Genomic DNA, 112715 nt, shown 5'->3' on the forward strand with positions numbered 1-112715 from the left:
GGCGTGTCAAACATGGCGTATAAGGAAACGATATCCGTATCTCCTACTTGCATCATAGAAGCACTGGATACACCAAGTATTTCGATTTGGCCAACGCAGAGCTGATGATTAATAACCTTGAAATGAAGCATCTATGTCATCCCTCCTGATGCGGGCTTGCCGGTTTGCAGCTGGCGCATATAGGCCAGCAGAGCGGCGTCGGCATCTCTCGTTGTTCTGGCAAGGACGTCAGCTACAATCGATTCATTATCGCAGGCTGCTGACTGTTCTGCTCCTTCTTTTGTTCTTTGCTGCATATAATATTGGATGCGCGTAGGCACCTGCTTGCGAATATCCTCGATAATGATTCTTCTATGGAAGGGATCAAGCGGAATACAAAGCTCATTCTCATAGGCTTGCAGCCTTTGCGGAGCTTCCGTTTCCAAGTAGCGGGTCATACCGGAAAAAACATCATTGTAAGCTGGAGTCGGCGCCGGTATGGATGGTCCAGCGGAGGGGAAGAACTGCTGCTTCGGCACCGACAACTGGTCGATATTTCCTGGCCCCTGGTCATCGCCCATTCCGGGAGTTGTCATTCCGATGTTCAAAGTGCCATCCAGCTTCTCAACCTTCAATTGGTCAAAATGATATTCGATGCTTTCGATGTTATAAGTAGGTCGCGCTTCAAGCTGCTTTACCTGCTCGCATAAAGCAGCGACCGTTGCCTCAAGCGCTGCAAGCTGCTCTTGCTGTTCTTTAAGCTTATGTTGAACATCGAGTGACCACATCTGCCAAGGGGAAAGCGGATTTTGCTGCTGCATGAGAAATGACCTCCTTCTTGATGCAGGGTCAGACACACCCTTAGGTTGGGTTTGGCAGGGGGACGAAGGAGAGAGGATTGTCTTCGCCAAGCTGCGGAGCGGGACCCGTGAACCCACCCGTATTGTAAAGCTGGGAAAGTGATCGTATCGAACCTGCGCTGCCCACTTGCAAGACTGAGCTGTTGGCGACGCTGTCTACTCTAAGCTGATGAATTGTAATTTGTTGATGAATGGTTAAATTCATATCGCACTCACTTCATTATTCGAGCTATCCTGCACATCCGGATCAAGGGTATTTGTAGCGCTGACAGCGTTATTGGAATTCGTTAAGCTTCCCGTCAAGAAAGAGCCTGATCCTGCATACGTTTTGGAAGTGCTGTTGGGCGATACTTCGAGCGAATCACCGAATTGTACAATGGAGCCGGAGCCAGTACTTACTATTTTGACAAAACCGACGACAGCTGGCATAAGCATCCTCCTTTTTCATGCGCTTTTTTCTGGAGTGGCAACGCTGAGTTAATCTATCTTATGCGGCATTCGCCCAGAGGTTCCCGCTTCATAAGTATCGTGTGGATGACTAGGCGCATATGCTGGTAGGAGTGCTGGAAGGCGGTGTTTGCTTGTGGCATCCAAATGGGATGATATGGAGAAATGGATGGAGAGGCAGCAGATGCCTAAAGGCTTTGAGCTGCTTCGCGAACCGGATTGGGTAGAGCAATATGTACGGAAAATGATGACTAAAGCGCTGCCTGAAGCAGCTGGCGTCATGATTGGGGGCGGGTCAGCGACCTTCTCGGAGACACGCAGCTTCTTGCATGTGAAAATAAATTTGCCCACCGGCTTCGAGAAGGAGCAGCTTCGGTTGTTTGTCAGAGAAGATCGGCTGCGCCTTGATGGCCTGCCTGGCGGCAAACCCGAAATAATTAAGCTGCCGAAACTGGTAAAACCGCGCGTATGTAAGACGCTTATAAAGGATGGCGTGCTGCAGGTGAAGCTGCAGAAAAGACCAACGAACCGCACATATCATGAGACGGTTGTGCGCTGGTAACCGGAGCTGGTGCATGTAGTGGTCGCGCAGCAGCCTTAGAAGTTATAATTGTCACGAAATCGACAGGGATTGCTGCTGGCTAATGGCTCGCCAATCCCTTATAATGTCTAGTGAACATATACATAATAGCAAAAAAGGGAGTGTGTTCGGTGTCACTAGTCGATGTAAGCAGTGTATCTGCTTCGTTATTCATACTTGGAATTGTTTTTATCATGCTTATTTTCGGATTGCTTAGTTTTGGTATCTTACGGATGTTTCAGCAGAAATTTCGTACAGGCTGGTTTAGCTTCGCAGGCGCTATCGTCAGCTTCGTCGTCTTTATGTATATATTAAACAAATGGTATCTATAGCATGTATATAGCTGACCACAACCGGAGGTTATTGGTTTGACCTGGACAATCATATGGTTTTTCGTGAACATGCTGTTTGTGGTTTCCGTTATTACTTATATGTTCGTACACCGTTCGTACTCAGAAACGAAACGCCAGACGAGCGATTCTGCTCTCATTCAGCGTCTAAACACAAGGCGCAAGCTTATCGGTATTCTTAGTATTGTATTGTTCTTGGCCATGTCGGCCAGTTTTATGATCAACATGAAATTAAATGGTTAAGCGGCTCTCATTGACGAGAGCTTTTTTTTTCGTCATTATGGAGATAGACAACTATTCGTTCGGAGGTTCGACATATGCATACAATGGAAGACATCATACGACGCATGTCCAGTCAGGGCTTGCGGATTACAGATCAGCGGAAGACGCTTGCCAAGCTATTCTCGGAGACCCAGGGTTACCTTGCTCCCAAGGAAGTCTATGAATATATGGGAAGGTCTTATACGGGACTAAGCTTTGATACGGTTTACCGGAATTTACGCGTGATGGAAGAACTAGGCGTGCTTGAGCAAGTCATATTTGAGGATGGCGGCAAGTTCAAGCTGCATTGCAGGGAAAATGATCACCATCACCATATGATTTGCTTGCAATGCGGAATGACCTATCCGATCACGTTCTGTCCGATGGAGCAGACGGCTGTGCCTGATGATTTTAAAGTCGTAAAGCACAAATTTGAGGTGTTCGGCTACTGCAAGCAATGTGTGCAGGACGAGCCAGCAGCAAGCGAGGGCTAATGTCAGAGAAAAGAGTCATGCGAAGAGCGACTCAGGCGCCGATCCATTTTTATCGAAAGGTAATTTCGCCATTGCTGCCGCCTTCCTGCCGATTTTACCCGACATGCTCGATGTATGCGCTTGAAGCGATCGAGAAGCATGGCGCAGCGAAAGGCTCGTGGCTTGCGGCTAAGCGGATTGCGCGCTGCCATCCCTTTAACGCTGGCGGTTATGATCCCGTTCCGCCCGTTTCTGGCGGCAAGACAGAAGAACCTTGACAGAAGCAGCTACCTTTCGGTATATTTTGATTATTAAAGGGTAAAATGATTTCTAGATTTCTCCATATATCCGAGGAACGGATAAGTACAATGGGATGCCTTTCGCAGAGAGCCGGGAAACAAGGTGCAAGCCGGTAAAGGATACGATTGGAAAATGGTCCGGGAGGATTTGTTTTCGAGCTTTGGCAGCATGCTTGGGGCCAGGTAAGGGAATGACGCGAAGCTGGCGTTAACAGCACAGCCGCCATATAGGCGGCACACGAAGCTCTCTCGAAGAGTCGGCTGAATCCGGCTTTTTCGCGATTGAAATTTGGGTGGTACCGCGTGAGTTCAAACTCTCGTCCCATGATGGACGGGAGTTTTTTGCGTTTTTTTAATCAAGCAAAAACGCCCTCGGCGTCCTTAGACGCTGAAGTAGCTTTGACGGTGAACTATAAGCCCTTTATAAGCGAACAAACTTATAAATGCTTATATTTCAATAAAATTGAAAATAGGGGGAGTTAAAATGACAAGCAAAAAAACGTTTTATATTACAACGCCTATTTATTACCCAAGCGACAAGCTTCATATCGGCCATGCGTACACAACGGTGGCGGGCGATGCCATGGCACGCTACAAGCGGCTTCGCGGTTATGATGTATGGTATTTGACGGGAACGGACGAGCATGGGCAGAAAATCGAACGCAGAGCGAAGGAAAAGGATCAAACGCCTCAGCAATTTATTGATGATATCGTTGTGGGCATTAAGGAACTATGGGCTAAGCTGGAAGTATCCAATGATGATTTCATCCGTACGACTGAGGACCGCCATAAGCGTGTTGTTGAGAAAATTTTCGCCCAGCTGATGGAACAGGATGATATTTACAAAGGCAGCTATGAGGGCTGGTATTGTACGCCTTGTGAATCCTTCTTCCTGGAACGTCAGCTTGTGGACGGAAAGTGTCCGGATTGCGGACGCCCCGTTGAGCTTGTGAAGGAAGAAAGCTACTTCTTCCGCATGAGCAAATATGCGGATCGCTTGCTGCAATATTATGAAGACCATCCTGATTTCATTCAGCCGGAATCTCGCAAGAACGAAATGATTAACAACTTTATTAAGCCTGGGCTCGAAGACCTGGCCGTATCCCGGACAACTTTCGACTGGGGCATAAAGGTTCCCGGTGATCCGAAGCACGTCATTTATGTTTGGATTGACGCTTTGTCCAATTATATTACGGCGCTTGGTTACGGAAACGAAGGCGATGATAAAAAATTCCAGGATTTCTGGCCGGCGGACGTTCATCTGGTGGGCAAGGAAATTGTAAGGTTCCATACGATTTATTGGCCGATCATGCTGATGGCGCTGGATTTGCCGCTTCCGAAGAAAGTATTCGCACATGGCTGGCTATTGACGAAGGAAGGCAAGATGTCTAAATCAAAAGGAACGGTTGTTGATCCGGTTGTATTGATCAATCGTTACGGCCTTGATGCTCTTCGTTATTATCTGCTTAGAGAGGTGCCATTCGGAGCAGACGGAGCGTTTACGCCAGAGAACTTCATCGAACGAATCAATTTTGATCTTGCCAATGATCTGGGCAACCTATTGAACCGGACGATCGCGATGATCGACAAATATTTTGACGGCGAAATTCCGGCATTTGCCGGCACGGTGACGGCGTTCGACGAGTCGCTGCAGAAGCTTGCAGCTGAAACGATCACGCAGGTGGAGGCAGCTCTTGAGAACATGGAGTTTTCCGTTGCACTCGCCTCGTTATGGCAGCTTGTCAGCCGGACCAACAAATATATTGACGAAACACAGCCTTGGGCATTAGCGAAGAATGAGGATCAAAAAGCAGAGCTTGCTTCCGTTATGCACCATCTGGCGGAATCATTGCGCATTGTCTCGATTCTGCTGCAGCCGTTCCTGACACATTCCCCGCGTGAAATGTGGAAGCAGCTCGGTATTGAACCGGGCGAGCTAACCTCGTGGGAGAGCACGAAAAAATTCGGCTCGCTACCAGGCGGCACAAAAGTAAGCAAGGACGCGCCATTGTTCCCGCGTCTGGATACCGCCGAGGAAGCTGCTTTCATTGCTGCAGCAATGAGCGGCGGCGTGCAGCCAGCACCCGTTGAACAACAGGCTGCGGCGGCAAATGAGGCGAATGCTTCTCAGCAAGCGCCTGTGGAGACGAAACCAGAGATTGGAATCGACGAATTTGCGAAAGTTGAGCTGCGTGTAGCACAGGTAATCGCTGCAGAGCCGGTAAACAAAGCTGACAAGCTGCTAAAGCTGCAGTTGGATCTCGGATACGAGCAGCGCCAGGTCGTCTCCGGCATAGCTAAGTTCTATACGCCAGAGCAAATGGTAGGGCGCAAGGTCATTTGCGTGACGAACCTCAAACCAGTCAAGCTGCGCGGTGAGTTGTCGCAGGGGATGATTCTGGCAGCTACCCATGGCGATCAGCTGACTCTTGCTTCTGTGCCGGATGACATGCCAAATGGAGCGGTCGTGAAATAATTGGCTTATGCGTTGCTATAAAAGATTAATTAAGGTGCTTCGGAAGCGATAATCGTTTCCGAGGCACTTTTATTTGAGACGAGAATTCAATCTTTTAAATAGGGTTGACAGCCTATTTCATTAAGACGTATAATACAAAACGTAATAATAACGATTACGAAAAAGAGAAGATAGAATGGAGAGAACTTAAAATGAAAGATTCGAAATCATCGAAACGCTTGATCGCGCTCAGTCTGCTGCTTACAGCCATGCTCGTATTTGCAGCAGCCTGTGGAAATAACAAGAATGATGCTGCTGCTCCAAGCAATAGCGAGGAGCCAGCCAGCAATGGAGCTAAGCAACAGGTTAGCGTAGTGACAAGCTTTTATCCTCTGTATTTTCTTGCTTCTGAAATAGGCGGCGAGCATGTCAAGGCTGCCAATCTTGTAGCTGCGGGCGTTGAGCCGCATGACTGGACACCGAAGAGCCGTGACTTGGATACGGCTTCCAAAGCACAGCTGTTCCTATATCATGGCGCAGGGCTTGAAGGCTGGGTAGATGGTTTTCTAAAGGGGTTGTCGAAGGACAGCACGGTCATTACAAAAGAAATTAGTGATGGCATAGCCTTGATTGAAGGCACGGAAGATGAGCACGAGGATGAGCATGCGGACGATCATGAGCATGCGGATGAACACGCTGATGAGGAAGCACATGACCATGACCATGGCGGGTTGGACCCGCATACATGGGTCAGCCCAAAATCCGCATTAAAGTTAGCGGAAAATGTAAAAAACAGCCTAATTGAAGTGGATAGTGCCAATCAGGCGGATTACGAGAAAAACTATGAAGCCTTAAAATTGAAAATCGAGGCGATAGATGCAGACTATACGGCCAAGCTATCCCAAACTACGAATAAAGATATTGTAACTTCCCATCAAGCCTTCGGATATCTCGCTCGCGACTATGGACTGAAGCAAATCTCGATCATGGGACTTAGCCCAGACGCAGAGCCGCGTGCTCAAGATTTATTAAATATCGCAAAATATGTGAAAGCCAATGGAGTTAAATATATTTTCTTCGAAGAGCTGGTCTCCGATCAATTAGCTAAGACGCTTGCGAGCGAAGCAGACGTAGAGACGATGGTACTTAATCCGCTGGAAGGGTTGACGCCAGCACAGGAAAAAGAAGGCGAAACTTATTTAACCTTAATGGAGCGGAACTTGCAAAATCTTGTGCAAGCATTACAATAGAACAAAAGGCAAACTGGCGGAGCTGATTTATGCAGCTCCGTATTGCTGTGAGGAGAGAAATGATGGCACAATCAAATCGAATAACGAATGCCGACGCTAGCTGCCACCAAGAGGTTATCTCCTTGGAGGATGTCTCTTTTTCTTTTCAACAGCAAACTGTAATTTCTAATCTCAGTTTTGCGGTGAAGGAACGGGACTTCATTGGTTTGATCGGAACGAATGGAGCAGGAAAAACGACGCTGCTGCGCATGATTGTTGGCTTGTTGAAGCCTACGAGCGGCACGATCCGTCTGTTCGGAGAGAAAGTAGACCGCTTTAAGCAATGGGAACGCATCGGATACGTTCCGCAAAAAAATTCGCTCAATCCCCTGTTTCCTGCTACGGTAAGGGAAGTGGTTTTGTCCGGATTATATGGACGCAACAAGCTGTTTAAGAAAATGAATAAAGCGGACCATAAGAAATGCGAGGATGCGCTTCATGCGATGGGTATCGATGATCTGAAGGACAAGCGAATCGGTCAATTGTCCGGCGGTCAGCAGCAGCGCGTCTTTTTGGCAAGAGCGTTGATCAATAACCCTTCGCTGCTCATTCTGGATGAGCCGACAGTGGGTATCGACACGGAGACGCAGGAAAGCTTCTTTCATATGATCAAGCATATGCACCAGCATCACAATATTACCTTCCTAATGGTGTCTCACGATCTGGATATGATTCGCTCTTATCTCGGTCAAGAGCCCGCAGCAGGAAACGGGAAGCTGAAGTTTCATATCAAGCACTCGCACGAAACGCAAGATTGCGTTGAAAATGACTTGGCCCACAGCTTGAAAGGGCTAAGGGAGCAAATGGAGAGCAGGAAAGAGGTTGTTTTGATTGGAGATCGTAACTAGCGAGTTTTTTCAACGGGCCCTGATTGGCGGTTTGCTTATCGGCGTAACCGCTCCGCTAATGGGCTTATTTCTTGTGCTTCGCCGGTTATCCATGATTGGAGACACGTTATCCCATGTCTCCATCGCCGGTGTGGCGCTTGGTTTTTTAATCGGGGTTTATCCGATCGCCGTCGGCTTGCTGTTTGCGATTGCAGCGTCCTTTGCGATTGAGAAGCTCCGTAAAGCCTACAAATCTTACGCTGAGTTGTCCATCGCGATTATCATGTCGGGCGGCGTAGCGCTTGCTTCGCTTTTATTTACGATGGGGAAGGGATTTAATAGCAATGTAAACAGCTACCTGTTCGGAAGCATCTATACCCTTAACGATACGGATTTGTATGTCATCGGGGGAGTCACTGTCATTGTACTGGTCGCCATTTGGCTGCAAGTAAAGGAGCTGTTCTTGATTACGTTTGACGAGGATGCAGCGGCAGTCAGCGGCTTGCCCGTCAAATTTTATAATGTTATGATAAGCGTGCTTACTGCACTGATTATTAGCGTATCTATTAAAATTGTGGGCGCACTGCTAGTTTCGGCTCTGCTTACGATACCTGCTGCCTGCAGCTTGATTATTGCCCGCAGCTTCCGCCAAAGCGTCATTACCGTTGTCATTATCGGAGAACTGGCCGTTATTGCCGGTTTGTTGATCGCGGGCGTGTGGAATCTTGCCCCGGGCGGTACCATCGTGTTGCTGCTCATAGCCGTTCTGCTGATGCTGCTAGTATTCAAGCGCGGTGTACGCACTGGAAGTTGATTGGATTGGAGTGGGGATAGTTGTCGGATATTAACATTTGGCTAGCTTTCGGCGCCGGTTTTGCATCGTTTATTTCTCCTTGCTGTTTACCGCTGTATCCTTCCTATTTATCCTACATAACGGGCATATCGGTAGCGGATCTCAAGGAAAATACAAATGCTAAACAAAAACGTATGCGAACGATGTCGCATACGCTGTTTTTCATTTTAGGATTTTGTACCGTTTATTATGCGTTAGGCTACGGCACGAACGTATTTGCTGAATTTTTCAGTGAATATCGGCAGTTGATCAGACAGCTTTCAGCCATTTTAATTATTTTGATGGGTCTTTTCCTGATCGGATTGTTCCAGCCCCAGCTGCTAATGAAAGAAAGAAGAATGAACCTGATTCCGAAGAAAGCCAGCTATCTCAGTTCTTTCATCTTCGGAATCGGCTTTTCGGCTGGCTGGACGCCATGCATGGGGCCGGCGTTAACCGCAATTCTCGGCTTGGCTGCGACCGAGCCGGGCACTTGGTTTCAGTTGACATCGGCTTATGCGCTTGGATTTGCTATTCCTTTTTTTGTACTTGCCTTTTTCCTTGGAACTGCAAGATGGATATTAAAATATTCTTCATCCGTTATGAAGGTCGGCGGTGCCGTTATGATTCTGATGGGCGTATTGTTGTTCACCGACCAAATGACAAAAATAACGATTTGGCTCAACATGATTACCCCGGAGTGGCTCGCTTTCTAGAAGCAGCTTACAGAATTAAGTGAAATATTCGATTTTTGCTTCTGGAAAATGTTCGAAAATGCGCTCCGATATAAACATGCGGAGCGCATTTGCTTGTTCATCGGGGTAAACATATTTCCCTTGTCCCCAACGGCCCCATTTGTATTTGCGTTTCTCGATGTCCATTTCAAGCTTCGTCTTCGGATATCGCTTTTCAATAACGGATTTTGCGGTCTTCGTAAAACGGTGCTGAATAAGCTCAAAGGTCAAATCTTTGGTTACGTCGGCAGGGAGTGCCGCTGCAAGCGACGAAATAAGCTCGCCGTAGCCTTCCTCCCAGCCTTCATGCCAAATAATCGGGGCAATGATAAAGCCCATGGGAAAACCTGCCCTTGCCACCTTGGCGGCCGCCTCGATACGTTGCTCGAATTTAGAAGTTGCAGGCTCAAAGTGCTTGATCACATATTTACTGTTGACGCTGAAACGGATTCTTGTGTGCCCATTGTGCTTGGCATCAAGAAACGAATCGACATGGTGAAATTTGGTCACAAAGCGCAGCCGGCCAAGCTCCTGCTTCCCAAAAAATTCAATGAGCTCCCGCAGGCTTCCCGAGATCGGCTCAAGCCCAACGGGATCGGACGTACAAGCTGCTTCGAAGCGGGTGATTTCCGGTTTTCTTTCGTCAATATAGCCTTGAGCGGCTTCCAATATATCGTCCATGTTAACGTAAACTCGAATGTAAGGCTTGGCCCCTAGCGTCGTTTGCAAATAACAATAATGGCAGTGGGCCATGCAGCCGGTGGCGATTGGAATAGCGTATTCTGCCGATGGCTTGGAAGTATCGAATTTTAAGGTCTTACGAATGCCAACAACGAGCGTTCGCTTGGCAATTTTGTATTGCTCAAGTTCGGTGTCGCCAGGCAGATTCGTGATGCGATTATGCGAAGTGGTCATTCGATAAGGGATGCCTTCCTTCTTTACCCATTCGAAAATACGCTTTCCTTTGGGATAATCCAGCGCGGATGGTTCAAAATAAACAAGCTCGGGAACGAAGGACAGGGTGGAGCGATCCGCTTTCGGACGATCAATAGTCACAGTGCTCATCAGTCATTCCTCCTGTTTATCAATCAATTGCAATTGCTCTTTATTGTGTGGAGGACAAGGGGTTCTCAATCTGGTAAGTTCAAGTGCTGCGTACAACATGTAACCAGTTCAGGAATGAGAACAGGTTGCAGTGAACGCAGCGAACAGTGTATGATACATAGAGTAACGCCTGTGAAACAAGGTGAAGAAGTATGGTTAGGGGGTTCTTCAGTGCCGACACCGAGCATGGAAGACTACTTGGAAAGAATTTATAAGCTCATTGACGAAAAAGGATACGCGCGAGTCTCGGACATCGCAGAAGGGTTGGAAGTTCATCCCTCCTCCGTAACGAAAATGATTCAAAAGCTGGACAAAGATAATTATTTGATCTACGAGAAGTATCGCGGGCTTGTCCTGACCAATAAAGGCAAGAAAATGGGGAAAAGATTGGTTGACCGCCATCAGTTGCTGGAATCGTTCTTAACGACCATTGGCGTACAAGACGAAAATATTTATCAGGATGTTGAAGGAATTGAGCATCATCTAAGCTGGGATTCCATTACTTGTATTGAAACGTTGGTTGAATATTTCCGCCGCGACTCTCAAAGAATGGACGAGCTTCGTGCCGTTCGGGCTGATATGGACAATGAGTGATACATAAGGGGCGTAAGGAAGCAACAAAAAAAAGAAGGTCAGCGGCTTAGCCGCTGACCTTCTTTTCTTGTTGCATTAATGATATTTAGGCAAATCGTCATCATCCTTGCCGCCTTCAATGACACGAAACGGCACGGTTTTGGAGCGAGGTTTTTTGGCCTTAGCTTTGGAAGCATTCGTGCGGCTTTGAGTCACATGGGTCCGACCTTGCTGCGAGCGGTTACCCGTTATGAAGGAAGGCGGATATTTATATAGCAGGAATATACCGCCAAGGACCGCAATGGGAATAATAAATGCGAGCGGGCTTCGAATGATGCTGTACACGAGACCAATCGCCAGCAAGGCCAATAATGTAATTGACCATACATTCCATTTGCTTGGTGTTCTGCTCATGGTAATACCGCCTTTCTATATCATTCTGTTTTCGTTCCTTATTTCATTTGGCGATCAAGCTCGAGCATGCGATTGAACGATGCGATAGAAACCGCCACCTGTTCATCACGCGGCTCTTTGGTTGTAAGCAGTTGAAGCCATAGCCCTGGGAAGCCGAGATAACGTAGTACGGGAACTTCGCGTAGGGCGTTCGTCCAGCGCAGGACCTCATAAGAAATGCCCAAAACAACGGGAAGCAGCAAGATGCGGATATACACCCGCTCCCAGATGGAATCCCATGTAAAGAAAGGAAGGGAGTAGACCACGACGCCAACGATTACGGTAAATACGATAAAGCTGGAGCCGCAGCGGTAATGCAGCCGGCTGTACTTTTGAACATTGCGTACCGTAAGATCCTCGCCGGCTTCATAGGCACTTATCACCTTATGCTCGGCACCATGGTATTGGAACAGCCGCTTAATCAACGGAGTCATGGAGATAAAATATAAATAAGCGAGCAGCAATATGATTTTGATAAGTCCTTCTAATAAATTATGACCGACTTTGTTTTCAAATACCCCGGAGAACAATAATTCTTCGAGAGCAGCCGGCGCGGCAGTAAAGATGAGCTTTCCGAATACAAACGACAATACGCCTGCAACGGCAACGCCAACGAGCATGCTGAGGCTCCAGCCTGATTTTTTCTCTTCTTTTAGTTTGGCAGCCTGTTCAGCTTGGGCGGGATCTTTCTCTTCGCCAGCTTCATCTTCCGCATAGGCTTCCATTGAAAAATTTAAATGCTGCGAGCCTTTGGCACTAGATTCAAGTATGCCTACAACCCCTCGAACGAGCGGGATTTTCTTTAGTGCTTGAACCCAGCGCTTGCTGGTACGCGGTACCTCATAAAAAACAATTTCGTCATTCTTGCGTCGAACTGCAGTTACGTTAACGTGTTTGCCAGCAAACATTACGCCTTCAATAACCGCTTGTCCACCATATATGCTTCGGGAGTCTTGCGGCAAGTGCTTGTCACCTTCCTTGATTGGAATATCGTCTTCATTTATCCGACGTGTGTACCTTTAACTTTGTAAGTCTATTGTACTTGATCTATAGGCCAATTGCCAACGTTACCATCCGCACTTGTTATGCCGGCTGTTAGCTAGGCGCGGTTACGGTTTGCTTTTCTTTGACATACTAAGCAGAGCAATAAAACAGTTCTGAATGGAGGTTATCCCTATGGCAAAACAAAACAAGAAATCCGACTACGAGGATCATCACACGAACCCGTGGCTTTTCTCCACTAAAATAGGTTTTTTTGCAGGCTTGATTTGGGGAATCGTCCGTTGGATGTTCTACGAAATGAAATTCACGAGCGTACTGCCTGGCTTTGCCGCTGACCCTTTTTTTAAGGCGGCTTTTCTAAAAACGGGATGGGGAGAGGTGCTTGGCATCGGTTTTTTTGTCATCTTCTCTATTATTGCGGCGCTGCTCTACAAAGTCATTTTGGGACGATTGCGCGGGCCATGGCCCGGCGTGGTTTATGGATTGATATGGTGGGCTATACTGTTCGTTGCTGTCGGACCTTTGTTGGGCTTAATGCAGCCGGTTACAAAAGCGGGATGGAATACACTGTTTACGGAGCTCTGCGTTTTTTTGCTATGGGGTGTATTTATCGGTTATTCGATCGCATTCGAATTTACAGATGAGGCTTCCAGAGAACCAATTAAAGCTCTGTCATGAGTTCTGCTTCTCAAGCGGCGGGCATTTGTGGTAAAATGGCTAATGATCTTTGAACCTATAATGGATTCGGTTGCTTGGGAGGTGCATTCATGCACAAAATTATGGTTTTAAACGGACCGAACCTAAACATGTTAGGTATTCGTGAGCCTGGCGTTTACGGAAGCGATACACTTGCGACGATCGAAGCGAACCTGCTTGCAAAGGCTGGGGAGTTAGGCGTAGAAGTATCTTTTTTCCAAACGAATCACGAGGGTGAAATGATTGATCGAATACATAGCGTATATGGCAAGGTAGACGGTATTGTCATTAATCCTGGCGCATGGACGCATTACAGCTATGCGCTGCGTGATGCTCTCAGCACCATTGGGCTGCCTGTTATCGAGGTGCACATGTCTAACATCCACAAGCGGGAAGCGTTTCGGCATGTTTCTGTGATTGCTGCAATTGCGGTCGGACAGATCGCAGGCTTTGGTTCTCACAGCTATGAACTCGGTCTAACGGCGCTCGTGCATTATTTGCAAAAATCGTAATCAAAAGAAGAAAGGGTGAAGCGATTATGCCAAACGCTAGAGTAAAGCGACTTCGTCAACTGATGGAAGAACATCGCTTTGAAGCGATATTAATTGGAAGCGAGCACAACCGGCGCTACATAAGCGGCTTCACAGGCTCTTCAGGCATGGTGCTCATTACGCACAGCGAAAGCTATCTGCTTACCGATTTTCGCTATCGCACACAAGCCCCTCAGCAGGCGAGCGGCTTCCATATCGTTGAGCACGGGCCTAACCCGCTTGTGGATGTGCTTGAGCTTCTTAATCAAAGCAAGCTGACCAAGCTGGCTTTCGAGCAGGATCATGTCGTTTACAGCGAGTTTACCGCGTGGTCGAAAACATTGGACGGCATTACGCTTGAGCCTGCTTCCGGACTGGTAGAGAAGCTGCGTATTATTAAAGACGAAGCCGAACTGAAAATTATGCAGGAAGCTGCAGATCTTGCAGACCATACCTTCAAGCATATTTTGAATGTCATCCGTCCGGGCGTACGCGAATCCGATATTGCCCTCGAGATGGAAGTGTATATGCGCAGTCACGGCGCAACTTCTTCTTCCTTCGATACCATCGTAGCCTCTGGCGAGCGTTCCGCTTTGCCTCATGGGGTTGCCAGTGACCGGATTATCGGCAATAATGAGTTTGTCAAACTTGACTTTGGCGCCTATTATAATGGCTATTGTTCTGATTTGACGCGAACTATCGTTGTTGGCACGCCAACGGCCAAGCATTTGGAAATCTACAATATCGTGCTTGAGGCGCAGCTGCATGCACTTGCGCATATCAAGCCTGGGATGACAGGCCGCGAAGCGGATGCCCTGACTCGCGACATCATTACCAAATACGGCTATGGCGACCTGTTCGGCCATGGTACCGGACACGGCCTTGGCATGGAAATTCATGAAGCGCCAAGATTGTCCAAGCTTAGCGAAACGATTTTAACCCCCGGCATGACGGTTACGGTTGAACCTGGCATTTACGTACCCGGCTTTGGCGGCGTGCGCATTGAGGATGACATCGTTATTACGGAAACCGGTATTAAAATATTAACCTCATCCCCGAAGGACTTGATCACTCTGGGATAAGGACTATTCATTCAGGAGGGAATCAGCAATGATTTCAGTAAACGATTTTAAGACAGGCTTAACCGTACAAGTAGATACCGATATTTACACCGTTCTTGACTTCCAGCACGTTAAGCCTGGCAAAGGCGCGGCATTCGTTCGCTCCAAGCTGAAAAACCTTCGCAACGGCAACGTTGTTGAGAAAACATTCCGTGCAGGCGAGAGCATTGGCCGCGCCATTATCGAAAACCGTGAGGTGCAATACCTTTACAATTCCGGATCGGAATACACGTTCATGGATAATGAAACGTTTGATCAGTTCAACCTGGACAAGAAGCAGCTGGAGTGGGAGCTTAACTTCCTGAAAGAAAATATGAACGTAAACATTTCGAGCTACCAAGGCGAAATTCTTGGGATTCAAATGCAAAACAGCGTTGAGCTTAAAGTTGTTGAGACGGAGCCGGGCGTAAAAGGAAATACAGCGCAAGGCGCAACGAAAACAGCTAAAGTCGAAACAGGACTTAACGTACAAGTGCCGCTTTTCATTAACGAAGGCGACGTGTTGCTGATCGATACTCGCGAAGGCAAATATATCTCGCGCGCATAGCAGCAGCTTGATTAACCGTCCGATGCAACTCGGGCGGTTATTTTTTTGTATGCGGATATACCCATGGGAGCATTTGCTGTGATATAATATTGACTTGTATGTATATGTCAGGGTTGGGAGTGAATCAGCTTTGTCGTTGATAGTGATGAAGTTTGGCGGCAGCTCCGTAGGAACGCCGGAGCGGATGCAGCGTGTAGCGAAGCGAATAATTGACAGGCAGAAAGAGGGCAATGACATTGTTGTTGTTGTTTCTGCCATGGGAGATACGACTGACGATCTGATCGATCAGTCCAAACAGCTAAATCCAAATCCGCCGGCGCGCGAGATGGATATGCTATTGACAGTTGGTGAGCAAATATCAATAGCGCTGCTATCGATGACCGTTCACCAGCTTGGAGGAAAGGCCGTTTCCTTTACCGGATGGCAAGCAGGCATTCGTACGGAAGCGGTTCATAGCAAGGCTAAGATGACGAATATTCACCCTGAGCGCGTCTTTGCTGCGCTGGAACAGGGCAATGTTGCGATTATCGCGGGATTCCAAGGAATGACTGAGGATGGAGAGATTACGACACTCGGTCGCGGCGGGTCAGACACGACAGCGGTTGCCATGGCAGCAGCAATGAAAGCGGACGTGTGCGAAATTTATACGGATGTGGACGGCATTTATTCAACCGATCCGCGGGTAGTGAAAAACGCACGCAAGCTGAATGAAATTTCTTATGATGAAATGCTAGAGCTTGCCAATTTGGGCGCGGCTGTCTTGCATCCGCGTGCCGTGGAATACGCTAAACATAACAATGTGAAACTTGTTGTGCGCTCAAGCTTTACCCAAAATGAAGGAACAAGTGTGAAGGAGGAAGCGGTCATGGAGCAAGGCGTGGTCGTTCGCGGCATCGCGTTTGACAAAAATGTAGCTAGAATCAGCATTATGGGTGTAGAGGATGTTCCGGGAGTGCTAGCCCATGTGTTCGGCGCATTGGCAGGCAATGGCATCGATGTTGACATTATCGTTCAAAGCGGTGTGCAAGACGGGAAAGCCGACTTCTCCTTCACGCTCTCGGGCGATGATAAGGATAAAGCTATCTCGGTTATCGAAGGCATCCGCAGTACCGTTCCTTATCGAGAGACGACATCTGAATCCGATCTTGTCAAAGTATCCATTGTTGGAGCGGGCATGGTCAGCAATCCAGGCGTTGCAGCGAAAATGTTCGAAACGATCTCTTCCATTGGCGTCAGCATCAAGATGGTCAGCACTTCGGAAATCAAATGTTCTTGCGTAATCGTCGCTGAACCTTTGAATGATGTCGTGCGTGCGCTTCATACCGCATATGGCCTAGATACGGCTGAGCAAGCTTTTGTAGGCGGTCCACAAGATCGCCGTTAAGGGATACAGAATAAAAGAAGGCATGCTCTGCAAACTGCAGAGCATGCCTTCTTCTTGTTTGGTTGAGCAAAATGGTTAGTGAGATGAAAAATTTTGGTATCAGTCGAACTAAAAAATGATCTACTCGCGCAGCGCATAGTTATTGTTAATTCCGCGTTAACTGGTCACCATTCAAGCGTGGCACGTCTTGATAAATATCGATGAAAGAACAGGCCTCGATGTCTTTGCGCAATCCGAGCTTTATTAGCTTTCTCCCCGTGATGCCATTCATCATCGTCTCTCTTATCTGTGCCGAACGATTTCGGTATAAACCGAGCATAGCAGATCCGAAGTCATCCATTTCAATCGCTACCGGACTGAATGCATGAAGTTTCTCCAATACAAAACCCGCGCACAGGCCATCCTCAATCGCGAATTCATCGTGACTTCCTGCGCATAGGATCACCACATCCCGTCGCAATTCAACGGCTGCCCGTGCGCAAGCCTCCGCATTTAATAGAGAGGCGGTCAGGACGTGGTCGGCTCGCATCGACTTATGAATAGCCCTTGTGCCATTCGTCGTCGTCAGAATGATTCGTTTGCCTGCTACGACCTGTTCGGTATACTCCTCCGGGGAATTCCCAAGGTCAAACCCTGCGATTTTTCGGCAGAACCTCTCGCCACCAAGCAAGTCCCCCGCGCGCTGCAGCGCTCTTGCCTCCATCACCGTTTCAGCCGGAACGACACATAACGCCCCCGAAGCGATCGCGGTAACAATCGTGCTCGTTGCACGCAGGACATCGATAATAATCGCAGTTTTATGATGGAACTTTGCGGTGCTGGCTTCATTCACACTGGAAATCACCTGTACTTGCATGGTCATTATTCCGCCCTTCCCTTGCTCAATGCATTACTATATGCGCTTATTCCTGGGCTGGTGCCCGGCATGAAAGGCAGACAAGCGTGCATATGTTAAAAGAACATTTCGAATAGGAAGGGAGGTCGTCTCATCATGCTGAACAAAATTGTGCTTACCATGGCGTCGCTGCGGTTGACATCGGGCACGATTGAAATTTGCGCCGCGCTGCTCATGCTTAGGCTGAACCAAATCGATAAAGCGCTTGTTGTCAACTCATCTCTTGCGCTGGTAGGCCCGCTAATCTTGATTGCTACGACGACAGTTGGACTTGTCGGTCTTTCAGACAAGCTGTCGCCGTCCAAATTTCTTTGGGTCGGGGCAGGGGTCATCTGTTTGATGATTGGTATTTTAAAAAAATAATAGATTGCAACTCTATCAATAAATGATCGGGGTTGTCATATTTTTGCCAGGGCCGCATACAAATAAGAACTACGTAGGACAAACATCCGGGAGTGATGAACGCATGCTGGCAAGAGTGGCGCATTTACTGCCTTTGGAACTGAAGACGCTGCTGGAGCGACTTCCTGAATCGATGCAGGAGCAGCTGGAGGAAATTCGGATTCGCGAGGGAAGGCCGCTGGAAATCGGTTTTCGTGGACAATCCCGATTTATGATGATGGACGGCTCGCTGAGGCAGGCTGCCGACGGAGCATACAAGCCCTCTGCAGATACATGCCGCAAGCTGCTTGAGCGCATTACCAACTATTCTTTGTACGCGATGGAGGAGGAGCTGCGAAGAGGGTTTATTACCGTTTCAGGAGGCCATCGCATTGGACTGGCTGGCCGGACGATTCTGGATGGCGGGGTCGTTCGAGGTATTCGCGACATTGGCGCCTTTAATATCCGCGTCGCAAGAGAGGTGATCGGCGCAAGCGCGCATTTGCTGCCCAAGCTGATTGACCGAACGAGAAAAACGCTTCACTCCACACTTATTCTTGCTCCGCCTCAACAAGGGAAAACAACGCTTATTCGGGATATTGCAAGGTCGGTCAGCTACGGCCTCTGGCCGTCGCTGGAGAGCAGCGGTTGGCAGGGCAGGAAAGTGGGCATTGTCGATGAAAGATCTGAGATTGCTGCTTGCGTCCGCGGCATTCCTACCTTTGATGTGGGGCCGCGAACAGATGTCATGGATGCTTGTCCGAAAGCGGAAGGGATGATGATGCTGGTGCGTTCCATGTCGCCTGAGGTGTTGATTGCTGACGAGATCGGAAGGCCGGAGGATGCGGAAGCGATTCGGGAGGCAAGCCATGCGGGAATCAGCATCGTCGCAACGGCGCATGCCTATGACCTTCAGGATGCCAGAGGCAGACCCGTGCTTCAAAAGCTGCTTGATGAAGGTGCCTTCAAGTATGTCGTTGAGCTGAGGCGCACGGAGCAGGGCATTATGCACCGGGTAGTACCGGCTGAATCGGTTATAGGACGGACTTCTTCACGCGAGGCGTCTGCCTTGCAGCGCTTGGCGTCTGAATCGGTACATGCCCTTGCAGGGCGGCATCGAGCTGATGATCCGTGATCAAGCTGCTCGGCGCGGTTTTGGTTTTGTTCGCAGGCACGATGATCGGCTTTCAGCAGGCGGCCAAATTCGCAGAACGCCCTAGGCAGCTGCGCCAGCTGGCTCACGCCCTTCAACGGCTGGAAACGGAGATTGGCTATGGACACACGCCGCTCCCTGAAGCGCTGGAGAGAACCGCATCCGCGACGCCGGAACCGCTGGCTGCGATTTTTCGGAAGGCGGCAAACGGCATTTGGGAAACAGAAAGCTTCAGCTTCAGCGATAGCTGGGAGCAAGCGATAAACGAAAATTGGGAATCGACATCCATGCGAAAAAACGAGCAGTCAGTGCTCATTCGGCTGGGCTCTACGCTGGGAATTAGCGATAAAGAAGACCAAATGAAACATATCCATCTAGCATTGTTGCAGTTGAAGGCAGAGGAGGACGCAGCGAGAGACGATCAGGGGCGTTACGAGAAAATGTGGAAAAGTCTCGGGATATTGATCGCTGTGCTGGTCGTCATTTTGATGGTGTAGTGGGGTGCCGCACAAATGAACATGGATGTGAGCGCCATTTTCCAAATTGCCGGAATCGGAATTGTTATCGCAATGATACATTCGGTGCTGAAGCAAATGGGCAAGGAAGATATGGCGCATTGGGTTACGCTTATCGGTTTTGTTGTCGTGCTGTTTATGGTGGTTCGGCTCTTGAATGAGTTGTTCCAGGAAATTAAAACCATTTTTTTGTTTCAATAGACGTCAGAAGTTAGGCGCTGAGGCAAGCAGGTGAACCGGAATGGAAATGATTCAAATCGTCGGACTTGGCTTGATGGCAACTGTTCTTATCCTGGTCGTTCGAGAGCAGAAGCCGATGTTCGCATTTTTGCTGGCTGCTTTTACGGGGATATTCATCTTCCTGTATTTGATTGGCAAAATCGAGATCGTCATCACGGTTCTTGAGGATTTGGCTAACCGCTCAGGCATCCCGTCCATTTACTTGAAGACGATCTTAAAAATAATCGGGATCGCGTACATTGCGGAGTTTGGCGCGCAAATCGTCAGGGATGCAGGTCAAGAGGGCATCGCTTCTAAAATCGAATTTGCCGGCAAAGTGTTTATACTCGTCATGGCCGTTCCCATTATAAGCGTGATTGTCGAGACGGTAATCGGACTGCTGCCGGATGGGAGTTGATGCTTATGATCAAGCTTACTCCTGCAAGAGAGAGGGCCAAACTGCTGCTGTTCATTCTTGTCTCGGTGATACTATTCGCTTTCGTCCCGAATATCGGTTATGCCATAAGCGGGGAAGGTACGGGGGGAGCCTCGAATCAGCAGCAAGCGGAGGAGCTATCCAAGGAGCTCGCGCTGGAACAGCTTGGCGGACTGGAGACGGGGGCGGTCGAGAACTACTGGAACAAGCTTCGAAACGATTATGGAGGTTATTTTCCAGAGCAGAAGATTCCGAGTTTTATGGAAATGATCTTGCCAGGCGGCGAAGGTTTAAAGTTCACGGACATGCTCCAAGGGCTGTTTCGCTACTTGTGGCATGAGGTGCTCTATAACGGTAAGCTGCTAGTCACGATTGTGATGCTGACGGTGTTCAGCATGGTGCTTGAAACGTTGCAAAATGCCTTTGAGCGAAATGCGGTAAGCAAGGTCGCCTATTCCATTACCTACATGGTGCTGATCATCATTGCGGTAAACAGCTTCCACGTTGCGATGGGCTACGCGAAAGGAGCCATTGAGAGCATGATTCAGTTCATGCTGGCGATGGTGCCGCTGCTGCTGACGCTGCTGGCGTCCATGGGAAACGTCGTGACGGTATCGGTGCTGCATCCCTTGATTATTTTTATGATCCATGCGGTGGGCACGCTTATCTATACACTCGTATTTCCATTATTGTTTTTCTCTGCTGTGCTTCATATCACGAGCGCGTTATCCGAGAAATTCAAGGTTACACAGCTGGCAAATCTGCTTCGCAATATCGGCGTAGGAGTGCTAGGGGTTCTGCTCACGGCGTTTCTTGGGGTCATTTCTGTCCAAGGCGCTACGGGCGCAGTAACGGATGGAGTCACGCTAAGGACGGCTAAGTTCGTCACCGGCAATTTCGTTCCCGTTGTGGGGAGAATGTTCTCGGACGCTGCGGATACCGTAATTTCTGCTTCGATGCTCGCCAAAAACGCAATCGGCCTGGCAGGCGTCATTATCCTACTATTCATCAGCGCGTTCCCTGCAATCAAAATATTGACGTTGGCGCTTATCTACAACATCGCTGCCGCGGTCATGCAGCCGCTCGGAGATTCGCCGATTGTCGCCTGCTTGGAGACGATTGGCAAGACCATGATCTACGTGTTTGCGGCACTCGCTGCCGTTAGTCTTATGTTTTTTCTTGCAGTAACGATTATTTTGACTGCAGGAAATGCGGCAATGATGGTTAGGTAAGGGAGGAGACGGAAGCTGTGGTTGCTTGGTTGAGCGATTGGTTGAGAGATATTATCGCAATCATTTTGCTGGCGGTGTTCGTTGAGCTGCTGCTCCCGAACAAGGCGATGCAGCGTTACGCACGGCTCGTTGTCGGCTTGTTCATCTTGCTCACGATCCTATCTCCTATACTAAAGCTGATACAGAGCGATATCGGAGCAAAGCTTGAAGAAGGAATGAAGCAATGGAGCAAAACCGCTATGACGAGTGACGTGCAGATGACCAGCTTGAATCAGATTGCGAAAAATGCCGAAGCCCTAAGCGATAAGCGGGCGTTAGAAGCGGCAAAGCTGACGGAACGTACGCTTGAGGCAGCGATCCGCGAGGAACTGATCCAAAGCACCAAAGCTACCGTAAACGAAGTGGATGCGGTCCTGAAGTGGGTCACCGTATCGGGGAGACAAACGCCTTACATTAGCCAAATTACAGTTACTCTTGCATCTGTGCAAGACAAGCCGGATGCTTCTGGAAAAGAAAGCGCGGTCGAGAGTGTGCAGCCGGTAATTGTTCAAATTGAGATCGAACCGTCGGCAAACGAAGCTTCAGCGCCTGGGCAAGGGAGCGCTTCTCCGGATTTTGAGGCGGAAAGCAGTGAGGAACGCCAGGGCGGGAAATGGACTGAGGCAGATCCAGCCACCGCTGGAGCCATCCGCAAAGCGATTACCAGAAGCTGGAGTGTCGAAGCGGAACAAATTAGAGTAAGGCAGCCGGCACAGCAGCCGGTGAATAAATGAACGTCGCGGACTGGAGAGGAGGTAAGGCGCGGTGGCCAAATGGCTGGAAGGCATAGAATCAGCGGTAGGCGGCGGTCCCAGCGGTCCGAAGCGAGTACGGACGCTGCGAATTCTGCTCATCGTTGGGGGGATTGGCGCGGCGCTAATGATTATGAATTCATTTTTAACCTATAAGCAAGTCGAACCTTCGGTGCAGGATCCGAATCCCCCGCCGCAGACGGAAGAGGCATGGAACCATTCGGATTCAGTATCAGGCTCATTATTTGCCGCCATTGAACATCCGTTAGAAACAAGGCTGAAAGAGATTTTGGAGAAAATTGTAGGAGTCGGAAGCGTGGACGTGCTCGTAACCGTTGATTCTACCGAAGAAGTTGTTGTGGAGCGAAACATGCAGGAATCGCAGCAGGTTACCGACGAGAACGATCCGAACGGGGGCAGGAGGCACATTACCTCCATTACCAAAGACGGACAGGTCGTCTTGTACGAAGTTTCGGGAGATCAGAAGCCGATCGTGACCAAAACGATTAATCCGCATATCCGCGGCATTCTAATCGTCGCTAAGGGGGCAGAGAATGCCACAGTCAGGCGTCTTATCGTCAATGCAGTTGAGAAGGGGATTAGCGTGCCGGTTAACCGGATATCCGTTGTGCCAAGCAAGCAATAAAATTCAAATTGAAACGTTGGGGAGGGTGTTCTCATGAACACGAAAAGACAAACGGTATGGCTTGTATCGATGCTTAGCTTGATGGTGGTATTGTCGGCTTACTATTTATTTACGCAGGATGTGGATACGCCGGATGTGCTGACAGACGGGTCTCAAACGGAGCAGGCGGCACAAAACGCGACGGAAGCAGCTGCCAAAGATGATGGACTGGTCGTAAACGAAGTGGGGAAACCTGTTGACGGCGCTGTACTTAGCGAGGCCGACCAGAAGGCTCTCGATTTGATTGAAGAGCAAGGGCTAGCGGCAGGAGGCGTGTTCAGCGAGCTGCTTGCGAAGCGGGAGATTAAGAATACAGAGGAAGAAAACCGCATATATGCAGCGATTAACGAAACAACGAAAAAACCGGAAGAAGCTTCTGCGGCTGTGGCTGAGCTAAGCTTGCTTGAGGAAAAAAACTCCAAGCTGACGGGCATGGAGTCCGAGCTTCTGAAGCAGTTTAAGGATGTTGTAATCGACGAGCAAAATGATAAGTTCGATGTCGTCGTCTCAACCGAGAAGCTTGAGAAAAAACAGGCAGCGGACATTATCAAAATGGTGATGAGCACGATGGATGTAGGAGCGGACCAAGTATCTGTTCGGTATATTCCTTAAGCGAAATAACCTTGAATGTAGCGGAAAGGCCCTGCTTCCACCAGCTTGTCAGCCGGTGGAAGCAGGGCCTTTTTTTGTGATGCCGGCAAGCCTTGTTCAAAAAATGATTCGTGTTCAGCCTTGTTTATGATATAATGTTAAACGTTATGTGAAAGAATTGTTTAGATTGGAATGGAAACCTTCTATAGTCACAAGCTATGGAGGCAATTTTGCTATCGCAAATTTAAGGAGTGAAAATATTCATGTTCAAATTGAGCGAGATCAAAGAGTTGATCAAATTGGTCGATCAAACTTCCGTTCATGAGCTGGAAATCGAAAACGAAGGGACTCGCCTGCTCATCCGCAAGCCTGGCAAAACAGAAGTGGTGAATGTGCAAGCGGCTCCAATTACGCATACATACGCGACTGCCCCTGTACAAGCCCAACCAGCTGCCCCGATTGCGGCGCCGCAAGCTGCGCAAGAAACAGCGCCAGCTCGCCCTTCAACGGATCATTTGCACCAAATCGTCTCACCAATGGTAGGCACGTTCTACAGTTCACCGACGCCGGAAGCCTCAGCTTTTGTTAAAGTTGGAGACCGTGTAAATGACAAGAGCGTCGTTTGCATCCTTGAAGCCATGAAGCTGATGAACGAGCTCGAAGCTGAGGTTCGCGGTGAAATCGTGGAAATCTTGGTTTCGAACGGCCAACTGGTGGAGTATGGCCAGCCGTTGTTCCTTGTAAAGCCTGAATAAGAAGTGAGTTAACGTCCGAACAGGGAAACTGTTGTTTGAAAGGGGTTCCTACGTGAAATTTCACAAAATATTAATTGCAAACCGCGGAGAAATAGCGGTACGTATTATTCGCGCATGCCGCGAGCTTGGCATTAGCACCGTTGCTGTTTATTCGGAAGCAGACCGTGATTCACTTCACGTGAAGCTGGCGGACGAAGCCTATTGCATCGGCCCAACTGCATCGAAAGACAGCTATTTAAACTTAACGAATATTATGAGCGTAGCTACAATAACGGAATGCGACGCCATTCATCCCGGTTATGGCTTCCTAGCCGAGAATGCTGACTTCGCAGAAATTTGCGAGTCATGCAACATTACCTTTATCGGCCCATCGCCGGATGCGATTAACCGAATGGGCGATAAAGCAGTGGCCAAGCTGACGATGAAATCGGCGGATGTGCCGATTATTCCTGGCTCTGACGGTCTTGTCGAGAACATGGATGAAGCCTTGAGCGTTGCTCGTGAAATCGGATATCCCGTGATCATCAAAGCGACGGCAGGAGGCGGAGGCAAGGGCATTCGCATTGCCGATGACGAGACGATGCTGATCGCCCAAATTACGACCGCGCAGCAGGAAGCTCAGAAGGCATTCGGCAATGCAGGCGTATATTTGGAAAAGTACTTAACCGGAATGAAGCATGTGGAAATACAGATTATGGCCGACAAGCACGGCAATGCCGTTCATTTGTTCGAACGCGACTGCTCGGTTCAGCGCCGCCGCCAGAAATTGGTGGAGGAAGCTCCATGTTCGGTCTTGTCTCCAGAGCTTCGCGAACGGATGGGACAAGCAGCGGTTCGCGCTGCGCTTGCGGTTAACTACTCAGGCGCGGGCACGCTGGAATTTTTGCTTGGACAGGATGGGAACTTCTATTTTATGGAGATGAACACCCGTATCCAAGTAGAGCATCCCGTAACGGAAATGATCACGAATGTGGATCTCATTAAAGAAATGATTTCGGTCGCGGAAGGCAATCCGCTCTCTTTTGCGCAGAGCGACCTGAAAATAAACGGATGGTCCATTGAATGCCGAATCAACGCAGAGGACTCCGAGAGGAATTTCATGCCTTCCCCAGGTTTGATTCCCTTTTATCTAGCTCCAGGGGGCGCCGGTGTTCGCATCGATAGCGCGGTATATCCTGGTTATACGATTTCACCTCACTATGACTCCATGATTGCCAAGTTAATCGTTTGGGGAGCCACTCGTGAGGAAGCAATCGCAAGAATGAAGCGTGCATTGTCCGAGTTTGCCATTGAAGGCATTCGGACGACGATTCCTTTCCATTTGAAGCTGCTGAACCATCCCAAATTTGTGAGCGGAGACTTTGATATCAAGTTCCTTGAAGAGCATGATATTAACGCTCCGGAATGACAATACGACAATAATGTGAACAAGTAGTATCGTTTGTCATATTTCTTGGCGAATGTTATAGTATATTAACAAGATGCGGTTTATTGCTTGGCCTCGCGCCAGGTACGCGCAACTTTAAGGAGGTGTACAGCCATCATGAGTACGATTGCTGCTGAGTATGAGAAAACGGACATTGGCACCATTCAAATTGCACCTGAGGTTATTGAAGTTATCGCTGGATTAGCTACGATTGAAGTGGATGGAGTCGCTGGAATGAGCGGCGGATTTGCTGGAGGCATCGTTGAGCTTCTGGGTCGTAAAAATTTATCCAAAGGTGTTAAAGTTGAAGTGGGTCAGCGTGAAGCGGCGGTAGATGTTTCTATTATCGTTGAGTACGGGAATCGAATTCCTGAGATTGCTTCCGAGATTCAACGGAATGTGAAGCGTTCGATCGAGATGATGACGGGCCTTCACGTTGTTGAAGTGAACGTACATATTCACGATGTACATTTCAAGACGCCTGATAAACCGGAAGAAGAAGAGACTACCTACAGAGTTAAATAGAGATTTTTTAATTAAATTCCGTACAACCCCCTCGTGAATGGGCATGCCGCTCGGCGCAAGGGGGTTTTCATTCGGCTTGGCAGGAGGAGGCGCTACGTTGGTTAAGGTCGTGGACAAGCTGCTTTTGTTTTTATACAGCATCGTTATTGGATGTTTATCGGTATTTGTGCTATCTATAGGTTTTGGCTGGATATCCGAAGATCTTTTGAGCGATTTCGTAAGCGATGCCTATCGCATAGATGCCATCAAAATTACGCTAGCCGTGACGGGTGTCATCCTATTTATCCTTAGCTTGAGGTTTTTCATCGTATCGCTTCATCGGGGTTCCGCATCTGCACCATCGATTGATCAAAGAACTGACTTTGGCGATATTCGCATCTCTCTTGAAACGATTGAAAACTTGGCCCTTAAGGCAGCGTCCCGTCAACGCGGGGTGAAGGATCTTCGCGCACGCATTCGTGCTACCGACGCTGGGCTTGATATTGTCATTCGTGCCGTGGTGGACGGAGAAAGCTCCATTCCGGTTCTGACTGAGGAGATTCAGCGCGCCGTGAAGGAGCATGTTGAGGATATTGCCGGCATACCTGTCATGAACGTTGCGGTATATGTTGCGAACATCATTCAATCGGGCACGTTCAAGAGTCGCGTGGAATAGAGGTGGGTTTGCTGATGTGGAGGGAGTTCTGGGCCGTCTATGGAAAGCGCGCCGCTGGCGCTGCGACAGGGCTGTTTTTTGGAATATTATATTTGTTTGTCGGTTTTTGGGACATGCTTTTTGTAGGGCTGCTTGTATCGATCGGTTATTGGATCGGTGTGCAGAAGGAAACAAGCAACGGACCTATCTTTCCATGGCAGCGCCTTTGGTATTCGTTGTTAGAAAGATTTAGGCCGTTTAAATGATCCTGTGGTCTCCTCCGTACTCCGGATTTCGGAAAGCCGCTAATTCGTGGCAGGGAGGAGATCATAGGTTTTTTTTGAAATATAGTGAGAAAAAGAAAAAACCATTTTATCGGCATAAAGCTGCCGTGGAGGTCACATGAAACGAAGATTAGCGAGAGAAATAGCAGTATCTAGTTTATATCAAATGGAAATGAACGAGGTAACGGCATCGGATGCAGTGGATATGCTGATGGACGAGCTGCGTCAAGAAAATGAAATTGGCGCTGACCCATCAGAGATTGGCAGCACGGATGAATTCGTACGCGAGCTTGTACTCGGCGTGATGGAGCATAAGCAAGCCATCGATGGCATGCTGATGCAGTTTTTGACAGGTTGGCACATCGATCGTTTGTCACGGGTAGACCGCCAAGTGTTAAGGCTCGCAACCTATGAAATGGTATTCCGCGATGACGTTCCGCCCAAAGCGGCAATCAACGAAGCGATCGAGCTTGCAAAGCATTTTGGCACAGAGGAATCGGGCAAGTTTGTTAACGGCGTGCTGGGCAAGCTGTTATCCGAAATCGAAGAGCTCAAATCATAATGAAATGATTTCATTGCAAAAACATTTTATAAAAGAAGAATGCTAAAGGAGACTGGAGCTATGTGCGCACAAATCATTGAAGGAAAGAAAATATCCGACCTGATCCGAGAGGAAATGATTACGGAAACTGCAGCCTTAAAGGAAAAGGGCGTTGTTCCTGGTTTAGCCGTTGTACTTGTAGGTGAAGACCCTGCTTCGAAAGTGTATGTTGGCTCTAAGGAGAAGGCATGCCAGCAGCTCGGATTCTATTCTGAGGTTCACCGGCTTGCTGCTGATACAAGTGAAGCTGAATTGCTTGCTGTCATTGAGCGCTTGAACCAACAAACTTCTATTAACGGTATTCTAGTACAGCTGCCTCTTCCCAAGCATATTAACGAAAAGGCAGTTATCGATGCTATAAGCGTTGACAAAGACGTAGACGGGTTCCATCCGGAAAGCGTAGGCAATCTGGTTATTGGCGATGATAGCTTGCTTCCTTGCACACCTGCCGGCGTCATCGAACTCATCAAACGCAGCGGCGTAGAGATTTCGGGCAAGCATGCCGTAGTCATCGGCAGAAGCAATATCGTAGGCAAACCTGTGGCCATGCTTTTGCTGCGTGAGAATGCGACGGTAACAGTATGTCATTCCCGTACGGCTAACATGGAAGAAATCGCAAAGCAAGCAGACATCTTGGTGGTTGCAATCGGCAAAGCCAAAGCCATTGACAGCAAATTCGTCAAGCCAGGCGCGATCGTTATCGACGTAGGCATTAACCGTTTGCCAGATGGCAAACTGGCAGGGGACGTTGATTTCGAAGATTGCTTGGATACTGCGGGTTACATTACGCCTGTCCCAGGCGGCGTTGGGCCGATGACGATTACATTGCTTATGAAAAATACGATTACAGCAGCAAAAAGGGCAAACGGAATCAAGGAGTGATGCAAGCATGGCAGAACAGCCTCGGGTTTATTCCATAAAGGAACTTAATCGTTATATTAAGATGAAAATGGAGTCGGATCCGCTGCTGTCTGATATTATGCTGCGTGGTGAAATTTCGAATTTCACCCATCATTCCAGCGGCCATATGTACTTTACGCTGAAAGATAGCGATAGCCGGATAAAATCGATCATGTTTGCCTCCTATAATCAAAGGCTCCCTTTTATTCCAAAAGAGGGAACGAAGGTTATTGCAAGAGGCAATATTTCGGTTTACGAGCGTGACGGCAATTATCAGTTTTATGTCCAATCGATGCAGCCAGACGGCATTGGCAGCCTATATCTTGCATTTGAACAGCTTAAGAGCAAGCTGGGCGCAGAAGGCTTGTTCTCGGATGCCCGCAAGCGTACGATTCCGCGTTTTCCCCGAGCGATAGGCGTTATCACATCGCCGACGGGTGCCGCGGTACGGGATATTATTATTACGCTGCAGCGGAGATATCCATTAATTCCTGTTTATATTTATCCCGTGCTTGTGCAAGGCAAGCAGGCTGCGCCTGATATTGTAAAAGCGATCGAAGCAATGAACCGTTTTGGCGAAGCGGACGTATTAATTGTAGGGCGCGGAGGCGGATCGCTGGAAGAGCTTTGGGCTTTCAACGAAGAAGCGGTCGCAAGAAGCATTGCTGCTTCAAGAATTCCCGTTATTAGCGCTGTGGGCCATGAGACAGACTTTACGATCGCTGACTTCGCAGCCGATTTGAGAGCTGCGACGCCTACGGCCGCAGCTGAGCTGGCTGTTCCGAACATAGCGGAATTGCACCAGCAGCTCCAAAGGCAGCAGCAGCGGTTAATACAAGGCATCCGTTATCGCGTTCAGTCGGATAAGGATAAGCTGCAGCGGATTCGCCGCTCGCCGTTTTTTCTCTACCCGCGCAGATATTTATTGGATCAGGCAGAGCGGCTTGACCGCTTGACCGAGCAGCTCGAACAGCGAACGAAGCGGATAGCTGAGCGGGGGCATACGCGCCTCGCGAGGCTGCAGACAACGCTGGCCGGGCACAATCCAAGCGAGCGCGTAGCTTTTGCAGCCAAGAGATGGCAATCGGCAAGCAAACAGCTTGAGCAAGCGATGACTTTGGTATTGAAAGAGAAAAAACTCAGCCTGCATAGCACGATGAAGCAACTGGATGCGTTAAGCCCGCTTAAGGTCATGTCCAGAGGTTACAGCCTAGTCTATGATAAGCAAGAGCAGCAGCTCATTAAATCGATTCGCGATGTAAAGCTGGGCGACATCGTTAAGGTCAAGGTGGCAGATGGTCAACTGGACTGTCGTGTAGACTCATTGAGAGGAGATCAAATCGATGGCAGCAACAAATAACAGCGAACTTACTTTTGAAGAAGCGATGGAACGTCTCGATTCTATCGTATCTAGGCTTGAGAACGGAGATGTTCCACTTGAGACCGCCATTGAGCTGTTTCAAGAAGGTATGATCCTCTCCAAACTGTGTGGCGGAAAGCTTGAACAAGTCGAGCGCAAAATCGAGGTTTTGATTGAGACGGAACAGGGCTTCCAGAAAAAACCGTTTGCGGATGTAAACGAGGATAAAGGGGAATAAGCTTGAACGAGAGGCCATCCATAAAAGCGTATTTAACGCAATGCGCGGAGCAGATCGAAGCTTCGCTTAAACAATCTGTGCCATCTGCATGGGACGTTCCTGAGAGGCTGCGCGAGGCGATGCAGTATTCCCTTGAAGCAGGCGGCAAACGCCTCAGACCTGCCCTTGTTTTAACTGCTGCGGAGGCTATTAGGGGACAAATTTCACTTGATGCGGCTATTCCCGTTGCCAGTGCTGTTGAATTTATTCATACTTACTCTCTGATTCATGATGATTTGCCGGCTATGGACGATGATGATTTCCGAAGAGGAAAGCCCACCAATCATAAAGTATTTGGCGAAGCTATGGCGATTTTAGCCGGCGATGCGCTGCTGACGCATGCTTTCCATCTTGTGTCTCAAGCCTCGCGGCAAGGCGGAATTGCGGCAGAAGTCGCGCTTGCTATCGTAGAGGATCTGGCCAAGTTAGCCGGAGCTCCGGGGATGGTTGGCGGTCAAGTAGCGGATATGCTTGGCGAGCAAGGCATTACTTCCATTGCAGAGCTGGAGTATATCCATCTTCACAAAACAAGTGACCTGATCGTATTCTCGGTAACGGCAGGGGGACGTATCGGAGGCGCGACTGCTAAGCAGCTTGAGCTGCTTGCCCGGTATGGCAGAAACATCGGACTTGCCTTTCAAATTCAGGATGATATTCTCGACTTAATCGGCGACGAGAAGAAGCTTGGCAAGAAAACGAATAGTGATGTTGAGCAAAATAAAGTAACCTATCCGTTCCTGATCGGAATAGAAGAGAGCAAAGCTCAGGTTGAGCGTCTAACCCAAGAAGCGAAGTCTGCTGTTCTTGAAGCAGAGCTGGCAGCGCCGGAACGGCTGCTCGAAATTGCGGATTATCTTGTTCAGCGCGACCATTGAGACAACATGCTTTTTCCATTTTGGTTGGGAAAAAAATCGCAGTATGCTATAATAGGTAAAATGTAGATGTACATGGGACGGCAGTTAGAGGCTGTCCGCGAAAGCGAGGAAAGCAACGTGCTGCTTGACCATATTAACGGACCTCAAGATTTGAAAGGTTTAACAACGGCTCAATTGGAACAGCTGGCCGGTGAAATCCGCCAGTTCTTGATTGAGAAACTTTCCGTTACGGGTGGTCATCTGGCTCCTAACCTAGGAGTTGTGGAACTGACCATAGCGATGCATTATTTATTTAATAGCCCTGAGGATAAGTTTATTTTTGACGTGGGGCATCAATCATATGTACACAAAATATTAACAGGCCGAATGGACAGGTTTGATACTCTGCGCAAGTACAAAGGCTTATGCGGCTTTGTTAAGCGCGCAGAGAGTGAGCATGACGTATGGGAAGCTGGTCACAGCAGTACCTCTTTGTCCGCGGCGATGGGGATGGCGCTTGCTCGTGATCTGAAGGGCGAGACCAATCGAGTTGTCGCGGTTATCGGTGATGGTGCGTTAACTGGCGGTATGGCACTTGAGGCACTCAATCATATCGGACATGAGAAGAAGAATCTGATTGTAATCTTGAATGATAATGAGATGTCCATTGCGCCTAACGTTGGAGCGCTTCATCATTATTTAGGGAAAATACGTACCGACCGCCATTATCATAAGGCTAAGGACGAACTGCAGCAGCTCCTTAACAAAATTCCAGCCATTGGCGGCAAGCTTGCCAAAACAGCCGAGCGCTTTAAGGACAGCTTAAAATATTTGCTCGTAAGCGGAATTTTATTCGAGCAATTTGGATTCACCTACCTAGGTCCTGTAGATGGGCATGATATCGAGCAAATGCTTGATATTATGCGTCAAGCCGATTCGATGCCTGGGCCGGTGCTCGTTCATGTATTGACCGTGAAGGGCAAAGGATATTCGCCAGCCGAAGCCGATTCATTCAAATGGCATGGCATAACGCCATACAAAATCGAATCCGGCCAAGTTGTAAAGGCGGTTGGCCCTCCCGTATATACAGATGTATTCGGTCAAATGCTGATCGAGCTGGCAGAGAAAGACGAGCGGATCATTGCCGTTACTCCGGCTATGCCCGGTGGTTCCGGATTGCTGCCTTTCGCTGCGCGTTTTCCCAATCGCATGATTGATGTAGGAATCGCGGAGCAGCATGCGGCTACGATGTCAGCAGCACTTGCCATGGAAGGGATGAAGCCTGTTTTTGCGGTGTATTCCACTTTCCTGCAGCGTGCTTATGACCAGGTCGTGCATGACATTTGCCGCCAAAATTTAAACGTGATTTTTGCAATTGACCGTGCGGGTTTCGTAGGGCCTGATGGAGAAACACATCATGGCGTATACGATATACCGTTCCTTAGACATATTCCGAATTTGGTCATTATGATGCCAAAGGATGAAAATGAACTCAGACAAATGATGAAAACGGCTGTTGAGTATAATGATGGTCCGATCGCGGTTCGCTATCCTAGGATTGCTGGTTTGGGTGTAGAAATGGATGCCGATCCGCAACCACTGCCCATCGGCAGCTGGGAGACGCTGCGTGAAGGAGATTCAGGAGTTATTGTAGCCATTGGCCCGATGATTCAGGTCGCCGAGGAAGCCGCAGATTTGCTCAAACGCGAAGGCTTGAATGTTCAGATCGTTAATGCGCGTTTTATCAAGCCGCTTGATGAGCAAATGTTATTATCGCTGGCTGCTGAAGGCAAAAACATGATCGTACTGGAGGAAGGCGCTGAACTTGGCGGCTTGGGCAGCTCCGTTCTGGAGTTTTATTCGCTTAAAGGAATTTACGGATTGCCTGTTCGCATTATCGGCGTTCCAGATATTTTCGTGGAGCATGGGACGATTAAGGAACAAAGAAAAGAAATTGGCCTTACAGCTGACAGGGTAGCTACCGAGCTTAAATCGATGCTGCCAAGACGGATGAAGCGTGTTACTGGTCAACAGTAATGGTTGAGGGAGAACGATGACAACAACACCGAAAGAACGGATAGACGTATTGCTCGTTGAACGCGGCTTTTATGAAAGCAGGGAAAAAGCCAAAGCGGCTTTAATGGCAGGACTAGTGCTTGTGAATGATGAGCCTGTAGACAAAAGCGGCATGAAGGTTGTCCGCACCGCTGATATTAAGGTAAAAGGAGCCCTGCATCCTTATGTTAGCCGAGGCGGATTGAAGCTTGAGAAAGCCATCCGAAAGTTCAATCTCGATTTGAATGGGCGGGTCATGCTGGATATAGGCGCTTCCACGGGCGGATTTACCGATTGTGCTCTTCAGAATGGTGCAGCCTATGTCTATGCGGTTGATGTTGGTTATAATCAGTTGGACTGGTCATTGCGACAAGACGAACGAGTGCATGTCATGGAGCGTACCAATTTTCGGTATACGCAGCCTGCTGATTTGGTCGGTCCTCCACCGACCTTTGCTTCCATCGATGTATCCTTTATATCTTTAAAGCTTATTTTACCAGCTCTTTCTCAATTATTATCGGTTGGTTCCGGCATTGTGGCTCTAATTAAGCCTCAGTTCGAGGCCGGCCGCGAGAAAGTAGGCAAATCGGGAGTCGTACGCGATTCAGGAGTTCACAGGGATGTTCTCCGTACGGTGTTGACATCTGCTGCAGAGTTGGGATATACCTTACAGGATATTACGTTCTCTCCCATTACGGGCGGAGAAGGCAATATTGAGTTCTTGGCCTACTGGACCTGGTCCGGAGAGTCAAATTCTGTCATTCCGGATGATGCAGCGTTGTCAGAACTAGTGAAGCAGGCAAGCGAAACCTTTACTGCGAATAAATGAAATATAACAAAAAGGAAGGTGCCGTGCAGAAGAAATGCTGCCGGCATCTTTTTTTCTTTACAGCAGCAGCATGTTTTTGATAAACTGAATAAAAGCAAACAAACGTTCGGTATTCGTGTCAAACAGGAAATAGCCCCCATCTTCTCGAACGGTTATAGATAAAATCCAATGATAATCGGGGGATGCTGATGGGGACGTATGGTGATTGGTTTATCATGCTTGCAGCGGGCTGTTTACTCGTTATTTGGCTATTTAGGATGTTTTACCGCTGGCTGCATGAGCCGGCAGGCGTAAATCGCCTTACACTCGGCAAGGGTGGAGTGCTATCGCCCGATGATGAAAACATAGCATTGCTCGAACAAGCGGGCTACACAGTCCGTTCAGGAAAACATTTGGTTCCGGTTCCGATCAAGCTGGATGATGTGCCGCTTGGGAAGGGAAGCCGGTTATACATTGATTATATTGCGATAATGGATAATAAAACGTATATTGTGAAAACTGCACGAGATCGGAAGCCTATGGAATGGACGGCAAGCGGTATAAGGGATCGTCTTCTTGTCTATTCGCTCCTTCTGCCTGAATGCGATGGCATATTGTTCGTGGATGCAAGGGACAAGGTTATTCGCAAAATTTCATTTCACATTGCAGACATTTAAATCATGGAGGTTTTTATATGAAAGGCATTCGCCAATTTCGTATTAAAGAAATTGTAAACAATCGTGCGATAGAAACGCAGGAAGAACTTGTTGAGGCTCTTCGCGATTCAGGGATGCAGGTTACCCAAGCCACCGTCTCACGCGATATGAAGGAATTGATGCTTATTAAGGTGCCGGCAGGGGAAGGAAAGTACATCTATTCGATCCCTCAGGACCATCAGAAGCAAAATCCGATTCACAAGCTAAAACGAGCGTTGCTTGACCATTTTGTACATATTGACTTTACTGACAACCTTGTTGTGATGAAGTGTTTGCCTGGCTCGGCTAATGCGATTGGTGCCTTAGTTGACAATATGGAATGGCCAGAGGTCATGGGAACCATATGCGGGGACGACACGATACTGATGATTTGCCGTACCAAGGTTCAAAGCGGAGAAATTGTAGAGCGATTGCTTGAATTATTAAATTAGGAGGAGAAACCATGCTGCGTGAGTTGTCTATTCGGAATTTAGCGGTCATTGAAGAAGTAAACGTTACTTTTCATCATGGATTTCATGTGCTGACGGGAGAAACAGGCGCGGGCAAATCAATATTGATTGATGCGTTAAGCTTGCTTGTCGGCGGTAGAGGTTCCGCAGACATGGTGCGGTACGGTTGTGATAAGGCAGAAATGGAGGCTTTGTTCGACCTGGCAGCCCATCATCCGGTGTGGACGGTTTTAAATAAACTTGGTGTACATGCTTCTTCTGAGGAAATGCTCGTTATTAGGAGAGAGTTATCCGCTCATGGCAAGAGCAGCAGCCGCGTCAATGGACAACTGGTTACAATGACGATGCTAAGGGAAATCGGGGAATGCCTAGTTAATATCCATGGCCAGCATGAACATCAATCTTTGCTGCGCACTGAACAGCATTTAGAGTGGCTGGATCTGTTCGCAGGTGATTTGCTTATCGAGCGGAAACAAAATTACCGGCATCTCTTTACGCAACTTCAACAAGTTAAAGCCTCCCTGCGTGAACTGGAAAATTCAACTAGGCATAATGTGCAAATGCTGGATTTATACCGATTCCAAATTGAAGAAATTACGAATGCTCAGCTAAAGCCCTTGGAAGATGAATTGCTGACAGACCAACGGCGCAAGCTAATGTATGCGGGCAAAAGAATGGATGCCGTGTCTGAAGCCTATTCTTTGCTGTATGGAGGCAAAGGACTTGATATGGTTAGTAAAGCGGTAGCGAAGCTAATCGATATTCAAACCTATGATGCAGAAAAATTAAATCCGTTATTAGAACAGCTGCAGTCGGCTTTTTATCAAGCAGAAGATGCAGCGTTCCAGTTGCGCGATTACCGTGACGGCATTGAGTCAGATCCCGATCTGCTTTCCCAAGTAGAGGACAGGCTTGATCTCATAAATAGCTTAAAGCGTAAGTACGGAGAATCCATTCCTGATATTCTTGCTTATTTGGATCGCACGATTTTGGATCGGGACAAAATCGAAAACCGGGATCAAATGCTCGAAGAGCTTCAGCATGAAGAGGCCCGTCTATACGAGCAAGCCTTGACGCTTGCGAAAGAGCTGTCTCAGCTGCGTGAACATGCCGCTACAAGGCTTTCTGATGCCATTGAGAAAGAACTTAGCCAGCTTCAAATGTCTTCTGCAAAATTTCAGGTTCAAATTGATACAACCTTTACCGGTCAAGCTGAGAACAAGCATGTTCGACTACATGCTAATGGGATGGATGAAGCCATTTTTATGCTATCCACCAACCCGGGCGAGCCGCTTAAGCCTTTAAATAAAATTGCATCCGGCGGCGAGATGTCGCGAATTATGCTCGCGCTAAAAAGCATCTTTGCCGAGATTGACCAGGTACCTGTGCTCATTTTTGATGAGGTGGATACCGGGGTAAGCGGACGTGCAGCCCAAGCGATTGCTGAGAAAATGTCACAGCTTGCAAAGAAATGCCAAGTGTTCTCCATCACGCATTTACCGCAAGTGGCTTGTATGGCTGACCATCATTATGAAATTCGGAAACAGGTGATAGGAGCAAGAACTTCCACGTCTGTCGCTGAATTAATCGGAAAGATTCGGATCGATGAGTTAGCCCGCATGCTTGGCGGAGTAGAAATAACGGAAAAAACAAGGCATCATGCACAAGAAATGCTTGATCTGGCACATAGACAGAAGGGGGCGTAATGGAAGCCAATTAGGGAATGTTTTTGCGGACATAAAACGACCGGGTGAGGGTAACTTAAAGGTACGCCAATGGCGACTTAGCCTTCTACGTCATGCGATGGAAATACAGGGAGCGTGAAATCATTGAACTCCAGTCAAAGGAAGCGATGGTTTGGCCTAGTTCTCGTTTTCTTCATTTGCATGATCGGAAGCTCCACCCCGTTTCAACACTTTGCCGCAATCCCGAATGAACTTCGTTTATTCTCCGGGCAACTGAAACGATTACAATACGGAGTGCCCGTTCATGCAGAAGTAACGGTCGACCCTCACATGCTTCAGATTAACGGATCAACCAGTCATTCTCTTTCCGTAAATTTGAATGAGCCACTGTCACTGCAGTCAAGCCAAAGCGGTCAAACCAAAATGAAAGTGAAATTATTTGGTAAAATTCCATTCAAAACTGTAAAAGTTAATGTGGTGCCTGATCTACGCGTTATTCCAGGTGGACAGACGATTGGAGTTAAAGTCAAATCTTCAGGCATTTTAGTTGTAGGCCATCATCAAGTCGCTGGCAGCGATGGTATGAAGCAATCGCCTGGAGAGGCTGCTGGGCTGCGTCTAGGCGATTTAATTGTCAAGATTAACGGCAGCAGCATCAATCAGGTTCACAGGGTTGCAGAGCTTAGTGAGCGGGCAGGGACTGAGAAGAAACCCCTAGACGTCACGTACAAGCGTGATGGTCAATTAGGCAAGACCCAGCTGAGCCCAGTATTCGATGCTCAGGACAAAGCATGGCGGTTAGGACTTTATATACGCGATTCGGCGGCAGGGGTAGGAACCTTAACCTTTTACGCACCGGACCAAGGCGTCTACGGAGCATTAGGACATGTCATTACGGATATGGATACACAAACGCCAATCGACGTAGGCGAAGGCCAGATTTTACAATCAAGCGTTACCTCCATCAACAAAAGCCAAAATGGAGAGCCGGGAGAAAAAAGAGCGCATTTTGTGAAAGAAAGCAAAATATTAGGAAATGTTGAGCGTAATACTCCGTTTGGCATTTTCGGCAAAATGAATGAAGTTCCTACGCATAGCTACAGTGAAAAGTCCATTCCCGTAGCTTTTGCCGAAGATGTCAAAGAAGGGCCTGCACAGATTTTGACTGTTGTAAATGGACAGAAGGTAGAGCGCTTTGATATTGAAATTGCTCATGTATCCAAACAATCGGGTCCCGCAACAAAAGGAATGGTCATAAAAATCACGGATAAAAGATTATTAAGCAAAACAGGCGGGATCGTTCAAGGCATGTCAGGAAGTCCGATCATTCAGGATGGCAAACTTGTCGGGGCTGTGACTCACGTTTTTGTGAATGATCCTTCATCTGGTTATGGCTGCTTTATTGAATGGATGCTTCAAGATGCAGGGGTATTGCTTAAATCAGCGAACGGTCATATTGGAGAAGCTGCATAGCGTTTGAATTAGATGTCTGTTTAGGCTGAAGCGTAGCCTGAGCAGACGTTTTCTTTTTTTCGGGGATGGGTTAAAAAACGCGTGAATCATTCGATGAGCGATGAATTTTGTCGAAGAAGAACGAACGGAATCGTTACATGTAACAAATTTTTAATTATATCGAAATGGCGTAAAAAAATCTAGAAAAATAATTTTCGACAGAAGGAATTCAACTTCCCATGTCGAAAACTTTAAGCAGACAACTAGTGAGCGAAAACTTCAAAATCATTTAGAGGAGGACCACAACTTGCATAAGATCGAAGTATTATTAGCAGACGACAACCGTGAATTTACTAACCTGTTATCGGAATACATATCCGAACAAAGTGATATGAGTGTGAGTGGAGTCGCGTACAACGGTGAAGAGGTTTTGAGACATTTGGAGGAAGCCAGAAAAATTCCGGATGTACTTATCCTTGATATTATTATGCCTCACTTAGACGGCCTAGGCGTACTTGAGCGCTTGAAGGAAATGAATATGTCTCCTATGCCGAAAATCATTATGCTAACCGCTTTCGGTCAAGAAAACATTACGCAAAAAGCGGTACAGCTTGGGGCCTCTTATTATATTTTGAAGCCATTTGATATGGATATTTTGGCTAATCGGATCCGCCAACTCGTAGGCAATCCAACTTATTCCTCGACGGGAAGCTTCTCAACCGGTTCCTCCTCGTTGAAATCCAACGTTGTCCCAATTGCCAAAGGCAAGAACCTTGATGCCAACATTACAAGCATTATTCACGAAATCGGCGTTCCCGCACATATTAAAGGTTATCAATATTTGCGTGAAGCCATCACGATGGTTTACAACAATATTGAAATTCTTGGCGCCATTACAAAAACATTGTACCCGGCCATTGCCGAAAAATTCAAAACGACGCCATCCCGCGTCGAACGGGCCATCCGCCATGCGATTGAAGTCGCCTGGACGCGCGGCAACATCGACAGCATTTCGCATTTGTTTGGCTACACGATCAATATAAGCAAGTCAAAGCCTACGAATAGCGAATTTATTGCGATGGTGGCTGATAAGCTGCGGATTGAGCATAAGGTATCATAAACGTAGGCTGCGTAAGGGATTTCGGTCATTCTCCGTTAGCTGAAACGGTGAATTTACGGTCAAGGTAACGTTGCCGTTCCGATGAAGAATTTCGCTGCTATTGCGTTAAACTATCGTATTTTCACCTCACATTCGGTATAAGTTTATCGGATACTTAGACAACGATATCATACACGATCAGGCAGGCGTGATCAAACGTTTTTTACAACGATCAGAACGAAAGAAGCCGCTTTCTCTTCGGAGATTGCGGCTTTTGTTACGTATAAGAGGTACGAACGTATTACCTATAAACGGAAATTACGGAGGGGCTAGCAGCAATGACCGATAAAAAAACTGAACTTTCTTACGGGGCACAGATAAGACGTAATAGTCTACGTGTTTTACTTGGCGTGATTATCTTATTGCTTATTTTCGTAGCAATAGCATATATCGTTAACAATAAGGGATCACAGACAGCTTCTACGGTACCGAGCACGGCTTTTACGCAAAAGTCTGTAATAGCAATTGATTCTACACCGGAACCGACAATAGAGCCTACAGAAGAGCCCGTTGATTGGTCTACAGCAGATTTCACAGAAGAAAATGCGATGAAAGCACTTAAACAAGCAAAAGCCGGTCTTTCTATTGAGGTTACTGACGAGACTGTTAAAGAAATTCATACTAATGTAAATGATATTGTAATTACATTGAACGCGTTCGATACTTTAAACGAAAAAGCATACCTACGCAAAATGGGGGAGTCTATGATTGCGTACTCACGTGTATTGTTTACGAACTCACAAGTTGAGCGCGTCGTATTAAATAACAGCGTAAATACTACTGACGGCGGTTCAGCTTTCGGTGTGCAAATCGTTTGGAATCGTTCGACTAACGACTCTATCAACTATGACGCGCTACTTAAAGAAGCGCAGACAAACGCGGCAGCACCGTATAAGGCTGGTGAATCATTTACCGTGAAGCCGTTTATACTAGACGCGTTAAACGAAGATGTACGGAGTAAGTTTGAATAATAGAACACGCGTCATATAACGGTCATGTCCTACGGGATGTGGTCGTTATTTTTTTTTTTTTTTTACGCGAAAGTGTGCGAGATCGATTCGACCGGCGACTATCGTTGTATAAGACGGAGTACACGAAAGGAGACGGTCAATCACGAACTTATAATATTTAACACAACGAAGCCTCATTCGCACTCACTAGCGCTATCATAAGCGGGACTGATTCGGTCCCTTGTTCGCACCGTGCATTTAGCGCTTATAACTACGCCACCCTACGAATAGTCGTCCGAACGCCTAGCGCGCCTAAAACGCCGTGAAAACTACGCAATGATTACGTACGAGGAGGTGTCGACCATGTGACGCTGAACGGGGCGCGCCGACCATTAAGGTGTTATCTCTTATATTTTAAGACCTCGCGTGTTCTTATATGGTTTATATCCGCGGTATTTAATCCGTATCAGCACGAACTTAATAGAACGTATTGATATTAAGTGAGTTAAGGTCTTAATAACTTAAGTTCTTAGTAATAAAAGATTTATAAAATACCACCGTCGACCGCGCCTGTCAATACGTTATTTTCGCGGTTATCCGTATTTATAATATTTCACACAAGAAGGAGTGACGTTAAATGTCCGTATCCTCAACGCATGCTAAACGCAACCCAATCGCCATAACGCAGAATTACGGCCTCATCATCGAAGACACGCAATATACGCTGTACCGCCGCCACACGGTTGACCCTACGAAAGCGCCCGGCTACGATCAACGTACGGGCCACGGAGTCTTTCGGCTGCCGGAGATTATCGCCGCGCCTACGTACGATGTGATAACGGCAACGGTCGGAAGCGTAATCGGCACCTATAACGGTGATCGCGTTAACTTGGCGGCGGCACCGCAGCTAATTGACGGCCGCGTTTTCGTAGGATTGCGCGATGTGGCGGAGCTGTTCGGAGCGTCGGTTGCGTGGGATAACGCGAAGAAGACGGTAACTATAAAAAGAAAGCGGAGATGATCGCGCAATGAACGGTCAAACTTTAATTAACGGAGGCGCTGGCGTTGTCGGCGCTTTTATTGCGTTCGCATTCGGCGGCTGGTCCGAGGCGTTAACCTTTCTATTAATCGGAATTGGCGCGGACATCATAACGGGCATTTACGCGAGCATCAAAGAAGGCCGCGGATTAAATAGCGCAGTAGGCAGCGTTGGGCTGGCGAAAAAAGGGCTGATGCTGCTCGTTATACTAATCGCGCACCGTATCGACGTGCTGCTCGAATTGGAGAGCGTAGTCATGACGGCATCCGTTTACTTTTACATCGCGAACGAGCTCGTCAGCTTAGCGGAGAATTTGGGGCGCGGCGGCCTTCCATTACCGGATAAACTGCGCGACATAATCGAAGTGTTGAAACGAAAGGGAGGCGTAGGCGGTGACGGAAGCAAAGACGCTTAATTACGTAGTCGACCATATACCGAAGTCGGTCGCGTGTAACAGGCGGCCAGCCAACGTAATGAACGCGTCGACGATTACGATTCATAATACCGGAAATCCGTCGTCGACCGCCCGCAATGAGCGCGCCTGGCTAACGAATCCGACCAATACGCGTACAGCTTCGTACCACATCGTTATAGATGAGCGCGAGGCTATCGAATGTCTGCCGCTGAACGAGAACGCATGGCACTCCGGAGACGGCAGCGGAGCGACTTCGGGCAATCGTACGTCGATCGGCGTAGAGATATGCGAAAGCGGCAATTACGCGAAGACACTCGATAACGCGGCGACTCTCGTTGCGGCGATGTAAAAAGAGCGCGGCTGGGGCGTTGACCGGCTGCGGCGCCATTACGATTGGAGCGCGAAGATATGTCCGCGTTTGATGTACGATGGCGGCAAGTGGACGGGATGGGCAGCGTTTAAAGCGGCGGTGGTAGCGAAGATGATTCCGGTAAAGGAGGCGGACGATTTGACGAAGTTCATGGCGGTAGCTGACGCGAATAAAATCATCGCGTATCTGAGCGCGTCTTATATGGCGGCTCAGGATAGCGCTAGTCGAGCGGAGTTTAAGCGCTTGGCGGATGAGCTGCGGAGAGTTAGCGGGCAGAAAACGTAAAGAGGGCACAAATAGGCGCGGTCATTAGCGGAGTAAGTTCCGTTGGTGGCCGCGCCTTTTTTGCGTATAGGTGACTATGCCTTGTTAGCAATTTTATTGAGATAACGGAGGATTTCGCCAATTCCTATAATAATGATACCTAATGAGAGCCCGGTAACTAAATGGAACCAGCTCGTAAAAATTCCGAGAACAACACTGACGATAGCTATTAACGTTCCAACGATATTGAATGAGTTAATTGTCGATTTCTCTCCGGCTTTCGTTATTTCTGAACTACTACGTTGACTCCAGTTTGCAGCGCCATCGGTTTCTTTTACTTCGCCTTTTATTTCCAATAGAAACGCCCCCAATATGTATGGTTTGCTATGTCTCTGAGCTGTTAAAATCATTTCAAGTTACTCAATAGTATAAACGATAGTCTACTTCGTGGGAATAAAAAGTGAGGAGATCCGTGTCTAGACGCTCAATAGCGGAGGGTCTGGCGGATGTAAAACAGCGGAAAAACGCAGCCGCTTACGAAATACTCCGCAAACAGCTGCGTATATTTAACTAAATCGAAGCCTGCCTCGTTTCTTTTCGTTACCTTTATCGAGTAAGCTCGTAACTGGCGAAGCCATGTCGTGCTGCTCGCGTAAATCGGTACCGGTGAAGCGTACGTAAACTTGCGTCATATTTAGCGATGTGTGGCCTAGAATACGAGCCAATGCGATGGGGTCGCCTCCGCCACGTAGAAACTTAACGGCCATGTAATGACGGAAAGTATGCGGAGATACCCGCGCGCCGGTGACTCCGACTCGTTTAGCGTATAGCTTTAACATCTTCGCAAATGTATCGCCGAAATATCGGTTCCCAAACTGCGTAAGCCATAAATAATCGTTTTCCTCAACGTTCATATACTCGATCAACTTTTCTATTTCTTTAATAGTAAGTTGTGATAACGGAATGACGCGAGTTGTATTCGTTTTAGATATTTCTGCACGAATCGTAACCTGGCGTAGTTTAAAATCGATATCGGATATTTTAAGGTTCGTCATTTCTTTTACACGAAGCCCGCCATCAATTAATACGAGCATCATACAGTAGTCGCGGTGCCCAGTATAGACTCGTCTGTTTGGAGCTGAAAGAAGCTTTAAAACGTCCTCATCCGTAAACAGTTCGAATGTATCTTTTTCTTCTTTTTGGTAGTTAATTGCCTCTAATGGCGACTGTTTAATAATGCGTTCCTTCATTAAATAGTTGAAGAAAACCTTAATGTTTCGAATTGAGTTATTTACGGTTCGAGGGGACAGTCCTACCTTACCGCTCGGACTCGTAGGGTGATCATCCCAGCTGACTTTTTCAAACGTTAAATAATGTACATAATCGCGCATAAGTTCCGAGTTCATTTCGCGATCATTCTGCGTCTCAAACCACTCGCGAAACTGGTTTAAAGTTTGCGCATACGTAATGATCGTTTTCGGCGATCGCTTTTCGATACGCTTCGCCTGTAAGAATCGTTCAATCTGCGTTTCTAAATCGAATTTGACGCTGCGGCCTCGTTTTGAGGCAAACGTGTATTTAGGGTTATTACGTGTCATTTATCAGACGCCTCCATAGCGATGAATTTACGCTAAATATTCCGATAAACTACGTGTCAAAGTTTATTGCAATAGCGATAAGCTGACCGAGTGAATTTACGCTCAAATTACGTACCCAAACGCCATCCCGCGTCGAACGGGCCATCCGCCATGCGATTGAAGTCGCCTGGACGCGCGGCAACATCGACAGCATTTCGCATTTGTTTGGCTACACGATCAATATAAGCAAGTCAAAGCCTACGAATAGCGAATTTATTGCGATGGTGGCTGATAAGCTGCGGATTGAGCATAAGGTATCATAATAAGCTCATTGAAAAGGGGGGCGTTTACGATTAAGGTAGCGTCACTGTTCCAATGAATATTCCCGCCTCGCACTCTGCGCAAGGTTATTGGATAGTTAGACCTCGTTGTCATACAGATAGGAAACGGTCAATTCGTTTCTAGGTTTGTATAAATAATAAGACGCCCACTAACGGATTCTTGCCGAAGGTGGGCGTCTTATTTTTTTAAAAATAGAGTGGGCTATTTTATAAAATAAATTCTAATTAGTTGAATCAACACAAAAGCTATAGCAATAACGATTAATAGCTTCTCGATAATTTTAAGTAATTTCTGTGTGGCCTGTTCTGCATCATTCCTGGTTGGTGGCTCATCACCAAAAGAACGTTTTTTTAAGAAAATTAAAGCAAAAACAATACAAACTAATGCATAGAAAAGATATTTAAACAAAATATGGTCAAATAATACAACAAATAGATGAATTAAGCTTTTCCATAAATTGCCTTCAGTGGACAAAACCATCGTTTCACCTGCATATTAAAATAATAATTTGAAAATAGTATAGCAGCCGAAAGCAGTAAGTGCCAAAGCGATTAATTGAATAATCGGTTTTACTTTATAAAATAGCATAGCGGCATCCTTTCTATATGGATGGATATAATTACCTAGAGTTTATCATGGAATTTATTTTCGATTCAATTATCTGTTGAATTGTGAAGAACATCGTTGTGGGATCGTTAGAATCATAGGAGAGGTTTAAGCTAAGGCGAGCTAGTACTGATATTCGATGGGGTTGCAAAACGTCAACGAACAGCGGTATTTTTATAGAGGGATCGGGTAAACAAAAAAAGGCGTCCTCGGATGCCTCAGTTGTAAACGACTCTTCGGTTTAAATAAACGTTGCTGCCGTATTTCTTGATTAAACCGGAGGATTCTGCTTTGATAAAGCTATGGATTTCCTTCAATCGCTGCGTTTGCGGCTGAATCGTCTCTTTTACTTTACCGTCTACGGTGACATCGAATACGATTTTCATGACTGCACCTCTTCTTCCTAAGATGCTTTCATCATAATCCTATTGTATTTCGGGTTGATAAACTGAAATAATGATAATTGTAATGATATTTCTGAAGCATTATCGCAGTGTAAACGAACCAGAGAGAGGTGACAGGATGAAAGCTGTATACGCAGGGAGTTTCGACCCGATTACGCTCGGCCATGTTTCGGTTATTGAACGGGCATTCCATTTATTTAGCGAGGTTCATATTATTGTAGCCAATAACCGATCGAAGAAGCATCATTTTACGATTGAACAGCGTACGGAGCTAGTGGCATTATCCATCCAGCAGCATGATAAAATAAAAATTGTCCCCTTTGAGGGCATTGTCGCAGATTATATTAATAAACATGATATTAATGTGGTCATTCGGGGCATCCGGAATGCTACCGATCTTGAATATGAGCTCCAACTGGAACAATATATTCGCAATACAACGATGGCAGATACCATTTATTTATCACCTTACACGCATTATATGCAAACAAGCAGCTCGCTTGTAAGAATGTTTCTGAATTCAGATAAAACAGAGCTGGCTGCGACTTATATGGTACCGAAAGCATATACACAAATGCTGGAGTATGGGGAATGATCTAAATGTTTGAAATATTTCTAAAAAGAAAAACCGCTGAGCTAGGATGACCATTCATCCGGCGCTCTGCGGTTTTGTATAAGGATGCAGCTATATTAGCTTTGCGGCTTAGGCGGGCGAGGGCGTTTTTCTTTAAATCGTGGTGCCACGTAATTTCGTTTGCGGTCCCGAAAGAACGTCCAGCCTGCAATAAAACCGGCGCCAGCAGCGAACATGACAAAGCCTAGCAAAAATTTCAGCCAATCGAAATCCGGTGTAATTTTGTCATTGCCGAAATCGGAGAAATAGACAAATACGGAATCTTTCATTTTGAGGAACCCAAAGCAAGCCAGCAATCCCGGAATAACGAGCATGAGAATAGCAATAAAACGAGCAGTTACTAATTTCATAAATACAGTGTCTCCTTATCGGTCAAAATATACAGTTAGCTTTATCATACCTTTTTCAGCATACCGTGTCTATTTCGTAAAAGCACGATGCGGGCATTCGTAAAAACAGGTACAATAGGGTTTGAAGTCGTGATACAATGCGATTGGACATGAAAAGAACCTATGAATTTAGGGCATTGGCATATATTGAAGGTAATAAGGAAGGGAATGATAGTATGGCTATACAGGTGGACGTAGCAGTATTAGGAGGCGGGCCAGGCGGTTATACGGCAGCCATTCGTGCCGCGCAGCTTGGGAAGAGTGTTGCGATTATCGAAATGGACAAGCTAGGCGGAACCTGCTTACATAAAGGATGTATCCCGAGTAAATCGCTGCTGCGCAGCGCGGAAGTATATTCAACACTGCTTGAAGCAAGCAGCTATGGCATCGAGGTAACGGAGGGGGCAGTTGCCCTTCATTTCCCCAAGGTGCAAGAGCGTAAAGAACAAACGGTTGAGCAGCTATACAGAGGACTGCAAAGTCTTATGAAAAAAAATGGCATTCAAATCATCAACGGCAAAGGACGAGTGATCGGTCCTTCTATTTTCTCACCGCGCAGCGGCTCGCTTGCCGTCGAGCTGCCGGATGGTGAGATGGAGTCGGTGGTGTCCACAAATCTTATTATTGCAACGGGTTCGCGTCCGCGCCAGCTGCCGGGTTTGGTGCCGGATGGGGAATTTATTTTAACGAGTGATGAAGCATTAGTCATGGAACAGCTTCCCGCCTCGATCATTATTGTAGGAGGCGGGGTTATCGGCGTAGAGTGGGCTTCGCTCTTACAGGATTTTGGCGTGCAGGTAACGCTTGTGGAGGCAGGCTCTCGCTTGCTGCCAGGAGAAGATACAGAGGTATCTGCTGAACTGACGAGATCACTTCGCAGCCGCGGAGTGCGTGTATTCACAGGTGTTCAGCTTCAAGTCGAGCAATATAAAGCTGAAAACAACGAGGTTTCTATTGTCGCTGCAACAGAAGATGGCGATGTACTTCTAACGGCTGAGAAGCTGTTGGTCTCCATAGGACGGCAAGCAAACGTTGAAGCCATCGGCATCGAAAATACCGATATTCGTATTGTTAATGGAGTTATTGAGGTGAATGCCTTCGGACAAACGAGCGAACCGCATATTTATGCCATTGGCGATGTTATTGGCGGAGTGCAGCTCGCACATGCGGCAGCTCATGAGGGGATAATAGCTGCTGAGCATATTAACGGAGAGAAGCCGGCGGCAATTGAGGCACATCTGATTCCAAGATGTATTTACTCGCGCCCAGAGATTGCTTCCTACGGATTAACCGAGGATGGCGCTCGCGCGAAAGGGCATGACATAAAGACTGGAAAAATTCCTTTTCAGGCGATTGGCAAGGCGATTGTCATTGGCGAGAAGGAAGGGTTCGTTAAAGTTATTGCCGATCGGAAGACAAATGATATCGTTGGCGTTCATATGATTGGAGCCCATGCGACAGACCTCATTTCAGAGGCGGCTCTTGCAGGCGTTCTTAATGCAACGCCATGGGAAGTCGGGCAAATGATCCATCCGCATCCTACGCTTTCGGAGGCGCTTGGCGAGGCTATGTTGGCTGTTGACGGCAAAGCCATATCGTTCTAACGAAGACAGTTTTCTTTTTGGAACGATTGGAGTTATAATATATATGATCAAGTCTTAGTACCAGGTTATAATAGTGTAAAAAAAGGAGGAACACCTTATGACCCAACCAGCTTCTACTGGGCAAAATGTTCGTCATTTGGAATTAGGGCTTAGCGATGAGCAAGCAATTGATATGTACGCAACGATGGTGACCGCTCGCAAGTTTGATGAGCGTATGCTGCTGCTGCAGCGCGCCGGTAAAATCAATTTTCATGTCTCCGGTGTAGGACAAGAGGTAGCCCAGGTAGCCGCAGCCTATGCGCTGGACCGTGAGAAAGATTATTATTTGCCCTATTACCGTGATTACGGGTTTGTACTTGCGGTAGGCATGACACTTCGTGATCTGCTGCTGTCCGTTTTCGCGAAAGCGGAGGACCCTAATAGTGGCGGTCGTCAAATGCCAGGCCATTTCGGATCGAAGAAGCTTAGGATCGTCACTGGATCAAGTCCGGTAACGACACAGGTTCCGCATGCGGTTGGCATTGCGCTTGCGGCAAAAATGAAAAAAAATCCTTTGGTCAGTTTTGTTACCTTCGGAGAAGGGTCAAGCAATCAGGGCGATTTCCATGAGGGCTGCAACTTTGCTGGCGTACATAAGCTGCCGGTTATTTTCATGTGCGAAAATAATCAGTATGCGATTTCTGTACCCATTCATAAGCAGCTGGCTGCTAAAGTTTCTGACCGTGCGCTTGGGTATGGTTTCCCCGGGTTTCAGGTTGACGGGAATGATGCGCTTGAAGTGTTCCGTGTAGTGAAAGAAGCACGTGAGCGTGCCATCGCAGGTGAAGGACCAACCTTGATCGAAGCTCTTATGTACCGCATATCGCCTCATTCAACATCAGATAACGATCTTGCTTACCGTACGAAGGAAGAGGTAGATCTCAATCGTGCGAAAGACGGTATCCCTAAATATAAGCAATACCTGATTGATAGCGGGATTTGGACGGAAGAGCTTGATGCTGAGCTTCATGCCAAAATTCGTAAGCTGCTTGACGACGCGACCGAATATGGCGATAAAGCGCCGTTCCCAACGCCGGAATCTACGATGCTGCATGTATATGCGGATGATGCTGAGCAAGGAGGCAAGGGATAATGGCCGTAATTGAATACATTGATGCTATTCGCAAGGCGATGAAGGAAGAAATGGACCGCGACGAGGATGTTTTTGTTCTTGGGGAGGACGTCGGCATTAAAGGCGGGGTGTTCACCACGACAAAGGGGCTTCAAGAGCAGTTCGGAGAAAATCGCGTGCTCGATACCCCACTTGCGGAATCTGCTATTGCTGGTGTTGCAATCGGAGCTGCCATGTACGGAATGAAGCCGATTGCGGAAATGCAATATTCCGATTTTATGTTTCCGGCAACGAACCAAATTATTAGCGAAGCAGCGAAAATTCGTTACCGCTCGAACAATGACTGGACATGCCCGCTCGTTATTCGGGCGCCAATCGGCGGTGGAATCTTTGGCGGCTTATATCACTCGCAATGCCCGGAATCGGTCTTTTTTGGTACGCCAGGCTTGAAAATCGTAGCTCCTTACCGTCCGTATGACGCAAAGGGACTATTAAAGGCAGCTGTGCGCGATCCGGATCCCGTGCTTTATTTTGAAAACAAAAAATGCTATAAGCTTATTACAGGAGAAGTGCCTGACGATGACTACATCGTGCCCATCGGGAAAGCCAATGTGCTGCGCGAGGGCGATGACATTACGGTTATCGGCTACAGCATGCCGCTTCATTTCGTAGAGCAGGCAGCTGCCGATCTGGAGTCTGAGGGCATAAGTGCCCATATTCTAGATTTAAGAACGCTGCAGCCGCTTGATAAAGAGGGCATTCTGGAAGCAGTGCGCAAAACAGGCAAGGTGCTTATTATTCATGAGGATAATAAAACCGGAGGCGTTGGTGCTGAAGTATCGGCGATTATTGCCGAAGAGCTGCTTTATGAGCTGGATGCGCCGATCATGCGTTTGTGCGGGCCGGATGTGCCGGCGATGCCGATAAATCCTCCTGGCGAGAAATTTTTTCTGCTGAACAAAGAGAAAGTCAAAGAAGCCATGCGACAATTAGCCCTTTATTAGGCTTGCTAAGATATAGGAATAGCTGCTCAACAGAGCTGAAATGCCACCGCGAAACGTATGCTGCGCCGCCAGAGGACGGTGGTGGCCGTTTACGCTTGGGCCAGTAGGGAGATGTGAACTATGAAAACAATGACGGAGATCGTCGTACCGCAGCTTGCGGAATCGCTTGTATCAGCTACCATTGATAAATGGCTGAAGCAGCCAGGCGATTGGGTGGATATTTATGAGCCTGTCTGTGAGATTATTACGGACAAAGTCAACGCGGAATTGCCTTCTACAGTAGCTGGTAAGCTCGTTCAAATATTGGTAGGCAAAGGGGAAACGGTTCCCGTTGGAACACCCATTTGCATTATTGAAACCGAAGGATCGGGAGCAGCAGGCCTTGCTGAAGCGCCGCTGGTAGAGAAGAGCGAGCAGAAGCAACCGGGATCAACACCATCAGCGGCAATCGAAATGGAAGATGCGCCTATGCGCAACCGCTTCTCGCCAGCTGTTCAGCAGCTTGCTGCCGAGCATTCGATCCGCTTGTCCGACGTGCCGGGTACCGGCCTTGGCGGCAGAATCACGCGTAAAGACGTGCTCGCCTATGTGGCATCGGGAGCAGCGAATGGAAGCACTGTAGCGGCTGCTAATGCTGCAATGCAAGCGCCTAGAACGGTAGATGCCGCAGCGCAAGTGCGCTCTTCGGGACTTCATTTGACGGAAACGCCAAGGTTGCCGAAAATCGAAGTTGAAGGCTCAGCAGGGGCTGGCAGGGGCGATAACTTCATTGATGTGACGCCTATACGTAACACCATCGCCCGAAATATGAGACAGAGCGTCAGCGAAATTCCACATGCATGGACGATGATTGAAGTGGATGTAACCAATCTGGTTCTGCTTCGTAACAAGCTGAAAGATGATTTTATGAAACGCGAAGGCATCAATCTGACCTACTTGGCATTTCTTCTCAAAGCGGTGGTCAATGCGATTAAAGATGTGCCTATTATGAATTCGATGTGGGCAGTAGATAAAATTATTGTGAAGCGTGATATCAATATTGCGCTCGCGGTAGGTACCGAAGATTCCGTAATGACGCCTGTAATTAAGAATGCGGATCACAAGAACGTTGCTGGCCTCGCCAAAGAAATCGAGGAACTGGCCCGCAAGACGAGGGAAGGAAAGCTGACGCTCTCGGATATGCAAGGCGGAACTTTCACCGTGAATAACACGGGGTCATTTGGCTCTATTTTATCATATCCGATTATCAACTATCCGCAGGCTGCCATTTTAACCTTTGAATCCATCGTTAAGCGTCCGGTGGTCATCAATGATATGATTGCAGTACGCTCAATGGCCAACATTTGCTTGTCGCTTGATCATCGAATCTTGGACGGCGTTATTTGCGGCCGTTTCTTGCAGCGGGTGAAAGATAATTTGGAAAGCTTTAATCTGGAAAGCAAACTGTATTAGAAAAGGGGAACACCATCATGGCTGAAGCGGATCACGCAAAAGGCTTAAGGCGGCTGGATGCCCACTATATCGGCATGCTCGATTACGCGGAAGCGTGGGAGCTGCAAAAAGCATATGTGAAACAAATTGATCAGGAGGAGCGCGAGCAGACGCTGCTCCTTCTTCAGCATCCACCCACCTATACGATGGGCTCTGACAAGCATCCTGAGCATTTGCTTCTGGATGAGGCTCAGTTAAAGGAACGCGGGATTACGCTGTTTCAAATTGATCGGGGCGGAGATATTACTTACCACGGACCAGGTCAGCTTGTTGGCTATCCGCTGCTCTATTTAGAGGCGGTTGGCCTCGATTTGCATGCTTATTTGCGGAGCTTGGAGCAGGTCATTATTCAATGGCTTGGCGAGTATGGTATAGAAGCGGGAAGAAAGCCGGAATATACAGGTGTATGGGTCGGGGATTCGAAGATTGCGGCCATTGGCGTGAAATTTAATAAAGCCCGGCATAGCCGGGGCTTTATTACAAGTCATGGTTTCGCGCTTAACATCAAATCAGGCATCGCGGCAGAAGGCTTCAGCGGCATCGTACCCTGCGGCATTCAGCAGTTCGGCGTCACGTCCTTTAATGATTTAACAGGTCTTGAGCTATCGGTCGAAGAAGCGGCGAAGGAGCTGCTTCCCCATTTTGTGAAAGAATTCGGATGTGAGCTGGATTTAATAAAGGAAAAGTGATCCGAGCCCAGCGAGCAAGGAAGACAAAACGAGTGCTGACACAAGTACAATGGCAACAATACGGATCATACGCTGTCTACGCAATTGGAAAACCCCTTTCTTGATTTGGAACATCATAGCACGGCTATGAGCTTGTCATTTACTCTATTGTATACGAAAGTAATGGGCGGAGGAAACGTTAATGATCGTAAAAGACCGTTTAGTGAATGAATTTATGGAATTAGTTAAGGTTGACAGTGAAACCAAGCACGAGCAGGAAATCAGCCGTGTGCTAAAACAAAAATTTGAAGCGCTAGGCTTGCAAATAAGCGAGGATGACGCAGCGGAGAAAACCGGGCATGGCGCAGGCAATTTGTTTGTGCTTTGGGAAGCCTCCGGCGGGAATGAAGATGCCCCTACAATCTTTTTTACATGCCATATGGACACTGTTACGCCTGGGGTCGGAATCAAGCCGCAACTGGATGAGGATGGCTACATAAGAAGCGATGGCACGACCATTCTTGGCGCCGACGACAAAGCAGGCATCTCTGCTATTTTTGAAGCGATCCGCGTCGTTCAGGAGCAATCTATTGCTCATGGACGCATCCAATTTGTCATTACAGTTGGCGAGGAATCAGGGCTGCTTGGAGCTCGTTCGTTGGATGCTTCAAAGCTGGAGGCGCAGTTCGGCTATGCTCTGGATTCAAATGGAGCGGTCGGCGATATCGCCGTAGCCGCACCAACCCAAGCGAAGGTTACGATTAAAATGTATGGTCGTTCCGCTCACGCAGGGGTGAATCCGGAAGATGGCATTAGTACGATTCAGGTTGCAGCGAAGGCGATTGCCAGAATGCCGCTGGGACGCATTGATAAAGAAACGACAGCTAATATCGGTCGGTTCGAGGGCGGCGGCGCCACGAATATTGTATGTGATTACGTGAAGCTGGACGCTGAAGCCAGAAGCATTGTACAGCATAAGCTGGACAGTCAAATCGAAGCGATGAGAAAGGCTGTTGAGTCTGCTGCTGAGGAATTTGGCGCTCGCGGCGAGCTGGAGAGCGAAATTATTTATCCCGCTTATAGTTATGATGACGAGGATTCGGTCGTGCAGCTAGCCAAAAAAGCGATCACTGCCATCGGGCGCGCACCTCGTACGTTCCATTCGGGCGGCGGCAGCGATGCCAATATTTTTAATGGATTAGGAATTCCTACCGTTAATTTGGCCGTAGGTTACGAACATATCCATACGACAAAAGAACAGATCAAGGCGGAGGATCTGGTCAAAACAACGGAGCTAGTTGTTGAAATAATTAAACAAGCAGCGGCTAAGGAGTAATATTCGAAATAGGGTTTAATAGCAAGCGTTAACGATGTTTGTTATAGCTTGGCGCTACGCGGCCGAACATGACAGAAAGCCCTTCAATCCTGAGGCTCAGCGCAGGCTGAACGGGATGGAGGGTTTTTGTCTTTGTATTTCAAATGAAAGACTTTGCTTAATTTATTTTTTCCAAAGGAACGCGCCGTACGCTGATCACACTGGTGTATTCAGACATCGGTGTCCGTGATAACGAGGCTGCCGATAGCTTGCGCAGCTGATGTCTGATCTCCCAGCCTTTTCCTACTAAACGCAAATGATTCAAAGCTACATATTGTTTCATATGATTCGCCCCTGTCAATTTGATATATTGATAGTTATGCAGGGAATGGACAAGATATGCGCATGAAGCCAATACATTTAATAAGGAGCGATACGAGTGAAAGAGCAACAGCCAGCTGAGATATGGCGAGAGGAAACCATTAAGACCGAACCGATTTTTCAAGGAAAAGTCATTACGCTGCAGGTGGATACGGTCACGCTTGCAGATGGCAACACAGCGACTAGAGAAATCGTAAAGCATCCGGGCGCCGCAGCAGTCATGGCCTTGCTAGACGGCAAGCTGCTTGTTGTTGAGCAGTTCCGCAAACCATTAGAAAAATACCAAATTGAAATACCTGCCGGAAAGCTGGATCCGGGGGAGGACCCGCTTACCGCCGCGGCACGTGAACTGGAAGAAGAAACGGGATATCGCTCCAATGATCTAAAGCTGCTTAGCGCGTTTTACACTTCGCCAGGCTTCGCCGATGAGAAGCTCTACATCTACTTTACGGATAAGGTTGAGCTTGGCGTTCAGAATCCAGATGATGACGAGGATTTAAGAGTCGAAGCGATCACTCTAGAACAGGCGGAGTCCTATATAGTAGAAGGCCGCATTAGCGATGCCAAAACTATTCTCGCCGTATACGCTTGGAAGCTCTACACACTAACAGGCCGGCTATAGCCGGCTTCTTTTGTTTCCGCCACCCACTCGTCATACCGTAACAATTCCTCTCATACAATAGTAGACAACCCTCTACAGAAGCCCTATTTCTAATGGATAAAATATTGCTTAGTTCGGCTAAGGTTGGTTAACTTTAAGTTAGATTGCAGCAAAACTCTTCATTACAAACACGAGATTTGACTTTCAACGTTTGACTGAGCACTACGTGCCGGGATAGCACCACGCATCTCGCGATGCGTTTAGTTCGTCAGTCGACAAATCAAAATTCAAAGTTTTGTCGTATACAGTAAACTTACAACTATTTCCCATATATGAAACGCAAAACATGAATTTATTTTCAATGTTTTACCATGATCTTTAGATATTAACGGTAGCTATGGCTTTTTTCTTTGCTAGGGACAGCTATTGTAAGGTTAATCATATTTTGAAAATAGCTAAATTGGATTAAACACTCTCTTTGTTCTCGCAGTTACGGTTCAACTCATATTAGATGGATTTTCTCCTGTTAAATTAACGCTATTTCTTTAGCTTAGGAAATAGATGGAATTTGTCCTGCTAATATGACCTATAGACGTCATTTTTAGCCGAAACTTTGGATTTAGAGGGTCAAATTCCTGCTAAATGCACAGAAATTCCGTTTTTCATTAAATTAGCAGTATAAATTCCATCTAAACTAGTTTAGAGAGAAGATGCATCAATGAAATAGCGAGGATTCTGGAGTCAGGCGCTGGAAATAGTGGTTGCGAGCGTCGCAAGTTGGGAAGCTTCATTATAGTGAGCGCATAGTGAGAGCAAAAAACGGAAGGGCACGGTGACCATGGTAAAAAATCAACTTTCCCTCTATGTATTTGTATCAGTTTTATTTGTCGTCGGCGTTATATTTGGCGCTTTGATGGTCAATGCGCTGACGCTCGAGCAGCAGCAGGATTTGGCCCTGGACGTTAATCAATACGTTAAGCTTATGAATGATGGAGTGGGGATGGGCGAAGCGCATTCGTTTTGGGAACGATTTTTTTTCCATATGAAATGGTTGCTAGTTTTATGGATTCTTGGCATCACAGTAGTTGGAATTCCAGGGGTGCTGGCGCTTAATTTCTTAAAAGGTGCTCTAGTCGGATTTTCAGTTGGCACTCTCATCAATCAATACGCTTGGAAGGGCGTACTGCTTTCCCTTGTGTCGATTGCTCCGCAAAATATTATTGCGGTGCCTGCCATGATTATCGTAAGTGCGGCTGCGATTACCTTCTCTATGTATGTGGTTAAAAATAGACTGCTTCAACAAAAAGGAGAGCTTGCCCCGCAGCTCGGAGCTTTTAGTTCTACTGCGGTGCTCATGTTAATCGTTTTTGCCGGGGCAGCGCTGTTTGAGGCCTACATTTCTCCATCTCTAATTAGCTGGGTGACACCTTTGATTTCGTCCGGTAACGCCACAATATGACACCAAAACGTTTGACTTTACTACGGGTTAGCACCTATAATGAGAGGAAACGTTTCCTGAAATAGGCGCAGACATGTGGTAGGGGGGAAATCATGGAAGCCCGGATTGAGAAGATCAAACAACAGTTGCAGTCGCAGGGCTACAAATTAACCCCGCAGCGCGAAGCAACGGTACGTGTTTTGCTTGAAAATGAAGACGACCACCTGAGCGCTGAAGATGTATTTATGCTAGTTAAGGATAAAGCCCCAGAAATCGGACTTGCAACGGTTTATCGGACATTGGAATTACTAAGCGAAATGCATGTTGTCGAAAAATTGAATTTCGGCGATGGAGTAGCACGGTACGATTTGCGTACTGACAGCAACAAGCATCATCATCATCATTTAATATGCGTGCAATGTGGAACTATGGATGAAATTAAAGAAGACTGGCTGTTGCCTTTAGAAGAGCGGCTAGAGCAGGAATACGGATTTTTTGTCATCGATCACCGCCTCGATTTCCAAGGTGTATGCCATCGTTGCAAAGCAAAAAATGATCAAGCAAACCCAACTGAAAATCAATCATAAACGGCTTAGCTGCCCAGCATAACTGGACGGCAAAGCCGTTTTGGCGTTTTATTTGCGGTTGAGAATATTATTAAGCTGCAAAAGACCTGCCCCTTGAGCAGTTGAAGAGTAGTTTGGCAGCTTGAGAGCGCGCTTTCGCAGTTTTGTTTGGACTTTAGCCGGCGTTAGGCCTGGGCTGATTGATAGGAGCAGCGCAGCGCCTCCCGCGACATGCGGAGACGACATGCTGGTGCCAGAGAGCTTTTTATATGTGCCGTTCAGCCAAGTGGATTTTATATTTTCGCCAGGAGCCGTTAATCCAATGCCGCTGCCTCTGCTGCTAAAATCAGCTACTAGATTCGTACGGGTAGAAGCGGCAACGGCAATCGTTTCTTGGAATGAAGCTGGTTCGTCAATTTGGCCGCTTTCGCTGCCTGAATTTCCGGCAGAAGCCACAATGACGATTCCTTGTTTTGCTGCTCGTTTTATGGCTGCATGCATCGTGCCGCTGCTCTCAGAGCCTAAAATGCCGAAGCTCATGTTAATGATCTGCATGCGGTTTTTTATGCACCAATTAATTCCCTCGACAATATCAGATACATAACCATCTCCGTTTTTATCCAACGCTTTTACCGCATACAACTGCACCTCGGGGGCAGTTCCTGTCAATTTTCCTGCATTTCCAATCGCTGATGCGATTCCCGCCACATGCGTGCCATGTCCATTATCGTCTGCGTAAGACCCGCCAGTAATCGTATTAACGCCTCCCGCGATTCTAAGATCTGGATGGTTAGCGATCCCAGTGTCAAGAATGGCGACCTTAATACAACGCCCTCGTGTCGTCTGCCAAGCGTCGGGAGCTTTGATTCGATTAATGTTCCATGTGACTAATGCAGGGAGCGTAGCAGGGGTTAAGAGAGGTCTTGAAAGGCCTTTATGATAAACAGGCACATTGTTATTTAATCCATGGGCGCGAATGCGTAAATCTTTTTCGACTAATGCGACTTGGGGATGAAGGGCTAAGGTTTTCCAGACTTTATTATTATGAAAATGGCAGCCGATGATTCGACTGCTTGACACTGTTTTGAAAGGATTGATTCCGAGTTCCTTCAGCTGCTTTAGGCAGCGCTTATAAGATTGAGAAGAACGAAGGGTGATAAGCTTACGGTTGGTTTGCTTGGAAGCTTTGCAGGAGGCACAACTTTTCAGAATTGATTTAAGCTTTGGCAATGGACGCAGAACCCCCTAATGGATTTTGGCGTTACGCTTATCCAGTCTATGGGGAATCCTGAGGTTATGCATGGGTTATTGTCGTTGTAACACATAATTTCTGAAATATAACAAAGCATAGAGAGGAATCCTGTATTCTATAGTTGTTTATCCAATTATAGAGCGGAAAAGAACGAGCAATCCAGCTCGGTTCATCATACAACATAATAAGAGATTTTTTTGGCTCGAATGGTCGTTGAAGCTATGGAGGAGGTATGACTATGATCGTAGGAGTGCCCAAGGAAATCAAACAAAGCGAGTACAGGGTGGCATTGACGCCAGCAGGCGTTACTGTGCTTGCAGCAGCAGGGCATCAAGTGTTGGTTGAATCAGGCGCAGGAGCGGGCAGCGGATTTGAGGATGCGGATTACGAGCGTGAAGGGGCGGAGCTCATCAAGTCTGCTGCCGAGGTGTGGTCAAGAGCAGAGCTGGTTATGAAGGTGAAGGAGCCATTAGCCGAGGAGTTTGGTTATTTTCGCGAGGGTCTGCTGTTGTTCACTTATTTGCATCTGGCCGCCGCTCCAGAGCTGACCAATGCTCTTGTTGATCAGGGCGTTACCGGCATTGCCTACGAGACGATACAGCTTGCAAACGGCAGCTTACCCTTGCTTACGCCGATGAGTGAAGTGGCTGGCAGAATGTCGGTGCAGGTTGGCGCCCAGTTCCTTGAAGCTTTTAATGGTGGGCGAGGCGTATTGCTTGGTGGCGTGCCAGGTGTGCCTCCAGCAGAAGTTGTTATTATTGGTGGGGGCATCGTGGGTACCAACGCCGCAAAGGTTGCGCTTGGCATGGGGGCAAACGTCATTATATTGGAAAGAAGCGCGGACCGAATGCGGTATTTGGATGATATTTTCGGCGGCCGGGTTAGGACGCTAATGTCAAGTCCTTACCATATTGCGGAAGCAGCTGCAAGAGCGGATTTATTGATCGGCGCCGTACTTATTCCAGGCGCACGTGCGCCTCATCTGGTCACGGAGCAAATGGTTCAAGGCATGAAGAAGGGAGCGGTTATCGTAGATGTGGCAGTCGATCAGGGCGGTTCTATTGCTACCGTTGATCGGCCGACTACGCATAAGGACCCGATTTATGTTAAGCATGGTGTCGTCCATTATGCCGTGGCTAATATCCCAGGCGCCGTCCCGCGGACATCGACATTTGCGCTAACAAATGTTACGATTCCATACGCGCTTGATTTGGCGAACCATGGAATGGAAGCAATACGGAAAAGCATTCCGCTTCAAAAAGGAGTCAACACGCACGCAGGCAGAGTGACATACGAGCCGGTAGCGCTCGCTACGGGGCTGCCCTATTCTTCCCTTGAAAAGTGGTTGGACAGTGTTCCCTACGATCGATTGAAAAATGGATAGCATACTTGCAGCAGTCTCCTCATATGGTGGTACTGATGGACAACAGTATCGGCATCATAAGGAGGCTGATTTGCATGGTTTTTTCGATTCGCAGATGGACGAGCCGCATCTTTTTTATTCTGGTATTTTCCGTGTTGCTTTTGGCTGTGACGGGCGGTTATCGCTGGCTGGCGGACGCTATCTCACCCGTGCATCCTTACCGTGAGCCGAAAGGCGCTGCGTTAAAGGTATTTGTTGCTGATCCGGACTCACCTGACAGCAAACATGCCGCAGACCGGCTAAGATGGTTTTACTGGTATGGGGAGTGATCCATTGTGCATAGTGCACAGATTATCGCAGTCAAGCAGGACTTATGGCGTCGAATGTTGAATATTTTTGGTGAAAAAGCTAGTCAGTCTTGAGTGAAAAACGAAAGGAATACCGATGAAAGCTCATTTAATTCGTTACATTCAATATTTGAAGGAGGAACGCGGCTTGTCCGCCAATACGCTTTCTTCCTATCAGCGGGATTTGAACCAGTTCATTTCCTATGTTGAAAATGAAAGCCTATTAGAGCTGAATCTCGTGCAAAGGCATCATATTTCAAGGTATATGCTGCATCTAAAAGAACAGGGAAGAAAGGCGGCAACGCTGTCCCGGCATATCGTGTCGGTACGGGCTTTTTTTCACTATTTGGTAGCCGAGGGCGTTCTTCTGAGCAATCCATCTATTTATCTTGAAGCCCCCAAGCAAGAGAAAAAACCGCCAAGTATTTTGAGCGTAGCCGTAACAAGCACGCTGCTGGATACACCAAGCAGCGCAAGTGCAGGCGGCAAACGGGACAAGGCCATGCTTGAGCTTATTTATGCAACGGGCATCCGGGTCTCCGAGCTTGTATCGCTCAATTTAGAGGATGTCAATATGCAGCTTGGATTTGTCCAGTGCATAGGATCGGGGCAGAAAGAACGAATTGTGCCGTTTGGGAGACTAGCGGCAGAGGCGCTAAACGATTATCTGCAAATCGGGAGAGCTGAGCTGCTGACGTTAAGGGAGTCGGAATCGGCGCTTTTTTTGAATCATTTAGGCACACGTTTGACAAGACAGGGATTTTGGAAGACGATTAAGAAGTATGCGAAAGAAGCTGGCATAGAAGAGGAGATTACGCCTCATATGCTTCGCCATTCCGTAGCTGCGCATCTGCTCGATAACGGAGCCGATATTCGAGCCGTTCAAGAGCTGCTCGGGCATGCGGATGTATCGACCACGCTTAAATATACGCAGGTTTCAAAAACCCGTATGAAGGATACATATAACCGTGCGCATCCGCGCGCATAGAATGGCATTCACCATGGTTGATTGGACAGAGGAGGAAACAAAACGATGAAATTCGATCGTATTGCGGTCATTGTACTTGATAGTGTAGGAATTGGCGAGCTGCCTGATGCCGAAGCTTTCGGTGATCTGGGATCGCACACCCTTGGACATATTGTAGAGAAGTTGCCTGAAACGAAGCTCCCGCATTTGAGAAAATGGGGACTGGACCGGATTGCTCCGATTCACGATTGGAAATCTGAAGCAGGAGCGCCGGCCGCATACTTTGGCAAAATGGCGGAGGTATCCGTTGGAAAAGATACAATGACTGGTCATTGGGAACTGATGGGGCTTGAAATGACGGTTCCGTTCCAAACCTTCCCTGAAGGTTTCCCGCCTGAGCTTCTAGGCCCCTTCGAAGAGCGCACAGGCCGCAAAGTAATTGGCAATAAACCAGCCAGCGGCACCGATATTTTGGATGAGCTTGGCGCTGAACAAATGGAAACCGGCGCTTGGATCGTTTATACATCGGCAGACAGCGTGTTCCAAATTGCAGCCCACGAAGATGTTATTCCGCTTGATGAGCTATACCGTGCTTGTGAAATCGCGCGTGAGCTGACAATGGACGAACGATTTACGGTTGGACGTGTAATCGCAAGGCCTTATGTAGGTCAGCCTGGTGCCTTTAAACGGACGCCAAACCGTCATGATTATGCGGTGAAGCCGCCGCAGCCAACCGTCCTGAATGCACTAAAGGATGCAGGCTATGATTCGATTGCCATCGGAAAAATCAACGATATTTTCGATGGGGAAGGCATTACCTCTTCAACTCCGACTAAGAGTAATGCCGATGGCATCCAAAAAACGATCGAACAACTAAAGCAGCCTTTCAAAGGCTTATTGTTTACGAACCTAGTAGATTTTGATTCACTCTACGGCCATCGCCGGGATCCTGCAGGCTATTCAGCTGCATTGGAGGAGTTCGACCTCTCCGTACCGGAATTGGTGAAGCAGCTTGGCGAGAAGGATTTATTAATCATTACAGCAGACCATGGGAATGATCCTGTTCATCCCGGTACAGACCATACGCGCGAGTATGTGCCGATTTTGCTGTACAGCCCTGCCTTCAACCATCCGGGCGAGCTCGGCGTCCGTTCCACCTTCTCCGATCTTGGCGCAACCATAGCCGATAATTTTGGCATTGACGCACCGCCGAATGGAACTAGCTTCCTATCTGAGCTGAGTGTGCAAGAGTAACCCATTGTAAGGTAAAGAGTCTTATTGCGGCTCATATTTATTTTAGGAGGAATTAAGATGACAACGATTACGGCAGCGGGACTAACAGCGGCACATATTAAAGAAGCAGCTAAATTTATTGAGGCACAAACGGAACTAAGGCCGGAAATCGGGCTGATCATGGGTTCAGGACTTGGTGTCTTGGGCGATCATTTGGAAAATCCGGTAACGATTCAATATCATGATATTCCTCATTTTCCGATCTCGACGGTTGAAGGGCATGCCGGCGAGCTGCTGATTGGAACGTTATCCGGCAGAACGGTTCTGCTTATGCGCGGGCGTTTTCATATGTACGAGGGCTACGGACCAGAGCTGACGGCTTTCCCGGTTCGCGTAATGAAGGCGCTGGGCGTTAAGACCTTGCTTGTTACGAATGCAGCAGGCGGCGTAAACACCGACTATGAAGCAGGCAACCTGATGCTGATCTCCGACCACCTCAATATGACAGGCAAAAATCCGTTAATCGGGCCAAACGATGATTCGCTTGGCGTTCGTTTTCCGGATATGTCCGAGGCTTATAGCAAGCGTCTTCGTGCGATTGCACGTGAAATTGCGGAAGGCCAAGGCTTTACATTGCGTGAAGGCGTGTATGCGGGATTGCTAGGACCAACCTATGAAACGCCAGCAGAAATTCGAATGCTGCGGGTTCTTGGCGCCGATGCTGTCGGAATGTCGACTGTTGCCGAAGTTATCGCGGCTCGTCATTCTGGAATCGAAGTTGTTGGAATTTCCTGCATTAGCAATATGGCAGCGGGTATTTTGGATCAACCGTTGTCGCATGCTGAAGTTATGGAAACGACGGAACGCGTCAAGTCCCAATTTTTAGGACTTGTTACGGCTCTAATTGCGGCGATGTAACATTTTTTGTAACACAAATGTAATAATTACGTCGACTCAATATGACAGTGTTTTTTTTGCTATTCGTCGTATAATGTCCATGATTAAAGAAAGATGGAGTGGACAATGACATGGACAAGCAATTACTTACGCAGATGGAGCAGATGCGTAAAAAGATGATTGAAGCGGCTCTGTTGAATGAAAGCCTTCAGCATCTCGATGTAATCCATTTAAGCCAATCGCTTGATGAGATTATTGTTCAGGTGCAGAGGGAGCGACGCGCTTTATAAACTTTACTTAACGGATGTGCGAATGGAGAGGGAAATATGCGGTCGGTAGATCTAATACAGAAGAAAAGAGACGGTGGCGAACTGACCGCTTCTGAGTTGACTTTTTTAATAGACGGTTATTCCCGCGGAGACATTCCTGATTACCAGATGTCCGCTTGGGCGATGGCTGTGTTTTTTCGGGGAATGACACCTAAGGAGACAGCGGCGCTGACGCTCGCAATGGCGAATTCAGGCGATCAGGTAGATTTAGGTCCAATAAGCGGGATTAAAGTCGATAAACATAGCACAGGCGGCGTAGGCGACAAAACGACGTTAATTCTTGCGCCGCTGGTGGCATCTGCAGGCATTCCGGTAGCTAAGATGTCGGGAAGAGGCCTTGGCCATACTGGTGGAACGATTGATAAGCTTGAATCGATCGAGGGTTTCCGCACAGAGCTCTCGCGAGAAAAGTTTATGAACCAGGTTAACGAAATCGGTTTATCTGTTATTGGGCAAAGCGGAAATCTTGCTCCGGCAGACAAGAAGCTTTACGCTTTGCGGGACGTTACCGCTACGGTAGAGTCGATCCCGCTTATCGCAAGCTCGGTGATGAGCAAAAAAATTGCAGCTGGTGCGGATGCGATCGTGTTGGACGTTAAAACGGGCAGTGGTGCTTTTATGAAGACGCTGGAGGATTCGGAGAAGCTTGCCCAAGCGATGGTCAATATCGGGACGGAAGTCGGACGGAATACGGCTGCAGTTATCAGCGACATGGACCAGCCGCTTGGCTTTGCAATCGGCAATGCTTTGGAGGTTCAGGAGTCCATTGAAACGCTTAAAGGGCATGGGCCAGAGGATCTAACGGAGCTATGTTTGACTCTTGGCGCACATATGGTTGTGTTAGGCGGAAAGGCCGATACGATTGCAGAAGCAAGGAAACTTCTGGAAGAGAGGATTTCGAGCGGAGCGGCATTGGCGAAGTTCAAGTCTTTTGTTTCCGCTCAAGGCGGCGATCCATCCATCGTAGACGCGCCTGACAGGTTGCCGCAAGCTCCTGTTGTAATCGAAGTAAAAGCGTCTATCGCGGGTTTTGTTAATGCCATCGAAGCTGAGCAGCTAGGCCTTGCTGCCATGCTTCTTGGAGCGGGCAGAGCGACGAAGGATGCCGTGATTGATTATGCGGTTGGCGTCATGCTTTGCAAAAAGGTTGGCGATGCCGTTGCAGCCGGTGAGACGATTGCTTTGCTTCATGTGCGTGAAGAGAATGGTGCTACCGCTGAGGTATCGGAGCGAGTACGCCAGGCATATAACATTCAAGATTATAAGCCTGAGCATCGAGCGCTGCTGCTTTCCGTGATTACGGCAGCCGGTATTGAACGTTATACGTAACTAGCATATCCGATAGAAAACCGTTCCCCTTTCAGGGGAACGGTTTTTTTGTTGCCCAATTAGTCTACCTTATGGAATAATTTCCAACTTAAGAGTCAACACTAAAAAGAGAAAGAAAAGCGAATTGTGCGCGGTCGGTGTTTGCTAAGGTAATCCCAGTGTACCGTCACGAAGCAAGTTTTGCTTCGCAAAACCAAGTTTACGCTTACGAAGCAAGTTTTGCTTCGCAAAACCAAGCCTACGCTTACGAAGCAAGTTTTGCTTCGCAAAACTTTTAGGAGGAGATCTAGTTGAAAAAACGTTCGATCCAGCTATGTTTATTTATTCTCGCATTTGCGCTTGCGCTGCCGGCGGCAGCCTTTGCGGCCGTGGAGCCGACACCGGCTCCTGGCCCAGCTCCCTCCAACCAGGCTCCAACAGCTAATTTGGCGGTATCTGCCCGGTCAGCGATCCTGATGGATGCGGACAGCGGGACCGTTATTTACGAGAAGAATAGCCATGATAAGCTTCCGCCTGCAAGCATTACCAAGATTATGACGCTGCTTCTCATTATGGAGGCGCTTGATGACGGGAAAATCAAGCTGTCTGACAAAGTCCAGACGAGCGAATATGCCGCTTCCATGGGGGGCTCGCAAATCTTCCTTGAGCCGGGCGAGGAAATGTCGGTAGATGATATGATCAAGGGCATTGCGCTTGCTTCGGGAAATGATGCATCGGTAGCCATGGCGGAGAAACTGGCCGGCACGGAACAGGAATTCGTCGCCATGATGAATGAGCGCGCGAAGCAGCTCGGCATGAATGATACGCAATTTTCGAATCCGAATGGCCTGCCTGTAGCGAACCATTTCTCTTCGGCGCATGATATTGCCGTCATGTCGAGGGAACTGCTCAAGCATTCCGAAGTGACTAAATACACGGGGCTTTACCAGGATTATTTGCGTAAAACGTCAGAGAAGCCATTCTGGCTTGTAAATACGAATAAGCTGGTTAGATTTTATAGCGGTGCCGACGGTTTGAAAACGGGCTTTACCAGTGAAGCAAAATATTGTTTGTCGGCAACTGCGAAGCGGGATAATATGCGTGTTATTGCCGTAGTCATGGGAGAGCCGGATACCAAGACCAGAAATGCCGAGGTATCGCAAATGTTCGATTATACGTTTGCCCAATACATGAACCACTCGATTATTAAAGAGGGAGAAGCGATGGGTACGCTGAAAATCGAAAAGGGCGTAGCACCGGAGCTTCCATTGGTAGCCAAGCATGCATATAGCGTACTGCTTAAGAAAGGCAGCCAAACGAAGGATATTCGTTATGAGCTGAAAATCGACGGCCCGCTCAAAGCACCAGTTCAAATCGGCCAGCCGATCGGCAAGCTGGTTGTATATCAAGGCGACCAGGTCTTAAAGGAATTTGACGTGGACGCGCCGTTGTCGGTTGAACGTGCGGGCTGGTTTAAATTGCTGAAGCGTTCCTTCTCCGGTTTGTTCGCATAGCTCGCGAAAAAGCTCAATAAGGCTGAATCGGGCAGCGTATTTTGTCATCTCATAGCGGTATGCTTCTAGTTTTGTCGGCATGCAGGAATAGCCTGCCTTTTTGGAGAATTGCTAGTTCTATCTCGGCAAGTGTAAACGTCTGGAGCTGATTGATCGCAAAGCAGTCTACGTTTCACGGTAAATGTAAGGAAGGGAGTGCGGATTTGCCGCAAGCTTTCTTATATTTGAAAAAACCTAGAGGAGATGAACAGCATAATGAGTCTGCAAGCAGAATTGGAGCAATACCGCAATGTGCTGATCGTGAGGCTGCGGGGAGAACTTGATCACCACACCGCCGATGTCGTCCGCTATAAAATGGAGGAGGCGATCCTTCGCGGAAGCAGTGAGCATGTCATCCTAAGCCTGAAAGAGTTGCAATTCATGGACAGCTCCGGGCTGGGCGTTATCCTGGGGAGGTACAAGCAGGTGAAGAGCAAGGGCGGAAAAATGGTCGTTTGCGACGTGAATCCGAATGTTCACCGCTTGTTTGAAATGTCAGGCCTGTTCAAAATATTGACGATTCACGATAACGAACGGAACGCAATTTCCAGTTTGGAGGTGGTGTCATGAACGGATCGAATGAAATGACGCTTTCCTTCAGCGCCCGCTCGGAAAACGAAGCCTTCGCACGAATTGCAGTTGCTGCATTTGTGTCACAGCTTGATCCGACGCTTGAGGAGCTGAATGATCTGAAAACAGCAGTGTCCGAGGCGGTTACGAACGCGATTATTCATGGTTATGAAAGCGACGCATCTTGCAAAGTAACCATTGAAGCAAAAATTGAAGGCGATTCGGTATCGATATCGATATCGGACAACGGTCGGGGCATCGAGGATTTGGAGCTGGCGCGGCAGCCGCTGTATACATCGAAGCCGGAGCTTGAGCGTTCGGGCATGGGTTTTACGATTATGGAAAACTTTATGGACCGTTTTGAGGTTACCAGTATGGTTGATGGCGGGACTCGCGTTGCAATGCTGAAACGAATCGAATCGAAAAAAGCGCTCTACAATTAGCGTATAGGGGTTGAACCTCATGGATGTCAATCTAAAGCAGACGGCCCAGCCATACTTGGATGACGCGGAAGTGAAGCGGCTTATTGCGTTAAGTCAGTCCGGCGATACGCTTGCAAGGGATACACTCGTACAATGCAATATCAGGCTAGTTTGGTCCGTAGTGCAGCGGTTCATCAATCGCGGCTATGAGCCGGAGGATTTATTCCAAATCGGATGCATCGGGTTGCTGAAATCGGTGGACAAGTTCGACTTGTCCTATGATGTGAAGTTTTCTACATATGCCGTTCCGATGATCATTGGCGAGATTCAACGGTTTTTGCGCGATGACGGTACGTTGAAGGTGAGCAGGTCCCTCAAGGAAACCGCCAATAAGGTGCGTAAAATGAAGGATGAGCTCTCCAAAACGTTAGGCCGCTTGCCTACAATCAGTGAGGTTGCAGAGCGGCTTGGCATCACGCCAGAGGATGTCGTATTCGCTCAGGAAGCCAATAAGCCTCCTACGTCGATACACGAAACGGTGTTTGAAAACGACGGCGACCCGATCACTCTCATGGATCAAATAGCTGACGAATCCCAGGATCGCTGGTTTGACAAGCTGGCGCTTGTCGAAGCCATCGAAGGCTTGAACGAGCGGGAGCGTCTCATTGTATACTTGCGGTATTACCGTGATAAAACGCAATCCGAAGTAGCGAGCAGGCTTGGCATATCACAAGTGCAGGTATCGAGGCTTGAGAAAAAAATATTGCAATCGATAAGAGACCAAATCGCCCTTTGAGGCGATTTGGTTTTTTCTATTTATTACCTCAAATTGCATGAGTATCCGAATCCTCCTTTTCTCATACTAAAAGGGAAACATACACCAAAGCATAAGCAGAAGGGAAGCTGACAGATGGCTACATCCAAGCAATCGGTCCTCTATCTGCGTTTAAAAAAACGAATCTACATGAAACCGAACCAAAGCGTAACTCTGGGGCAAGCCGCAAGGCTGCTCGCGAAGGACGATGAGATTGAACGGCGATTGAAGGGGCTTGTTCTCTATAAGCATAAGAAAGCGGACGGCAACCGCGTCGTCATCGACCTGCTGCAAATCGTCAAGACGATAAGAGAGCAGGAGGGCAGTCTCACCATTGAGGCCTATGGAGACCCGCAGGTGCTGGTGATGGTAGCGGAGAAGCCTGTTAAACCCCGTATACCAGTGCTAATTTTTGCGTGGCTCTTGTTGTTTTTTGGAGCGGGCTTAGCCATTATGAATTTCCACACCGACGTCAGCATGAAGGAGGTCCATATTCGAATCGTTGAGCTCATTACGGGCAAGCGGACGGAGCATCCTTTATGGTTTCAAATCCCTTATTCGCTTGGCATTGGGCTAGGCATGGTGCTGTTTTTTAACCATTTGTTCCGAAAAAGGTTCAATGAAGAGCCAAATCCGCTTGAGGTGGAGCTGTATATGTACCAAGAGAATGTAAACGCCTATGTCATTGCCGACGAAATGCGCAAAAAGGCGGATTATGATCAGACGCAGGGAAACTCCGATGATTAGCGCAATATCCAACGTATTTGTCGCTTTGCTGGGGCTTGCGGGCGGGCTTGCGGTAGGCAGCGGACTGGTGGCGCTGTTGATCGTATTGGATTTGATCCCGCGCCTTGCCCAAGTCGCGAGCGCCTATCGCATGTCGGTTTGGTTCGAAACGGCCGTGATTTCAGGGTCGCTCTATTGGACGTTTGCAGATTTTATGAACTGGAAGCTTTCTTTGCCCTCCGGAGTTTTTTTGAGTGCCGCGGGATTGATAGACGGCATGTTCGTCGGCATGCTGGCCGCTGCCTTGACCGAGGTGATGAACGTCCTTCCGATCTTGGCCAAAAGAATGAATTTATCTGCTTACATGGTCGGACTTGTGATGGCGATGGTTCTAGGGAAAACATTGGGATCATTATTTGATTGGCTCGTTTTTCAATGGTAACTGAATAAAAGTGGGGTGAGCACGGATGAAAGATGAACAAACGGAGCATGAACACGATAGCAGGGAGAATGGCGCTCCTCCTATTGCTGGGATTTCAGAGGATCAGCAGCGAGAGGAATCCGGCCAAAGCTCGGATAATGGGTTCTTTGCCGGTTCCCAGAAGAAGCCTCAAATTGGAGGCTCCGGCTCGGAGAAAGCAGGCAAGAAAGAAATCACGCCTATACCTGACGAGCTGGATGCCGTTCTCGTAAGGCTGGAGAATGAGATTGGCTACAAAACAAGCTTTGACGTCGTAGTCAGGGAAATGACCTTTGGGGAGCGGCGTACGGCGATGCTATGCATGAATGGCCTCGTTAAAGATTCCCTTTTGACTGATGTATTAATGCGTTTGACTTATCTGGAGCCCCAGGATTTGTCTGTGCACGCCTTTCATTCGTTCCTAGATTTATATGTGCCTGCTGCACAAGTAACGAAGGAAGAGGACTGGAACAGCATGCTGACGGGTGTGCTCTCCGGTGGAACGGCGTTGTTCATCGACGGGGAATCGAGCGTTGTCATGATCGATGCCAAGGCTTTCCCTGCAAGGGGGCCGGAGGAACCGTCGCTTGAGAAGGTCGTACGCGGCAGTAGGGACGGCTTCGTGGAGACGCTGATGGTAAACGTATCTCTTGTTCGCAGACGGCTGCGCGACCCTCAACTGCGCTATGAGATTGTGCGGGTAGGCGAGCGGACACAAACGGATATTTGCATCGCGTACATTGAAGATATCGTGGACAAAGAACTTCTGAAATCGATTAAGGACAAAATTTCGATGGTCAAAATCGACGGCTTGCCGCTTGCCGACAAGCAGCTGGAGGAGGCAACCGTCAAACGGGGCTGGAATCCGTTCCCTCTCGTACGCTATTCGGAGCGGCCGGACACGGTGGCGGCACATTTGCTCGAAGGATATGTCGCCGTATTCGTCGATACATCGCCGAGCGTCATGACATTGCCGACCACCTACGCGGATTTAATGCAGCATGCCGAGGAGAACCGCCAGACGCCGTTTATTGGCACCTATTTACGGTGGGTAAGATTTATCGGTATTTTTGCCTCGTTGTTCATGCTTCCGCTTTGGCTGCTCTTTGTTATGCATCCGGAGCTTAAGCCGCCGGCATTGGAGTTTCTAGGACCAAACAAGACAGCTAAGCTTCCGCTCGTTGTTCAGTTTCTTCTCGCGGAAATCGGAGTGGACCTGCTGCGAATGGCATCGGTGCATACGCCTACCTCCCTTGCAACGGCAATGTCCTTGGTGGCGGCGATATTAATCGGAGATATAGCCGTGCAAACCGGTATTTTCGTGAACGAGGTTATTTTGTACATGGCGGTTGCGGCCATCGGCATGTTTGCGACACCCAGCTACGAGCTTGGACTGGCAAACCGCATCGTGCGTCTGGTTTTAATTATTGCGGTGGCCGCCTTCAGTGTTCCCGGCTTCGTCATTGGGACAACGGCCATCATGCTTCTTCTCGTAATGGAGCGTTCGTTCAACCGTCCCTATATGTGGCCGCTCATACCTTTTGACCTCCGGGCGCTTTGGAGTATCATTATTCGCCAGCCCGTGTTATACAACCGAACAAGGCCTAACAATTTAAGAGCTCAGCAGCGGGATAAGATGCCGGAGACGGAGTAGATTCATAAAATGCAAATGAAATGTGGATTTATCCATTTCGCATGGCGGGTAGATTGCGTTATACTTGTGCTATTGATGCAAATTCTATCCGTTCTATCTGCCAGCAGATAGAAGAAAGCTGAGGGGAAATTATGTACCTGCATGGAACTAGTAAAGTTAACACTAAAGGGCATTTGGAGATTGGCGGCTGCGATGTAGCTGATTTGGCTGCACAGTTCGGTACGCCACTTTATATTGTGGACGAGGCACTCGTTCGTCAACGCGCTAGCGAATACGTCGAGGCGTTCAAAGCATCGGGACTTCGCTTTCAAGTAGCTTACGCCAGCAAGGCGTTCAGCGTAATGGCAATGTGCGCGATTGCCGAGCAAGAGGGGCTTTCGCTTGATGTCGTATCTGATGGCGAGCTGTACACAGCTATGCAAGCAGGCTTCCCTGCTGAACGCATTCACTTCCACGGCAATAACAAAACACCCGAAGAAATCAACATGGCGCTTGATGCGGGCATCGGCTGCTTCGTGGTTGACAACTTTATGGAGCTCCAGCTTCTTAATGCGCTTGCGGGCGACAAAGGGAAAAAAGTGAATATTTTGCTTCGTATTACACCAGGTGTAGAAGCTCATACCCATGATTACATCTCCACGGGCCAACAGGATTCCAAGTTTGGCTTTGACCTTGGCAATGGTGCTGCGAAGCAAGCGATTCAAGAAGCTTTGTCCTTGACTAACCTTGTTATTTTGGGCGTTCACTCCCATATCGGTTCGCAAATCTTCGAGGTTGAAGGTTTCCGCATGGCAGTGGACAAGGTTGCAGATTTCGCCGTGCAAATTCGCAACGAGCTGGATCTAACGTTCAAAGTTATCAACCTTGGCGGCGGCTTTGGCATTCGTTACGTGGATGGGGATACGCCATTGCCAATCAGCGAGTATGTTGCAGCTATTACAGGAGCAATCATTACGAACTTCACCAATGCGGAATTCCCGCTGCCTGAAATTTGGGTAGAGCCGGGCCGCAGCATGGTCGGCGATGCAGGAACGACATTGTACACCGTCGGCACCAGCAAAAACATCCCGGGCGTTCGCAAATACATTGCGGTTGACGGCGGTATGACGGACAACCCTCGCCCAGCGCTTTACCAATCCAAATACGAAGCTGTACTTGCTAACCGCGCCAATGAGCCCATTCAAGAAACGGTTTCAATCGCGGGCAAATGCTGCGAGAGCGGCGATATGCTAATCTGGGATTTGGAATTGCCTAAAGCTGAAAATGGCGACCTGCTTGCTGTTTTCTGCACAGGTGCTTATAATTATGCCATGGCGAGCAACTATAACCGTATTCGTCGCCCAGCCGTTGTTTTCGTAAAGGACGGCCAGGCAGACCTTGCAGTTAAGCGGGAATCGCTTGAAAATATCGTATGTAATGATGTCATTCCGGCAAGACTTCAAAAATCATCGCTTGCGAAATAAGGGCGAAATTGGTAACGTAGTCTTATCCGGATAAAAGAAAGGTAGATGCAGCAATGGCAAAACAAGCAAAAATCACACTAGCAAACGGCGGAGAAGTTCTTATTGACCTATTCGATCAAGATGCTCCCAACACAGTAGCAAACTTCGAGAAGCTTGCTACCGACGGTTTCTATAACGGCCTCACGTTCCACCGTGTTATTCCTGGCTTCGTCGCACAAGGCGGATGCCCTAACGGTACAGGTACTGGCGGCCCTGGTTACCAAATTGATTGTGAAATCAACCCGAACAAGCATGAGCGCGGTACGCTTGCGATGGCACATGCCGGTCGCAACACAGGCGGAAGCCAATTCTATATCGGTTATGCTCCACAACCACATTTGGATGGCGGACATACGGTTTTTGGCAAAGTTTCGAAGGGCATGGAGTTTGTTGACGCATTAAAAGGCGGAGACAAAATGGAAAAGGTTGAAGTCGAAAGCATTTAATGATAAGATATCAACTATAAATATGTAAGTGCAGCATCCTTCGGGGTAGGTGAGATTCCTAACCGGCGGTGATCGGGATGGTACAGGGTGATCGGATAACCGAAACCCTGTGCTTCTCGTCAGTCCGTGACCCGGTCTAAGGAGCTTTTATTTCGGTCATACCGAATGGAAGCGAATTGGAACGGTGGACCTGGTGAAACTCCGGGACCGACAGTACAGTCTGGATGGGAGAAGGAGATGCTTCGACAGCTATAACAATTGGCTTATTTGTTTGTGCTTAATTTCACATACAATTTAAGTTTGTTTTTTAGCGTATTCACAAACCGTTAACGCAATATTTGCGAATAAGGTAGGAGTCGGCTTTTAAAACCGACAACGCCGATCGGTTTTGTCGTAGATCTCGAATACTCTTTCATCACCCTTGTCGGATCGTTTGCCGATAGGGGTGTTTTTTGTATATGGACATATTAAACGATGAGTATTATATGAGTTTGGCTCTGGATATGGCGGCCAAAGCTTCCGGGCAAACAGGAATTAACCCTGTCGTTGGTTGTGTCGTTGTCAAGGATGGAAGAATTATCGGCCTCGGCACGCATTTGAAGCGAGGCACAGGCCATGCAGAAGTTCATGCTTTGCAAATGGCTGGTGATGAGGCGGAAGGCTCAACCGTGTACGTGACGCTGGAGCCATGCAGTCATTTCGGCAAAACACCGCCATGCTGCGAACGCATTATAGCTGCGAAAGCAGCGAGAGTGGTAGTCGCAAGCGGCGATCCAAACCCTGAGGTGTCAGGTAGGGGGATCGCAAGGCTGCGTGAAGAGGGAATTGAAGTTACGGTAGGAGTAATGGAACAGCAATCCCAACAAATGAACGAAAAATTCAATAAATACATTACAACTAGAATTCCTTTTGTCACTTTGAAAACCGCAAGCACGCTAGATGGCAAAATTGCTTCCAAAACAGGCGACAGCCGCTGGGTAACAGGCACAACAGCGCGCGAGCAGGTTCATACGCTGCGCCATCAGCATGAAGCCATCATGGTCGGAATCGGAACGGTACTCGCAGATGATCCTCTGTTAAATACCAGAGCTGCGGTTCCTGCCATTAATCCGGTAAGAATCATCGTGGATTCCCAGCTTCGATTGCCGCTAAGCGCTAGAGTAGTGACAGATCGTACGATTCGTACCATTGTTTTAGCTTCCGCTCAGGCAGACGAAGCAAGGAAACTGGCGCTCGAAGCTGCTGGAGTAGAAGTCGTGCTTTGCGGCAATGATGCTCAGGTGGATTTAACCGCAGGTATGAAAAAGCTTGGCGAGTTGGAAATCGGCTCCATTCTCCTTGAGGGCGGCGGCCAGTTAAATGGAGCCATGCTGGCAGCAGGCCTTATCGATAAGATTGTCCTTTATTACGCCGCTAAAATTATCGGAGGCGCAGCAGCGCCAGGAACGTTTACATTCGCCGGTTTTGACAAAATGGCAGATGCCGTTCAGTTGGATCGCGTCAGTGTCGAAATGGCCGGCGAGGATATCCGTATTTCGGGTTACCCGATGTATTAGAAGCAGGCTGTTTAATCGGCCTGATTAGGGAGGAAGCCCATGTTTACCGGTTTAGTGGAAGAAGTAGGCAAAATGAAAGGAATCAAGAAGCAGGGTGAAGCCATGCGCCTTGTGATTGGAGCGTCTCTGGTAACGGAGGGCGTTTTGCTCGGTGACAGTATTTCGGTCAACGGCGTTTGCCTGACGGTAACGTCCTTTGATTCGACGTCGTTCTCGGCAGATGTAATGCCTGAAACGTATCGCAAATCGAACCTTTGCGAGCTTCGGACGGGGGAACGCGTAAATCTGGAGCGAGCCATGCAAGCGGGCGGGCGATTTGGCGGCCATATCGTACAGGGCCATATTGATGGCACCGGTAAAATAATCAACCGCGAGACTGATGCCAATGCCGTCGTCTTTAAGGTCCAACTGGATGAGGGAGAACTGCTCCGTTATGTCATTCCAAAAGGGTCCATCACCATTGACGGCATCAGCCTTACGGTCGTAGACACCGCATCCAATACGTTTACCGTCTCGATCATACCGCATACGCTTGCCCAGACCGCCCTTCAGCACAAGCACGCGGGCGATACCGTTAACATCGAAAACGATGTCATAGGAAAATACGTTGACCATCTGCTCCATTTCAAGCAGCCAGATTCGTCGGCGAAGAAGGAGTCCAGACTCAGTACATCATTTCTGATGGAGAATGGATTTTTGTAAAAGTAAATGAGTTCGTTGTTATGTGAATAGGCGGAATTTTTAAAATGGGCTCTGCCCTTAAGTTTTTTTACGTAAACTTCGTTAAAAAGAAGGATTAACGGGATTTTCTCCATCTAATTCGTCTAATTTGGCTAAATCTCATCAATTAGTGGGAAAACCTCCCGTTAATTCAGACGAAAAAGCATGATATGCGCTATATTGGTCCAGATTAACAGGATAAATTCCAGCTAATAATATTATTCATTCATAACTTGCCAAACTAACGGGAGTTTTTCCAGTTAATTGTCATCAAAATTAGCGTATCGCGCAGTGAATAAAGTCGTCAATAGTCTTATGAGTAACATCGATCCAACGTAAAGCGTTTCACGAAGTGACGAAAGCGATCCCCACCCAACTGTACTCACGAGCGGCTGAATAACGCCAAGGTTAGTCCAATTGCAGGTGTCCAGAGGACGCAGTCCTCGGGGCCCTCCCTTGGAAGGGAGGGTTTGGGTGGGTTCGAAGTCACTACGTAAAGCGGGTCACGCAGTGACGAAAGCGATCCACCGTCCAACCGCTCTCACGAACAGCTGAGTAACACCAAGGTTAGTCCAATTGCAGGTGTCCAGAGGACGCAGTCCTCGGGGCCCTCCCTTGGAAGGGAGGGTTTGGGTGGGTTCGAAGTCACTACGTAAAGCGGGTCACGCAGTGACGAAAGCGATCCACCGTCCAACCGCTCTCACGAACAGCTGAGTAACACCAAGGTTAGTCCAGTTGCAGGTGTCCAGAGGACGCAGTCCTCGGGGCCCTCCCTTGGAAGGGAGGGTTTGGGTGGGTTCGAAGTCACTACGTAAAGCGGGTCACGCAGTGACGAAAGCGATCCTCCACCCAAGTTTTCTCACGAGCGACTGAGTAACACCAAGGTTAGTCCAATTGCAGGTGTCCAGAGGACGCAGTCCTTGGGGCCCTCCCTTGGAAGGGAGGGTTTGGGTGGGTTCGAAAATCTTCTCATTGTTCTATTAAAAAAAATACAGAAAAAAACCTTTGAAGGCAAGGTAGAAGCCTTACCAAAGGTTTGGTTGTCACAAAGGAGGGAATCCCATATGGAACAAACAGATAAAACCCCATTCGATCGGATTGAAGATGCGCTTGAGGACCTCAAGCTTGGGAAACCGGTTATTGTTGTAGATGACGAGGACCGGGAGAATGAGGGGGACTTGATCGCACTTGCCGAGAAAAGCACGCCGGAGGTCATTAACTTCATGATTTCGGAAGCGCGCGGTCTCGTATGCGTGCCGATTACGCAAGAGCGTGCAGAGCAGCTTGATTTGCCGCCGATGGTTACGCATAACACGGATTATCACGGAACAGCTTTTACCGTTTCTGTGGATTACGTAGGAACGACAACCGGTATTTCCGCTCATGAACGGTCGGAAACCGTCAAGGCGCTTATCGATCCGACGACCAAAGCATCGGATTTCCGGAGGCCTGGCCATATTTTCCCGCTAATCGCAAGATCGGGCGGAGTGCTCCGTCGCGCTGGCCATACGGAAGCGGCTATTGATTTGGCTGTGATGTGCGGTTCCGCCCCAGCAGCTGCCATTTGCGAAATTATTAATGAAGACGGAACGATGTCTCGTTTGCCCGAGCTGATTGCCTTTAAAGAAAAGCACAACCTAAAGCTGATTACGATTCAAGAGCTGATCCAATATCGCAATGCGATGGAGAAGCTGGTGGAGCGCGCAGTAGATGTGAAGCTGCCAACGGATTTTGGAACATTCCGTGCGATTGCTTATACCAATATCGTTGACAACAAAGAGCATATTGCCCTTGTCAAAGGAGATATTGATCCTGAACGTCCGCTGCTTGTCCGGGTGCATTCGGAATGCTTGACTGGCGATGTGTTTCATTCCCACCGTTGTGACTGCGGTCCGCAGCTTGAAGCGGCTCTCAAGCAAATTGAAGATGCGGGAAGCGGAGTGCTTCTTTATATGCGTCAAGAAGGAAGAGGCATTGGCCTGATTAACAAATTAAAGGCATATGCTCTGCAAGAAGAAGGACTAGATACTGTAGATGCAAATTTAAAGCTTGGCTTTCCGGCCGATTTGCGCGATTATGGTATAGGCGCACAAATTTTGAAAGATCTTGGCGTTCGCCAAATGCGCTTGCTAACGAATAACCCGCGTAAAATTAAAGGGCTTGAAGGCTACGGGCTGGAAGTCGTGGAGCGCGTTCCGATTCAAATGGCCGTTAATGTAGATAATCAAGAATATTTGCGTACCAAAAAAAATAAGCTTGGACATTTGCTAAGCTCTGAGGGAATCGACTATATTATTTAACATACGGAGAGGAAGATGACAAATGGCACGTATTTATGAGGGACATTTAGTATCGGAAGGTTTAAAATATGGAGTAGTCGTAGGACGTTTCAACGAATTTATCTCAAGCAAGCTTCTGGGAGGCGCACTTGATGCATTCAAACGCCATGGCGCACAGGATTCTGACGTAGAGGTAGCTTGGGTACCAGGCGCATTCGAAATTCCGTTAATCGCACAAAAAATGGCGGAAAGCGGAAAATACGATGCGGTCATTACACTTGGCGCCGTTATTCGCGGTTCAACGCCGCATTTTGATTTCGTATGCAACGAGGCTGCTAAAGGCGTGGCGGCAATCGCGCTCAAAACGGGAATTCCAACGATTTTCGGCGTGCTGACCGTAGACTCGATCGAACAAGCGATTGAACGTGCGGGCACGAAAGCAGGCAACAAAGGTTATGAAGCAGCAGCCAGCGCAATTGAAATGGCAAATTTGACGAAGCAATTGCAGGGCTAAGCAGGGAAGTTAAGGCTAGGCGGGAGGAAATGTAAGTGTCGATGCTTTATAAGCTGGATTCTTTTGAAGGGCCGCTTGATCTATTGCTTCACTTGATCGACAAATCCGAGATCGATATCCATGAAGTCTCTATCAGCGAGATTACAATTCAATATATGGATTACTTGCATGCGATGACGGAGCTGGAGCTGGAGGTTACGAGCGAGTTTTTGGTCATGGCGGCAACCCTTTTGGCGATAAAGAGCAAGCAGCTCCTTCCAAAGCCTCCCGTATTTGAGGATGAGTATGATGAGGATTGGCCTGATGATGGACTGGATCCTCGTGATGAGCTTATCCAGAAGCTCGTGGAATACCGGAAATTCAAGAAAATAGCCGAACAGCTGCGCGAGAAGGAATTCGAGCGCAGCCTTGTCTATTCAAGGGAACCTGAGGATATGACCCCCTTCATGAAGGAAGAGAAGGTTAATCCGGTCGAAGGACTCCATGTTTCGGATTTAATCGTTGCCTTTCAGAAGGCGCTGCGTCGAGCGGCAAGGCGAAACGTCGTATCAACGGTTCAAAGGGATGAAATATCGGTGAAAGACCGGATTCGCGATATCGTCGAAGTGCTCAAACAGTTTGAAACGGTGCAATTCTCGCGTCTCATACGTGAAAATATGGACAGGCACGAAATCGTAGTCACCTTTCTGGCGATACTGGAGCTAATGAAAATGAAGCATATTCGTTGTTTCCAGCATCAGTTGTTTGACGATATTGTCATTCATTGGAAAGGAGAGTTGGCGGAAGTTGGATTATCAGAAGTTGAAGACGATTATTGAAGGACTCCTGTTTATGGCGGGTGACGAAGGACTGACGAAGCGTCAGCTCGCTGATATAATGGAGCTGGATGCTGACTTAGCCTCAGACTTGGTTTACGATTTGCAGCGTGATTTGGAGCGCGAGGGACGCGGCATTCAAATCGCAGAGGTTGCAGCCTCGTATCGACTGACCACTCATTTGGATCATGCTCCTTATTTTGAACGTATGGCATACACCCCTACGCGATCGCAACTCTCTCAGGCTGCTCTGGAGACCCTTTCCATCGTAGCATATCAACAGCCCATCACGAGAATAACGATTGAGGAGATCCGAGGCGTGAAAAGCGACAGAGCTATTCAATCGCTCGTATCGAAGGATTTGATTGAAGAGGTTGGAAGAGCAGAGCAAATAGGACGACCGATTTTGTACGGAACAACGAAATCATTTTTGGATTATTTTGGCTTGCCTTCAATCAAAGAGCTTCCAGAGCCGGGCAACGTCGATCTTGACGACGCGCTCGAGGAACAGACTCAGCTTCTGTTCGATCGTTTGGACAGCAGACAAATGACAATTGAAGAAATAAAAGAATGAGATTTGACCGCCGGGTCATACTATATTCAACCCATATAAGGGAAACGGAGGAAGCATCATGATGCTCGGTTACCCCTACGGTTGGAAAACGGCGGCCGGTCTCTTTTTTTTGTTCATTTTAATCATAATCTTGCGGTCTAAAGTTGTCATCAAAGGGCATCTGAAGCGGGTAGGAAGCGATGATGACGCAGAATTGAACATCAAGGCGCTTTATGGAATCATACGGTATCGCTATAAAGTGCCGATCGTTTTGTTCACCGGTACATCCGTCCAACTAAAGGAGCAGGTTTCGAAGACAAAAGCGGGAATCGATACTTGGAAACAATATAATGAGGAAATTGATGCAGAGAAGGTCGCCAGAACGATTGATAAATTCAAGCATCTGCTTCATATGACGAGGAATCTGAAGGGGTGGGCGAGAAAAACGCTTACGAAAGTGCATCTGCTGGAATGGAACTGGACTACATTTGTCGGTACAGGGGATGCGATGTGGACGGCGATGACGACTGGCGCAGTCTGGTCAGTCAAAACGTCCATTATAGGACTTCTTTCGCAGATGGTAAAATTAAAATCGGAGCCGAAGATGAATGTACAGCCGATTTACCAAGGCGCAGCCTTCCGAACCGAATGGTCATGCATAGCTCAAATCCGCTTCGGTTATGCTATTCTTGCCGGACTGCAACTGCTGGTCCGGATGAGGAAAACGAAAGGAGGCGTCAAAGCATGGCAGAACATCCTATTCAAGGCTTAATGCAAACCGCAATGGAAAATATTAAAGAGATGGTTGACGTCAATACGATTGTAGGCGATCCGGTTCAGACGCCGGACGGAAGCATTATTATGCCAATATCGAAGGTGGGCTTCGGCTTTGTAGCCGGGGGCAGCGACATACGGCTGGATGATGCCGACCATAAAAATGGAACGCAATCGGATGCGCATCATGCATCTGTATCCATGCCGTTCGGCGGAGGAAGCGGAGGCGGTGTATCGATTACGCCAATCGCGTTCCTTGTCGTTGGCACGCATGGCGTCAAGATCGTGCCTCTGGATAATCAAACCCATCTGCTGGAGCGGGTCATTGATTCGGCACCGCATGTGTTTGACAAGATCCAGTCGATGATGAAGCAACCATCAAATGCTGGCACTTCATCCTATGTTGACACCCCGCAAACCGTGGTTAGCGAACGGATCGAAGCGAACGATCACCTCTTATGACAGAACTGCCCGAGAGGGCAGTTTTTCATTTTTAATTGGCTGTTTTCGTCTAGAGCGGCAAGTACAAGCATATACTGAAATATAAAATCAGAAGCATTTTCTACTAACGCTTGGAGAGGGGCTAGATTGGACATGTATTATATCAAGGTAAAGCGAATTCTGCTATTGGGCTTGATGACCGTCGTATTAGCGGGAACTAGCCGTTTGCCAGCAGCATACGCTAAGCCGTCTACTTTGTTTACGAACGCCAAAGCCTCAGCGCTAATTGATGTTGAATCAGGCAGAATTTTGCATAGCAGCAATGGGGATACGCCGATGAGAATAGCCAGCTTAACTAAGATCATGACAGCTATCGTAGCAATTGAGCACGGGAAGCTGACGGATATGGTAAAAACGAGCAAGCGGGCCGTCGGCAAAGAAGGCTCATCTATTTATCTGCAGCTCAATGAGGAAATGAGCCTCCTGAATATGCTTTACGGGCTGATGCTGCGATCAGGCAATGACGCGGCAACAGCTATCGCAGAACATGTAGGCGGCACAGAAGAGGGATTTGTCCATCTGATGAATGAGAAGGCAACCTTCATAGGCTTAACCCATTCTCAATTTAAAAATCCGCATGGCCTTGATGAGGAAGGGCATTTCTCCTCAGCCAATGATTTGGCCAAGCTAACCGCCTATGCGTTAAAAAATGATGTGTTCGCCCAAATCGTGAGCACGAAAATCAAAAAAGTGCCTAATCCCCACGAGAACTGGGAATACAGTTATACGAATAAAAATAAAATGCTCACGATGTATGAAGGTGCGGATGGCGTGAAAACCGGATATACGAAAAAATCACTTCGATGTCTGGTGAGCTCTGCTACAAGGCAAAATCAACAGCTTGCAGCAGTAACCATCAACGATAGCGATGATTGGGCCGACCATCGCAAGATGCTGGACTGGGGCTTCGGAAATTATCCTTTGCAGGAAATAGCAGCTAAAGGACAAGCAGTTTCTGGATATCCGTATGTCGCAGGCCAGTCCTTCAAATACCCGATAGCTGAAGAGGAAACTGGGATGATTCAGTCTCGCTTGGTTTTGAATGACGCGGCATCGACTCGTTATTTGCTAGGCGAGCGAGGAATGTTGGAATGGTACATGAACCAAGCCAAAATAGGAGCTGTCCCACTTTATGATAGCGGAAGCAGCAGATTGCAGCTATCAACAACCTCAAGACAAACGATGCAGACATTAGCTGATTTTAGAAAGGCTTCTGGGCAAGGAGGCAATGGTCATAAAGTACTCTTTCACTCCATTGCCAAAGTGGTAAACGCACTATTCGAGCATTAGTATGGCTGTTAAGCGCGGGAGACGCTGATCAGTTGTTAGAGTTAGGTGCATAGATGGGGAGGCGTGCAGCATGGTCAATTGGATTTGGTTGTTTTTTATCGTAGCTAGCGTTGTAGTAGCTGCGATAACTGGAAAAATGGATGCAGTGACGCAAGCCGCCTTTGATGGAGCAAAATCAGGCGTCACTGTTAGCTTTGGCTTAATCAGCATCATGGTCTTTTGGCTTGGGATGATGCGAATTGCGGAGGACGCAGGGTTATTGCAGAAGCTTGCCCGCATGCTGGGCCCAATCGTGCGCAAGCTCTTTCCCGATGTTCCCCGCAATCATCCAGCCATTGGCTACATAATGAGCAATTTGAGCGCAAATCTGTTCGGACTTGGTAATGCCGCGACACCGATGGGAATAAAGGCGATGCAGGAGCTGCAAAAGCTCAATCCGGATCCGGCTACGGCTACGCCAGCAATGTGTACGCTATTAGCTTTGAATACGTCCAGCATTACAATCATACCGACGACGCTTATCGCTATCCGAATGAATTATGGCTCAGCAAACCCTGCTGAAATTATTGGCACGACGCTTGCCGCCACCTTTATTGCGACTGGCGCGGCCATCCTTGCCGATCAATGGTACAGACGTAAGTCACCGCCTCCGAACTTTACGAACTTACCTTCAAAGCAGTCCGCAATCAAGGCGGCTACACCAGCAGCCGGAGGTGAGCCGGTTGTATAATCTTTTTACTAGCCTGTCCGCATGGATGATTCCAGCAATTATTGTCTTTATTCCTCTTTATGCGGCATTAAGGCGGAAGGTTCCTGTTTATGAAACCTTTGTCGAGGGCGCCAAAGATGGTTTTGGAACGGCCATTAATATTATTCCTCATTTGGTTGGAATGATGGTTGCAATCAGCATGTTCCGCTCCTCTGGCGCTTTGGAGCTAATGCTATCCGCAGTGCGACCGCTATTTGACTGGGCGGGAATACCGAGCGAGGTACTTCCGCTTGGTATTTTGCGCCCGTTAACAGGTGCGGGCTCATTAGCTTTTACGACCGATTTGATTCAAACGTATGGGCCGGATTCCATGATCGGAAGAATTGCTTCAACTATCCAAGGCAGTACAGATACGACTTTATATGTATTAACGGTTTATTTCGGGGCAATTGGCATACGAAGGACTCGATATGCTTTAAAAGTAGGTTTATTCTCAGATACAGTTGGTTTTTTAGCGGCTATTTTCATTTGCTTATACATATTCGGGTAGTGAAGCTTGTACTTTGTTCTCCATATCGTTATGATGGAGATTGAGGTGAAAGCATTGGAACGTTTACAGAAAATATTAGCCGCAGCGGGAGTAGCCTCCCGTCGCAAATGTGAAGAAATGATTTTGGCAGGCATAGTGGAGGTTAACGGAGAGAAGGTTACGACGCTTGGAGTCAAGGCAGATCCGGCAGTGGATACCATTACCGTTAACGGCAGAGCCATTAGGAGCGAGAAGAAGCTCTATCTTATGCTTAACAAATCCAAAGGCGTCATTACAAGCGCCAAGGATCCGCAGGGCCGTAAAGTGGTCTCGGATTTTTTGCCAGGCATTAAGGAAAGAGTTTATCCGGTCGGTCGATTGGATTATGATACGGAAGGTCTTCTGCTCCTAACGAATGATGGCGAATTCGCCAATTTGTTAACGCATCCAAGTCATCACGTACCGAAAACCTATCGCGCAACGGTCAAAGGGGTTCCTCACGGCACCGCGCTTGAGAAGTTGGAGAAGGGAATTAAGCTCGAGGACGGTATGACTGCTCCTGCGGTGCTTGAGTATCACGATGTGGATACGGACGGGAATGAAGCAACGATTACGATTACGATTTTTGAAGGCCGGAATCGGCAGGTTAGGCGTATGTTTGAAGCAATTGGACATAAGGTAACTCGTCTGAAGAGAATTCGATTTGGTGAACTTGGTCTTGAGAATCTGGGCAGAGGCAAGTATCGCCATTTGACGCCGCAGGAAATCAAAGAACTGCTTGATATTGCGAATAGCAAGACACATAAAGTTCATAAAAAGTAATCGACGGCGGCAGTTATTGCCGTCGACTTTTCGTTATAATGATAGTATTCGAGAGCTCTGCATAGAGAAGCTGGTGGTGAATTTAATTATGGGAAAATCACGCAAGACGGTACAAATTTGTATCCTAATTGCCGTCTTGATCATAGGTGGATATGCGATAGGGTCTACCTTGTTTGCTGCGGAAGACAAAGGTCCTCTCAAAGAGGGCAGCATCCCTCCCGAATTCGAGCTCGTTGATCTGGAAGGGAATAAGCAAAAGCTGTCTGACTATGAAGGCAAGGCCGTCGTCGTCAACTTTTGGGGAACTTTCTGTCCGCCATGTGTGAAGGAAATGCCGGAGTTCGAAAGGCAATATGCAAAATGGAAGGATCAGGGCCTTGTAATTCTCGCTATTAATTTAAGCGAGGATACGTTAACCGTGAACAACTTTGTTCGCCGCTTTGATTTGAATTATCCGATTTTGCGCGATGTTAATCGTAAAACGGAACGAAGCTATGGGCTGAAATCATACCCAACTACTTTTTTCATCAAGCCGGATGGCTCGATTATGGAAATTAAAGTAGGCGGCATGACGGAAGTGGATATTGATGAACGGATTGAACGGCTTCTTCAGCTGTAGGAGGTTTTACTGTGTTAGTGGTTGAAAACACAAAATGCGAGTGCGGCCATCAAAATGCGGTCGGCACCGTACTTTGCGAGAGCTGCGGCAAGCCGCTCGAAAACAATGATATTTCGGATCTCCCTCTGGAGATGCGTTACGACGGGGTAGCCCGCCGTTCGCAAAAAAGCAATCCGAGCTATATCGATAAGATTTGGAACTTTTTCTCATCCGTTAAGATCGCTATTTATTTGATTGTGATCACGTTTCTGACGGCTATGCTGGGGACGATTTACCCGCAAGAGAACACCTTTATCAACAATTTCGACCCATCGGTTTATTACGAAGAGACGTATGGGCTGCCAGGCAAGCTTTATTATTTGTTCGGTTTGTCGCATACGTATGAATCCTGGTGGTTCATTGGGTTGCTCGTCATGATCGGCACATCGCTTGTTATTTGCAGTTTGGACCGAGTATTGCCTTTGTATCGGGCGCTTAGCAAACAGCAAATTCGCAAGCATTTGCAGTTTATACACCGCCAAAAAACGGTGTACAAGCAAACGATCGACGGGGATGAAGAGAAATGGGTGGAGCAGTTCGGGGCTCAGTTGAAGAAAAAGGGCTATCGGATTCATCGCGACGGTTCAGCGCTGCTTGCCGAGAAAAACCGATTCAGCCGCTGGGGACCTTATATTAATCATATCGGTCTCATTTTGTTTCTGCTGGCTATTCTGGCAAGAAGCATTCCAAGCTGGCAAATGGACAGCTACATAACGATTCCTGACGGCGACACCGTGCAAATCGCCAATACGAATTATTTTGTGAAAAACGAAAAATTCACCGTGGAGTTTTATACGGATGAGGAGCTGCCGGACAAGCTGAAAGGAACGGCACGAGCCAAGTTGTTCGAAACGAAGGCGGTGCTGTATGAATGCGAGAGCAGCTGCAATGACCAATCACAGCAGCCTGTTCTTAAAGAAGTGAAAAGACATGATATCATCGTCAATGAACCTCTGAAGTACAAAGGCTTGAAGCTTTACCAATTTGACTTTGATACGACGCCGAGGCTAAATGCGGTTCATCCGATTCTTATCAATAAGCAAACAGGTGAGAAATACGGACCGTTTGATCTGCCGATGAAGGATTCGGCACTCCAGCATAAGCTTGGGCCGTATACGCTAGACCTATACGCGAATTACATGGAATTCGCCATTGGAGACAACGGCGAGCCAACGACATTGTCGCGTGAACCGAATGCGCCTGCATTTGTCTTCACCGTGAAGGGTCCTGGATTAGATCCGGATGGCGAGCCTTACATGTATTTCCCGATGCAAAAGGATAAGGTGAAATTTTCACAAGATGCGATTAACCATGCAATAGCGGATAAAATTGAAATTCGAGTTGACGGGATGGAAAACGTAGATTTTTCAGAAGCATCAACCTATTTGAACGTCCGGATGGATAAAGCGCTGCCTTATGTTTGGATCGGTGCATTTTTCTCCATGATCGGCCTACTGATGGGTTCCTATTGGCAGCACCGCCGCATTTGGCTGCGGGTTGACGAGGGACAACTTTCATTAGGCGCTCATACAAACAAAAACTGGTACGGTATGCGCTCGGATGTTGCGGGAGCGCTTCAAAAAATAGGGATAACCGTAGATCCGAAGTCGCTTGATAACGGAGGGAACAACGCGTGAGTTTAGTTGATTTTAGCAGCGACGCCTTTATAGTCGCATTTTTTCTTTATTGTTTTGCCTTTATGTTTTATGTGATTGCGATTGCGGGCAAGAAATGGAGCAACCGTGATCCCATCCAGCATGAGAAGCGCTGGGGAAGGATCGCCTTCATTACGTCCAGCTTGGGGCTTGCGTCCCATTTGACCTTCTTCTTTACACGCTGGGCGGGAAGCGGACAAATTCCTACCAGCAACATGTATGAGTTTATGACTTTTCTTGGCATGTCGATCATGATTGCATTTACGATTGTATATGCCATTTACAGAAAAGCGTTGCTTGGCATGTTCTCCTTGCCGCTGACCGTTATTATCGTTGCTTATGCCTCTGTGTTTCCGCAAGAGGTCCAGCCATTAATACCGGCTCTCAATAACTACTGGCTGAAGGTGCATGTGACGACAGCTGCGCTTGGCGAAGCTTTCTTCGCGGTCGGTTTTGCGGCAGGCTTAATGTATTTGCTGCGGGTCGTCGATTTCAAAGGGAAAACAAAAGAAGCGAAGAGATCCCAGTTCTGGGTCGAATTCTCTTTATATTCCATCATTTTGATTGTAGGTTTTATCGTGGCCGTATTTGCATTCCGCGGTATGGGGTATGAGGCGGAATTCGTACAGCAAAAATCAGTCATCGATGCGAAGGGAATCGAGACGACGACAGAGGAGACGGTGTATTACACGCTGCCGCCTATCGTTAAGCCTTACAACAGCGACACCGTTAAGTTTGATTCCTTCCTTGGGATGAGCGAGCCGATCTTTGAAGCTCCTTACTGGATGAACGGTGCGAATTCCGGACGCAAGCTGAATACGGTAGTTTGGTCCGTTATTGCAGGAACCCTGTTATATGGATTGCTTCGCCTAGTGTTCCGTAAGCCTCTTGGCGCTGTCATCCATCCGGTTATGGAAGGCGTTGACGCGGAAGATTTGGATGAAATCAGCTATCGCGCGATCGCCATTGGATTCCCGATCTTTACGCTTGGGGCCTTAATCTTTGCTATGATCTGGGCGAATATCGCCTGGGGCCGCTTCTGGGGTTGGGACCCGAAAGAAGTATGGGCGCTTATCACTTGGCTTTATTACAGTGCCTATTTGCATTTCCGCTTATCGCGCGGCTGGCAAGGGCATCGCTCGGCTTGGCTTGCGGTCATTGGTTTTGTCGTTGTATTGTTTACGCTGGTAGGGGTTAACCTTGTTATTGCGGGCTTACATTCCTACTCAGGCGTTTAGTCTATGATTCGAGAGGAGTAATACGCTATGTCTGATTATTCAAGCCGAATTTTGGTCGTAGATGATGAAGAACGGATTCGTCGCCTGCTCAAAATGTATTTAGAGAAGGAAGGCTACACGATCGACGAAGCGGAAGATGGCGAGACGGCGCTAAGATTGGCGTCTAACACGGATTACGCGCTCATCTTGCTGGACGTGATGCTTCCTGGTATTGATGGCGTTGAGGTATGCTCACGCTTGCGTCAGGTCAAGGCTACTCCCGTCATTATGCTTACGGCAAAAGGCGAGGAGATGAACCGAGTGCAAGGCTTTGAGGTTGGCGCTGATGATTACGTCGTTAAGCCTTTCAGCCCGCGCGAGGTCATCTATCGCGTGAAAGCCATATTGCGCCGGTCTTCGGCGACTGCGTTCCTGACGAAGGAAATCAATTCGAGCAATAACATCGTATTCCCTCACCTGGTGATCGAGCATGACGCGCATCGTGTAACCGCGGGAGGACAGGAAGTTAGCTTAACTCCTAAGGAGTATGAGCTGCTTCATTATTTGGCTGTGTCGCCGGATAAGGTGTTTTCCCGTGAGGAACTGCTTAAGGACGTTTGGAACTATGAGTTTTTTGGCGATTTACGAACGGTAGATACTCATGTGAAACGGCTTCGTGAGAAGCTGAACAAAGTATCTCCGGATGCAGCGTCGATGATTACAACAGTATGGGGCGTCGGCTACAAGCTTGAGGTGCCTAAGTAAATGGGCATGTGGCAGCGTTTGGCCGGAAAGCTGTGGCGCAGCGTAGTTGGGAAGCTTTGGGCGACCATTATGCTGCTCGTGGCTGTCGTATTGCTTATTGTGGGGGTATTTCTTCTTCAATACGTGGATATCTGGTTCGACGATAATTCGCATGACAGCTCGCATCAGGTAAAAGTTTTGTTTGTATTTACGGCGATTATCGGATTTCTCTTATCCACCTTTTTTGCATTTTTCCTTTCAAAAAAAATCCAGCAGCCGCTGCTCCAGCTCAAAGATGCGGCTGTCTCCATCTCTCAAGGGAATTACAGTACGCGAGTGAATATCCGCTCTAGCGATGAGATTGGTGAACTGGCGGACACGTTCAACCATATGACGGAGCAGTTGGATAAACTTATTCATGACTTGAACCATGAGAAAAACCATTTGGCAAGCATTTTGCGAAGCATGGGCGACTCTGTCATTACGTTTGATGCGGACGGCAAAGTGATTCTTACCAACCCAAGCGGACATTTGCTAATAAACCAATGGTCTGGCGTGGAGCTTGCGTGGCAGGAAGATACGCCTGATGCAATAGCCTCGAAGTCAGAGGTTCCTTTGCCGTTACGGGAGTTGTTCCAAACCGTCATGGAAGAAGGGCGGGATGCGACGGATAAGCTTCATGTCCTAAGCAGCGTCTGGTCTGTGGTAATGGCCCCTTTGCAGTCAAAAGGAGTAGTCCGCGGAGCCGTGGCTGTGATTCGGAATGTAACCGAGGAGCACAAGCTGGAGAAGCTAAGAAAAGACTTTGTAGCTAACATATCCCATGAGATCCGAACGCCGCTCTCCATGCTGCAAGGCTACAGCGAGGCACTTCTGGATGATATTGTCGTATCGGAAGAAGACCGCAAGGAGCTTGTACAGGTCATCTATGACGAATCACTCCGTATGGGCAGACTCGTCAATGATTTTCTTGACATCGCCAGAATGGAAGCTGGCCATGTGGATATGAATTTCCAAGAAGTCGATTTAAGGCATGTCGTGAAGCGCGTTCATCGCAAGTTCCAGGTATACGCAAAAGAGCGCGAAGTGAAGCTGCTTGCCGAGCTGCCGCGAGAGCCTTTGTCCGTGAAGGAAGCGGACGAGGACCGTTTGGAGCAGGTGCTGACTAACCTGCTTGACAATGCGTTACGACACACCCCTTCCGGAAAGTCGATAACCATTGGCGGCAAGCAAGAGACGGTTAATGGCAGCCAGTATGTTCAGCTGAGCGTCAGAGACGAAGGACAAGGCATTCCTTCTGAAGATGTGCCCTATATATTTGAACGCTTCTACAAGGCGGATAAAGCGCGTAAACGCGGTTCGTCAAGCGGGACAGGACTCGGCCTAGCCATTGTCAAAAACTTGATTGATTTGCATCAGGGGCGAATTGTTGTTGAGAGCAGTGCGGGTGCAGGCACCTCGTTTACGCTGCTTATTCCTGTCGAAGCCCATCAATCGTTGTCATAGCGTTCCTTCGGGAACGCTTTTTTTGTAGAATGCAGCAGATAATTCTTGTTGCTCGTGAAACAAAAAAAGAGCCAACCGGATCACGCCGGTTGGCTCTTGCATTATCTATTCATTAAAATAGAGTAATTTCCTTAGCTGTATTCAGCTCTGGCATGCTTGTAAGCTGCTCAAGTACGTCTTTAGGAGTAGCCTTATCGACTCTAAGCACCATAATAGCTGAACCGCCAACAAGCTGGCGTCCTACTTGCATCGTAGCGATGTTCACGTCATTATTCCCTAGAAGCGTACCTACCCGGCCGATAATACCTGGCTTATCATTATGCGAGATCAGAATTAGATTGCCCTCTGGCGTGACGTCAACAGGGAACTTATCGATTTGTACGATACGAGGTCCGTAACCCGTCAGCAATGTGCCGGATACGACACGCTCTTCCTTCTTCGTACGAAGGGATACGGTGACGAGATTTGTGAAGTCCTTGGATGCGTGCGATTTTTGGACGACAATGTTCACGTCGCGTACCTTAGCCAGATGAAGCGAATTTACAACGTTTACTTGCTCGGAACCAAGGTGGTGTGCAAGTACGCCGCGTACAATATGGCGTGTTAGCGGCTGAGTATCAACCTCTGCAAGCTCTCCGGCGAAGCCAACGACGATTTCTGTCACTGCGCCTTCTGTCGATTGAGCAATGAAGCTGCCAAGTTTCTCGCCAAGCGTAAAGTATGGCTGAAGGATGCTTTGCAGATTCGCAGGAATCGGAGGCATGTTAACCGCATTGATAAACGGCTCGTTGCGAAGAATGTGAAGCACTTGTTCCGATACGTCGATCGCTACGTTTTCTTGTGCTTCTACTGTCGATGCGCCAAGATGAGGCGTGACGATGATTTTTGGATGAGTAAGGAATGGATGATCCTCAGCAGGAGGCTCCACTTCAAATACGTCAAACGCAGCACCAGCTACGATACCTTCATTAACGGCATCAACCAATGCGATTTCATCAATAATTCCGCCGCGCGCGCAGTTGACGATCCGCATGCCTGGCTTCATGACTTCGAATTGCGCTTTGCCGATCATATGACGAGTTTCCGGTGTTAGCGGTGTATGTACCGTCATGAAGTCCGCGTTACGGACAATGTCGTCAACGCTAGCTAGCTTTACGCCAATTTTCTCAGCTCTTTCTTCTGTCATAAACGGGTCATAACCCATAATTTCCATACCGAAAGCTTTAGCGCGTTTAGCAACTTCGCTGCCGATACGGCCCATTCCAAGCACGCCAAGCGTTTTGCCGCGAAGCTCAACACCGAGGAAGGATTTACGGTCCCATGTACCATTAACTGTTTTCATATAGGCTTGCGGGATGTGGCGGGCAACGGCCATCATCATTGCAAACGTGTGCTCGCAAGTCGTAATCGTATTGCCGTCTGGCGCGTTGATTACAATAATACCACGCTGTGTAGCTGCTTCGAGGTCGATGTTATCGACGCCTACGCCGGCGCGGCCAACCACTTTAAGCTGCTTTCCAGCTTCCATAATCTTTGGAGTTACGCGCGTTTGGCTGCGAACGAGCAACGCATCGTATTCGCCAATAATGGCTACCAATTCGTCTTCGCTTAATCCAGGTTTTTTGTCGACTGCGACATCTGACGCCTCAACAAGCTGCTGAATGCCCAAATCGCTGATTGGATCGGAAACTAACACTTTAAACATGTGAAGTATGCCTCCTAAAATGGGGCGAAGCTTAAAGGCTTCGCTGAATATGAACAGAAAAACCCTCGACCCGGCACCGTTGTGCAGCAGCGGGACGAGAGTTTGATCATCGATCGTAGACTTTTCTATTTTAATGCAAGGTGGCGGACAAAAGCAATCCTCAAACTTGCTGAATTGTGAAAATTTCGTTATGATTCAAGCATCATAAGTGTCAAAACGCGACATGGGAGGTCATTATATATGAATAACTGGCAGGAAGTGACGGCTCAATACGTGCTGGAGCTGTTGGATAATGGAAACATAGATGGAAATCAAATTATAGATGTGAGAGAAGGATTTGAGTGGGAATTTTATCATTTAGAACCTTCTGTTCTCATTCCGATGAATACAATACCCGAGCGCCTAGGTGAGATCGATGGAGGCAAGCCTCTGTACATCGTGTGCGCTCATGGCGTTCGCAGCGCTGCCGTATGCAATTATTTAGAAGAACAAGGCTATAGCAGCCTCCACAATGTTGCCGGTGGCATGGCAGCTATAGCCTCGTTAAAAGGTTTTCAATATGATTGATAAGTGAAAGAATGGATTAGTTCGTCTCTACGGAAAAGAAAGGAAGCTGAGGCAGCAAGGGCTTCTGGTATAGTGTGGACATGCTAGCCAAAAAATCGCCCGAACGCACGGCCTCGGTATTGATCAGAAGATCGACCACGGATGACAAGGTGTGGAGCTTCATTTTTGAGGCTTGTCCCGACACGACAAATTCGTCCACCCGACTCGTTAAATCCTGAGGATAATAAGTGGTTAGCTTCTTTCTTGTCATCAGTTGATCCGACATGAGCTTGTTTTTCACTGTGATCGATAGATTTTTCCATTGGTTGAGCTCAAGCATCGCGGGTGACGTATACTCGGATGGAATGTCGGTATTGACGGTGGCTGCCCATTTCAGCATGGCTGAATAGTAAGCTTGCTGGGCAGTCAAGGCGAACAGCGAAGCAGACTGATAGGTTTTTTCTTGCTCAACATTTTTTTTCAGTTCTGCAGTCGTCAACGTTTTGGCGCTGGTGGCTGCTTTCAATGATGCCTCATTAAAGAGCTTAAGACTGCGTATGTAGCTGATCTGTGATTGCCCAAGCAATGGGGATCTTTGCATATCGACAGAACTTGCTTCCTTCGCTTTGTCATCGGCCAGGCTGGCGAGATCTTTGAACATCGAAGTTGCTTCATTTGTTTTTCCTTGCGATAATTTGTTCATAGCTGCAAACCATTCGTTTTGAAATTCACGATAAGGCAAAAATACAGTATGATAGAAAGATACTAAATCCTGCTGCTGGTAAGGGGTTGCGGCAGAAGCTGCAAGGGCAGATCCTTCATCGGCGGCTGCGTATTTTTCTTCTGTCTTGTCTTTGCCGATTTGAATCCCATAGAAAAAAGCGCCTACTGTGCAAATGAGCATAAACACAAATCCAACACTGAATAACATTGCGGTTGTCGTTAATCGTTTTTCCATCTCTCTCTATCTCCTTCTGTGCAAGAAAAATAATGCTGTCGATTTGTTCTATCAGTATAGGTGAAAAGGTAAAAAAAGAAAATACGAACGTTCCAGACAGGCGGGAAGCTATGAAGAAGTTTGATATTCGAAATATTCGCGTGCGCAAGGTATCTGTCGACGAGCTGGATGACCGCATGCTGCTAATTAATTTATACGCCACGCAGGCGATTACTTTTATTATCGGTTTAATATGGGTTTTATTTCAGCATCAAAATGTAATCCGTTTGTTTACTCCACCAAAGGGGCTTGAATTTGTCTATTGGGGAGCAGGTCTAGCAGCCGCGGTTATCGTTGTTGATTTGTTGATTTCGCGGTTTGTGCCGGAAGAAGCAAGCGATGATGGCGGGGTGAATGACCGGATTTTCCGCACGCGACCGGTATGGCATATTGCCGTCATATCCCTCGTTGTCGCGATATGCGAAGAGCTGCTCTTTCGGGGAGCAATACAACATGCCATTGGGCCCTATTGGACGAGCATTATTTTTGCTACTATTCATGTAAGGTATTTAAAGCACTGGATACCTACGGGCCTTGTTTTCTCGATTAGCTATGGCCTAGGTTGGATCTATATACAGTCTGGTTCGATTTTGGCGCCAATTATCGCGCATTTTCTCATTGATTTTATTATGGGGTTGATTATACGATTCAGGAGGGAGTCATGACCAGGAAAGAAAAATTTGGAAGTTCGCGGGCAGCAAGACAACATGGAAAAGCGGCAGAGCCGCCTGACATCGAAACGAATTCCAATGAGGGAGAGGATCTGCCGCCAAGGCGAAAGAGACATCCTTCGAGCAATTATAAGGTAACGAAATGGTATTACAACCTGTTGTTTGTTCTATTTGTCAGCCTGGTTGGCGGACTGTTCTGGTATGGTGTGAAATTTACGAATCAAGCGCAATAGAAGCCGGATTTATAAAACCGTAGCCTTTATTTTCAAGCGCAGTGAGCAGTTCATCAAGGGCATCGGCTGTCCATTCTAGCTCATGCATCAGGATGTTAGCTCCGGGATGCAGCTGCTCCAGAACATTTTGGATGACGACTTCCGGTTTATTTTTTGCGGATTTATCCCAGTCTAAAGACCCATTGGACCACGTCATGAATAGCATGCCGTGGTTTTTTGCTGTTTCTTTCACTAAATCGCCGCCAGATCCATACGGTGGCCGGAAGAAAAGCGGTTTTTTGCCGATTAAAGCATCAACATCCTTTTGGACGTCGCCAATTTGTTTTTCGACAACTGCCTTCGTTTCTTTTTTGAGGTCAATATGGTCCCACGAGTGGTTCCCGACGGCCTGGCCTCTCTCATCAATAAGCTTTAGCAATTCGGGATTTTGTTTGACTCGATAGCCATTAACGAAAAAGATAGCTTTAGCCTTATGCTTGTCAAGCGTATCGAGAATGCTAGTGAGCACGGTTTCATTATGTGGCCCGTCATCGAAGGTAAGCAATACCACATCTTTTGGAGCAGACTCTTCAATAGGCACAAACCGAAAAACTTTGTTCATTTGATAAAGCTTTGCGGCTGGGACTTCTTCCTCAAGGACGGGGGACGCTTCCGGCATTGGCGTAACGGCTGCCGGACTTGAAGTAGGAACGGAAATAGTCGTTTCTGTAGTTGCAACTGCAGGTATATCTTTCTTCAATGTATTTTCAGTTTGCTGCTGTGCTGTGCAGCCTGCAAGCATTGCCGCGAGCAGCAAGGGAGTCAATAACTGCCATTTTCTAATCATCGTGGTATACCTCCATGCGTAAATAGCCAAATTGGTTAAATCGACCTCATTGTATCATATATTCCTAAAGCGATGCTGAAGCCTGATTTCCTTATTTTATATCGAATGAGGGCGTAAGTATGCGGTCAAACTATCTCTTGAAACCAATGATGGACAAGAAAGAGGTGACTGTAATTATGAAATTAAGCGGATTTTTATTTGGCGGAGTTCTTGGCGCGGCTGCAACGGTATATCTTGCAAAAAAACAGCCTGGTGCCGTTTCTTGGGCAGCGCATGCTTTATCCGATGTATGCTCATCGGTGGCCCGTAAATCGGTTTCAAGAATGATGGGCAATTCGATTAAGGAAGATGTTGCTGCTTTTGCCCCAAAGCATACCGACGATACCGCCGTAAAATCCGACGCCGCTTGGGGACAGATTGAAGCGATTGTGAACAGTGACCCCAAGCTGAAGCGGGAAGCGGATAAGATCAAAGCGGAATCGTCAGCAGTTGCTCATTAAATAAGGAAAACCTGACGAAAGAATCGTAGGCCGCCGGGCAGAAATGCTGTGCGGTCAGACGATTCTTTTTTTCATTCAATATTAGTGCATTCGTCTAAAAGAAATGATAAAGTAGTTACATAGCATGATTTGGTCAAATTTATCACATCTTTCTAAATCATTCATACGCTATTACAACAGATGCTGCAGAGGAGGATCCTGTCATGAAAATCGAGCGATTGAGCCAGGATAAGATTCGAATTTTCCTGACGTTCGACGACCTGCTGGAACGGGGGATCCAGAAGGAAGACATGTGGCGCGAAATTCCAAAAGTACACGAACTATTCAGTGAAATGATGGATCAAGCATATAGTGAACTTGGATTCGACGCCAGCGGCCCATTAGCGGTCGAAGTGTTTGCCCTCCCCGCTCAAGGTATGGTAGTGATTGTCACCCGTGGCAAAATGAACAGTCATGCAGGCGATCGGGCAACCGAAGATGACGACACGGAAGACGAAATATACGAGATGGAAGTTACGCTGGAGCATAGTGATGTCGTGATGTATTCCTTCCGCGAATTCGAAGATGTGATATCGGTATGCAAGCAATTGCAATCCGCCACACTAACCGAGGATGGCCGACTATTTTCCTACAATGGAAAATATATTTTGGCATTAGAGCCTGCTCTAATCGATAGCTCAAGGCATAACGCCGTTATCGCATTGCTTGCTGAATATGGGGAAGCGACTTCTGTGACCTACGCGATGCTTGAAGAGTATGGAAAAGTGATTATGCCCGAACACGCGGTACGGGAAATCTGTAATCATTTTAAATTTTAAGCCAGCAGGCTTGCCAAGAGCATCTGCAGACAATTTGTTGTCTGTATGATGCTCTTCTTGCATGTATGAGACATATGAAATGGAATACAGTAAGGGAAAGGCGTTCATATTAGATGTAGACAAAGGCGGTGATGGAATGAGTGATAAAGAAGCAAACGATGTATTGCATTCTACTCAAATCGTAATTGAGCAAGCGCTGCGAAGACTTGGCTATGATCAGGATATGATTGACCTGTTGAAGGAGCCGCTAAGGCTCCTGACCGTACGTATTCCAGTGAGAATGGATGACGGCAAGACAAAAGTATTTACAGGCTATAGGGCTCAGCATAACGATGCTGTAGGACCTACAAAGGGCGGCGTGCGTTTCCATCCAGCAGTATCCGAAAATGAAGTAAAGGCTTTGTCGATTTGGATGAGCCTAAAATGCGGCATTGCCGATTTGCCTTACGGGGGCGGAAAAGGCGGAGTCATTTGCGATCCGCGCACCATGTCCTTCCGTGAACTTGAGCGCTTGAGCCGTGGATACGTGCGTGCGGTCAGCCAAATCGTCGGACCGAGCAAAGACATTCCCGCGCCTGATGTGATGACCAACTCACAGATTATGGCATGGATGATGGATGAGTACAGCCGAATTCGGGAATTTGACTCACCAGGCTTTATTACAGGAAAACCGCTGGTGCTTGGCGGTTCCAAAGGCAGAGAAACAGCAACTGCCCGCGGTGTGGTCATTATGATTCACGAGGCGCTTCTCTTGAAGGGCATTGAGCTGGCGAATGCTCGAATTGTCATTCAGGGCTTTGGAAATGCCGGCAGCTACCTTGCCAAATTTATGCATGAGGCGGGTGCGAAGGTAATAGGTATTTCCGATGTGAACGGAGCGTTGTATAATAGAGAAGGGCTCGATATCGAATATTTGTTGGATCGTCGAGATTCCTTTGGGAATGTGACCAATTTATTTCCGCAGACCATTTCAAATGCAGAGCTGCTTGAACTCGAATGCGATGTGCTTGTACCAGCCGCTATTGAGAATCAGATTACAGATGAAAACGCCGACCGTATTCAAGCTTCCATAGTCGTTGAGGCTGCTAATGGACCAACTACGCTGGAAGCGACACGGATTTTGTCTGACCGAGGCATATTGCTGATTCCTGATGTGCTCGCTAGCGCCGGAGGAGTCATCGTATCCTATTTTGAGTGGGTACAAAATAATCAAGGTTACTATTGGGATGAGCAGGAAGTTGATGATAAGCTTAAGCTTATGATGATCCGAGGCTTTAACCACGTGTACGAAATACACCGCACCCGCAAGGTTGATATGCGACTGGCCGCTTACATGGCTGGCGTCCGCAAGATGGCTGAAGCCGTTCGCTTCCGCGGCTGGGTGTAAGAAAGTAGGGACGAAATGCTGTTGTTTTCCGTTTTGACTGCTGCCGTTGCGCCAGGCGTTTCGCTGCTTACTTATTTATATTTACGGGATCGATATGAGGCTGAGCCGATTCATATGGTTGCCCGTATGTTTGTGCTCGGGATGCTCGTCGTTGTACCGATCATGGTTATTCAGCGGGGTCTGCAACTTTGGCTTGGCGATCATACGGTTTGGTTCGCGTTCGGCGAGTCGGCTGGTGTTGAGGAATTCGTGAAATGGTTTGTTCTGTACCATGTCATTTACAACCATACGGAGTTCGATGAGCCCTATGATGGAATCGTATATGCTTCCTCCATTTCGCTGGGATTTGCGACATTGGAGAATGTGCTTTACGCTTTTTATTCACCGGCGACATTCGGAACGCTGCTTGTTCGCGCCTTGCTCCCTGTTTCTGGCCATGCCTTGTTCGGCGTGATGATGGGTTATTATTTAGGCAAAGCAAAGTTTGCTCCTAAGAACAAGAGCTTCTATTTCTTAGTAATATCGTTGCTGCTTCCCGTATTTCTGCACGGAACCTATGACTGGATTATGATTACCGTCCGCACCAATTGGATGTGGTTCATTATTCCATTTATGATCGTTCTATGGATATGGGGCTTGCGCAAAATGGCTCATGCGACCTCGCGATCACCTTTCCGCTTCCTTGTCCGAGAGGATGAGGTTAAACTGTAGCTGATCCGTCCATACTTACATTATATTGAAATGCCTGCAACGATGGCATTCGAATAATGGTTAAGGAGGAGCATATGGAGGCTGCAAGGATTAAAGTGACGATCCGGTGCAACGTATGCGGTGAGAAATTCGTGCTGCGCGGACGAAGAGAAAGAGATGCGATTGATACTGGCTTTAAGCAATGCATCTGCAACAATGCAAATGATTTAGAGATTGAAGAGCACAGCGTTTTCTAATGGCAAATCACAGAACTAGCACAATTAAATAGCCGGATGCATAAAGCTCCCTTGGGCAAACCAAACTAAAACCAGGTTTTGCACAAGAAAGGAGCTTTTGTATTATGTACCGTCGATTAAGCTCGATCCTGTTTCCTGTAATGACACTTCTGCTTATCGGAGCTGCCTACTGGGGCTACCAAGAGCATCAAGAGAAAAATTCGATACTGATAAAAGCGGAAAACCAGTATCAACGGGCATTTCACGATTTGACTTATCATGTGGAGCAGCTCCATCAGCAATTAGGCAATACACTTGCGGTGAATTCGACCTCGCAAAGTTACCATCGCAAGGGTTTGGTCAATGTCTGGCGATTAACGAGCCAAGCGCAAAACGAGATTAACCAGCTGCCGCTTACGCTGCTTCCATTCAATGAGGCTGGCGATTTCTTATCCCGCATTGCAAACTTTGCCTATAAAACGTCAGTTCGTGACCTAACCAAGCAGCCGTTGACGCCTGACGAATTTAAAACCATGAAGACCTTGTATGCGAATTCTGAGCAAATTTCAAAGGATCTGGTTAGCATGCAGCAGAAAGTGCTAGACAATAAACTACGCTGGATGGATGTTGAAATTGCCATTGCCTCAGACAAAACGAAACCAGGCAACGTCATTGTCGACGGGTTCAAAACCGTTGATAAAAAGGTGAGCGAATATCCGGAGATTAACTGGGGCCCGTCCGTCACAAGCATGTATCAGAAGCGTACCTTTAAGGTACTCAGCGGAAAAATGGTTTCCTCCGAGGAGATCAAGAAGCAAGCGGTAAAATTCTCTAATTCTTCAAAAGCAGATGTCCGCGTTGTCGAAAACGCCAAGGGAACCGAATATGCTTCCTACTCCGCTACGGTTAATGAAGGCAAAAACAAAAAGCTTCAAATGGATTTCACCCAAAAGGGCGGCCAGTTGCTTTGGTTTATGAACCCTCGCGATATCGGCGAGAAAAAAATCGATTTAGAAAAAGCAAAAGCATCTGCCGATACCTTTCTAGACAAGCATGGATTCTCGGAAATGCAAGCTATCAGCTATGACATGCACAGCAATATGGGCGCTTTCACGTATGTGAGCAAGCAAAGTGGGGTTCTGATCTATCCGGACAAGCTTACGGTCAAAGTGGCGCTAGACAATGGCGAAACCGTTGGCTTGCAAGCGAATGATTATGTTTATGAGCATCACAAGCGTAAGCTGCCGAGCCCGATTATCGCAAAAGCTGAAGCTCGAAAAGCGCTTAACTCTGAAATGAAGGTGCAAAAAGAGCAATTGGCGCTGATTGATAACGAGCTTGGCGAAGAAGTATTATGTTATGAATATACCGGCAAAATGAATGGTTCGCTTTACCGTGTCTATATTAATTCGGAAACCGGACTGGAAGAATCCATTGAGGAAATGTCTCCCTATGATTCCAAGGTAGCTTCTGACAAATAACGATATGGCTCCCCTTTATTCGACGTGCTATAATGCATGTAAATAGGGGGGAGCCAATTTGTTGCCTAAAATGAATCAAATGCTGCATTTTCAAATCGCTTCTTCAGACGAAGCGGAAGCAACGATCGAATATAAGTCGCGTATTGCTGATGAGCAAGAAGACGGATTGCTGATAGAAGTTCCGATTAGCGAGAAAACAGGACGCTATAAGCGCTTGTTTCTAGGCGATGAGCTATCTGTTTTTTTTGTATCCGAGGATGGAATAAAAAATTATTTTGACTCCCATGTTATCGGCTTCAAAGAAGACGGGGTAAAATTAATTAAAATCCGAAGACCGGAGCCCGATCGGATTACGAAAGTACAGCGGCGAAGCTTTCTGAGGGTGCCGGCCGAGCTCGAGATTGCTATAAAAATGACAAATCAAGTCCGATTCGTATGTGAAACCGATGATGTTGGCGGGGGCGGGATTTCATTCATCGCCGATGGGAAATGGCCGCTTGAAGCCGAAATGGTGCTAGAATGCTGGCTGCTTGTACCGTTTAAGAACGGCACTATTGAGCATGCATTTTTCCGAGGGGAAATCGTGCGGGTTGTGGAGCTGGAGTCAGGCAGGAAACAGGCGATGATTAAATACGAAAGCATCAATGACTCCGAACGCCAGAAAGTCATTCGTTATTGCTTCGAGAAGCAGCTGGAATATCGAAATCGATGAATAAAATAGGATAACCATGGAAAACTACCCTGAAAGAAGAAGGGGAGATTCTATGTGTTGATCAGAAAAAAGAAAAGCCGTAAGCGGCTTGTCAGATTAACCGATGAGGTTAGCGCTGTTTTAAGAAAAATCATCATAACTTTGCTTATTTTATTATTTTGCTCACAGGCACTATTGCAAAATAATGCAGTCAGGCATTGGCTTACGGGTGTAGAACAGTGGGAAGGAACCCGCTTGAACTGACGCTGGGCTTTTGCATCTGCGTTTATAGTGTGGTATAATTTTCACGTTCGCAGGCAAAGCCTGCTTTTTTCTTGAGAGGTTTGCGTCGCATTCTTACATGCATTCGGCCAGCCGTCTCTACTAAAAGGGGGTTGACCTGTAGTGGTGCATCACGAAGGTGACAGCGACCGCATGAACATTGCAATTGACGGGCCGGCAGGCGCGGGCAAGAGCACGGTTGCGCGAAGAGTCGCCGAGCAGCTAGGATATGTTTACATCGATACGGGATCTATGTACCGGGCTGTAACGTTAATTGCGCAGCGAGCCGGGGTATCGGTTGAACAATTGGCTAAACTAGCTGATCTAGTAAAATCTTTAGAGATTGAGCTTGAGCCAGGTGAGCGAGGCCAGTCTGTGTTCGTGAATGGTGAAAATGTAACTGCATTGATTCGCTCTCGCGAGGTGACGCTTCAGGTGTCTTATTTTGCAGCGAATGAAACGGTACGTGAAGTTCTAGGCATCATGCAGCGCAGGCTTGCAGAACGCAAGGGCGTCGTTATGGATGGCCGGGACATTGGTTCGCACGTACTGCCTAATGCGGAATTGAAAATTTTTCTGACTGCATCGGTTAAGGAACGGGCACTTCGCCGTTACCGTGAAATAGTGGACAGCCAAACCATTACGTTAGAGCAGTTGGAAACGGAGATTGCAGAGCGTGACCGCTTGGACGAGCAACGAGAGATTTCACCTTTAGTATGCGCATCTGATGCTGTAGTACTCGACAGCACCTCCATGACGATCGATGAGGTCATTCACGCCATTGTGAAATTAAGCCGAACCAAAATGGCGGAGGCGAAGTAAACTATGTTATATTACTTTTTTAGGTTTCTCCTGCGTGTCTTGTACACCCTGTTATTTCGATTGGAAGCGCGAGGCACGGAAAATATTCCTGCCGAAGGCCCAGTCGTTCTCGCCTCAAATCACCTCAGCAACTTTGACCCGCCAACGGTAGGAGTCAAGATCAAGCGCAAGGTGCATTTCATGGCGAAGGAGGAATTGTTTAAAATTCCGGTTTTCGGTCCAGGGATCCGCGCAGTCGGCGCATTTCCGGTGAAACGGGGAGGCGTTAGCAAGGATGCCATCAAGTCTTCTATCGCAATGGTGAAAGAAGGCAACGTACTGGGCATTTTTCCTGAAGGGTCGCGACATAATCAATCAGGAGCGGCCAAGAAAGGCGCAGCAATGATCGCTGTTCGAAGCGGCGCTGCCGTTGTTCCGGTTGCGATTATCGGAAAGTACAAACCATTCAGCAAAATCGTCGTTTGTTATGGCAAGCTAATCGATCTTACCGCAATTATTGAGGAATCATCACCGGATATGCTTGAGCAAGTAACAGACACGATTATGGCCCGCATTCGCGAGCTTGCTGCAAACAATCGTTAATTTATGTTTTAAATGCTGCTTTCGCTCTAGGCGGTAGCGGATTTAAATAAAGTTGGGGTATGAACTGAGGAGGTTATTTCAAATGTCAGAAGAAACTAATGTGCAAGAATCCGTGGCGGAAGAAGTAAGCCAAGACGCTTTGGATAATTTTGTGTCTTTGAAAAAAGGCGATTCCGTTAAAGGTACGATCGTCAAAATCGAAGATAACCAAGCTTATGTAAGCCTTGGATATAAATATGACGGTGTCATTCCGATTCGTGAGCTTTCTGCCGTGCAGATCGAAAACGCGGGCGAGGCTGTTCAAATCGGTCAAGAGGTTGAGCTTAAAGTCGTAAGCATCGACGATGAGAAGGAAAAGCTTGTTCTTTCGAAACGTCAAGTGGATGGCGAGAAAGCTTGGGATCTTCTTCAAGAACGCTTTGACAACGGCGAAGTATTTGAAGTTGCTGTTGCCGATGTTGTTAAAGGCGGACTTGTTGCTGACGTAGGCGTACGCGGATTTATCCCTGCATCTATGGTTGAGCGCCATTTTGTTGAAGATTTCAGCGATTACAAAGGCCGTACGCTTCGCGTAAAGGTTAAAGAAATCGACCGTGAAAACAACAAAGTGATCTTGTCCCAAAAAGAAGTGCTTGACGCTGAGTTTGAGCAAAGCAAACAACAAGTGATTGCTGCGCTTGAAGTAGGTCAAGAGCTTGATGGAACAGTACAACGCCTTACACCATTCGGCGCTTTCGTTGATATCGGCGGAATCGACGGCTTGGTACACGTATCTGAGCTTTCTTGGCAGCATGTTGCACATCCGAAGGATGTTGTAGCTGAAGGTCAAGCCGTTCGCGTTAAGGTACTTAAAGTTGATCCGGCTGCAGGCAAAATCAGCCTTAGCTTGAAAGCTGCACAACCAGGTCCTTGGGATTCAGCTGGCAGCCAATTTGCAATTGGCGATATCGTAACAGGTACCGTTCGCCGCCTTGTTCCATTCGGCGCTTTCGTTGAAATCGCTCCTGGCGTAGAAGGACTTGTTCACATTTCCCAAATTGCGCACCGCCATATTGCTACTCCTAACGAAGTTCTTCAAGAAGGTCAAGAAGTTCAAGCGAAAGTGCTTGATTTCAACCCTGCTGAGAAACGCGTTAGCCTTAGCATCAAAGAAACAGAAGAAGCACCAGAGCAAGCTGCTCCTAGCGCTCGCCCTGACCGTGCGCCACGTTCGCCAAAAATCGAGAAAATCGACAATCCGAACGTTAGCCTAAGCAACGAGAGCATGAGCTACTCGCTTGCAGAACGTTTCGGCGACAAGCTTAAAAACCTTAAATAAATCACTTTTATACAGAAGGAGCTATTTCTGCGGATGCCCGCAGGAATAGCTCCTTTTTTTTGGTGCATAATAGGGGTTACGAGAGGTGAAAGCATGTGAATCCGGGATATTTATCGATATGGATTATGACTATTTTGTTTATATTGATCGCCACGGGCTGGAAATCTCAGATTGCCCCTGATCTTGGTCCACGCATGCTGAAGGTATGGATGGGCGTTTGTTTGTTAGCCATGACCAATGTACCGTTATGGTGGACACCGGCTCCGGAATATTTACATGCTGCTCTACATGTTAGCGTGTGGCTGCTTCTATTGACAAGCATAACGACGTATAAAGGAACTGAGGAATGGAGCTATGTCGGCTATTTGATATTATGTGCACTAATGATCGCCATAATATGGGGCTTTATCCGAAAAATATATAGTTATGATCCTGTTTTTTATTGGATTGATCCCAGGTGGGATGCACCCTTGCTTGCGGGCATATTTTGCGGAGCATTTACAGCTCAGTTTAAACAACAATGCGGTATGCTCATTTGGGGTGCCGTGCTGGGAGAAGCCTTAAATTCTGTTCTTCAGACCGGAGCGTATACCGCACAAATCGGCTCGCTCTCCTGGTGGGACAGCTTCTGGGTTGCGCTGTCCGCTGCACGTTTGTTCAGTTTATTAGTCAAAGGGATCAAGCTAGCAATCACGAAATTAAACGGATTTTGTTGGCCAAGCAAAGGAGGACGATCATCGTAATGCAGCATTTTCTGGTCCAAAATAAATTTTTGGTAGGCGTGCTACTGGGTATCGCCTTCGGCATTATTTCGCGTCTCCTTATGCTGAGAACGGATTACAGGCAATATCCAACCTATCCGCACGGAAGGATCATCCACATATCTCTAGGGGTCATTGCAGCAGCTCTTGGTGCGGTCGCCGTTCCGGCTTTGTTTAATAAAGATTATACCGCCATCACTTTCTTGACTCTGGCTGCCCAGCAGTTCAGAGACGTACGTAAGATGGAGCGGGATACGTTGACCAAAATCGACAGCATGGAACTAGTTGGCAGAGGTTCGACCTATATCGAAGGGATTGCGATGGTATTTGAAGGAAGGAACTATCTCGTTATCATGACTGCTTTGCTGACCAGTTTATTTGGGATTATGATCAATGTCTGGATTGGAATAGTGGCAGGCGCCATATCGCTTATCATTGTCGAGAAGCTAAAGTCAGGCAAAGCCATCGCTCATATTGCTGCAGTGGAGACAGCAAGGGTTCGGGTGGATGGTCCAGATTTGTACGTCGATGATGTTTACATTATGAATGTCGGACTAAAGGCTAACCAGGATATTATCGCTGAACGGGGAATGGGGTTTATTTTAACCCCCTATAATTCGAACGGAAAGGTTACGTTAAGCAATTTGGGTCAGCGTCAGGCCATTCTATACGATGTGGCCACCATTCTGGGGGTATACCGCGACGATGGGGAGCCGGCGCTTATTCCGATGGCGAAGCTGGACATGAAGGACGGACGGCTTGCCGTTTTTATTTTGCCGCAGGAGTTCGATTCGGAAAAAGGGAAGCAGGTTATTTTGAAGGTGCCGATATTGGAATCAGCGGTTCGCATGCCGACTGAAGCTTCGGTCAACAAGAAAGGAGCCGGAGAGCATGGGTGAGATTGTTGCCGTCGTATCTACGAAGCCTGAGTCGGTTGGGGGAGGAGCTCCCATTTTTATTGCGGAAAATTTAGAGAAGCTACAGGAAACTTCGTTTCTTCTAGAGAAGATATTAGATGCGAGCGCACACGATTTAAAGAACGGGACCATCATACTGGTCAACCACCGATAATATGAAAAGTTAGCCAAGAACGCACTTTTTTGCTATGATGGTTAACGTGAGTATTTTTGAAGGAGTGGAAAACAAACTATGGCAAGACCCGTTATCGCTATCGTCGGCCGTCCGAATGTGGGTAAATCCACGATTTTTAATCGGGTCATCGGCGACCGTTTAGCAATTGTTGAGGATAAACCGGGTGTCACTCGTGACCGATTGTATGGCACCGGAGAGTGGAATGGAAAACCGTTCAGCATAATCGATACTGGCGGTATTGAAATCGATGGCGAAGATGAAATTATGAAATCTGTACGTATGCAGGCTGAACTTGCAATCGAAGAAGCAGATGTGATTATCTTTATGGCCGATGCGAAGTCCGGCTTGACGCATGCGGATGATGAAGTTGCTCAAATGCTGTTCCGTTCTGGCAAGCCCGTTGTACTGGCAGTAAATAAAGTAGACAATCAAGGCCGAATGGATGAGGTTTATGAGTTTTACGGTCTTGGCTTTGGCGAACCCATAGCCATATCTGGATCGCATGGCCTTGGCATTGGCGATTTGCTCGATGCAGCGGTTTCCCTGTTGCCGGAGCAAACGGACGATGGCTACGACGAGGATGTTATTCGTGTAGCGCTGATCGGACGTCCTAACGTTGGGAAATCATCGCTAGTTAATGCTCTGCTCGGTGAAGACCGCGTAATCGTGAGCAACGTAGCGGGTACAACGCGCGATGCAATCGATACGCCTTTTGAACGCGATGGGCAGCGCTATGTCCTCATTGATACCGCCGGTATGCGCAAGCGCGGCAAGGTTTATGAGTCTACGGAGAAGTACAGCGTAATGCGTGCGATGAAGGCTATTGAGCGCGCCGACGTGGTATGTGTATTGATTAATGGCGAAGAAGGCATTATTGAGCAGGACAAGCATATTGCCGGTTATGCTCATGAAGCGGGCAAAGCATCGATTTTTGTAGTCAATAAATGGGATGTCGTTGACAAAGACGAGAAGACGATGCAAAATTTCTCGCAAAATATTCGGGACCATTTTTTGTTTATGTCCTACGCCCCAATCGTTTATCTGTCTGCCTTGACGAAACAGCGCTTACAAAAGCTGCTTCCTGTCGTTAATCATGTATCGGAACAGCATGCGATGCGCATTCAAACGCATCTGCTTAATGATGTCATTTCCGATGCGGTTGCGATCAATCCGCCGCCATCCGACAAAGGGAAGCGTCTGCGCATTAACTACGTTACTCAGGTGGCAATCAAACCTCCAACGATCGTTGTATTTGTGAATGATCCGGAAATTATGCATTTCTCGTACGAGCGTTATCTCGAAAATAAAATTCGTGCTGCATTTAATTTTGAAGGGACGCCAATACGAATATTCTCACGTCGTAAGTCCGAAGAAGATTAGGGGAGAAGTAGCTTGTTATATGGAGTAATCGCGATTGCTTTAAGCTATTTGTTAGGTTCGGTTTCATTCAGTATCGTAATTGCAAAATGGGTTAAGGGCATCGATATCCGTCAGCATGGAAGCGGCAACGCAGGGGCTACGAATACACTTAGGGTGCTCGGCAAAGGGCCGGGCATACTGGTGTTTGTGCTGGATATTGCCAAAGGCGTTGCGGCTGTATGGATTGGCCATGTTCTTGGAGAAAATGATTGGATACCCGTTCTTTGCGGACTTGCAGCCATTATTGGCCATAACTGGCCGATTTGGTTCCGCTTCAAAGGCGGCAAAGGCATTGCAACGACTGTAGGCGTCATCTTAACGCTTGCCTTTATTCCTGCTCTCTGCGCAGGCGTAATTGCAATTGCAGCAATTGCTTTAACACGCTATGTCTCGCTTGGCTCATTGCTGTTCGCTGCTTTAACGCCATTATTCATTTGTATCTTTTATTTTTCCGTTCCTTTACTTTGTGCAAGTCTTCTGATCTGTATATTTGCTTTCGTACGCCATCGGACGAATATCGTAAAGCTGCTTCAAGGCACGGAGAACAAGCTGGGTGCAAAGAAAGGATAGTGAACGCAAGCATGACAGAGGTTGTTCCATCAACAATGAAAAAGGCGGCAGTATTGGTTGCGGGAAGCTGGGGAACTGCCCTGGCTTCTGTTCTTGCGAGTAACGGCTATCGCGTGATGTTATGGACGCGCAAAGAAGAGCAGGCACAGGATATTAACGACAATCGTGAAAACAGCAAGTTTTTGCCTGGCGTGAAGCTCCCGGAGCTCATTTGTGCTACGACAGATTTAAAGCTTGCTCTGGAAAATACCGAGCTGGCCTTGTTTGTCGCTCCTTCCGGCGCGATGCGCGAGGTTGCAAGACAAGCTGCGGCATTTTTGTCTTCGGATACGCTGGTGGTACATGCCACCAAAGGGTTTGAAGGGGATACGCTGAAGAGGATGACGACTGTTCTCTCCGAGGAGCTCGGAAGATCCGTGGAAGATTTGGTCGTCCTGTCGGGACCTAGCCACGCGGAAGAGGTTGTGCGCGAGCAGCCGACCACGGTCGTTGTCGCGTCAGCTAATCTGCAGACTGCAGAGAAGGCGCAGGATGCGCTCATGAATACCCATTTCCGAGTGTACACGAATCCGGATGTCGTAGGGGTTGAAGTAGCTGGCGCAATTAAAAACATTATTGCGCTTGGCGCTGGCCTCACGGACGGCTTGCAATTTGGCGATAATGCCAAGGCGGCGCTGTTAACCCGGGGTCTTGCGGAGATTGGCAGGCTAGGAACCGCAATGGGAGCTAATCCGCTAACGTTTGCTGGACTTGCTGGCGTCGGCGACTTGGTCGTGACTTGTACAAGTAAGCACAGCCGTAACTGGCGTGCAGGTTACATGCTGGCTGACGGAACGCCGTTAGATGAGGTCCTCAGTCGAATGGGCATGGTTGTTGAGGGTGTTCGCACGACTCGCGCCGCTTACCAACTGGCGAAACAATATGACGTCGAAATGCCGATTACCTTCCAGCTCTACGAGGTGTTATTCTCGAACAAAGCTCCTCGAACTGCGGTCGAGCATCTGATGGGCAGGCTGCGTACGCATGAAATCGAGGAAATAGGCTAAGGACCAGCGCCTACACCAATCCAATTACCTTCTCATATGATGCATGGAGCAAGACACATGCGCATCCTGGAGGTGTAGGATATGGCGAAGGATTTTTCCAAAGATATTCTTAGTTCGATTAATAAAAAAGCAGGCAAGAACATCACCGAAAGCTCGGTCAAAAAACTGGCCAGCGGCGTTACCGCAGAAACGATGACGGACGAAACCGAGCTGCGCAAGCTGATCAAGCAAGTGTCGGAGATGGCTAAAGTAAAAGTGGCGGAATCGACAGTCAATGATATCGTCAAAGCGGTCAAGGCAAGCGGCATGAGCGCGAGTAACATGGAAACTCTGATGAAAATGATGATGAAAAAATAAAGCTATGCGGCAAAAGCGCAGGGTGCTTCCGATGATGTGTATTCGGTGCCGCACCCTGTCAGCTTTTGTCCTTTTTTTTGAACTGCAGGTAAGTATGCCATTTCGCCATATAAGCTCTATATTTCATGGAATGAATCGCGCCGCGAAAGGACGCCGTTAGGCTTTTTTTCTTAAGCGATGTTATAATAATATTGAATTCATTATGCTATAGATTAGGAGAATGGAATTACTATGGATGCAATGACTAAGATGTGGGTTTCGCTATTCGGCATTGGGATGATGGCGATTGCGGCCCTTTTAATTACGTTTGCTCGCTTGAAAACGAAGGGTGTCTTGAAATTTGTGCTTTCCTTGGTTGCGTTTATCGTACTGATAATCGGCTTTATATGCGGACTTATTTCCATTATTTAGGCCAACTTACATAAGCAATTGCTACTATAATCCGAAAGGGAGATTCTGACATACAATGATTGAATTAAAGGGTAGAACGAAAACGGCTATTGTTCAAGGGGAAGCCGGCCTCTCGCTGCTGGATCTTGCTATGAAACATAATGTGGATTGGAGCTTTTCATGCGCTAGGGGAACATGTGCGCGCTGCCGCTGCCTGGTTACGGAAGGCGCTGATCAGTTAGAGGGAATCACAGACGAAGAATGGGACCGCCTTGAACCGGAGGAATTTGACGAAGGCTACCGACTGGGCTGCCAAGCGATCATAAAGAATGCGGATGCGAATATCGTTGCCGCAAACAAAACTTATTTTTGAGGTTGAAGTCAGCAGGAGGCTTTATCATTGATTATAAAAGGAAGTGCCGGCGATGACCGAACAGCAACGCATTCATAAGGCGCTGGCTGCTATTATTCAAGCTACGGAACAAAGCTCCTCGCAGTGGATCATAGGCGGGAGCACAAGCTTAATGCTTAGAGGAATTCCGCTGGCTGCTGATCCGCGCGATTTGGATATCTACTGTGACGACGAGGACATGGATGATCTCTATGAGGCGTTAAGCTCATTCGCAATCGATGAGCCAGTAATAAGCGTGACGGATATGTATCGATCTAGGCTGTGCCACTTTACCGTACATGAAGTACAGGTAGAATTGGTAGGCGGGTTTCGGGTTCAGGCTGGCGGCAACATCTATGAAACGATGGTGCGTAAGCTGCTTTTGCCGTTCTCAGACCATGCTTATCTGGAGGGCTCGGCTTTGGCGGCATCGGTCGTACCGCTTGCTCATGAGCTGTGGTTTAATTATTTGCGGGGACGTGCGGACAGGGTGGACATGATCGTTCAAGCCTTTGCCGAATCGCCATCCAAGCATGAAGGAGCTCTTGCTGCCATTGAACAAAACAATGTGTTCACGATTGAAGCGAAACGCAGTCTTCATCATTTAATTTCAGCCGGAGAGGTTGGTGGCTTGTAATGGACGGAGAGGTTACCTTTTGGCCATCTGGCAAAAAAATTAAGGTGAGGCACGGCACGACGCTGCTAGACGCCGCCAGACGCGCTAATTTACCCATTGTTACCCGCTGCGGGGGTAAAGGGGCCTGCTTTATGTGCAAGGTCAGCGTGAGGCCTGAGAGCGAGCTGCTGCCCATTGGGGATAATGAAAGGCGGAAGCTGTCGGGGCTTGAGGGTGACCATATCCGGCTTGGTTGCCAAGCGAAGGTTGCGGGCAGAGTGATTGTTGATATTCCGCTCGATCCGCTTCGCGCGGCAGTCGCGAGACAGCTTGCCCGCCAAGCGGAAGAAAACGACGATTTATGGTAGCGGAATGCTTACGAAGTAGGTTTTCTACAAAAACCTAAGTTAATGCTTACGAAGTAGGTTTTCTACGAAAACCTAAGTTAAAGCTTACGAAGTAGGTTTTCTACAAAAACCTAAGTTAATGCTTACGAAGTAGGTTTTCTACGAAAACCTTGGAGGAGTGAAAAAAATGATACGAACGTTTAACGGGGGGCCGCGTTTTTATTTGCGTCCAGCGGCGTCTGTTGTTGCTTTATTTGTAATCGTGCTCGCGCTGTCTGGCTGCATGTATCCGAAGGAGCAACTGAAGCAGAATCAGGTTGCTCCGAAGGAGGCCATACGGAATGTACAAGCGGCCATCGACCAATACCAGCAGGAAACAGGCATGCTGCCAATTAAGAACAGCACTGCCGAAACGCCTAAATATGAGAAGTTTTATGTTGATTTTGCCAAGCTGGGCCGGACAGGCTATATGACTGATATCCCGTCCTCCGCGTTTGAGAACGGGGGGAACTACAGCTTTCTCGTCATTGATGAGGAGACGAAGCCACGAATCAAACTGCTTGATATCGTTGCTTTCCAGAAGATTAATGACATCCAGGGCTGGGTGACGTCTTATATCCAAACGAGCAGCAAGCTGCCAAAGGGAGAAGAGATGTACCCTGGTTTTTATCAAATTGATTATAAGGGCATGAACAAAACGGCACCGACGATTCGAAGCGTATTTTCCGGGCAAACCATTCAAGCCCTTGTGGATGACAACGGGGTCGTGTACTCGGACTACGGCATAGATATCATGCAATTCGTGCAAAAAAATGAAAACAAGGATATCGATGCAGATACGGATTTGAGAGCATTGCTTGTGGACGGATCTGATTTTGTTCCGGTCAAAGCACCGGCATATCATTTGGTCAATAATGAGCCGCAGGCGGTAAAACCTTAATACTGGCTGCACTGCGGTGCCGATCGAAGAAACCTCACCAAGACCATGTCTGGTTGAGGTTTTTTTTGCATTCTACGGTCATAGATATGGATCTAATCTCATATATTTCAATCTTGGAAGGGAAGCTCGCAAACGAGGAAAAAAAGATTTCGTAGAAAGAATCGTCATAATCGGAAAGCTTGAACATAAGATGATACTAGTCCAAAAGCATGTACGAGTTGCGTCGCTGGCCTGCCCTATTGACCGGTGGATGGCGGCGAACCGGAAAAATCAATTGGGAGGGGATATTCAGTGGAGAAAGTGGACATTTTCAAGGACATAGCCGAAAGAACCGGCGGGGATATTTACCTCGGGGTTGTAGGGGCGGTCCGGACGGGCAAATCAACGTTTATTAAACGGTTTATGGAGACGGTCGTACTTCCGAACATCGCGAATGAATCAGACCGTGTAAGAGCCGTGGACGAACTTCCTCAAAGCGCCGCAGGCAAAACGATTATGACAACAGAGCCGAAATTCGTACCCAATCAAGCGGTACAGCTCAGGGTTACCGATGGACTTGAGGTAAACGTGAGACTGGTCGATTGCGTTGGCTATGCGGTGGAAGGCGCGAAGGGCTATGAGGATGAAAATGGTCCACGCATGATTACGACTCCATGGTTTGACGAGCCAATTCCTTTCCAAGAGGCTGCTGAGATTGGAACGCGCAAAGTGATTCAAGAGCACTCCACACTAGGCGTAGTGGTCACGACAGACGGTTCAATCGCGGAAATTCCGCGGAGCTCCTATGTTGTAGCAGAAGAGCGCGTCATTAATGAACTAAAAGAAGTCGGCAAGCCTTTCGTGCTGGTTATTAACTCCACTCGTCCTAAGAGTGATGAAGCATTGCAACTGAGGAGCGAGCTTCAAGCCAAATACGATATCCCGGTGATGACGCTGAGCGTGGCGACAATGGGAGAAGAAGAAGTGATTTCGGTTCTGCGCGAGGTCCTCTACGAGTTCCCTGTTCATGAAGTGAACGTAAACCTCCCTAGCTGGGTCATGGTGCTGAATGACCGGCACTGGCTGCGGAGCAACTACGAAAGCTCGGTCAGGGATACGGTAAAGGATATTCGCCGCCTGCGGGATGTGGACCGCGTCGTGTCGCAGTTCATGGAATATGATTTCATTGCCCGTGCAGGCCTAAGCGGCATGAATATGGGGCAGGGCGTCGCGGAGATCGACCTGTACGCGCCGGATGAGTTGTATGACCGCATTCTGATGGAGGTTGTCGGCGTCGAGATTCGGGGCAAGGACCATCTGCTGCAGCTAATGCAGGAGTTCTCCCATGCCAAACGGGAGTATGACCGCTTCGCTGAAGCGCTTGAAATGGTCAAAACGACCGGATACGGCATTGCGGCACCTACGCTTGCGGAAATGGCGCTCGATGAGCCGGAGCTCATTAGGCAGGGCTCACGCTTTGGCGTCAGATTGAAAGCGACGGCACCGTCTATCCATATGATCCGCGTTGATGTGG

135 protein-coding genes, 1 pseudogene and 1 riboswitch (2 of these 137 cut by a window edge) are annotated in these 112715 nt (G+C 47.8%); of the genes and pseudogenes, 118 read left to right on the forward strand and 18 right to left on the reverse strand.

All coding sequences use genetic code 11. The features are described from left to right. The 4 genes in view from FJQ58_RS14175 to FJQ58_RS14190 are tightly spaced (at most 40 nt apart) and all read right to left on the reverse strand, a layout consistent with a single transcriptional unit that may run on beyond the window. Positions 1-131 carry the 5' portion of a spore gernimation protein GerPD gene (locus tag FJQ58_RS14175; protein ID WP_139994439.1) on the reverse strand. The gene continues 76 nt to the left of window position 1, outside the view, so only the first 131 of its 207 coding nucleotides appear in the window; it begins with the start codon at positions 129-131; its stop codon lies beyond the left edge, outside the window. After that, the gene (gerPC, locus tag FJQ58_RS14180) at positions 132-800 is read right to left on the reverse strand and encodes a spore germination protein GerPC (protein WP_139994441.1); all 669 of its coding nucleotides are present in this window, start codon (positions 798-800) and stop codon (positions 132-134) included. It lies immediately after the preceding gene. A gap of 40 nt (positions 801-840) precedes the next feature. Beyond that, a complete protein-coding gene (locus tag FJQ58_RS14185; protein WP_139994443.1) occupies positions 841-1044 on the reverse strand; it encodes a spore germination protein GerPB in 204 nt (67 codons plus the stop codon). Further along, a complete protein-coding gene (locus FJQ58_RS14190) occupies positions 1041-1268 on the reverse strand; it encodes a spore germination protein (RefSeq protein ID WP_139994445.1) in 228 nt (75 codons plus the stop codon). The genes FJQ58_RS14185 and FJQ58_RS14190 overlap by 4 nt, the downstream gene beginning before the upstream one ends. A 154-nt stretch (positions 1269-1422) precedes the next feature. Between FJQ58_RS14190 and FJQ58_RS14195 the strand changes: the two genes are divergently transcribed. The 10 genes from FJQ58_RS14195 to FJQ58_RS14240 all read left to right on the forward strand — a co-directional run bounded on the left by FJQ58_RS14195 (position 1423) and on the right by FJQ58_RS14240 (position 9368). Further along, the gene (locus FJQ58_RS14195) at positions 1423-1848 is read left to right on the forward strand and encodes an Hsp20/alpha crystallin family protein (protein WP_139994447.1); all 426 of its coding nucleotides are present in this window, start codon (positions 1423-1425) and stop codon (positions 1846-1848) included. A gap of 149 nt (positions 1849-1997) precedes the next feature. Further along, a complete protein-coding gene (locus tag FJQ58_RS14200; protein WP_139994449.1) occupies positions 1998-2198 on the forward strand; it encodes a hypothetical protein in 201 nt (66 codons plus the stop codon). Between the two features lie 36 nt (positions 2199-2234). Next, complete coding sequence (locus tag FJQ58_RS14205) at positions 2235-2459, forward strand: hypothetical protein (protein ID WP_139994451.1); 225 nt, start codon at positions 2235-2237, stop codon at positions 2457-2459. Between the two features lie 74 nt (positions 2460-2533). Beyond that, positions 2534-2971 carry a Fur family transcriptional regulator gene (locus FJQ58_RS14210; protein ID WP_139994453.1) on the forward strand — a complete coding sequence of 146 codons (438 nt, stop codon included), beginning with the start codon at positions 2534-2536 and terminating at the stop codon, positions 2969-2971. Then, complete coding sequence (yidD, locus tag FJQ58_RS14215; protein WP_139994455.1) at positions 2971-3228, forward strand: membrane protein insertion efficiency factor YidD; 258 nt, start codon at positions 2971-2973, stop codon at positions 3226-3228. Before FJQ58_RS14210 ends, yidD begins: the two co-directional genes overlap by 1 nt. A gap of 505 nt (positions 3229-3733) precedes the next feature. Continuing rightward, entirely contained in the window at positions 3734-5725 is a 1992-nt protein-coding gene (gene metG / locus FJQ58_RS14220) for a methionine--tRNA ligase (RefSeq protein ID WP_139994457.1), read from the forward strand. Between the two features lie 191 nt (positions 5726-5916). Next, a complete protein-coding gene (locus FJQ58_RS14225; RefSeq protein ID WP_139994459.1) occupies positions 5917-6954 on the forward strand; it encodes a metal ABC transporter solute-binding protein, Zn/Mn family in 1038 nt (345 codons plus the stop codon). Positions 6955-7016: 62 nt separating this feature from the next. Next, positions 7017-7841: a metal ABC transporter ATP-binding protein gene (locus FJQ58_RS14230; protein WP_139994461.1), complete on the forward strand. Its 825-nt coding sequence runs from the start codon at positions 7017-7019 to the stop codon at positions 7839-7841. Further along, on the forward strand, positions 7825-8634 hold the full coding sequence (locus FJQ58_RS14235; RefSeq protein ID WP_139994463.1) for a metal ABC transporter permease: 810 nt from the start codon (positions 7825-7827) through the stop codon (positions 8632-8634). Before FJQ58_RS14230 ends, FJQ58_RS14235 begins: the two co-directional genes overlap by 17 nt. Positions 8635-8654: 20 nt before the next feature. After that, positions 8655-9368: a cytochrome c biogenesis CcdA family protein gene (locus FJQ58_RS14240; RefSeq protein WP_139994465.1), complete on the forward strand. Its 714-nt coding sequence runs from the start codon at positions 8655-8657 to the stop codon at positions 9366-9368. A gap of 15 nt (positions 9369-9383) precedes the next feature. On the opposite strand, the gene splB is transcribed toward FJQ58_RS14240, so the two are convergent. Then, positions 9384-10451, reverse strand: a complete 1068-nt coding sequence (splB, locus tag FJQ58_RS14245; RefSeq protein WP_139994467.1) for a spore photoproduct lyase — start codon at positions 10449-10451, stop codon at positions 9384-9386. A 210-nt stretch (positions 10452-10661) separates the two neighbouring features. Between splB and mntR the strand changes: the two genes are divergently transcribed. Beyond that, positions 10662-11084 (forward strand): transcriptional regulator MntR, encoded by a 423-nt coding sequence (gene mntR, locus FJQ58_RS14250; RefSeq protein ID WP_139994469.1) that lies wholly within the window; start codon positions 10662-10664, stop codon positions 11082-11084. Between the two features lie 75 nt (positions 11085-11159). On the opposite strand, the gene FJQ58_RS14255 is transcribed toward mntR, so the two are convergent. Both FJQ58_RS14255 and FJQ58_RS14260 read right to left on the reverse strand, forming a co-directional pair. Continuing rightward, positions 11160-11477, reverse strand: a complete 318-nt coding sequence (locus FJQ58_RS14255; RefSeq protein WP_139994471.1) for a hypothetical protein — start codon at positions 11475-11477, stop codon at positions 11160-11162. 38 nt (positions 11478-11515) lie between these two features. After that, a complete protein-coding gene (locus FJQ58_RS14260; protein WP_139994473.1) occupies positions 11516-12478 on the reverse strand; it encodes a DUF1385 domain-containing protein in 963 nt (320 codons plus the stop codon). A 214-nt stretch (positions 12479-12692) separates the two neighbouring features. On the opposite strand from FJQ58_RS14260, the gene FJQ58_RS14265 reads away from it, so the two are divergent. The 5 genes from FJQ58_RS14265 to FJQ58_RS14285 all read left to right on the forward strand — a co-directional run bounded on the left by FJQ58_RS14265 (position 12693) and on the right by FJQ58_RS14285 (position 16796). Beyond that, complete coding sequence (locus FJQ58_RS14265; protein ID WP_238404052.1) at positions 12693-13196, forward strand: YqhR family membrane protein; 504 nt, start codon at positions 12693-12695, stop codon at positions 13194-13196. Positions 13197-13285: 89 nt separating this feature from the next. Then, a complete protein-coding gene (aroQ, locus tag FJQ58_RS14270; RefSeq protein ID WP_139994477.1) occupies positions 13286-13726 on the forward strand; it encodes a type II 3-dehydroquinate dehydratase in 441 nt (146 codons plus the stop codon). A 26-nt stretch (positions 13727-13752) separates the two neighbouring features. Next, entirely contained in the window at positions 13753-14826 is a 1074-nt protein-coding gene (locus FJQ58_RS14275) for a M24 family metallopeptidase (protein ID WP_139994479.1), read from the forward strand. A 28-nt stretch (positions 14827-14854) separates the two neighbouring features. Further along, entirely contained in the window at positions 14855-15412 is a 558-nt protein-coding gene (gene efp / locus FJQ58_RS14280) for an elongation factor P (RefSeq protein ID WP_139994481.1), read from the forward strand. Between the two features lie 130 nt (positions 15413-15542). Continuing rightward, positions 15543-16796 (forward strand): aspartate kinase, encoded by a 1254-nt coding sequence (locus FJQ58_RS14285; RefSeq protein ID WP_139994483.1) that lies wholly within the window; start codon positions 15543-15545, stop codon positions 16794-16796. Positions 16797-16941: 145 nt separating this feature from the next. Here FJQ58_RS14285 and FJQ58_RS14290 read toward each other — a convergent pair whose 3' ends face one another. Beyond that, the gene (locus FJQ58_RS14290) at positions 16942-17658 is read right to left on the reverse strand and encodes a 2-phosphosulfolactate phosphatase (protein ID WP_338016143.1); all 717 of its coding nucleotides are present in this window, start codon (positions 17656-17658) and stop codon (positions 16942-16944) included. Positions 17659-17787: 129 nt separating this feature from the next. On the opposite strand from FJQ58_RS14290, the gene FJQ58_RS14295 reads away from it, so the two are divergent. The 31 genes from FJQ58_RS14295 to FJQ58_RS33415 all read left to right on the forward strand — a co-directional run bounded on the left by FJQ58_RS14295 (position 17788) and on the right by FJQ58_RS33415 (position 42693). Then, a complete protein-coding gene (locus FJQ58_RS14295) occupies positions 17788-18054 on the forward strand; it encodes a YqhV family protein (RefSeq protein WP_139994485.1) in 267 nt (88 codons plus the stop codon). A 103-nt stretch (positions 18055-18157) separates the two neighbouring features. After that, the gene (gene spoIIIAA / locus FJQ58_RS14300; protein WP_139994487.1) at positions 18158-19207 is read left to right on the forward strand and encodes a stage III sporulation protein AA; all 1050 of its coding nucleotides are present in this window, start codon (positions 18158-18160) and stop codon (positions 19205-19207) included. Continuing rightward, positions 19204-19722, forward strand: coding sequence for a stage III sporulation protein SpoIIIAB (gene spoIIIAB / locus FJQ58_RS14305; protein ID WP_139994489.1), 519 nt, complete (start codon positions 19204-19206; stop codon positions 19720-19722). Before spoIIIAA ends, spoIIIAB begins: the two co-directional genes overlap by 4 nt. Positions 19723-19737: 15 nt before the next feature. After that, the gene (gene spoIIIAC, locus FJQ58_RS14310; protein WP_139994491.1) at positions 19738-19941 is read left to right on the forward strand and encodes a stage III sporulation protein AC; all 204 of its coding nucleotides are present in this window, start codon (positions 19738-19740) and stop codon (positions 19939-19941) included. Between the two features lie 40 nt (positions 19942-19981). Beyond that, entirely contained in the window at positions 19982-20377 is a 396-nt protein-coding gene (gene spoIIIAD, locus FJQ58_RS14315; protein WP_139994493.1) for a stage III sporulation protein AD, read from the forward strand. A gap of 5 nt (positions 20378-20382) precedes the next feature. Further along, positions 20383-21627: a stage III sporulation protein AE gene (gene spoIIIAE, locus FJQ58_RS14320; RefSeq protein ID WP_238404054.1), complete on the forward strand. Its 1245-nt coding sequence runs from the start codon at positions 20383-20385 to the stop codon at positions 21625-21627. Positions 21628-21644: 17 nt separating this feature from the next. After that, positions 21645-22400 (forward strand): stage III sporulation protein AF, encoded by a 756-nt coding sequence (spoIIIAF, locus tag FJQ58_RS14325; RefSeq protein WP_139994497.1) that lies wholly within the window; start codon positions 21645-21647, stop codon positions 22398-22400. A gap of 31 nt (positions 22401-22431) precedes the next feature. Further along, the gene (spoIIIAG, locus tag FJQ58_RS14330) at positions 22432-23064 is read left to right on the forward strand and encodes a stage III sporulation protein AG (RefSeq protein WP_139994499.1); all 633 of its coding nucleotides are present in this window, start codon (positions 22432-22434) and stop codon (positions 23062-23064) included. A gap of 33 nt (positions 23065-23097) precedes the next feature. Next, entirely contained in the window at positions 23098-23715 is a 618-nt protein-coding gene (locus FJQ58_RS14335; RefSeq protein WP_139994501.1) for a SpoIIIAH-like family protein, read from the forward strand. A 242-nt stretch (positions 23716-23957) separates the two neighbouring features. Beyond that, entirely contained in the window at positions 23958-24449 is a 492-nt protein-coding gene (gene accB / locus FJQ58_RS14340; RefSeq protein ID WP_139994503.1) for an acetyl-CoA carboxylase biotin carboxyl carrier protein, read from the forward strand. A 52-nt stretch (positions 24450-24501) separates the two neighbouring features. Continuing rightward, the gene (gene accC / locus FJQ58_RS14345) at positions 24502-25857 is read left to right on the forward strand and encodes an acetyl-CoA carboxylase biotin carboxylase subunit (RefSeq protein WP_139994505.1); all 1356 of its coding nucleotides are present in this window, start codon (positions 24502-24504) and stop codon (positions 25855-25857) included. A 135-nt stretch (positions 25858-25992) separates the two neighbouring features. Beyond that, the gene (locus tag FJQ58_RS14350) at positions 25993-26400 is read left to right on the forward strand and encodes an Asp23/Gls24 family envelope stress response protein (protein ID WP_139994507.1); all 408 of its coding nucleotides are present in this window, start codon (positions 25993-25995) and stop codon (positions 26398-26400) included. A gap of 97 nt (positions 26401-26497) precedes the next feature. Next, positions 26498-27055 (forward strand): alkaline shock response membrane anchor protein AmaP, encoded by a 558-nt coding sequence (gene amaP, locus FJQ58_RS14355; protein WP_139994509.1) that lies wholly within the window; start codon positions 26498-26500, stop codon positions 27053-27055. A 14-nt stretch (positions 27056-27069) separates the two neighbouring features. After that, complete coding sequence (locus tag FJQ58_RS14360; protein ID WP_139994511.1) at positions 27070-27300, forward strand: DUF2273 domain-containing protein; 231 nt, start codon at positions 27070-27072, stop codon at positions 27298-27300. A gap of 136 nt (positions 27301-27436) precedes the next feature. Further along, positions 27437-27880, forward strand: a complete 444-nt coding sequence (gene nusB / locus FJQ58_RS14365; RefSeq protein ID WP_139994513.1) for a transcription antitermination factor NusB — start codon at positions 27437-27439, stop codon at positions 27878-27880. A 60-nt stretch (positions 27881-27940) separates the two neighbouring features. After that, complete coding sequence (gene folD / locus FJQ58_RS14370) at positions 27941-28801, forward strand: bifunctional methylenetetrahydrofolate dehydrogenase/methenyltetrahydrofolate cyclohydrolase FolD (protein WP_139994515.1); 861 nt, start codon at positions 27941-27943, stop codon at positions 28799-28801. 7 nt (positions 28802-28808) lie between these two features. Then, a complete protein-coding gene (xseA, locus tag FJQ58_RS14375) occupies positions 28809-30179 on the forward strand; it encodes an exodeoxyribonuclease VII large subunit (RefSeq protein ID WP_139994517.1) in 1371 nt (456 codons plus the stop codon). After that, positions 30163-30417, forward strand: a complete 255-nt coding sequence (xseB, locus tag FJQ58_RS14380) for an exodeoxyribonuclease VII small subunit (RefSeq protein WP_139994519.1) — start codon at positions 30163-30165, stop codon at positions 30415-30417. Before xseA ends, xseB begins: the two co-directional genes overlap by 17 nt. A gap of 2 nt (positions 30418-30419) precedes the next feature. After that, complete coding sequence (locus tag FJQ58_RS14385) at positions 30420-31331, forward strand: polyprenyl synthetase family protein (protein ID WP_139994521.1); 912 nt, start codon at positions 30420-30422, stop codon at positions 31329-31331. A gap of 66 nt (positions 31332-31397) precedes the next feature. Next, positions 31398-33347, forward strand: coding sequence for a 1-deoxy-D-xylulose-5-phosphate synthase (dxs, locus tag FJQ58_RS14390; RefSeq protein ID WP_420799837.1), 1950 nt, complete (start codon positions 31398-31400; stop codon positions 33345-33347). A gap of 16 nt (positions 33348-33363) precedes the next feature. Beyond that, entirely contained in the window at positions 33364-34194 is an 831-nt protein-coding gene (locus FJQ58_RS14395; protein ID WP_139994523.1) for a TlyA family RNA methyltransferase, read from the forward strand. 188 nt (positions 34195-34382) lie between these two features. Beyond that, complete coding sequence (locus FJQ58_RS14400) at positions 34383-34850, forward strand: hypothetical protein (protein WP_139994525.1); 468 nt, start codon at positions 34383-34385, stop codon at positions 34848-34850. Positions 34851-34867: 17 nt separating this feature from the next. After that, positions 34868-35320 carry a transcriptional regulator AhrC/ArgR gene (gene ahrC / locus FJQ58_RS14405; RefSeq protein WP_139994527.1) on the forward strand — a complete coding sequence of 151 codons (453 nt, stop codon included), beginning with the start codon at positions 34868-34870 and terminating at the stop codon, positions 35318-35320. An 11-nt stretch (positions 35321-35331) separates the two neighbouring features. After that, positions 35332-37044, forward strand: coding sequence for a DNA repair protein RecN (recN, locus tag FJQ58_RS14410; protein ID WP_139994529.1), 1713 nt, complete (start codon positions 35332-35334; stop codon positions 37042-37044). 123 nt (positions 37045-37167) lie between these two features. Further along, complete coding sequence (spoIVB, locus tag FJQ58_RS14415) at positions 37168-38496, forward strand: SpoIVB peptidase (RefSeq protein WP_139994531.1); 1329 nt, start codon at positions 37168-37170, stop codon at positions 38494-38496. Between the two features lie 286 nt (positions 38497-38782). Then, a complete protein-coding gene (gene spo0A / locus FJQ58_RS14420) occupies positions 38783-39595 on the forward strand; it encodes a sporulation transcription factor Spo0A (protein WP_139994533.1) in 813 nt (270 codons plus the stop codon). Positions 39596-39912: 317 nt separating this feature from the next. Continuing rightward, positions 39913-40605, forward strand: a complete 693-nt coding sequence (locus tag FJQ58_RS14425; RefSeq protein WP_139994535.1) for a hypothetical protein — start codon at positions 39913-39915, stop codon at positions 40603-40605. A 616-nt stretch (positions 40606-41221) separates the two neighbouring features. Then, positions 41222-41605, forward strand: a complete 384-nt coding sequence (locus FJQ58_RS14430) for a copper amine oxidase N-terminal domain-containing protein (protein WP_139994537.1) — start codon at positions 41222-41224, stop codon at positions 41603-41605. 7 nt (positions 41606-41612) lie between these two features. Beyond that, complete coding sequence (locus FJQ58_RS14435; protein WP_139994539.1) at positions 41613-42038, forward strand: phage holin family protein; 426 nt, start codon at positions 41613-41615, stop codon at positions 42036-42038. Continuing rightward, on the forward strand, positions 42016-42387 hold the full coding sequence (locus FJQ58_RS32945; protein WP_420799838.1) for a peptidoglycan recognition protein family protein: 372 nt from the start codon (positions 42016-42018) through the stop codon (positions 42385-42387). Before FJQ58_RS14435 ends, FJQ58_RS32945 begins: the two co-directional genes overlap by 23 nt. A 69-nt stretch (positions 42388-42456) precedes the next feature. Then, positions 42457-42693, forward strand: coding sequence for a hypothetical protein (locus tag FJQ58_RS33415; protein WP_238404057.1), 237 nt, complete (start codon positions 42457-42459; stop codon positions 42691-42693). Between the two features lie 74 nt (positions 42694-42767). On the opposite strand, the gene FJQ58_RS14445 is transcribed toward FJQ58_RS33415, so the two are convergent. Together FJQ58_RS14445 and FJQ58_RS14450 are read right to left on the reverse strand one after the other, a co-directional pair. Beyond that, a complete protein-coding gene (locus FJQ58_RS14445) occupies positions 42768-43028 on the reverse strand; it encodes a hypothetical protein (protein ID WP_139994541.1) in 261 nt (86 codons plus the stop codon). 210 nt (positions 43029-43238) lie between these two features. Continuing rightward, complete coding sequence (locus FJQ58_RS14450; RefSeq protein ID WP_139994543.1) at positions 43239-44270, reverse strand: tyrosine-type recombinase/integrase; 1032 nt, start codon at positions 44268-44270, stop codon at positions 43239-43241. Between the two features lie 119 nt (positions 44271-44389). Here FJQ58_RS14450 and FJQ58_RS14455 point away from each other — a divergent pair. Further along, positions 44390-44572, forward strand: a pseudogene (locus FJQ58_RS14455) (sporulation initiation factor Spo0A C-terminal domain-containing protein); the annotation flags it as partial. Positions 44573-44792: 220 nt separating this feature from the next. Here FJQ58_RS14455 and FJQ58_RS14460 read toward each other — a convergent pair. Beyond that, positions 44793-45065 (reverse strand): hypothetical protein, encoded by a 273-nt coding sequence (locus tag FJQ58_RS14460; protein WP_139994545.1) that lies wholly within the window; start codon positions 45063-45065, stop codon positions 44793-44795. A 350-nt stretch (positions 45066-45415) separates the two neighbouring features. Then, positions 45416-45583 carry a mechanosensitive ion channel protein MscL gene (locus FJQ58_RS14465; RefSeq protein WP_139994547.1) on the reverse strand — a complete coding sequence of 56 codons (168 nt, stop codon included), beginning with the start codon at positions 45581-45583 and terminating at the stop codon, positions 45416-45418. 136 nt (positions 45584-45719) lie between these two features. On the opposite strand from FJQ58_RS14465, the gene coaD reads away from it, so the two are divergent. After that, a complete protein-coding gene (gene coaD / locus FJQ58_RS14470; RefSeq protein ID WP_139994549.1) occupies positions 45720-46196 on the forward strand; it encodes a pantetheine-phosphate adenylyltransferase in 477 nt (158 codons plus the stop codon). A 95-nt stretch (positions 46197-46291) separates the two neighbouring features. Here coaD and FJQ58_RS14475 read toward each other — a convergent pair whose 3' ends face one another. Then, a complete protein-coding gene (locus FJQ58_RS14475; RefSeq protein WP_139994551.1) occupies positions 46292-46585 on the reverse strand; it encodes a DUF2627 domain-containing protein in 294 nt (97 codons plus the stop codon). 215 nt (positions 46586-46800) lie between these two features. Between FJQ58_RS14475 and lpdA the strand changes: the two genes are divergently transcribed. From lpdA to FJQ58_RS14505, 6 genes are all read left to right on the forward strand, one after another. Next, positions 46801-48228, forward strand: a complete 1428-nt coding sequence (gene lpdA / locus FJQ58_RS14480) for a dihydrolipoyl dehydrogenase (protein WP_139994553.1) — start codon at positions 46801-46803, stop codon at positions 48226-48228. A gap of 97 nt (positions 48229-48325) precedes the next feature. Then, complete coding sequence (locus FJQ58_RS14485; protein ID WP_139994555.1) at positions 48326-49360, forward strand: thiamine pyrophosphate-dependent dehydrogenase E1 component subunit alpha; 1035 nt, start codon at positions 48326-48328, stop codon at positions 49358-49360. Further along, positions 49360-50343 (forward strand): alpha-ketoacid dehydrogenase subunit beta, encoded by a 984-nt coding sequence (locus FJQ58_RS14490; RefSeq protein WP_139994557.1) that lies wholly within the window; start codon positions 49360-49362, stop codon positions 50341-50343. Before FJQ58_RS14485 ends, FJQ58_RS14490 begins: the two co-directional genes overlap by 1 nt. Before the next feature lie 120 nt (positions 50344-50463). Next, positions 50464-51795, forward strand: a complete 1332-nt coding sequence (locus FJQ58_RS14495) for a dihydrolipoamide acetyltransferase family protein (protein ID WP_139994559.1) — start codon at positions 50464-50466, stop codon at positions 51793-51795. A gap of 17 nt (positions 51796-51812) precedes the next feature. Further along, complete coding sequence (gene lipB / locus FJQ58_RS14500; RefSeq protein ID WP_139994560.1) at positions 51813-52523, forward strand: lipoyl(octanoyl) transferase LipB; 711 nt, start codon at positions 51813-51815, stop codon at positions 52521-52523. A 181-nt stretch (positions 52524-52704) separates the two neighbouring features. Beyond that, positions 52705-53838, forward strand: coding sequence for a M20/M25/M40 family metallo-hydrolase (locus tag FJQ58_RS14505; protein WP_139994562.1), 1134 nt, complete (start codon positions 52705-52707; stop codon positions 53836-53838). A gap of 157 nt (positions 53839-53995) precedes the next feature. Here the strand turns inward: FJQ58_RS14505 and mciZ are convergent, their stop codons facing one another. Continuing rightward, positions 53996-54160: a Z-ring formation inhibitor MciZ gene (gene mciZ, locus FJQ58_RS14510; RefSeq protein ID WP_139994564.1), complete on the reverse strand. Its 165-nt coding sequence runs from the start codon at positions 54158-54160 to the stop codon at positions 53996-53998. A 96-nt stretch (positions 54161-54256) separates the two neighbouring features. Here mciZ and FJQ58_RS14515 point away from each other — a divergent pair, with 96 nt between their 5' ends. The 3 genes from FJQ58_RS14515 to fur all read left to right on the forward strand — a co-directional run bounded on the left by FJQ58_RS14515 (position 54257) and on the right by fur (position 56824). Then, positions 54257-54820, forward strand: a complete 564-nt coding sequence (locus FJQ58_RS14515) for an NUDIX hydrolase (protein WP_420799839.1) — start codon at positions 54257-54259, stop codon at positions 54818-54820. Between the two features lie 817 nt (positions 54821-55637). Further along, positions 55638-56258, forward strand: coding sequence for a stage II sporulation protein M (gene spoIIM, locus FJQ58_RS14520; protein WP_139994568.1), 621 nt, complete (start codon positions 55638-55640; stop codon positions 56256-56258). 92 nt (positions 56259-56350) lie between these two features. Further along, positions 56351-56824 carry a ferric iron uptake transcriptional regulator gene (gene fur, locus FJQ58_RS14525; RefSeq protein ID WP_139994570.1) on the forward strand — a complete coding sequence of 158 codons (474 nt, stop codon included), beginning with the start codon at positions 56351-56353 and terminating at the stop codon, positions 56822-56824. A gap of 48 nt (positions 56825-56872) precedes the next feature. On the opposite strand, the gene FJQ58_RS14530 is transcribed toward fur, so the two are convergent. Beyond that, positions 56873-58033 (reverse strand): S8 family peptidase, encoded by a 1161-nt coding sequence (locus FJQ58_RS14530; RefSeq protein ID WP_162341502.1) that lies wholly within the window; start codon positions 58031-58033, stop codon positions 56873-56875. A 260-nt stretch (positions 58034-58293) separates the two neighbouring features. Between FJQ58_RS14530 and ald the strand changes: the two genes are divergently transcribed. The 33 genes from ald to FJQ58_RS14695 all read left to right on the forward strand — a co-directional run bounded on the left by ald (position 58294) and on the right by FJQ58_RS14695 (position 89488). Next, a complete protein-coding gene (gene ald, locus FJQ58_RS14535) occupies positions 58294-59439 on the forward strand; it encodes an alanine dehydrogenase (protein ID WP_139994574.1) in 1146 nt (381 codons plus the stop codon). Positions 59440-59513: 74 nt separating this feature from the next. Next, entirely contained in the window at positions 59514-59747 is a 234-nt protein-coding gene (locus tag FJQ58_RS14540) for a YqzK family protein (RefSeq protein WP_139994576.1), read from the forward strand. A gap of 115 nt (positions 59748-59862) precedes the next feature. Next, entirely contained in the window at positions 59863-60753 is an 891-nt protein-coding gene (xerD, locus tag FJQ58_RS14545) for a site-specific tyrosine recombinase XerD (protein ID WP_139994578.1), read from the forward strand. A gap of 45 nt (positions 60754-60798) precedes the next feature. Continuing rightward, positions 60799-61986 (forward strand): phosphopentomutase, encoded by a 1188-nt coding sequence (deoB, locus tag FJQ58_RS14550; RefSeq protein WP_139994580.1) that lies wholly within the window; start codon positions 60799-60801, stop codon positions 61984-61986. Between the two features lie 57 nt (positions 61987-62043). Further along, on the forward strand, positions 62044-62883 hold the full coding sequence (locus FJQ58_RS14555) for a purine-nucleoside phosphorylase (protein WP_139994582.1): 840 nt from the start codon (positions 62044-62046) through the stop codon (positions 62881-62883). A 110-nt stretch (positions 62884-62993) separates the two neighbouring features. After that, positions 62994-63152 (forward strand): aspartyl-phosphate phosphatase Spo0E family protein, encoded by a 159-nt coding sequence (locus FJQ58_RS14560; protein WP_139994584.1) that lies wholly within the window; start codon positions 62994-62996, stop codon positions 63150-63152. 36 nt (positions 63153-63188) lie between these two features. After that, positions 63189-64520, forward strand: coding sequence for a pyrimidine-nucleoside phosphorylase (locus FJQ58_RS14565; protein WP_139994586.1), 1332 nt, complete (start codon positions 63189-63191; stop codon positions 64518-64520). 290 nt (positions 64521-64810) lie between these two features. After that, complete coding sequence (locus tag FJQ58_RS14570) at positions 64811-66013, forward strand: D-alanyl-D-alanine carboxypeptidase family protein (protein ID WP_139994588.1); 1203 nt, start codon at positions 64811-64813, stop codon at positions 66011-66013. 255 nt (positions 66014-66268) lie between these two features. Further along, positions 66269-66622 (forward strand): anti-sigma F factor antagonist, encoded by a 354-nt coding sequence (gene spoIIAA, locus FJQ58_RS14575; protein WP_139994590.1) that lies wholly within the window; start codon positions 66269-66271, stop codon positions 66620-66622. Then, positions 66619-67065, forward strand: coding sequence for an anti-sigma F factor (spoIIAB, locus tag FJQ58_RS14580; RefSeq protein ID WP_139994592.1), 447 nt, complete (start codon positions 66619-66621; stop codon positions 67063-67065). Before spoIIAA ends, spoIIAB begins: the two co-directional genes overlap by 4 nt. A 19-nt stretch (positions 67066-67084) precedes the next feature. Beyond that, on the forward strand, positions 67085-67840 hold the full coding sequence (sigF, locus tag FJQ58_RS14585; RefSeq protein ID WP_139994594.1) for an RNA polymerase sporulation sigma factor SigF: 756 nt from the start codon (positions 67085-67087) through the stop codon (positions 67838-67840). Between the two features lie 114 nt (positions 67841-67954). Then, positions 67955-68605, forward strand: a complete 651-nt coding sequence (locus tag FJQ58_RS14590) for a stage V sporulation protein AA (RefSeq protein ID WP_139994596.1) — start codon at positions 67955-67957, stop codon at positions 68603-68605. Further along, on the forward strand, positions 68598-69026 hold the full coding sequence (locus tag FJQ58_RS14595) for a stage V sporulation protein AB (RefSeq protein ID WP_139994598.1): 429 nt from the start codon (positions 68598-68600) through the stop codon (positions 69024-69026). The genes FJQ58_RS14590 and FJQ58_RS14595 overlap by 8 nt, the downstream gene beginning before the upstream one ends. Before the next feature lie 25 nt (positions 69027-69051). Then, positions 69052-70698: a spore germination protein gene (locus FJQ58_RS14600; protein ID WP_139994600.1), complete on the forward strand. Its 1647-nt coding sequence runs from the start codon at positions 69052-69054 to the stop codon at positions 70696-70698. A 131-nt stretch (positions 70699-70829) separates the two neighbouring features. After that, the gene (gene lysA, locus FJQ58_RS14605; protein WP_139994602.1) at positions 70830-72161 is read left to right on the forward strand and encodes a diaminopimelate decarboxylase; all 1332 of its coding nucleotides are present in this window, start codon (positions 70830-70832) and stop codon (positions 72159-72161) included. A gap of 53 nt (positions 72162-72214) precedes the next feature. Then, positions 72215-72646 (forward strand): peptidylprolyl isomerase, encoded by a 432-nt coding sequence (locus FJQ58_RS14610; protein WP_139994604.1) that lies wholly within the window; start codon positions 72215-72217, stop codon positions 72644-72646. A gap of 32 nt (positions 72647-72678) precedes the next feature. After that, a riboswitch (FMN riboswitch) is annotated at positions 72679-72886 on the forward strand. A 218-nt stretch (positions 72887-73104) separates the two neighbouring features. After that, positions 73105-74202: a bifunctional diaminohydroxyphosphoribosylaminopyrimidine deaminase/5-amino-6-(5-phosphoribosylamino)uracil reductase RibD gene (gene ribD / locus FJQ58_RS14615; protein ID WP_139994606.1), complete on the forward strand. Its 1098-nt coding sequence runs from the start codon at positions 73105-73107 to the stop codon at positions 74200-74202. Between the two features lie 39 nt (positions 74203-74241). Then, a complete protein-coding gene (ribE, locus tag FJQ58_RS14620) occupies positions 74242-74904 on the forward strand; it encodes a riboflavin synthase (protein WP_139994608.1) in 663 nt (220 codons plus the stop codon). 1082 nt (positions 74905-75986) lie between these two features. Beyond that, positions 75987-77222: a bifunctional 3,4-dihydroxy-2-butanone-4-phosphate synthase/GTP cyclohydrolase II gene (locus FJQ58_RS14625; protein ID WP_139994610.1), complete on the forward strand. Its 1236-nt coding sequence runs from the start codon at positions 75987-75989 to the stop codon at positions 77220-77222. A 22-nt stretch (positions 77223-77244) separates the two neighbouring features. After that, entirely contained in the window at positions 77245-77715 is a 471-nt protein-coding gene (ribH, locus tag FJQ58_RS14630; RefSeq protein WP_139994612.1) for a 6,7-dimethyl-8-ribityllumazine synthase, read from the forward strand. 35 nt (positions 77716-77750) lie between these two features. Further along, entirely contained in the window at positions 77751-78533 is a 783-nt protein-coding gene (locus tag FJQ58_RS14635) for a segregation and condensation protein A (RefSeq protein ID WP_139994614.1), read from the forward strand. Continuing rightward, positions 78502-79104: an SMC-Scp complex subunit ScpB gene (gene scpB / locus FJQ58_RS14640; RefSeq protein ID WP_139994616.1), complete on the forward strand. Its 603-nt coding sequence runs from the start codon at positions 78502-78504 to the stop codon at positions 79102-79104. The genes FJQ58_RS14635 and scpB overlap by 32 nt, the downstream gene beginning before the upstream one ends. Positions 79105-79162: 58 nt before the next feature. Next, positions 79163-79855 (forward strand): DUF2953 domain-containing protein, encoded by a 693-nt coding sequence (locus FJQ58_RS14645; protein WP_139994618.1) that lies wholly within the window; start codon positions 79163-79165, stop codon positions 79853-79855. Next, positions 79828-80319 carry a GerW family sporulation protein gene (gene ytfJ, locus FJQ58_RS14650; protein WP_139994620.1) on the forward strand — a complete coding sequence of 164 codons (492 nt, stop codon included), beginning with the start codon at positions 79828-79830 and terminating at the stop codon, positions 80317-80319. The genes FJQ58_RS14645 and ytfJ overlap by 28 nt, the downstream gene beginning before the upstream one ends. Before the next feature lie 132 nt (positions 80320-80451). After that, positions 80452-81648, forward strand: coding sequence for a D-alanyl-D-alanine carboxypeptidase family protein (locus FJQ58_RS14655; protein WP_139994622.1), 1197 nt, complete (start codon positions 80452-80454; stop codon positions 81646-81648). A gap of 70 nt (positions 81649-81718) precedes the next feature. Continuing rightward, positions 81719-82378 (forward strand): nucleoside recognition domain-containing protein, encoded by a 660-nt coding sequence (locus FJQ58_RS14660; RefSeq protein ID WP_139994624.1) that lies wholly within the window; start codon positions 81719-81721, stop codon positions 82376-82378. A 25-nt stretch (positions 82379-82403) separates the two neighbouring features. Continuing rightward, complete coding sequence (locus FJQ58_RS14665) at positions 82404-82907, forward strand: spore maturation protein (RefSeq protein ID WP_139994758.1); 504 nt, start codon at positions 82404-82406, stop codon at positions 82905-82907. A gap of 54 nt (positions 82908-82961) precedes the next feature. Next, a complete protein-coding gene (locus FJQ58_RS14670) occupies positions 82962-83708 on the forward strand; it encodes a pseudouridine synthase (protein WP_139994760.1) in 747 nt (248 codons plus the stop codon). 88 nt (positions 83709-83796) lie between these two features. Next, positions 83797-84327 (forward strand): redoxin domain-containing protein, encoded by a 531-nt coding sequence (locus FJQ58_RS14675; protein ID WP_139994626.1) that lies wholly within the window; start codon positions 83797-83799, stop codon positions 84325-84327. A gap of 17 nt (positions 84328-84344) precedes the next feature. Beyond that, positions 84345-86003: a cytochrome c biogenesis protein ResB gene (gene resB / locus FJQ58_RS14680; RefSeq protein ID WP_139994762.1), complete on the forward strand. Its 1659-nt coding sequence runs from the start codon at positions 84345-84347 to the stop codon at positions 86001-86003. After that, a complete protein-coding gene (gene ccsA / locus FJQ58_RS14685; RefSeq protein WP_139994628.1) occupies positions 86000-87259 on the forward strand; it encodes a cytochrome c biogenesis protein CcsA in 1260 nt (419 codons plus the stop codon). The genes resB and ccsA overlap by 4 nt, the downstream gene beginning before the upstream one ends. A 27-nt stretch (positions 87260-87286) precedes the next feature. After that, positions 87287-88003 (forward strand): response regulator transcription factor, encoded by a 717-nt coding sequence (locus FJQ58_RS14690; RefSeq protein ID WP_053376699.1) that lies wholly within the window; start codon positions 87287-87289, stop codon positions 88001-88003. Further along, positions 88004-89488: a HAMP domain-containing sensor histidine kinase gene (locus tag FJQ58_RS14695; protein WP_238404059.1), complete on the forward strand. Its 1485-nt coding sequence runs from the start codon at positions 88004-88006 to the stop codon at positions 89486-89488. Between the two features lie 112 nt (positions 89489-89600). Here the strand turns inward: FJQ58_RS14695 and serA are convergent, their stop codons facing one another. Further along, the gene (serA, locus tag FJQ58_RS14700; RefSeq protein ID WP_139994630.1) at positions 89601-91193 is read right to left on the reverse strand and encodes a phosphoglycerate dehydrogenase; all 1593 of its coding nucleotides are present in this window, start codon (positions 91191-91193) and stop codon (positions 89601-89603) included. 240 nt (positions 91194-91433) lie between these two features. Between serA and FJQ58_RS14705 the strand changes: the two genes are divergently transcribed. Continuing rightward, positions 91434-91760, forward strand: a complete 327-nt coding sequence (locus FJQ58_RS14705; RefSeq protein WP_139994632.1) for a rhodanese-like domain-containing protein — start codon at positions 91434-91436, stop codon at positions 91758-91760. Between the two features lie 16 nt (positions 91761-91776). On the opposite strand, the gene FJQ58_RS14710 is transcribed toward FJQ58_RS14705, so the two are convergent. Beyond that, positions 91777-92697 (reverse strand): hypothetical protein, encoded by a 921-nt coding sequence (locus tag FJQ58_RS14710; protein WP_139994634.1) that lies wholly within the window; start codon positions 92695-92697, stop codon positions 91777-91779. Between the two features lie 110 nt (positions 92698-92807). Between FJQ58_RS14710 and FJQ58_RS14715 the strand changes: the two genes are divergently transcribed. Both FJQ58_RS14715 and FJQ58_RS14720 read left to right on the forward strand, forming a co-directional pair. After that, positions 92808-93401, forward strand: a complete 594-nt coding sequence (locus tag FJQ58_RS14715) for a CPBP family intramembrane glutamic endopeptidase (protein ID WP_139994636.1) — start codon at positions 92808-92810, stop codon at positions 93399-93401. Continuing rightward, on the forward strand, positions 93398-93640 hold the full coding sequence (locus tag FJQ58_RS14720; RefSeq protein ID WP_139994638.1) for a hypothetical protein: 243 nt from the start codon (positions 93398-93400) through the stop codon (positions 93638-93640). The genes FJQ58_RS14715 and FJQ58_RS14720 overlap by 4 nt, the downstream gene beginning before the upstream one ends. Here the strand turns inward: FJQ58_RS14720 and FJQ58_RS14725 are convergent. Continuing rightward, the gene (locus tag FJQ58_RS14725) at positions 93621-94466 is read right to left on the reverse strand and encodes a polysaccharide deacetylase family protein (protein ID WP_139994640.1); all 846 of its coding nucleotides are present in this window, start codon (positions 94464-94466) and stop codon (positions 93621-93623) included. The genes FJQ58_RS14720 and FJQ58_RS14725 overlap by 20 nt on opposite strands. Positions 94467-94642: 176 nt before the next feature. Here FJQ58_RS14725 and FJQ58_RS14730 point away from each other — a divergent pair, with 176 nt between their 5' ends. The 24 genes from FJQ58_RS14730 to spoIVA form a co-directional block, all read left to right on the forward strand. After that, the gene (locus FJQ58_RS14730; protein WP_139994642.1) at positions 94643-94966 is read left to right on the forward strand and encodes a hypothetical protein; all 324 of its coding nucleotides are present in this window, start codon (positions 94643-94645) and stop codon (positions 94964-94966) included. 203 nt (positions 94967-95169) lie between these two features. Further along, positions 95170-95784, forward strand: a complete 615-nt coding sequence (locus FJQ58_RS14735; protein ID WP_139994644.1) for a genetic competence negative regulator — start codon at positions 95170-95172, stop codon at positions 95782-95784. Positions 95785-95920: 136 nt separating this feature from the next. Beyond that, on the forward strand, positions 95921-97171 hold the full coding sequence (locus FJQ58_RS14740) for a Glu/Leu/Phe/Val family dehydrogenase (protein ID WP_139994646.1): 1251 nt from the start codon (positions 95921-95923) through the stop codon (positions 97169-97171). 15 nt (positions 97172-97186) lie between these two features. After that, positions 97187-97882 (forward strand): glutamic-type intramembrane protease PrsW, encoded by a 696-nt coding sequence (gene prsW / locus FJQ58_RS14745; RefSeq protein ID WP_139994648.1) that lies wholly within the window; start codon positions 97187-97189, stop codon positions 97880-97882. A gap of 74 nt (positions 97883-97956) precedes the next feature. Further along, positions 97957-98118, forward strand: a complete 162-nt coding sequence (locus tag FJQ58_RS32570; protein ID WP_202915270.1) for a hypothetical protein — start codon at positions 97957-97959, stop codon at positions 98116-98118. Between the two features lie 104 nt (positions 98119-98222). After that, a complete protein-coding gene (ypeB, locus tag FJQ58_RS14750; RefSeq protein WP_139994650.1) occupies positions 98223-99578 on the forward strand; it encodes a germination protein YpeB in 1356 nt (451 codons plus the stop codon). Between the two features lie 58 nt (positions 99579-99636). Beyond that, on the forward strand, positions 99637-100290 hold the full coding sequence (locus FJQ58_RS14755; protein WP_139994652.1) for a flagellar brake protein: 654 nt from the start codon (positions 99637-99639) through the stop codon (positions 100288-100290). Positions 100291-100344: 54 nt separating this feature from the next. Continuing rightward, positions 100345-100533: a hypothetical protein gene (locus tag FJQ58_RS14760; RefSeq protein WP_139994654.1), complete on the forward strand. Its 189-nt coding sequence runs from the start codon at positions 100345-100347 to the stop codon at positions 100531-100533. A gap of 171 nt (positions 100534-100704) precedes the next feature. Then, positions 100705-101373: a (d)CMP kinase gene (gene cmk, locus FJQ58_RS14765; RefSeq protein ID WP_139994766.1), complete on the forward strand. Its 669-nt coding sequence runs from the start codon at positions 100705-100707 to the stop codon at positions 101371-101373. A 3-nt stretch (positions 101374-101376) separates the two neighbouring features. Next, the gene (locus tag FJQ58_RS14770) at positions 101377-101955 is read left to right on the forward strand and encodes a lysophospholipid acyltransferase family protein (protein ID WP_139994656.1); all 579 of its coding nucleotides are present in this window, start codon (positions 101377-101379) and stop codon (positions 101953-101955) included. Positions 101956-102037: 82 nt separating this feature from the next. Further along, positions 102038-103273: a 30S ribosomal protein S1 gene (gene rpsA / locus FJQ58_RS14775; RefSeq protein WP_139994658.1), complete on the forward strand. Its 1236-nt coding sequence runs from the start codon at positions 102038-102040 to the stop codon at positions 103271-103273. A 95-nt stretch (positions 103274-103368) separates the two neighbouring features. After that, positions 103369-104016, forward strand: coding sequence for a YphA family membrane protein (locus FJQ58_RS14780; RefSeq protein ID WP_139994659.1), 648 nt, complete (start codon positions 103369-103371; stop codon positions 104014-104016). Next, on the forward strand, positions 104016-104933 hold the full coding sequence (locus tag FJQ58_RS14785; RefSeq protein ID WP_139994661.1) for a YIEGIA family protein: 918 nt from the start codon (positions 104016-104018) through the stop codon (positions 104931-104933). The genes FJQ58_RS14780 and FJQ58_RS14785 overlap by 1 nt, the downstream gene beginning before the upstream one ends. Beyond that, positions 104926-105105, forward strand: a complete 180-nt coding sequence (locus FJQ58_RS14790; protein WP_139994663.1) for a capping complex subunit for YIEGIA — start codon at positions 104926-104928, stop codon at positions 105103-105105. Before FJQ58_RS14785 ends, FJQ58_RS14790 begins: the two co-directional genes overlap by 8 nt. A 78-nt stretch (positions 105106-105183) precedes the next feature. Then, positions 105184-106506, forward strand: a complete 1323-nt coding sequence (gene der / locus FJQ58_RS14795) for a ribosome biogenesis GTPase Der (protein WP_139994665.1) — start codon at positions 105184-105186, stop codon at positions 106504-106506. A 12-nt stretch (positions 106507-106518) separates the two neighbouring features. After that, complete coding sequence (gene plsY, locus FJQ58_RS14800) at positions 106519-107115, forward strand: glycerol-3-phosphate 1-O-acyltransferase PlsY (RefSeq protein WP_139994667.1); 597 nt, start codon at positions 106519-106521, stop codon at positions 107113-107115. A gap of 35 nt (positions 107116-107150) precedes the next feature. Beyond that, the gene (locus FJQ58_RS14805; protein WP_139994669.1) at positions 107151-108161 is read left to right on the forward strand and encodes an NAD(P)H-dependent glycerol-3-phosphate dehydrogenase; all 1011 of its coding nucleotides are present in this window, start codon (positions 107151-107153) and stop codon (positions 108159-108161) included. An 81-nt stretch (positions 108162-108242) separates the two neighbouring features. Then, positions 108243-108518, forward strand: a complete 276-nt coding sequence (locus tag FJQ58_RS14810) for a stage VI sporulation protein F (protein ID WP_139994671.1) — start codon at positions 108243-108245, stop codon at positions 108516-108518. 231 nt (positions 108519-108749) lie between these two features. Next, the gene (locus FJQ58_RS14815) at positions 108750-108929 is read left to right on the forward strand and encodes a DUF2768 family protein (protein ID WP_139994673.1); all 180 of its coding nucleotides are present in this window, start codon (positions 108750-108752) and stop codon (positions 108927-108929) included. A 55-nt stretch (positions 108930-108984) separates the two neighbouring features. After that, positions 108985-109281, forward strand: a complete 297-nt coding sequence (locus tag FJQ58_RS14820; protein ID WP_139994675.1) for a 2Fe-2S iron-sulfur cluster-binding protein — start codon at positions 108985-108987, stop codon at positions 109279-109281. A gap of 52 nt (positions 109282-109333) precedes the next feature. Next, a complete protein-coding gene (locus FJQ58_RS14825) occupies positions 109334-109936 on the forward strand; it encodes a nucleotidyltransferase domain-containing protein (protein ID WP_139994677.1) in 603 nt (200 codons plus the stop codon). Beyond that, complete coding sequence (locus tag FJQ58_RS14830) at positions 109936-110283, forward strand: 2Fe-2S iron-sulfur cluster-binding protein (protein WP_139994679.1); 348 nt, start codon at positions 109936-109938, stop codon at positions 110281-110283. The genes FJQ58_RS14825 and FJQ58_RS14830 overlap by 1 nt, the downstream gene beginning before the upstream one ends. 166 nt (positions 110284-110449) lie before the next feature. After that, positions 110450-111202: a hypothetical protein gene (locus tag FJQ58_RS14835; protein ID WP_139994681.1), complete on the forward strand. Its 753-nt coding sequence runs from the start codon at positions 110450-110452 to the stop codon at positions 111200-111202. A 291-nt stretch (positions 111203-111493) separates the two neighbouring features. Then, on the forward strand, positions 111494-112715 hold the 5' portion of the coding sequence (gene spoIVA, locus FJQ58_RS14840; RefSeq protein ID WP_139994683.1) for a stage IV sporulation protein A. Its footprint extends 257 nt past the window's final position; only the first 1222 of its 1479 coding nucleotides appear in the window; it begins with the start codon at positions 111494-111496; its stop codon lies beyond the right edge, outside the window.

Origin of the sequence: Paenibacillus paridis (assembly GCF_006345825.1) — a bacterium.
Classification (GTDB): domain Bacteria; phylum Bacillota; class Bacilli; order Paenibacillales; family Paenibacillaceae; genus Pristimantibacillus; species Pristimantibacillus paridis.

Excerpts from the sequence above, each read along its gene's own strand:
- gerPC (WP_139994441.1), bottom strand. The coding sequence starts at position 800 with ATGCAGCAGCAAAATCCGCTTTCCCCTTGGCAGATGTGGTCACTCGAT.
- FJQ58_RS14185 (WP_139994443.1), bottom strand. The coding sequence starts at position 1,044 with ATGAATTTAACCATTCATCAACAAATTACAATTCATCAGCTTAGAGTA.
- FJQ58_RS14190 (WP_139994445.1), bottom strand. The coding sequence starts at position 1,268 with ATGCCAGCTGTCGTCGGTTTTGTCAAAATAGTAAGTACTGGCTCCGGC.
- FJQ58_RS14210 (WP_139994453.1), top strand. The coding sequence starts at position 2,534 with ATGCATACAATGGAAGACATCATACGACGCATGTCCAGTCAGGGCTTG.
- yidD (WP_139994455.1), top strand. The coding sequence starts at position 2,971 with ATGTCAGAGAAAAGAGTCATGCGAAGAGCGACTCAGGCGCCGATCCAT.
- metG (WP_139994457.1), top strand. The coding sequence starts at position 3,734 with ATGACAAGCAAAAAAACGTTTTATATTACAACGCCTATTTATTACCCA.
- FJQ58_RS14225 (WP_139994459.1), top strand. The coding sequence starts at position 5,917 with ATGAAAGATTCGAAATCATCGAAACGCTTGATCGCGCTCAGTCTGCTG.
- FJQ58_RS14230 (WP_139994461.1), top strand. The coding sequence starts at position 7,017 with ATGGCACAATCAAATCGAATAACGAATGCCGACGCTAGCTGCCACCAA.
- splB (WP_139994467.1), bottom strand. The coding sequence starts at position 10,451 with ATGAGCACTGTGACTATTGATCGTCCGAAAGCGGATCGCTCCACCCTG.
- FJQ58_RS14255 (WP_139994471.1), bottom strand. The coding sequence starts at position 11,477 with ATGAGCAGAACACCAAGCAAATGGAATGTATGGTCAATTACATTATTG.
- FJQ58_RS14265 (WP_238404052.1), top strand. The coding sequence starts at position 12,693 with ATGGCAAAACAAAACAAGAAATCCGACTACGAGGATCATCACACGAAC.
- aroQ (WP_139994477.1), top strand. The coding sequence starts at position 13,286 with ATGCACAAAATTATGGTTTTAAACGGACCGAACCTAAACATGTTAGGT.
- FJQ58_RS14275 (WP_139994479.1), top strand. The coding sequence starts at position 13,753 with ATGCCAAACGCTAGAGTAAAGCGACTTCGTCAACTGATGGAAGAACAT.
- efp (WP_139994481.1), top strand. The coding sequence starts at position 14,855 with ATGATTTCAGTAAACGATTTTAAGACAGGCTTAACCGTACAAGTAGAT.
- FJQ58_RS14290 (WP_338016143.1), bottom strand. The coding sequence starts at position 17,658 with ATGACCATGCAAGTACAGGTGATTTCCAGTGTGAATGAAGCCAGCACC.
- FJQ58_RS14295 (WP_139994485.1), top strand. The coding sequence starts at position 17,788 with ATGCTGAACAAAATTGTGCTTACCATGGCGTCGCTGCGGTTGACATCG.
- spoIIIAA (WP_139994487.1), top strand. The coding sequence starts at position 18,158 with ATGCTGGCAAGAGTGGCGCATTTACTGCCTTTGGAACTGAAGACGCTG.
- spoIIIAC (WP_139994491.1), top strand. The coding sequence starts at position 19,738 with ATGAACATGGATGTGAGCGCCATTTTCCAAATTGCCGGAATCGGAATT.
- spoIIIAD (WP_139994493.1), top strand. The coding sequence starts at position 19,982 with ATGGAAATGATTCAAATCGTCGGACTTGGCTTGATGGCAACTGTTCTT.
- spoIIIAE (WP_238404054.1), top strand. The coding sequence starts at position 20,383 with ATGATCAAGCTTACTCCTGCAAGAGAGAGGGCCAAACTGCTGCTGTTC.
- FJQ58_RS14335 (WP_139994501.1), top strand. The coding sequence starts at position 23,098 with ATGAACACGAAAAGACAAACGGTATGGCTTGTATCGATGCTTAGCTTG.
- accB (WP_139994503.1), top strand. The coding sequence starts at position 23,958 with ATGTTCAAATTGAGCGAGATCAAAGAGTTGATCAAATTGGTCGATCAA.
- FJQ58_RS14350 (WP_139994507.1), top strand. The coding sequence starts at position 25,993 with ATGAGTACGATTGCTGCTGAGTATGAGAAAACGGACATTGGCACCATT.
- FJQ58_RS14360 (WP_139994511.1), top strand. The coding sequence starts at position 27,070 with ATGTGGAGGGAGTTCTGGGCCGTCTATGGAAAGCGCGCCGCTGGCGCT.
- nusB (WP_139994513.1), top strand. The coding sequence starts at position 27,437 with ATGAAACGAAGATTAGCGAGAGAAATAGCAGTATCTAGTTTATATCAA.
- folD (WP_139994515.1), top strand. The coding sequence starts at position 27,941 with ATGTGCGCACAAATCATTGAAGGAAAGAAAATATCCGACCTGATCCGA.
- xseA (WP_139994517.1), top strand. The coding sequence starts at position 28,809 with ATGGCAGAACAGCCTCGGGTTTATTCCATAAAGGAACTTAATCGTTAT.
- xseB (WP_139994519.1), top strand. The coding sequence starts at position 30,163 with ATGGCAGCAACAAATAACAGCGAACTTACTTTTGAAGAAGCGATGGAA.
- dxs (WP_420799837.1), top strand. The coding sequence starts at position 31,398 with ATGTACATGGGACGGCAGTTAGAGGCTGTCCGCGAAAGCGAGGAAAGC.
- FJQ58_RS14395 (WP_139994523.1), top strand. The coding sequence starts at position 33,364 with ATGACAACAACACCGAAAGAACGGATAGACGTATTGCTCGTTGAACGC.
- FJQ58_RS14400 (WP_139994525.1), top strand. The coding sequence starts at position 34,383 with ATGGGGACGTATGGTGATTGGTTTATCATGCTTGCAGCGGGCTGTTTA.
- ahrC (WP_139994527.1), top strand. The coding sequence starts at position 34,868 with ATGAAAGGCATTCGCCAATTTCGTATTAAAGAAATTGTAAACAATCGT.
- recN (WP_139994529.1), top strand. The coding sequence starts at position 35,332 with ATGCTGCGTGAGTTGTCTATTCGGAATTTAGCGGTCATTGAAGAAGTA.
- FJQ58_RS14425 (WP_139994535.1), top strand. The coding sequence starts at position 39,913 with ATGACCGATAAAAAAACTGAACTTTCTTACGGGGCACAGATAAGACGT.
- FJQ58_RS14430 (WP_139994537.1), top strand. The coding sequence starts at position 41,222 with ATGTCCGTATCCTCAACGCATGCTAAACGCAACCCAATCGCCATAACG.
- FJQ58_RS14435 (WP_139994539.1), top strand. The coding sequence starts at position 41,613 with ATGAACGGTCAAACTTTAATTAACGGAGGCGCTGGCGTTGTCGGCGCT.
- FJQ58_RS14450 (WP_139994543.1), bottom strand. The coding sequence starts at position 44,270 with ATGACACGTAATAACCCTAAATACACGTTTGCCTCAAAACGAGGCCGC.
- FJQ58_RS14465 (WP_139994547.1), bottom strand. The coding sequence starts at position 45,583 with ATGAAAATCGTATTCGATGTCACCGTAGACGGTAAAGTAAAAGAGACG.
- coaD (WP_139994549.1), top strand. The coding sequence starts at position 45,720 with ATGAAAGCTGTATACGCAGGGAGTTTCGACCCGATTACGCTCGGCCAT.
- FJQ58_RS14475 (WP_139994551.1), bottom strand. The coding sequence starts at position 46,585 with ATGAAATTAGTAACTGCTCGTTTTATTGCTATTCTCATGCTCGTTATT.
- lpdA (WP_139994553.1), top strand. The coding sequence starts at position 46,801 with ATGGCTATACAGGTGGACGTAGCAGTATTAGGAGGCGGGCCAGGCGGT.
- FJQ58_RS14485 (WP_139994555.1), top strand. The coding sequence starts at position 48,326 with ATGACCCAACCAGCTTCTACTGGGCAAAATGTTCGTCATTTGGAATTA.
- FJQ58_RS14490 (WP_139994557.1), top strand. The coding sequence starts at position 49,360 with ATGGCCGTAATTGAATACATTGATGCTATTCGCAAGGCGATGAAGGAA.
- FJQ58_RS14495 (WP_139994559.1), top strand. The coding sequence starts at position 50,464 with ATGAAAACAATGACGGAGATCGTCGTACCGCAGCTTGCGGAATCGCTT.
- lipB (WP_139994560.1), top strand. The coding sequence starts at position 51,813 with ATGGCTGAAGCGGATCACGCAAAAGGCTTAAGGCGGCTGGATGCCCAC.
- FJQ58_RS14505 (WP_139994562.1), top strand. The coding sequence starts at position 52,705 with ATGATCGTAAAAGACCGTTTAGTGAATGAATTTATGGAATTAGTTAAG.
- mciZ (WP_139994564.1), bottom strand. The coding sequence starts at position 54,160 with ATGAAACAATATGTAGCTTTGAATCATTTGCGTTTAGTAGGAAAAGGC.
- spoIIM (WP_139994568.1), top strand. The coding sequence starts at position 55,638 with ATGGTAAAAAATCAACTTTCCCTCTATGTATTTGTATCAGTTTTATTT.
- fur (WP_139994570.1), top strand. The coding sequence starts at position 56,351 with ATGGAAGCCCGGATTGAGAAGATCAAACAACAGTTGCAGTCGCAGGGC.
- ald (WP_139994574.1), top strand. The coding sequence starts at position 58,294 with ATGATCGTAGGAGTGCCCAAGGAAATCAAACAAAGCGAGTACAGGGTG.
- FJQ58_RS14540 (WP_139994576.1), top strand. The coding sequence starts at position 59,514 with ATGGTTTTTTCGATTCGCAGATGGACGAGCCGCATCTTTTTTATTCTG.
- xerD (WP_139994578.1), top strand. The coding sequence starts at position 59,863 with ATGAAAGCTCATTTAATTCGTTACATTCAATATTTGAAGGAGGAACGC.
- deoB (WP_139994580.1), top strand. The coding sequence starts at position 60,799 with ATGAAATTCGATCGTATTGCGGTCATTGTACTTGATAGTGTAGGAATT.
- FJQ58_RS14555 (WP_139994582.1), top strand. The coding sequence starts at position 62,044 with ATGACAACGATTACGGCAGCGGGACTAACAGCGGCACATATTAAAGAA.
- FJQ58_RS14560 (WP_139994584.1), top strand. The coding sequence starts at position 62,994 with ATGGACAAGCAATTACTTACGCAGATGGAGCAGATGCGTAAAAAGATG.
- FJQ58_RS14565 (WP_139994586.1), top strand. The coding sequence starts at position 63,189 with ATGCGGTCGGTAGATCTAATACAGAAGAAAAGAGACGGTGGCGAACTG.
- spoIIAA (WP_139994590.1), top strand. The coding sequence starts at position 66,269 with ATGAGTCTGCAAGCAGAATTGGAGCAATACCGCAATGTGCTGATCGTG.
- spoIIAB (WP_139994592.1), top strand. The coding sequence starts at position 66,619 with ATGAACGGATCGAATGAAATGACGCTTTCCTTCAGCGCCCGCTCGGAA.
- sigF (WP_139994594.1), top strand. The coding sequence starts at position 67,085 with ATGGATGTCAATCTAAAGCAGACGGCCCAGCCATACTTGGATGACGCG.
- FJQ58_RS14590 (WP_139994596.1), top strand. The coding sequence starts at position 67,955 with ATGGCTACATCCAAGCAATCGGTCCTCTATCTGCGTTTAAAAAAACGA.
- FJQ58_RS14595 (WP_139994598.1), top strand. The coding sequence starts at position 68,598 with ATGATTAGCGCAATATCCAACGTATTTGTCGCTTTGCTGGGGCTTGCG.
- FJQ58_RS14600 (WP_139994600.1), top strand. The coding sequence starts at position 69,052 with ATGAAAGATGAACAAACGGAGCATGAACACGATAGCAGGGAGAATGGC.
- lysA (WP_139994602.1), top strand. The coding sequence starts at position 70,830 with ATGTACCTGCATGGAACTAGTAAAGTTAACACTAAAGGGCATTTGGAG.
- FJQ58_RS14610 (WP_139994604.1), top strand. The coding sequence starts at position 72,215 with ATGGCAAAACAAGCAAAAATCACACTAGCAAACGGCGGAGAAGTTCTT.
- ribD (WP_139994606.1), top strand. The coding sequence starts at position 73,105 with ATGGACATATTAAACGATGAGTATTATATGAGTTTGGCTCTGGATATG.
- ribE (WP_139994608.1), top strand. The coding sequence starts at position 74,242 with ATGTTTACCGGTTTAGTGGAAGAAGTAGGCAAAATGAAAGGAATCAAG.
- FJQ58_RS14625 (WP_139994610.1), top strand. The coding sequence starts at position 75,987 with ATGGAACAAACAGATAAAACCCCATTCGATCGGATTGAAGATGCGCTT.
- ribH (WP_139994612.1), top strand. The coding sequence starts at position 77,245 with ATGGCACGTATTTATGAGGGACATTTAGTATCGGAAGGTTTAAAATAT.
- FJQ58_RS14645 (WP_139994618.1), top strand. The coding sequence starts at position 79,163 with ATGATGCTCGGTTACCCCTACGGTTGGAAAACGGCGGCCGGTCTCTTT.
- ytfJ (WP_139994620.1), top strand. The coding sequence starts at position 79,828 with ATGGCAGAACATCCTATTCAAGGCTTAATGCAAACCGCAATGGAAAAT.
- FJQ58_RS14655 (WP_139994622.1), top strand. The coding sequence starts at position 80,452 with ATGTATTATATCAAGGTAAAGCGAATTCTGCTATTGGGCTTGATGACC.
- FJQ58_RS14660 (WP_139994624.1), top strand. The coding sequence starts at position 81,719 with ATGGTCAATTGGATTTGGTTGTTTTTTATCGTAGCTAGCGTTGTAGTA.
- FJQ58_RS14665 (WP_139994758.1), top strand. The coding sequence starts at position 82,404 with ATGATTCCAGCAATTATTGTCTTTATTCCTCTTTATGCGGCATTAAGG.
- FJQ58_RS14675 (WP_139994626.1), top strand. The coding sequence starts at position 83,797 with ATGGGAAAATCACGCAAGACGGTACAAATTTGTATCCTAATTGCCGTC.
- FJQ58_RS14690 (WP_053376699.1), top strand. The coding sequence starts at position 87,287 with ATGTCTGATTATTCAAGCCGAATTTTGGTCGTAGATGATGAAGAACGG.
- FJQ58_RS14695 (WP_238404059.1), top strand. The coding sequence starts at position 88,004 with ATGGGCATGTGGCAGCGTTTGGCCGGAAAGCTGTGGCGCAGCGTAGTT.
- serA (WP_139994630.1), bottom strand. The coding sequence starts at position 91,193 with ATGTTTAAAGTGTTAGTTTCCGATCCAATCAGCGATTTGGGCATTCAG.
- FJQ58_RS14705 (WP_139994632.1), top strand. The coding sequence starts at position 91,434 with ATGAATAACTGGCAGGAAGTGACGGCTCAATACGTGCTGGAGCTGTTG.
- FJQ58_RS14710 (WP_139994634.1), bottom strand. The coding sequence starts at position 92,697 with ATGGAAAAACGATTAACGACAACCGCAATGTTATTCAGTGTTGGATTT.
- FJQ58_RS14715 (WP_139994636.1), top strand. The coding sequence starts at position 92,808 with ATGAAGAAGTTTGATATTCGAAATATTCGCGTGCGCAAGGTATCTGTC.
- FJQ58_RS14720 (WP_139994638.1), top strand. The coding sequence starts at position 93,398 with ATGACCAGGAAAGAAAAATTTGGAAGTTCGCGGGCAGCAAGACAACAT.
- FJQ58_RS14725 (WP_139994640.1), bottom strand. The coding sequence starts at position 94,466 with ATGATTAGAAAATGGCAGTTATTGACTCCCTTGCTGCTCGCGGCAATG.
- FJQ58_RS14730 (WP_139994642.1), top strand. The coding sequence starts at position 94,643 with ATGAAATTAAGCGGATTTTTATTTGGCGGAGTTCTTGGCGCGGCTGCA.
- FJQ58_RS14735 (WP_139994644.1), top strand. The coding sequence starts at position 95,170 with ATGAAAATCGAGCGATTGAGCCAGGATAAGATTCGAATTTTCCTGACG.
- FJQ58_RS14740 (WP_139994646.1), top strand. The coding sequence starts at position 95,921 with ATGAGTGATAAAGAAGCAAACGATGTATTGCATTCTACTCAAATCGTA.
- prsW (WP_139994648.1), top strand. The coding sequence starts at position 97,187 with ATGCTGTTGTTTTCCGTTTTGACTGCTGCCGTTGCGCCAGGCGTTTCG.
- FJQ58_RS32570 (WP_202915270.1), top strand. The coding sequence starts at position 97,957 with ATGGAGGCTGCAAGGATTAAAGTGACGATCCGGTGCAACGTATGCGGT.
- ypeB (WP_139994650.1), top strand. The coding sequence starts at position 98,223 with ATGTACCGTCGATTAAGCTCGATCCTGTTTCCTGTAATGACACTTCTG.
- cmk (WP_139994766.1), top strand. The coding sequence starts at position 100,705 with ATGAACATTGCAATTGACGGGCCGGCAGGCGCGGGCAAGAGCACGGTT.
- FJQ58_RS14770 (WP_139994656.1), top strand. The coding sequence starts at position 101,377 with ATGTTATATTACTTTTTTAGGTTTCTCCTGCGTGTCTTGTACACCCTG.
- rpsA (WP_139994658.1), top strand. The coding sequence starts at position 102,038 with ATGTCAGAAGAAACTAATGTGCAAGAATCCGTGGCGGAAGAAGTAAGC.
- FJQ58_RS14785 (WP_139994661.1), top strand. The coding sequence starts at position 104,016 with ATGCAGCATTTTCTGGTCCAAAATAAATTTTTGGTAGGCGTGCTACTG.
- FJQ58_RS14790 (WP_139994663.1), top strand. The coding sequence starts at position 104,926 with ATGGGTGAGATTGTTGCCGTCGTATCTACGAAGCCTGAGTCGGTTGGG.
- der (WP_139994665.1), top strand. The coding sequence starts at position 105,184 with ATGGCAAGACCCGTTATCGCTATCGTCGGCCGTCCGAATGTGGGTAAA.
- FJQ58_RS14805 (WP_139994669.1), top strand. The coding sequence starts at position 107,151 with ATGAAAAAGGCGGCAGTATTGGTTGCGGGAAGCTGGGGAACTGCCCTG.
- FJQ58_RS14810 (WP_139994671.1), top strand. The coding sequence starts at position 108,243 with ATGGCGAAGGATTTTTCCAAAGATATTCTTAGTTCGATTAATAAAAAA.
- FJQ58_RS14815 (WP_139994673.1), top strand. The coding sequence starts at position 108,750 with ATGGATGCAATGACTAAGATGTGGGTTTCGCTATTCGGCATTGGGATG.
- FJQ58_RS14820 (WP_139994675.1), top strand. The coding sequence starts at position 108,985 with ATGATTGAATTAAAGGGTAGAACGAAAACGGCTATTGTTCAAGGGGAA.
- FJQ58_RS14825 (WP_139994677.1), top strand. The coding sequence starts at position 109,334 with ATGACCGAACAGCAACGCATTCATAAGGCGCTGGCTGCTATTATTCAA.
- FJQ58_RS14830 (WP_139994679.1), top strand. The coding sequence starts at position 109,936 with ATGGACGGAGAGGTTACCTTTTGGCCATCTGGCAAAAAAATTAAGGTG.
- FJQ58_RS14835 (WP_139994681.1), top strand. The coding sequence starts at position 110,450 with ATGATACGAACGTTTAACGGGGGGCCGCGTTTTTATTTGCGTCCAGCG.